We start from the raw sequence: 113,501 nt of genomic DNA on the forward strand, positions 1-113,501 counted from the left end.
GGTGGGGGCCGTGCCGATATACGTTGATTCAATGTGAATCACAGCTGTAGAGTGAGTATGTCGAAAGGGGAACAGCCGTGATCGTGATGGACAATGATCTTGCAGCTCTGCATCGTGGTGCCCTGCAGCGTCAGGCCCGCCAGCGGGTGGACCTGCTTGATGAACTGCGCGCAGTTCACAACGCCTCCTCGCGCGGCATGAACCAGCGCGAGATCGCCGAAGTTCTAGTGACCAGCCAAGCAAAGGTGCACCGGATGCTGAAAGCCATCGAGCGACGTCCGGACGTTCTTTCGGCAGGAGCGCCTGAGGAGATCATCCTTCGGGCGTTTGCGTACGACACTCCCAGGGTGGAGATGCTCGAACGGTTGAAGTCCCTGAGCTACACGGACGGCGAGGACGCCCCGTACCCGCATGAAGGTCGTATCCCGGGCACATGGGACCAAGTGGTGGGAGCGTTCGCGCAGGACCTCCTGACCGAGCGGGAGTTCAATGAGGTCAGGGCGGCTGTTGGCCGCTGAACGGGGTGCCGTTCACGCGGCACTGACTGAGTTGTACGCCCCGGGGAATGAACTGGAGCGGGCTCCGGATGTTCTGCTGGCCTACTTTGACGACGCCGCCGTGGTTCGGCTGGCGAAGGCCTTCATGGCGCGGCAGCAGGACGTCATGACGGCCGGGCGCGCTGTTGTTGTCGCTGCCGGCCCGCCGGGTGCTGGCAAGACTGAAGCGCTGAAAACCCTCGACCTGCGCGGGTATCGCCTCATCGACCCTGATGATGCCAAGGACATGATCCTGGACGACGCCGAACGCCACGGCTTGCTGAGCTACCGACACAATTACACGCTGCCTGACGGTGAACCGGTGGGGTGCGGGAGCTGGCCTCCCATGTCCACGCCATCTCTACCAGAACGACCAACTTGGTTCGGCAGATGGCCCTGGCCGCCGGCGAGAACGTTATCATCGATGGCACGTTGTCATGGGAGAAGCTGCCAGACCAGTACATCGACGAGCTCTTCATGTCCCGATACGGGCAAGTCGATGTCGTCGATGTCGAAACCACCCGGGATACTGCGGTCGAACGGGCCCGCCAGCGCTGGTGGGCCGGCCGCCTGAATGATCCCGTGATGGGCGGACGGTTCGTCCCCGACACCGTAATTGAGCACTGCTACGCCTCCGGTGCCGAGTCCATCTGTGCAGCCAATGCACTGAGGCTGGCACAGATGGCCGCAGATACTGTTGGCCGCGGCACGCTGCGCCGCTTCGACGTCGACCAAACCACTGGTGAGGTCCACGCCAGCAACGTCACCACCTTCGAGTAACCCCTCCGGCCGTGGCCCAGGCTCCTAAGGCAGGTAGCCCCCGACCGCAGCCGGCCGGGTTGGGGTAATCGAGCAGTTTCGGAGAAGCCCGCAGCCTAGGCTCAGTCGTAGCGTTTTGGTATCGGATAACGACACCAACTGAGGAGACGGGCAATGGCTGGGACAGCAACTGCGGGCAAGAGCAAGTCCTACGAGGGCTTCACCGAGGATGAGCGCGCCGCGATGAAGGAGCGGGCGCAGGAACTCAAGAAATCTCCGCGCAAGAAGGCGAGCGCAGCCGACGGCGAGGCGGATGTGATGGCCAAGATTGCGGAGATGCCCGAGTCCGACAAAGTCATAGCTGAACGCCTGCACGCACTTGTGAAGGAACACGCCCCGGAACTGGCACCAAAGACCTGGTACGGGATGCCGGCCTACGCCAAGGACGGCAAGAACATTGTCTTCTTCAAGAGTGCGGACAAGTTCAAGTCACGATATGCGACGCTCGGCTTCGAGGAAAACGCCATGCTCGACGACGGGGAGATGTGGCCCACGTCCTTTGCGCTCAAGGAAATCACGCCGGACGTGGAAGCCAGGATCGTGGAGCTGATTAAGAGGGCGACCGGTCAATAGGTCGGGTCCGGGTTGGGGGTTGGCGGAACGGGACCAGGGTCGGGAACCGGCGAAGGTCCCGGAGTGGGGTTGGGGTCCGGAATAGGGCTCGGAGGAAACGGCGTGGTGGGGTCCGGTGGTGGAGGAACGGGACCGGGATCCGGCGGGAACGGCTCGGGCTCGTGGGTCGGGGGCAACGTCATGATCTCTCCTCTGCGTACTGTGAATGTTGCTCGGGGTAGATAACAGCAGCCTAAACACGGGCCCTCCGATGCGCCACCGCTTGGAGGCGGGAAGCACCTAAAAAACTTTTCCACTTTCGCGTAACCCTTTCGGGTGCCCGGACGATTACGTCAGTGAAAGGGCCGAGTTGGAATTTGTCCCCCATCATCTTCCAGCTCGGCTCTTCCATGTCCGGGAGTTACCGCGGCTTGGGGAGTTTCTCCTTTGGCTGGGCCGGCTGAGCAGCTACCCTTGGTGAGGTCGTCCGTTGTGAAAGGCGGATGACCTGGCTCCCAGCCTGGACCAGCCGCCGATCGAAAGTCCCAATTCTGTGACCGACGCATTGACCGACGAAGCGCTTCACGCACTCCAAGGCAATAACGCGGAACTGTTCAGCGCCGTTTACCAGGCGTATGCAGGCCAGGTCTTGGGATATTTGACGGCCAAGGGCGTCGCTGATCCGGAAGCAACCACGCAGGATGTTTTCCTTGCCGTCCTGCCCCGGTTGGATGGGATCAGCGGCGGTGTAAACGGCCTGAGGACCTTTATCTTCTCGGTAGCCCACGCCCGCATGGTGGACGAGCACCGGAAGGAAAGCCGGGCTCCGGATCACCACGAGTTTGAACCTGAGCGGGACGCAAGGGAATCGAGCTCTGCTGAAGCCGAAGCCATGCTCCGGGTCGCGCCGTACGAAGTGATGGCGCTCCTGGAACTCCTGGGCGAAGAGCAGCGGGAAGTCCTGACGCTTCGCATCGTGGCAGGCCTGACCGTGGAGCAGGTGGCCGGGATCATGGGGAAATCCGCCGGTGCAGTGAAACAGCTGCAACGGCGTGCGCTTATTACCCTCCGTGAGCATTCGGCAGTAAAGGAATACGTGTCGTCGTGACATTCAAGGATTTGGAACGCGGGAAGTTGGTGGACGAGCTCCTGCTCGACGCCGATCTTGGCGACGCACCGGACCTTCGGCAAGCGCTTCTGGCGGTGGGCAGTTTCGCCGATGCAGCCGCACCTGAGCCCGGCGAAGAGTTGGCAGCCATGCTCGCCGGACCGCACGATGACGTTTCCAAGCGCCGTTGGAGGCACAAGCACCGCACTGCGGTGGTTGGCGTTGCCGTGGTTGCGGCCATGGGACTCGGGGTAACTGGCGTCGCCGCAGCGAGCTCCGGATTCACCCGGAGTCCATCTTTCGAGGGACTCTGGGAGGGCCTTGCTTCCCAGAGGGCTGCAGAGACTCCTGTCTTGCTCACCCCGGATGCCCCCAAGGTGGGCACCGTGCCTGCTCCATCTGCCGATCCCGCGGCCATCCCGCTGGACGTGCAGCAAGGCCAGCCGGTTCAACCAACCCGGCCCGTGAGACCAGTCCAGCCCGCTCAGCCCGGCCCGGTGGCGGCCGGCGCGCCGGTGCCGGTCACGGCGATGGTGCCCGCGGCGGCACCGCAACCAGCCCCCCAAAACCCGGGCACCGCCGTCGTACCGGCGGCGCCCCATGCAGCTGCTGCTGCACCGGTCGCTGCTGTTCCGGGCCCCACCCCGGCTGCGCCCAAGCCGGCCCCACTGCCGCAGAGCCAGCCCGCCGCGCCCGGCCTGGTCCTTCGCCCAGTCGCCGAACAACTGCCCGTGGGGCAGCTGAAAGCCGAGGTGGCAAAGCTGAAGCAGGCAAAGAAACCGGTGGAACGATAGGAACCCGCCACGGGCGTCAGCCGTGATTCCGACGCGTCGCCGGCAGTAGGCTGGGCCCATGATGCATGTCAACGATCCTGCCGTCGTCGAGCGGTTGATGCGGACAAAAGGTACGTGGGCCGTGGTTGGCCTGAGCAACAACGAATGGCGTTCTGCCTATGACGTTTCGTTGTATGTGCGGGACAAGATGGGCATGGAGATCATCCCCGTCAACCTCAAGGGCGAGGACGTGCACGGCGAGAAGGGCTACAAAAGCCTGGCCGACATTCCCGCCGAAAAGCACCCGATCGACGTCGTGGATTGCTTCGTCAATTCCGAGCGTGTAGGTGCCGTCATTGACCAGGCCATTGCCGTCGGGGCCAAGGCGGTCTGGCTGCAGCTTGGTGTGTTTGACGACGACGCCACACAGCGTGCCCGGGACGCGGGCCTGGACGTCGTGGTCAACTCGTGCCCGGCACGTGAAGGCTGGCATTACGGCCTGTGATCCGTCGTCGTTTTCTTCTGCTAGATTGCTGCTGACTCATCTCTCTAGCCCCGGGGGAAAGCCGTGTGTGGCGACCATTCTGCAGTGCCCTTTTCCGTTCCCAGCAGAAGGGCCGCCTTCGGTATTTTGGCCGCTTCGGTAGTGGCCGGCCTGACTGCCTGCACGCCGGCTGCAGGGGCGGAAAGTTCGACGGCGGACCCCGCTCCCAGCGATGCAGCAGCATCCACTGCCTCGTCTTCAGCGACGCCCACTCCGTCTCCAACGCCGACAGCGACCAAGCGGATCCGGCGGACGTTCATTCCGGATTTCCAGTTGCCACCGATCACCGGTGGCCTGGCGCCGGTGATTACCAAGATCCCTACCAAGCACCCCGTGGTGTTCCTGACCATCGATGACGGGAACATCAAAACCCCGGAGTCGGTCAAACTCATGGCCGAGTACGACTACCCGGCTTCCCTGTTCCTGACCAAGGACACCATTGCGGACAATCCGGCGTTCTTCAAGGCGTTCAAGGCCCAGGGCAGCCTGGTGGAAAACCACACGGTGACCCACAACATCAATATGGTGCGGCAGTGGGGATACCAGCAGCAGCTCAACGACCTGGTGGGCATGCAGGAGTACGCCCTCCAGCAATACGGTCGTCGGCCCACCCTCTTCCGTCCGCCAGGGGGCGCCTATTCCACTGTGATGCGACAAGCCGTTGCGGACGCGGGAATGAAAGCGATCATCACCTGGGAAGCCAAGGCAAACGCGGGAAAAATGGACTACCAAGTGGGCAACTCGCTCCGTCCCGGCGACATAGTGCTCATGCATTTCAGGGCTGAGTTCGCCGCTGACCTGGCTGCTTTCCGTGCAGCACAACTGGCCGCGGGGCTGGAAGTTGTGTTGCTTGAGGATTTCCTGGGGGTGGCGTAGGAGTGTCTGCGGCGGTGACAAGCCAGTAGGCTCCCTCCATGGACGTTTCCCAGCTCCGTGAAATCTGCCTTGGTTTTCCGGGCGCCTTCGAGGACTTTCCTTTTGGTCCTGAGACGTCCGTGTTCAAAGTGCGCGCGGCCGTAGCCGGTGGTGCCAGGCACGAAGCGAAGATGTTTGCGCTCTCCGCCATGGACCCTGGCAACTGGTCCGTGAGCCTGAAATGCGAACCTGCACTCGCCGAGCAGCTGAGGGCCGCACATCCGGAGATCACGGGCGCTTGGCACCTGAACAAGACCCATTGGAACGGCGTCCGCCTGGATGGCGCCCTGCCGGATGACATGGTCAGGGACATGGTGGAGGACTCCTATGACCTGGTCGTGGCCACCCTGAGCCGAAAGCAACAGGAACAACTCGGGTGGGCCCGGCTGGCACGTCCGAAGGGAAGCTGACACGCCTCCATCGACCCCTCCCCTCGGCGCTGACATGGGACTAGATTGATACTGCGTACCTTGGGACCTCAGCCGGTGGCTGGTCAGGAGCGGTGTGATGCTGGATAAGAAGACGCGGCACCATCTGCGAGTTGTCCTGCGAGTGCACTGAGTCGAAAACCATGTTCAAAGCCCCGGAACATGCCACCATTGCTGCGAGTGAGCGAAGCAAGCAATGGATGATTGCTTTGCGCACTGCCTCGAAAGTGTTTCCGCGCGGTAAAGGGTGCCTCACGGCGGCAACTTTAGTGCCGGTCGCCGTCGAAAATCCAGCGGAAAGACAGGGAACTTGGCACTCCAGGGCGCTGGCGCGCCCGACCGGTACCGAGTGTGGCAAGACCCTCGCGGAGGGCCCCTGAAAAGATCACGCTTTGACAAATCTTGATCGAAACTGCGGAGAAATATTGATTTTCGATCATCCGTGGTGAAGTATGTCACACGAAGGTTGGTGCTGCCAGAGCGTCAGCCCAGACTGTCCGACTGGACGGCCCCAGCCGCCAGAGTCGGCCTTACGAGTCACAAAAGGGGTATTGAAATGACCATTCAGCACCAGTCCGTCGGCCGCCGTGGATTCCTGCGCGGAGCACTCGCAGCAGCCGTACTCGTGCCCATGGGGGGAACCATTGCATCCTGCGCTGCCGGAGGCGGCAGCACGACCACCGGCCCCACCGGCACCGTCTCTGACACCAACCCGTTCGGAATGGCGGACAAGGCCACTCTGGATGCCGTGATCTTCAAGGGCGGCTACGGCATCGACTACGTCGATTTCGCCGGCAAGATCTTTGAAAAGACGCACTCGGGCTCCACCGCCAAGATTGCCCCATCCACGGATATCGCCCAGGAACTCCAGCCCCGCTTCGTCGGCGGAAACCCGCCGGACCTGATCGACAACTCCGGCGCCAAGGCCATCGGCTTCAGCACGATCCTGGCCCAGCTGGAAGACCTGACCCCCGTGGTGGAGGCGAAGAACCTCGAAGGGAAGGTCATCAAGGACACCCTGTACACAGGCGTCCTGGCTCCGGGTACTTTCGATGGCAAGCTCGCAGCCCTTAACTACGTGCTCACCGTCTACGCTGTCTGGTACTCCGATTCCCTGCTCAAGGAAAACGGTTGGACGGTTCCCAAGACGTGGGATGAAATGTACGCGCTCGGCGAGCAGGCGAAGGCCAAGGGCAAGTACCTGTTCGTGTGGGGCAAGGAAGCCGCCACCTATTACCAGGAACTCGCCATCGCCTCGGCCATCAAGGAAGGCGGGGACGAGGTCCGCCTCGGGCTTGAAAACCTCAAGGAGGGTTGCTGGTCCCACCCGGCCATCCAGTCTGTTTTCACGGCGCTGGACAAGATCGTCAAGGCAGGGTTCTTCAAGCCGGGCGGCTCGGGCACCCAGTTCACGGCTGCACAGGCACAGTGGAGCAACGCCCAGGAGGCGGTGTTCTACCCGTCGGGTTCCTGGATCGAAAACGAGATGAAGGACCAGACCAAGGCCGGCTTCAACATGATGGGTGCCCCGGCACCGTCGGTCACTGCCAGCCCCAAGATGCCGTACACCGCTATCCACAGCGCCGCCGGCGAGCCCTACATTGTCCCGTCCCAAGGCAAGAACGCTGCCGGTGGCAAGGAAATGCTCCGCATCATGCTGTCCAAGGAAGCTGCCACGAACTTCGCCAAGACCAAGTTGGCACCGACCATCGTCAAGGACACCGTCCCGGCCGACGGCTTCGGTTCCACCGCCTTGGTGTCGCAGACCAAGATGCTGGGCGATGCCGGCGACAACGTCTACACCTGGAACTTCATCGACCTCTACGGGACCAACAAGGACCAGCTGGTTGTCTGGAACACCTTCCTGGACGGAAAGTCGGACGTCGCAACCCTGACGTCCGCCCTTCAGAACATCACCGACAAGGTCCGCAACGACAGCTCGGTCAAGAAGATCGAAGTGAAGTGACCGTAGTGAAAACACAGCAGAGCCGGAACGACGACGGCCTGGCCGCCGTCGTTCCGGCGATGGCGCCACCGCAGCTGGTCAAGAGGCGGCGGAAGCCGCTGACCTGGGACAAAGTCAGTTTCTTCGCGGTATTCCTCGGGTTGCCCCTGGCTATTTACCTATTGTTCGTGATCTGGCCCTTCATCCAGGCGTTCGGCTATTCGCTGACCGACTGGTCAGGCTTCTCGCCAACGCAGAACTTCATTGGCTTGGAGAACTACACCAAGATCTTCACGGACGACATCTTCATGAAGGCCATGGGGAACAACATCCTCCTGGTCATCTTCCTGCCGATCATCACCATCATCCTGAGTCTCATCCTGGCGTCCTTGGTGACGGTGGGCGGCAGCAGCAAAGGCCAGATCAAAGGCCTTCGGAACTCCAGCTTCTACCGTGTCGTCTCGTTCTTCCCGTACACGATTCCCGCGATTGCCATCGGCATTATGTGGGGGCAAATCTACGATCCCTCGGGCGGCCTCCTGAACGGCATCCTCACAGGGCTGGGCCTGGACCAGTTCAAGGATTTCGCCTGGTTGGGTGATAAGAACACTGCCATGATCGCCACGATGTTCGTGATCGTGTGGGGCTTCGTTGGCTTTTACATGGTCCTGTTCGTGGCGGGCATCAAGGGCATCCCCGCTGAGATTTTCGAGGCCGCAAGGATCGACGGCGCGGGACGCTTCCGCACTGCAGTGTCCATCACCATTCCCTTGATCCGTGACAACATCCAGACTGCCTACATCTACATGGGCATCCTGGCTCTGGACGCCTTTGTCTACATGGCGGCGTTGAACTCCGGCGGCGGCCCGGACAATTCCACGCTGGTCATGGCGCAGCAACTGTTCTTCACGGCCTTCAGCAAGGGGCAGTTCGGCCTTGCCAGTGCCATGGGCGTGGTCCTTGCCATTGCAACGCTGATCTTCTCCGGATTGGTATTCGTGGTCAACCGGCTCACTGGCGGCGATAAGGATGTGAGCTTCTGATGACCACCAAAGTCGAAACCCCCGAGCGGAAGTCCCTGCACTTCCAGCCGAGGACCCCTGCGACATCGACGGGCGACAAGGTAGTCGGAGCGGTGTCACACACCGCGCTGACCATCTGGACGCTCATCGTGATCCTGCCACTCCTGTGGACGTTCATGTCCTCTTTCAAGACCTCCAGCGAGATCTTCGCCTCGCCCTTCGCGTTGCCCGGGGAATGGAAGCTGGATAACTACGTCAAAGCATGGAGCGAGGCGGGCATTGGAAGTGCCTTCCTGAACTCGGTGATCGTTGTGGCCGTGGCGCTGGTGATCGTGATGGTGCTGGGCGCCATGTGTGCCTATGTGCTGGCCCGTTACACTTTCCCGGGCAGCAGGGCCATCTACTACCTGATGCTCGCCGGCCTGACCTTCCCGATCTTCCTGGCCATGGTGCCGTTGTTCTTCGTCCTCAAGAACATGGGCTTGCTGAACACCTTGCCGGGCCTGATCCTGGTGTACGTGGGCTTCGCCCTGCCGTTCACGGTGTTCTTCCTGTTCTCCTTCTTCAAGTCGCTGCCCCACGAAATTACCGAGGCTGCGGCATTGGACGGGGCAGGGGAGTGGCGGACGTTCTTCCAGGTCATGTTGCCAATGGCCAAGCCGGGCCTCGCCTCGGTTGCCATCTTCAACTTCCTGGGCCTGTGGAACCAGTTCCTCATCCCGGTGTCGATCAACGCGGCCGGTCCCCGCGTCCTGTCCCAGGAACTGGCAGCTTTCGCAGGCCAGATGGGGTACGCGGTCGACTACGGCGCACTCTTCGCTGCAGTGAGCGTCACTGTCATTCCAGTGTTGATCGTCTACGTGATCTTCCAGCGCCAGCTGCAGGGCTCAGTCACGCAAGGCACCTCGAAGTAGCACAACTGCGCTAAAAACAGCGTTCGACGGCGGTCCGCACCTTGGGTGCGGGCCGCCGTCGCGCGTTGATTTACCATGGGCTGATGTTCGAACCCTGCCTGCTGCGCGACGATGTCACCATGCGTCTGCTGCGTCCGACTGACGCCGCCGCCCTCGCGGCCGCGTACGTGCGCAACCGCGACCATCTTGCTTCCTGGGAGCCGGTGCGCCCGGAGGAGTACTTCACCGAGGAGTGGCAGGCTGCCGACATTGCCAAGCGCTTGGCTGCCCACGAGGCAGGGGAGCAGTTCCCGTTGGCGTTGGCGGCAGGCGACGAGATTGTTGGCAGGTTCAATCTGGCCGGTATTGTTCGTGGTCCGTTCCAGAGCGGAGGGCTGGGGTACTGGGTTGACAAAGACTACGCCGGCGGCGGGTTGGCGAGTGCCGCTGTCAGGGTGATCGTGGAGAAGTCGCGGAGCGAGCTGGGGCTCCATCGACTGGAAGCCGGAACCCTCCTGCACAACGTTGCCTCCCAACGGGTGCTGGTGAAGGCTGGTTTCCGGAAGATCGGCAAGGCACCGAACTACCTCCAGATCGCCGGGGCCTGGCAGGACCACAACCTCTACCAGATCATCCTGCACGACTAAGCATCCTTAGCTTTCTGACAGGATGGTAGGGAACCGTAGTGCAACGAAAGGCAGCAACCGTGATCTTTATTGTGGTCAAGTTCAACGTCAAGCCCGACTGGTCCGACCGCTGGCTGGACCTGGTGGGCGATTTCACCGAGGCCACCCGCGCCGAGCCGGGCAACCTGTGGTTCGACTGGTCCCGCAGCGTGGACAACCCCAACGAGTTCGTCCTGGTGGAAGCCTTCCAGGATGACGCCGCTGAGGCCCACGTCAACAGCGCGCACTTCAAGAAGGCCATGGCCGACATGCCCCAGGCCCTCGCCGAGACGCCGCACATCATCAGCCGCCAGATCGAAGGCAGCGGCTGGGACCGCATGGGTGAGCTGACTGTCGCCTCCTGATACAGCAACGCGGGGTCACTTATGGCCCATCCCAAGGGAATTTATGGGCCATAAGTGACCCCGCGTTGCTTTCACGGAGCTGGCTAGAACATCCAGGGGATCTCGGCGTGGCCGAAGTCGCTGAACGACCCAAAGCGGCCGGCCTTGAAGGCGAGCACCTCGCCGTCCCGGTCCCGGCACGTGGTGACCTGTCCGAAGAAGACCTGGTGATCACCGACGTCGTACGTTTGCACTACCGTGCAGTCCGCCTGGGCGAGGGCGCCTTTGATCACCGGCAAGCCGCTTTCGGTGACGTCGAAGTCTCCCTCGTCGAAGCGGTTCCCGCCGCGCACGGCGAACCGGCGCGCAATGGACTCCTGCTTCGAGCCGAGGATGGAGACAGCGAACTTGCCGCTTTCCAGCAAGGCGTCACCGGTGCGGGTGCCGAAGTTCAGCGAGATCATCAGGATGGGCGGCTCCAGGCTGATGGAGGTGAGCGAGCTGATGGTCATCCCGTAGAGCTCGTCCTCGTGCTTGGTGGTCACGACGGCGACGCCGGTGAGGAAGCGGCCCATCGCGCGGCGCATTCCCATGGCATCGGGAACAGTGAAAAGCGGTGCGAGGCTCATGTCAGTTGCTCCGGTCTGCTGGTGAGTCCGTGTAATAGCGGACTTCGAACATCTTGGCGCCGTTTTCAGAAACCCACGGGCCGTGCTCCATGCCCGGCGGCCGGGTGGCCCAGTCGCCGGCCTTGAAGGTCTTGCCCAGACGCTGGTCCACGAACGATCCCTCGAAAATGAACACCTCTTCCCAGAAGTCGTGGGTCAGGACTCCGTTGGGGGAGGTGTCCGTGCCTGGCTCGAACTTCAGAATCCGGGTGACGGAGTCGTTGTCGGAGTCCCGGGCAAGGATAGCCTCGGACAGACCCTCGATGTGCGGGTTGCACGGCGCGAACTCCACCGAGGAAACAGGGGTGAACTCGAATTCGGGCTTTGCCATGGCTTAGATTCCTTCCGATTCTGAGCTGATGCTGTACGAACCCAGGAACTTGTCCAGCTCGGCCACCAGTGCGTCGTAGCCGTAGTTGCGGTAGGTGTACGCGCCGCGGACCACGAACGGCGCTCCGGCGTAGAACATCTCGTACTGCTGGTGCCGGCCGGCGAATTCGGAGCCGATGATGTCCCAGGCAAGCTTGAACAGTTTGACGCGTTCCTCGCTGGCGACGCCGGGGGACTGGACGTAGCGTTCCATGTCCGGCCGGGTCACGCTGCTGGTCATGTCCGCGATGCTCGAGGGCAACTGCAGTACGCCGCCGCCCACGAGGTCGCGGAGGATCGAGATCACGCGGGGGTACGTCTCCGATTGCAGGCCCATGGCCCCGTAAAGTGCCGCCTTTCCTGGAACCAGCATGCCGGCGTCGTCCGTCGTTGCGGTGTATTCGGCGGCGAGGACCGCGGACTCGACCGACTGCACAATCGCAGCCAGCTCGCCGAGCTTCTCCTGTACGCCGGGGATCTTGTCCGTACCGTTGACCTGCGTGACCTTGCGGGCCACCGAAGCGATGAACTTCAGCTTGGTGGAGAACCGGATTTGGGCCTGCCAGTTGCCCAGGGCGTGGGCGCCGGTGTCGAAGAACTGCCGGCGGAGGGTGTCGATGTTCCGGTTGATGAACACCCGGTCCCACGGGATGAGGACGTCGTCGAAGACCACCAGGGCGTCGGGCTCGTCGTAGTGGCTGGTGAGCGGGTAGTCGAAGTCGCTGGTGGCGGCCGGCGCGAACGGGCGGCGGCAGTACAGCTTCAGCCCGTCGGTGGCCACCGGAATGGCGAAGCTGACGGCGAAATCGACGTCGTCCGGCCCCAGCGGCTTGATGCAAGTGACAAACACTTCGTCGGCGATAGCCGCGCCGGTGGCCAGCATCTGCGAACCGCGGACAACAATGCCCTCCTCGGTTTCACGCACGACGCCGACCTGCAGGTATTCGCCTTCCCAGCCTGACGCTGTGGTTGCGCGGGAGACCTGCGGCGGAATGATCGCGTAGGAAAGGTACAGGTTCTCGGCCAGGACCTTCTTGTAGTAGCGCTCCACATTGCCGGCGAAGTCGCGTTCCTCGTTGGCGAACACCTCCGGGTGCGAGCCGAAAGCTGCGAAGAACGTACCGACGTGGTCAGGGCTCCGGCCTACCCAGCCGTGCGTGTGCTTGGCCCAGGTCTCGATGGCCTGGCGGCGCAGGACCAGTTCCTCCTGAGTGCGGGGAGCGGCGAACGTGCGGTTGGCTGGTCCGTTGATCTCCTCGGAGTGGAACTGCATGCCGTTGGCGGGGTCCGCTGCGATGTCGAAGAGTTCGGACATGGTGTGGGCAACCTTGGCGAAGGCCGGGTGTTCCAGCACGTTGCCGACCACCTCGCCGTCGAGGATCACCGTCCGGCCGTCGTTCAGGGACTTCAAATACTCTTTTCCGGTCCTCATCAGAGTGAGCCTTTCTTGATTTTGTAGTTATGTTCAATGGTGGTCCCATTCGGGAACGAGAGCTCCAACTTCCAGGAAGTTCCGTCGACGAACCTTCCGTTCAGGAGGGGAAGGGTGCCGCCGAGGCACAGGAAGTCGGCGTCACCGATGTCCGTGCGCGCCAGAAGGCGTTCGACGACGTCGGCCGGCTTGCGCAGGCCGCTCAGCGGACCCTCCTGGTACAGCTCGCCGTCCACCCAGGAGCGGGCCGTGCATTGGTCCAGGTCCAGCTCTTCCAGGTTTTCGACGGCGATCACCTCACCGGCGACGGGCTTGGGGCAAGCCCGCTTGGAATCGCCGATGTCCTCGGCCTCGATGTCACGGTCCGTGTGGTCCGAGCCGATGCCCAGGTAGAACTTGCCATCGTGACGGATGTAGAGGGGTTCGATCTCGCCGGAGGTCAGGTTGGTGCCGGTGTCGTGCTCGCCCGTGGTCTCGAAGAGGTCGGAGTCCATGCGGTAGAACATGGGTACTTCCGGAGGTGGTGCCACGCCGATGGCCGCGAGTTCGTCGATGTGGTGCTGCACGGCCTTGGGATCGCGGCCCGTGTAGCCTGCCACCACTGCGTGGAAGTCCGTGAGCGTGATTGTTGTGTCCGTGTCCACCACCCTGAAGGTCAGTGGGACTTGCCGTGTTGTTTCCATGGTTCTCCTAAACGGTCAAAGTTTGGTAGCTGGCGAGGCGATCGTTGATCACGGGGAATTCCTTGCGGACAGTGCTGACCTGGGCTGGGTCGATCTCCACCAGGAGCACGGACTCGCCTGCGTCAGCCTCCGCGAGCACGTTTCCGGCCGGGTCGACGACGCGGCTGTGTCCTCCCAGCTCCACGCCTTCCTGGCTGCCCGCCGCATTGCAGGCCACCACGAAGATCTGGTGTTCCAAGGCCCTCGCTGTGGTGAGCAGCCGCCAGTGTTCGCGCCGGGCTGCGGGCCAGGCTGCCGGGACAATGACGATTTCCGCGCCGCGACTGCTGAGCTCCATCCACAGTCCCGGGAAGCGGAGGTCGTAGCAGGTGATTCCGGCGGTAGCCCCGAAGGGGAGCTCCACTACCGGGAGCGAGGTTCCTGCCGTGAGCAGCTCGGCTTCCTTGGACTTGTAACCAAAGACGTGGATCTTGCGGTAGGTGTGGACCACGCTGCCATCAGGACCCAGCAGGATGGAGGTGTTGCTGAGCTGGCCGTTTTCTCCGGCCTCGATGATGCTGCCCACATGAAGGTGCACGCCCAGGTCCTTGGCCACCCGTGAGCACATGGAAACGGTGGGGCCGGAAAGGGTTTCTGCCAGGTCCGCGTATTCGTCGAAGTGGAAGTAGCCTGCACTCCACAATTCGGGGAGCACGATCAACTCAGCGTCCGTGATCTTCCGTAGAAGGGCTTCGACCCTGTCAATCCGGTCCTCACGGCTTTCGGTGTCCGGGCTTGCCACCTGGACGAGTGCGATTTTCATGCGTGTTCCTTACTTGCTGTTGAGGGGCTGTCCGCTGACGGGCTGTTCGTCCAGGTCACTCAGCCTGAGGCCCTTGGTTTCCTTCGCGAACATCACCGAGACCATGGAGATCAGGCCCATCGCTGCCAGGTAGATACCAATGGCGTAGCCGGTGCCGAAGGCGCTGTAGAGGGCCAAAGCGATGATGGGAGACAGGGAGCCGGCGATCAGCGACGCCAGGTTGTAGGCAACGGAGGTGCCGCTGTACCGGACATCTGTCGGGAACAGTTCGGAGAAGAAGGCGCCGATCACTGAGCTGTAGGCGGCGAAGATCAGCAAGCCACCGACCGCTGCGGCGATGATGCCCCACGCCTGGCCGGTGTTGAGCAACGCGAAGAACGCGAAGGCCCACACCACTGTGGCGATCGAGGCACCGATCATGATCGGTTTCCGGCCGACCTTGTCGGCGTAGAGGGCCAGGATGGGAATGGCGACGACGGCGACGGCCTGGCCGATCATGACGGCGGTCAGACCCGTTTGCCGCGGCTGGCCCATGATCTGGGTGACGTAGGTGATGATGAACAGCGAGTAGATGTAGAAGCCGGCGTTCTCGCCCATGCGGCTGCCGGTAGCGATGAGGATTTCGCGCCAGTTGCGGCGGAACAGGATGGCCAGGGGCATCTTGCGTTCTGTCGCTGCCTCGGCTTCGCGCTTGTGCTGTGCTTCCTTGAACAGCGGGGTCTCCTGCACATAAAGACGAAGTACCAAGCCAATGACCACCAGGAGTGCCGAGAGTCCAAAGGCTATGCGCCAGCCCCAGGCCAGGAATTCGCTTTCAGGCATGGTTGCGGCCAGGACGGCGAGCACACCGGCAGCCATGAGGTTGCCAAGGGGCGGACCCATGTTGGGCCATGAGGACCAGAATGCCCGGCGTGAGCTGTCGTTGCTGTGCTCGGAGACAAGGAGCACCGCGCCGCCCCATTCACCGCCGAGTGCGAAACCCTGGACCAGGCGAAGCAGCAGGAGCAGCAGCGGCGCTGCCAGGCCGATCGCCGCGTAGGCCGGGATAAAGGCGATGAGGGCAGTGGCGATGCCCATGAGCATGAGGCTTGCCACGAGCGTTGCGCGGCGACCGTGCTTGTCACCCAGGTGGCCCAGCACGATTGCACCGAGCGGGCGGGCCAGGAAGCCCGCGGCGAATGTGCCCAAGGCGAGCATGGTGCCTACCAGGGGATCATCCGTGGGGAAGTAGAGCTTGTTGAAAACCAACGCTGCGGCAGTGCCATAGAGAAAGAAGTCGTACCATTCGACGGCCGTCCCGGCCAGGCTCGAAGCTGCCACTACCGGCAGGCTTGAGTGTTTTTGCTGCCTCAGTTCTGCCTTCTTCAAATCGGTCATGTGGGGATCCTTTTGCGGGTGGGGACCTGGCGCTGGGGGAATGGCTCGGCCGGTCTCCCACGGAGATGAGGGGTTCCAAATCAGTGAGGGGGATCACTGGAATATGACTGTAGACTAGTTGTATACAACCTGTCTATACCCAATGTGCGTGAATGCGACTCGTATACTGGGCATCGCGAGAAAGGCTCTCCATGATCCAGACGACTCCCACTGCACAGTCGCAGCCCGAGGTGGCCTACCAGTGGATGAAAAGCTATATCTCCGCGATCCCGCGGGACGAGGAAACCTTCCTCAATGAGGCAGTCCTCGCCAAGTCCACCGGAACCTCGAGAACCCCTGTCCGAGAGGCGCTGCTGCGGCTCGAGGCTGAAGGTTTCGTCAAGCGCATTCCGCACAAGGGCGCCTACGTTCCGCCCATCTCGGATCCCGACGTGCGGGCCATCCTGCAAGCGCGATCAGTGGTGGAGAAGTGGGCCGTCCTGGCCTTGGAGTCCATGCCGGAGGGCCAGCTCGACGCTTTCCAACGCATCATCGACCAGCAGCGGGAAGCCAAAGACGATCCTGCCCGGTTCATCGAACTGGATACAGAGTTCCACACGCTCATGGTCCGCGCCGGGGCAAACCCCATCCTCGCCGACTTCTACGCCTCGTTGCGGCAGCGCCAACTCAGGATCGGCGTACGGGCGGTAACACAGGAGACTGACCGCGCCGGTGATGTGCTCAGGGAGCATCAGTTGATCGTGGATGCCCTCCGCAGCCGCAGCATTGAGGCCGCGCACCAGGCTATCGACGCCCACCTGGACTCCACGCGATGGGCGGTCATCGGGTACTAGTCCTCGCTGTGCAGCTCCCGCTGACGCGCGCTGAGCAGCTCAAACTCAGGCCGGGCAGCCACGAACCGTTCAACGGCGTCGAGCATTCGCTGAAGGTGGGCGTGATCGGGAGCCACCAGCGCGACGCCGATCATGGCCCGGCGATGCTGGTCCTGCAGCCCGGTCTCGGCCACAGAGACCTCGAACCGCCGCTTCAGTTCGGCCACCAATGGGCGCACCAGTGAGCGCTTCTCCTTGAGGCTGTGAACGTCGCCCAGCAGCACGTCGAATTCGATCCACCCGATCCACATAAACCCCATTCAACAGCAACGCGGGGTCACTTAAGGCCCATGTCAGGGGCTTTTATGGGCCATAAGTGACCCCGCGTTGCGTCTTGACGGAATCTTGATCAAATGCAGCAAGGCGTCTTGAGTTCTGCCCGGCAGTGTCTATGAGGTTGGCCCAAACAGGCCACTGACTCATCCGCTGCTAGTTACCCAGGACTGACATCGTGACCCAAAGCCCTGCCAGAACCCGTGCCCGATCGCGCACCGCCACCGTCCTGCTGGCGTGCGTCGCAACCCTCGCCGTTTCCGCCGTGACCGCCCCGATGGCTGCAGCCGACACCGGGCAAGGAGCCGTGATCAAGCCGTCATCCAGCGTCTCGGCGATGGCAGGACAGGTGGAGCAAACTGTTGTGGTGCCGGTGACCGCGGGACTGGAACCCACACGGATCAAGGGCAGCATCTTGGTGTCCGGGAAGCCGGAAGGGACGGTCCGCGCAACCGTCAACGGCAGGGTCATCTTGGAAGCCAACGCTGCAGCCACTGTTGCCTTGGACCAGGCAGTCAGCAATGCAGATGTCGTTAACCAGCAACTGACCGTGGGCCTTCAGTTCATTCCCGCCACGCAGACCATGTGTGTCGTCTCCAATGCGACGGCCACTCTAAACAACCTTGCCGTCGACTTCTCCGGAACCGCGAAGGTTCCCACCACGGTGGGCGAGTTCTTCCCGGCGTCCGTGCCCGCCGTCGTGCTTCCCGTCCCGGCGGATCCGGGTGCGGACGTTTCCGCGGCGGTCATGACGGCCTCTGCCGCTATGGCGCACCGCTACCCGGATGCCTCCATCAGCGTGGTCCCGGAAATCGGACTTGCCGCCCGTGCCGCGGGTCTTCCAGCAGGAAGCCGGGTGCTGAGCGTGGTGGGCGACCAAGGTGGAACGAGCACCACGTTGGCCACTGTGGCAGGCCTCCCGCAGCTCATCCTCAGCGGCCATGACGACGAACTCCGCACCGCCGCACGTGCGCTGGCCAGCGACAAGACGGCGCTCGCGGTGACCTCGTCCGTGAGCGGTCTGACATCCGCCTTGCCTGCGACGCCGGGACTGAATCGAAGCCTCAAAGACCTCGGAAGTACCACGCTGAAGCTGGCCGGTTACGGCACCCCGGAGTCCTACGTCGGCGTTAGCCAGTCGCAGTTCGGCGGGCCGGTCCAGTCGGTGAAAGTGCAGCTCAAAGGGACCCACACGGCTGTCCCCGCGAATGGCCAGGCCCAGCTTTCGGTCTTCTGGAACGATTACCTGCTCAGTTCCAAGAACCTCGACGGCGGTGACAGCTTCTCGCTGGAAGCCGAAGTACCTGCCGGGCAGCTTCAGGCGAACAACGGCCTCCGGATCCGGCTCGCGGCACTGCCTGCGGGAGGCGATTGCACAGGACCTGCCGGTGTGATGCCCATGGAGGTCACCCTGGACACCGCCGGCAGCACGCTGACCGCCGTCCGGGGTGGTTCCCTGAAGGCCGGGTTCGCCCGCTTCCCCCAGGCACTGGGGCAGAGCGTTCCCGTGGCCTTCGGTGACGGGAACGCACAGGCAAACACCGTCAATGCGGCCACGCTGATCGCATCGATGCAGAAGGAGAGCGCCACACTTCTGGATACCCGGGTGGTGGGTCTGGATGCCCTTGCCGGCTCCAGTGAGTCCGGGCTGGTGGTGGGTGCCACGGGTGAAGTGGCCAACAAGCTCTCCGCACCGCTGCGGCTGGCTGAGTTCCGCACCATCGCACCGGACGACGTCGAATACGGCGTGGGCACCTCGGCCCCGTTTGGCGTGTTGGAAGCGTTCGAACAGGGCGGCCGCGACCTGTTGCTTCTCGGTGCCTGGGCTCCGGACGGAAACCCTGCGGCAGCTGCTTTGCAGGCCTCGCTGACCTCGCACATCAGCGGTGTTGAAGGTGGTTGGGCGTCGTTGTCGCGCAACCTGCTGGTCACGCAGCCCTCGGGCACACCGGTCCTTTTGGAAAGCAACGTGGTGGTCCCACAAAAGGCGGTAACGGACGACTACCGCCCCTACGCCTGGTGGATCGGTGCCGCCGTGCTGGTTCTGGGCCTCGCGTTCGCCGTGCGGACCGTTCTCCTGCGGCGTCGTGCCAAGGAAGCCCACGCCTACGTGGACGCCGAGGTGAAAGCAACCGAGCCGGGCCATGGCAACTGACCTTGCCACGAGCCGCCGGGCTGCCCATCGGAAGCCCGCGCTGCAGTCCCTGACAACGCGGCTCACGTGGGGCTGGGACAGGCTGGGTGCCCCGGTAAACGGCCGGAAGGTGCCTGGTACCCGGATCGTGGCGGTGGTGTCCGCAGTCGTTGGGTACCTTGCCTGCCTGTACACCATTGGCCACGGGACCAACCTGGATTACTCCGATGCCCAGAGCCACCTGACCATTGCCCGGCGCATCTTCGACAGCAAAGCGCCCGGCTTTGAGCAGCTTGGCACGGTGTGGCTGCCTATGCCCCACCTTCTCCTGGCGCCGTTCGTGCTGAACATGTGGTTGTTCAGCTCAGGCTGGGCCGCCGGGCTGTTGGGCATTCTGGCCCTCTCCGGCACGGCCACCGGGTTGTACTTGATCGCAGCCCGCCTCGGCCTGGGCAGGGCCGGGCGCATGGCAACCACACTGGTGGTCCTGGCCAATCCTGCGGTCCTCTACGTTTACACGACGGCGCTGACAGAGCCCGTGCTGATCATGTGCATTGTGGGCGGCATGGCAGGGCTGGCACACTGGGCCACCAGTCGTCGTCGGATGAGTGCCGGTGAGCTGGCGGTTTTCGCGGGTATCCCGTCGGCGGCGGCCGTGTTGTCCCGTTACGAGGGATGGGCGCTGGTGATGACGGGGACGCTGTTCGTGCTGATCGTCTCCAAGCGACGCACCGGACAATGGCGTGAGGCCCTCACCATGGCCGGCGGCTACGTGATGATTCCTGCTGCGGCGGTGCTTTGGTGGCTTTCCTACAACTGGGCCATTTACGGCAACCCGCTGGAGTTCATGTTCGGGCAGTACTCCGCTTACGCGCAGCAGAAAAACATCACCGACGGCGGTCTGTTGCCTACCAAGGGAAACCTGGGACTGACGCTGACTACTTTCCACTGGTCGTTGGTGGAGACCGCCGGTGTGGTGGTCCTCGCGCTGGCGGTGTGCGGCGCCGTCGTCCTGGTCCTGAGGCGGGGCTTCGCCAACAGCACCCTCCTGGTGGCGGTGACCGGCAGCGCCTACGCTTTTGCCTTGTTGAGCCTGTTCCTGGGCCAAACCGCCATCAACAACGACCATTCTCTGCCGACCACGTGGTGGAACAACCGCTTCGCACTGACGGCGCTGCCCCTGGTGGCCATCCTGGTGGCTGTGTTCGTGCATGAACTGGCGCGGCCCATCAGGCTCCGGCCGTGGCTGATCGGGGGTTTGCTGGCCGCATTGGTGGCACAGAACGTGTGGTGGAGCGACAATCCCACAGTCCGGCTCGCGGTCCTTGCCGAAGGCCGGATGTCCGCTGAATCGACCACCAATTCCACCGCCGCCGCCCGCTGGCTGAACGAACACTACGAATCGGGAGGCATCCTGATGGACGAGAGTGCGCGGGGGAACGCGGTGCTTCCCGTCATGGGCATCCCGCTGAAGGAGATCTACAACAGGGCCTCGGGGGATTACTTCGCTCCGGCGCTGGAGGATCCGGCCAAGTATGCCAAGTGGGTCTTCGTCAACGTTGAGGCCGGTACGGGGGCAAGGGACTCCGGACCCACCGACCTCGTCTACCAGGCCATCCTCAAGAACCCGTCTTTCGGCGTGCGCTATTCCGTGGCGTTTTCCACGCCCACGCACCGGATCTATGAAAGGTCCTTCGATTCATGACGCCCCTTTCCCAAGCCAACGGGCAACTCAACCGGCAGTCCATCGGCCAGACACTGCTGGCCGCCGGCCTGGTGACGCCTGAGCAACTGCAGCGGGCACTGGACCGTGCCGCGAGCGAAGGTGGGCTGCTGGGACGGCACCTGATCCTGGAAGCCGGTTTGGACCGCCGTCGAATTTATGAAGTCCTGGCGCGGCAGTGGGACGCGCCGCTGGTCGACCTGGTTGCCGAGCCGACCGATGACGGTTTGATGGAACAGCTCAACTTCAGCGAACTTGGCGAACCGCAGTGGTTGCCATGGCGGTTCGACGACGGCGTCCTCACCGTGGCCACGGCCGTCGCCCCGTCCGAGCGCATCGCCACGGAAGCGGCCGCGAAGTTCGGGGCGACCGACGTCGAATTCCGCACCACCACGGACTGGGACATCAACCAGTCCATCCAGCGTTCCTTCCGGCGGCACCTTCTGTACGAATCCGCCGAGCGCCTGGCCGAGGAAAGGCCGGGGGAGTCGGCCCGTATCGCGCTGACGCCATGGCAGCGGTACCTTCCGGTGGTCCTTGTTGCAGCGATCATGGTGGGCTTCGTGATCTCCCCGCTGACGGCGGTCATTGTGCTTCTCACGGGCGCGAACGTGGTTTTCCTGATCAGCATCGCGTTCAAATCCTTGGCCAGTCTTCGGAGGCCTTTCGACAAACTTCACGAGGCAGCCGTGGTCCGGGCCCGGAACAGGGAGCGTGCGCGGCGAGGGCTTCCGCCCGTGGCAGCCGAACGGATTCCCGATTCCGAGCTGCCCGTCTACACCATCCTGGTTCCCGTGTTCCGTGAAGCGAACATCATCGACAAACTCCTGACGAACCTCGGGCAGCTGGACTACCCCCGGTCAAAGCTGGACGTCCTGGTCCTGCTGGAAGAAGACGACGCCGAGACCATCGCCGCAGCCAAGGCATCCAGGCCGCCGGAGTACGTACGCATCCTCATTGTTCCCAGGGGCGAGCCACAGACGAAGCCCCGGGCGTGCAACTACGGATTGACCTTCGCCAGGGGTGAGTACGTGGTGATCTACGACGCCGAGGACCGGCCGGACCCGGGGCAGCTGCGGGCGTCCATTGCGGCCTTCAAACAGGACGAGTTCGAGCGGCAGCACCTGAACCCCAACCGCAAACCCCTGATCTGCGTCCAGGCCGCTCTGAACTACTTCAACGCGGACCAGAACGTCCTCACCAGAATGTTCACCATCGAGTACACCCACTGGTTCGATTCGATGCTGCCGGGCCTGGACAACTCCGGGATTCCGCTGCCCTTGGGCGGCACTTCCAACCACTTCGTCACCGCACTCCTCAAGGAAGTCGGCGCGTGGGATCCGTGGAACGTGACCGAAGACGCGGACCTTGGGCTCAGGGCGGCCGTGGACGGTTACCGCGTTGGCGTCATCAACTCCACCACCTGGGAGGAAGCCTGTTCCCAGGTTCCTGCCTGGATCAAGCAACGCACCCGTTGGATCAAGGGCTACATGATCACGTCTGCCGTGAACACCAGGAACTCCCTGAGGTACATGAAGAGCACGGGCGTGGCCGGAACTATCGGCTTCCTGGGGCTGATCCTCGGCACACCCCTGGCCTTCCTTGCCTATCCCTTGGTGGTCGGTTTTACGGTGGTGACCTACATCGGGTACGACATCGTAGGGCTGGTGCTGCCGGAGTGGTTGCTGGCCGGAGGCGTGGTGTCCATGCTGTTCGGCAACGCCATGATGATCATCGTTTCCGGGGTGACTACCCTGCACAGGCACGGCTGGCGCATCGCCATCTTCGCTTTGCTGAACCCGTTTTACTGGGTGCTCCACTCGGTGGCGGCGTGGCGCGCAGCGTGGCAGATGCTTACGAGCCCCCACAAATGGGAGAAGACCCCGCATGGGCTGGACGCGGAATTCCACGACGACGGCCACTGGGTGGCGTAATCAACGCACCTGATCTTGAGCAAATCTTGAGCAAATGCCGCACAGAGGTTGAGTAAGCAGCGCCACACTGAATCCAAAGCCGACGGATGACCAGCTGAGGGGGTTGGACACGGTGCTCGATTCGTTTTCGGTAAGAGTCGCCCTGGGCGTGGTCACTGTGACTCTCCTGGTGTTGTTCTGCACCTCCTTCCGCCGCACCCGCTCGCCGTATGCCGGATGGTGGAGCCTGGCTCTTCTGGAGTTCATGGCCGGCAACGCCGCCTTCCTGCTCAACGGGACTCCCCACCAGCAATGGGCCAACCCTGCCGGAAACGTCCTGGTGGTGGCCGGAGCCTTCAGTGTCTGGGCCGGAGCCCGTTCCTTGCGGGACCTCAAGACAGCGCGTTGGCAGTTGGCTGCCGCTCCGGCCCTTACGGCAGTTGCTTCTGTCCTCGAGAACCCCGCCACCAATGTCTGGTCCGGCGGTTTCGTGTACCTGGCGATGATGACCACGGGCATTGCCCTGGCTGCGCGGGACCTATGGCTGATCAAGGCTTCGCACTCACAAGTCCACAAGGCGTTGTCACTCGCTGCGGGTCTGCTCGCCGTCTATTACCTGGGCCGCTGGGCCGTCTATGCGGTGGAAGGGCCGGACAGCGGGACCTTTCGGAGCTACTTTGGTCCCGGACCCTCGGGCTTGGTTTCCCTGGTGCTGCTGGTGACGGTGTCGTTCAGCATGACCGCCCTGACCAGTGACCAGCTCATCAAGGGTTTGAAGGAACGGGCTGACCGGGACCACCTGACAGGCCTGCTCAACCGGGGCACCTTCCTGGAGCTGGCCACCACGGAACTCAACCGGCTGCACTCCACAGGATCGGGCGCCGCCGTGGTGCTGGCTGATCTTGACCACTTCAAGGCGGTCAACGACGAATACGGGCATGGTGCAGGGGACGAAGCGTTGAAAGCCTTCGCCGGAGCCTGCGCCGAATCGGTCAGGGCCACGGATCTCATTGGACGGTACGGCGGAGAGGAATTCATCCTTTTCCTGCCGGGAGCCACCCAGGACCGTGCCGAGAGCATCGCCGTCGAAATCAGCCGCCGGATCGCGGGCATGCGCACGCCAGAGGGTGTCCGGTTCCCCACCATCAGTTACGGAGTGACGTCCAGCATCTCAACAGGCGCCGATCTGAACTTCATGATCGAGGTAGCTGACGCAGCGCTTTACAGTGCCAAGGCACAAGGACGAAACAGGATTGTAGGAGCCGACCGCCTCGAGGCGGCCACTATCGCGGATGAGGCACGATCATGACCGTTAACCAACTGACCACCAGGATCCAGGTCCAGCACAACCAGGAATTGTCCGTGTTCAGGCGGGACATCACCAGTGCCCCCTACAAAGCCGGAACGGCCACTTCCTTGAATGCGGACCGGCGCTCGGTGCGGATGGGGCCGGTCCAGTCCGTGGAGGATGGAAACGCCAACCTGACCATCGTGGCCGACGTCGAAGGGCTGGCCTGGTTCACGGCGGACAAGGGTCTCCTGGGCAGCTGCATCACGCTTTCCATTGCCGGCCACCGGCGCAACACCGGCACACGCGTCCACCTTCCTCTGGCTGAATGCGATGCCTGGATCGAGGCGATCTTCGGCGGATCGTGGATCAGCCATGTGTACCGTATGGGGACCATGGCCAAGCCCGACGGCCGGCTGGACATCGCCTCCTACCGCTTGTTCCTGGACGAGCACCGAAACCCCGTTCCCAAGCCCCAGTCCGTAGCCGACATGTCGCTGCGCAGCCTGGATGAATCGTGACCAGCACCGTGCCGCCCGGGCTGGTTTCCACCGATGACGATCCACGAATACGGCGCCTGGAACGGCAGGTCCGGGCGCTCATGGAGGAACTGCACCACGTCAGGAAAGAACAACGCCACGATGCCCTCACCGACTCCCTGACGGGCGTGGGTAACCGGCTCGCCTTGGCACGCGCCTTTAGGGAGGCCACAGAGGCCGCAGCCAAAGGCGGCGCCCCGCCCGCATTGATCCTCCTGAACCTGGACGGCTTCACGTCCCTGAAGAACTCGGCAGGCCACGCGGCGGCGGACCAGGTTCTGGTCACCGTCGCCATGCGCATCCGGTCGGCAGTCCGGGAGAACGACGTCGTCACCCGCCTGGGTGGCGACGATTTCGCTGTTTTGATGCCCGCCACCCCGCAAGCCCGGGCCACCGCCGTCGGGAACCGCATCATGGCCGCGCTGGAACCGAACATCGACCTCGGCAACAACAGCGTCCAGTGCGCCGCCAGCATGGGTTTGCGCGTCGCGGAACCGCACCACACCCTGGAGGACTTGCTCCAGGAGGCCGGCTTCGCCCTGGAGGAATCCAAGGCCGAGGGCAGGAACAAGCTCAAACTGTTTGATCCGGTGACCCTCCACTTCCGGCAGCTCCAGCGCCAGATTGTGGGCGACCTCCGGGAAGGGATCCGGTCGGACCAGTTGGTCCTTTACTACCAGCCCATCGTGGACCTTGGCACGGGCAAGCTTGAAGGTTGCGAAGCCCTGGTCCGATGGAATCACCCAATCCATGGCCTGATCATGCCGGATCAGTTCATTCCCGTTGCCGAGGCTACCGGGTTGATCGCAGAACTGGGCCGGTGGGTCCTGCGCACAGCCATGCGCCAGCTCCGTCAGTGGCGGAACAACCCGGCAACGCTGCAGCCGGCTTTTTCCATGCGCATTAACGTCTCAGCCGCGGACCTTCAAAGCCTCGAGTTCGTGGACGACGTGCGCGATGTGCTGATGGAAGAAGGACTGTCCCCGGATTCCCTGGTGCTGGAGCTTACTGAAAGCGCCATCATCCGGAACAACGAGCTTGACCGTTACACCCTGATGAGCCTGCACAGGCTGGGGGTAGGCCTTGAGATCGACGACTTCGGCGCAGGGTATTCCTCGATGGGCTACCTGCGGAAACTGCCGGTGGACCGGGTGAAGGTGGACCGCCAGTTCGTGAAGGACCTGGCGAATGACCCTTCCCAACTGGAGTTCGTGGCAGCGATACAGCAGGTCATTCGTTCGTGCGGGCTTGAGGGTGTTTGGGAAGGGATCGAGACCGCCCGGGAGGCAGAGTTGCTCAGGAGCATCGGCTGCACCAGCGGACAAGGCTATTACTTCGGCAAGCCCGTGCCGGGGCCGGAGTTCACTGGGCTGCTGGAAACCAACCGTAGCTGGCCCTCTTAAACAAACAACGCGGGGTCACTTATGGCCCATCCCGGAGGGATTTACCGGCCATAAGTGACCCCGCGTTGCTTCAGGAGCTAGCCGAAGTACTTCGGCAGGGTTGCTTCGTGGGCTTCGCGGAGGGCATCCAGCGAGAGCTCGTCCACGCCGTTGATCTCCAGCTTTCCACCGGCAGCGTCCACAACGCCGATCCGGAGGTGGGCGAAGCCGCGGGCCGTGCACATGTCCTTGAAGCGGACTTCCTCGGAGCGCGGCACGGACACGATCGCCCGGGCCTGGGACTCGGAGAACAGCGCCGTGAACAGGTCCACGCCGTCGCGCTCCATGAGTTCCTCAAGGGCGATGCGGGCGCCGACGCCGTAACGGAGCGAGGACTCGACCAGGGCAGCCGCGAGGCCACCTTCGGAGAGGTCGTGCGCTGCGTCAACCATGCCGTCGCGGGAAGCGTTGATCAGGATCTGGCCCAGTTCACGCTCCGCTGCGAGGTCGACCTTCGGCGGCAGGCCGCCGAGGTGTCCGCGCAGGTTGGACCACTCCGAGCCGTCCAGCTCAGCTGCCGTGGTACCGAGCAGGTAGATGGCCTGGCCATCTTCGCGCCAGCCCGACGGCGTACGGCGGGCGACGTCGTCAAGCTTGCCCAGGACTGCCACGACAGGGGAGGGGTGGATCGGCGTGGTGCCGGTCTGGTTGTACAGGGAAACGTTGCCGCCCGTGACCGGGATGCCGAGTTCCATGCAGGCGTCCGAGAGGCCACGGATGGCCTCGGCCAGCTGCCACATGACATCCGGGTCCTCGGGGGAGCCGAAGTTCAGGCAGTCGCTGACGGCCATCGGCACAGCGCCGGAGGTGGCGACGTTGCGGTAGGCCTCGGCCAGGGCAAGCTGTGCACCCTGGTAGGGCTCGAGGTAGGTGTAGCGGCCGTTGGCGTCGGTGGCCAGGGCAACACCCAGGCCGGTTTCTTCGTCAACGCGCACCACGCCGGCGTCGTCCGGGAACGCCATGGCAGTGTTGCCGCCAACGTAGCGGTCGTACTGCTTGGTGATCCAGGACTTGCTGCACATGTTCGGCGATGCAACGAGTTCGGTCACGGCTGCTGCCAGTTCGGACGGAGCCGACGGGCGGCCTGCGTCCTCGACGGAACCGGTGAAGGAGTTCGACTGGACCGAGTCCTGCCACTCCGGGCGGGCGAACGGACGGTCGTAGACCGGGCCGTCGTGCGCTACGGTGCGGGGGTCGACGTCGACAATTACTTCGCCTTCCCAGGTGATGATGAGGCGGCCGGTGTCGGTGACTTCACCCAACCAGGAGTACTCAACGGCCCACTTGTCCATGACGGCTTCGAAGGCTTCGATGTTCTCCGGGGTGACCACGGCCATCATGCGTTCCTGCGACTCGGACATGAGGATTTCGCCCGGGGTCAGCGTGGGGTCGCGCAGGAGCACGGAGGTCAGCTCAACCTGCATGCCGCCGTCGCCGTTGGAAGCGAGCTCGGACGTGGCGCAGGAGATGCCTGCCGCGCCGAGGTCCTGGATGCCTTCGACCAAAGAGCCCTTGAAGAGCTCCAGGCAGCATTCGATGAGGACCTTCTCAGCGAAGGGGTCGCCCACCTGGACTGCGGGGCGCTTGGAGGGCTTGGTGTCGTCGAAGGACTCCGAAGCCAGCACCGAAGCGCCGCCGATGCCATCGCCGCCGGTGCGTGCACCGAAGAGGACCACCTTGTTGCCCTTGCCGGAGGCGTTGGCCAGGCGGATGTCCTCATGGCGCATGACGCCCACGGCCAGCGCGTTCACCAGCGGGTTGCCCTGGTAGACGGAATCGAAGACCATTTCGCCGCCGATGTTCGGCAGGCCGAGGCAGTTGCCGTAGCCACCGATGCCGGCAACGGCACCGTGCATGACGCGTGCGGTGTCCGGGTGGTCGATGGCGCCGAAGCGCAGCGGGTCCATCACGGCAACCGGACGGGCGCCCATGGAGATGATGTCCCGGACGATGCCGCCGATGCCGGTCGCGGCACCCTGGTAAGGCTCAACGAACGACGGCGAGTTGTGGGACTCGATCTTGAACGTCACGGCCCAGCCGTCGCCCAAGTTGGTCACGCCGGCGTTTTCGCCGATGCCCACCAGCATGTCCTTCTTCATTTCCTCGGTGACCTTCTCGCCGAACTGGCGGAGGTGGTTCTTGGAGGACTTGTAGGAGCAGTGCTCGCTCCACATGACGGAGTACATGGCCAGTTCGGCGCCGGTGGGGCGGCGGCCAAGGACCTTGACGATCTCGTCGAATTCGTTCTGCTTCAAGCCCAGCTCGGCCCAGGGAAGTTCCGTGTCCGGGGTCTTGGCAGCGTGCTCAACGGTGTCGATGTTGAACTTCTTGGTGGTTTCCGTGGTCACTTGTCGCCTCCCACAATCTTGGTCAAAACGGAGGTGAAGAAACCGAGGCCGTCGGTGTCGCGGGGAGCACCATCGAGCGACTCGGGACCGAAGCCGGCTTCAACAGCGTGCTCGGGGTGCGGCATGAGGCCCACGACGTTGCCGGCGGCATTGGAGATACCGGCGATGTCGCGGCGGGAGCCGTTCGGGTTGAAGCCCACGTAGCGGAACACCACGCGGCCCTCAGCCTCAAGGGCATCCAGGGTCTTCTCGTCAGCGATGTACTGGCCGTCCTGGTTCTTCAGCGGCACGATGATTTCCTGGCCATCGGCGTAGTCCACGGTCCAGGCGGTGTTGGCGTTTTCCACGCGCAGCGTCTGGTCGCGGCAGATGAACTTCAGGTGGTCGTTCTTGATCATGGAACCGGGCAGCAGGTGCGACTCGGTCAGGATCTGGAAGCCGTTGCAGATGCCCAGGACAGGCAGCTTGGCGTCGGAGTTGGCGGCGTCGATGATCTTGGACATCAGCGGCGCGAAACGCGAGATGGCGCCGGCGCGGAGGTAGTCGCCGTAGGAGAAACCACCGGGGATGATGACAGCGTCAACGTCGCCGAGGTTTTCGTCCGCGTGCCAGAGCGACACCGCCGTGCCACCGGCAAGACGCACTGCACGTGCGGCGTCGCGGTCGTCAAGGGTGCCGGGGAAGGTGACGACGCCGATCTTGGCGCCTGCCAGCCGGGGCTCCGCGGCGACGGCCACGGCCTCGCCAATCAGGGGGATGGAAGTCATATCAGGCCTCGACGACCTCGACGTTGACGACATCCTCGATCACCGGGTTTGACAGGAGGGTCTCGGCTGCTTCGCGGGCCTGGGCCAGAATAGCGTCGGTCACCTCGCCGTCGACCGTCAGTTCGAAGCGCTTGCCCTGGCGGACTGCGCTGAAGCTGTTGAAGCCGAGGCGGGGCAGTGCACCCACGATGGCCTTCCCCTGGGGGTCCAGAATCTCGGGCTTGGGCATGACGTCAACGACGATCCGGGGCATCCGGTAACTCCTGTGCGTGAGTTGGGTGAACCTTAAATAAGGCTGCCGCGGAGGTGCCGTCTCACGCCGTTCAGCCGCGTTCAAACATCGTGGTCAACACAGGGTTGACCGCGGTTGTGAACAGCATTGTTTGAACGGCATGAGGGCGCTCCGCGAGCTTGCACAACCATTCTACCGGGAGCGGCGCTCATACCCTATTCAGCATGATTCTGCGAGGACACCCCGCCGTTACGGCGGAAATTGAGCCATTTGAAGGCTCGACGGCGGCCCTTGGGGGCGGCTGTCGGCGCTGGCCGCGCCGGGCTGGCGTCACTAGGATTGGCCCATGGCTGAGAAACCGAAATCGATGGTGCTGGGCGTCGTGGCCGCTGCCGTTTTTGCGGGCTTGGGCCGCATGGTCATCCAGAAGATCAAGGCTGACCTGGCTGCCCGGGATCATCGGGTCACCGCCCCTTTGGATGCCGAGACGCGGGCAAAAATCAGCGAGGCCCTGCGCGGGCCCCGATAAGCACTGCGGCAGCCTGGGAATAGCGCACGTACAAATGCGCTATTCCAACCGGTTGAACACCGTGAATCCGGCGTATTTTGGAGTTACATGCGGGGGTTCACCCCCCCTGGTAAGACAAAGACAACCAGGAGGAACGATGACCGATCACATTGCAGAAGTATCCGCCTGCAGCGTTGGCAGCTGCGGATTCAACCACGACGGCTGCACGGCTTTTGGGATCACCATTGGCGGTACCCAGGACCACGCTTCCTGCGCAACGTTCATTGACACCAATGCCATGGGCGGACTTCCCAAGGTCTTGGCCCACGTTGGCGCCTGCCAGCGGTCCGAGTGCGTCCACAACAACAACCTCCTGTGCGAGGCCCACGATGTCAGGGTTGGGCCGGGCCGTGAAGCCGCCGACTGCCTGACCTACGAGCACGCCTGATTCTTCCGACAACCCGAACGCGGGCCCGCCCTCCTGAGGAGGACGGGCCCGCTTTTTGGTGCGGGTGCACCTCCCGGTCGCTACCCGGCCACCTGGTTCGTCAGTGGCTTTCCTTCCTTCAGTGCATTGACGTTGGCCGTGACCAACGGACCTGCACCCTTGGGCCGGTTGCCCGCAACGTGGGGTGTGATGATCAGGTTCGGAGCGGTCCACAGCTCCGAATCGGCGGGCAGTGGCTCCACCTTGGTCACGTCCAGGGCGGCAGCGCGCAACCGTCCCTCCCGCAAAGCCGCGAGCAGCGCGTCCTCGTCCACAGTGGCACCGCGGCCCACATTGACGAACACCGCGCTCGCCGGGAGCTGACGCAGAACCTCTTCATTGAGGGCGTCGGCGGTTTCCGGGGTTGCGGGCAGGATCGAAATCAGCACATCCGTGGATCCCAGGACTTCGTGGAACTCATCTGCCGCCACCACCGGGAAACCGTAGCGTTCGCCCTTGGAACTTGCGACGCCGGTGACCTTCGCCCCCAGTGCGGCCAGCAGGGGAGCCAGCCGCCCTGCGATGGAACCGAAGCCCCAGATGGTGACCTTGGCGCCGTCGAGCGTGTAGAGCTGCTCGGTGGCGGGATCGGACTGGGCGGTGTTGTACGGCTGGTTCCACGTGGCGGCTTTTTGGGATTCCAGGAGGACGTCCAGGCGCCGGACAGCTGCCAAAACCAGGGCGAGGGCGTGTTCCGCCACGGGTCCGTCGTGAAGCGAGCGGCCCGAGGTAATGGCCACGGAGTCGGCGAACCCGGCGGCCAAGACGGAGTCCGGTCCTGCCGCGAGAGTTTGGACCAACCGCAGGGAGGGCATCTCCTTGGCGGCGCCGGCGAGGTTCTCCGTGGTGTTGCGCCAGACCACCAGGACTTCCGCGTCACGGTGCGCGCTGGGGATGGGCTGGTCCACCTGGTACACCACGATGTCCTCTCCTGAAGCGTCGAGGCTGGCGAGGTCGAGGTCGATGGTGTCCGGGACGAGGATTTTCACTGCGGCTCCATGGGTTCGAGGCGGTTTTGGCTCTTTCCCGAGGCTACAGCTTTGCCGGCGCCTGAGCTTTCCCGCGCTTCATCCCTAGCAATGTGACGCCGAGCACCCTATGGTTGTAGGACGTTCGACGTAGCACGTAACACGAACGTCCTGCTTGTATCCGAGAAAGGACCCTGGATTTGAGATCCTCATCCCCCGCACCGCTAGCCCGCTTGGTAGTGGCCGGAGCCCTTGGCGTTGGCCTGCTGGCCGGGCTGGGACTGCCTGCAACCGCCGCCCCCCTTCCGCCCACCGACCCCTCGGCCGCACCTGGGTCTTTCACCGAGGCCAACATCGCAGCGGACCGCACCGCTGCCAACTTCTTCTACCGGATCCCCGCCCTGACTTACCTGGGCAACAACGTGGTTCTTGCCGCCTGGGACGGACGTCCCGGCTCGGCCGCCGACGCGCCCAACCCGAACTCGATCGTCCAGCGGCGCAGCACCGACGGCGGCCGGACGTGGGGACCCGTGCAGGTCATTGCCGCCGGTCATGTGGGAGATGCCAGCGGGCCAAAGTATGGCTACAGCGACCCCTCCTACATTTACGACGCCGAGGCGAACAAGGTCTTCGCATTCTTCGTCTACTCCAAGGACCAGGGCTTCGGCGGCAGCCAGTTCGGCAACGACGACGCCGACCGGACGGTGATCTCTTCCGCGGTCATCGAGTCCTCCGATGGCGGACTCACCTGGAGTCAGCCCCGGCTCATTACCAACGTCACCAAGCCCGGCACCAGCAAGAGCAGCCCGGTTGCGGGGGATGTCCGTTCCAACTTCGCTTCCTCCGGCGAAGGTATCCAGCTCAAGTACGGCCCCTACAAAGGACGACTGATCCAGCAGTACGCCGGTGACGTCCGCCAGGCCGATGGCACCAACAAGATCCAGGCGTACAGCGTCTACTCGGATGACCACGGCGTGACGTGGAAGAAGGGTGCCAACGTCGGCGACCGGATGGATGAGAACAAGACCGTCGAGCTCTCCGATGGGCGGGTGCTCCTGAACTCCCGCGACAACGCCAACCAGGGTTACCGCAAGGTGGCCGTTTCCACCGACGGCGGAGCCACCTATGGCCCGGTCACGCAGGACACGGAGCTTCCGGATCCCGCCAACAACGGCTCCATCGCGCGGATGTTCCCGAATGCGGCGCAGGGTTCGGCGGATGCGAAGAAGCTCATTTTCACCAACGCCAATTCCAAGACCGGCCGGGAGAACGTCTCGGCGCGCGTGTCATGCGATGACGGTGCAACGTGGCCCGGTGTGCGGACCATCCGCTCCGGCTTCTCTGCCTACTCCACTGTTACCCGTCTGGAGGACGGCAAGTTCGGCGTTCTTTACGAGGGCAACTACACGGACAACATGCCCTTCGCTAAATTCGACGACGCCTGGCTGAACTACGCCTGCGCGCCGCTGTCCGTCGCCGCGGTCACCACTGCGCCGGGGGCTACCCAGCAGGTTGCCGTCACCGTGACCAACCAGGAAACCACCACGCTCAGCGGTGCCAACGCGACTATCCACACGCCAACAGGTTGGTCAGCCACCACGGTGCCTGTTCCTTCCCTGGCTCCAGGCGCCTCGGTCACCGTCAATGTGGCCCTGACGGCGCCTGCAAATGCCAGCGGCCCGCAGAACCTCAACGCAGCATTCACGACGACGGACGGCCGGGTTTCGCAGTACACCTTCACCGCCACGGTGCCGGTGGCGCCGCAGGTAGGCCTGACCATTACAGGGACGGCACCCACCCGCGATGTTGTCGCCAACCCGTACCAGGTGGGCGAGCAGCTCAGCTATTCGCTGAACGTCAAGAGCACCTCCAACGTCACAGCCAACTCGGTGCCACTTTCCGGGACGTTCGACTCCGGCTTCCTGCCGCCGTCGGCCCCCAACTGCCGGTACAACAACCTTGCCGCCGGTGCCAGCTACAACTGCACCACCGCCAAGCACGTGATCACGGCAGCGGACCTCGAGCGTGGCTACTTCGTCCCGGAGGCGAGCTTCAGCATCACCTCAAGCACGACGCCGTCACTCACCAAAACAGTGCCGTTCACAGGCGCTGCGGTCGCCTTGCGCGACGGGTTGGTAACGGCCGACATCAGCGGGGCGAGGGCCGACGTCGGACGTGACCTCGCAACCCAGCCCTATGCGGCAGGCGACCTTGTCCCGTACACGTTCACCGTCAAGAACACGAGCCCACTCACGGAGAAAGTAGTTCCTACGGCCGGCAACTTCAGCCCGTTCCTGCCTGAAGGCCCGGGCAACTGCCGCTACCTCTCCCTGGCGGCCGGGCAGGGCTACCAGTGCACGACACCACGCCATACCGTCACAACCCAGGAGGCCGCGCAGGGCTTCTTTGTTCCGGACACGACGTGGGAGGTCAGTGCCCCGGGTCAGAGCACCAAAACGTACCAGCTCAACGGGGGCGAGGTGGACCTCAAGGTCCGGGATGCCGCGCTTTCTGCAGCAGTCTCCGCCGAGTGGAAGGACGCGGACGGCGACCGCTTCGCCAGTGTCGGCGACCCCGTGACGTACACCTACACCGTGGGAAATGCGGGCAACGTGGACGTGAATGGGGTTGAAGCTCCCGCGGCCGGGATCTCGCTTGCTTCCCTTGCTGCCGGTGAAAGTGTGACCACGACGCGCGAGCATGTGCTGACGGCCGGCGACGTCGCTGCCGGGTCACTCGCTGCGGTGGCTTTCGAAGCGAGTGGGAACAATGGTTCCAAGGAGGTTGCAGCTGCGGCCGAGGCCGATGCCCTGGAATTGAAGGTCCAGCCTGCCCGGCCGTCGGAGGAACCGCAGCTGACGGTGCAGGACTTCGATGGCCAGACGGCTCCGTTCGACCTGGGGACCGCGGACAAATACCGCAACGGACAAAAGGTGGCTCTTGAGGGCCTGGAGTACGGACAGTGGTATTACGTGTACCTCAACAAGAACAGTTACCGTTTGGGCTGGATTTTCCCCACGACGGACAACACCGTGGAATTCATTCTTCCCTCGGACGTGAAGAATGGCCGGGATGATGTTGTGGTGCTCGATAAGGACGGCAAGCAGGTTTCCTTTGACCGCTTGCAGGTGACGCCCAAGGGCTGATTCTGGCGTGCGGGAACGGCAATGGGCCGCAGGGTTGATCTCTGCGGTCCGTTGCTGCTTTTTGTGACGGCACGCTGGGGCGTGACAAGACAAATTAATCAAAATGTGCTTTATGTCATATTCGGCTCTCACTAGATACTCTATGACTCGGCTGGTTGCGCGGTTTTGACAAGAACTGTCAAAGGTTCAACCATCTGAAAGTTGACAGGCCTTGGCGATGGAGCCCGGGCCTCCTCAGTGAAAGGTGCAACCACTCGTGAAATCACAAGGAAAGAGCTTCGTCAGAAGCGGGGGACTCCGGAAGGCCGCGGCGCTCGCCGTCGGCTTGCCGTTGCTTCTCTCGTCCATGGCGACGCCGGCCCAGGCAGCCCCAGCCCCGGCGGCGCCTGGAAACGTTGCAGGCGTGGCCAAGAAGAACCTTGACCCCGGCTCCTACAAGGACGGCCGCTACATGGTGGTCCTCGCCGAAAAGCCTGCGGCAACCTACGACGGCGGCACGGCGGGTCTTGCGCCCACCAAACCGGAAGAAGGCAAAAAGCTCGACGCCGACAGCGCCGAGGTGAAGCAGTACCAGCAGCACCTGCAAAAGAAGCAGCAGGAAGTCGCGCAGCAGGAAAACGTCACCATCAAGCGCGAGTTCACCACCGCCGTCAACGGTTTCAGTGCCAACCTCACAGCAGACCAGGCCATCAACCTGGCCAAGGATCCCAAGGTCCTGATGGTCGCGCCCGACACCCAGTACGCGCCGGACTACTCCACCACCGACTTCTTGAAGCTCAGCGGCCCCAACGGCACCTGGGCCACACAGTATGGTGGCCAGGAAAACGCAGGTAAGGGCACCGTCGTAGGCGTCATCGACACCGGCTACACGCCCTCGAACCCGTTCTTCGCCGGCGAGCCCGTCGGCCCGCTCGTGGGCAACCCCCAGGTGGGCGTCCCTTACCGCACCGCTGATGGCAAGATTGCCATGCTTAAGGCCGACGGCGACACTTTCGTCGGCGAATGCCAGCCGGGCACCGGAACAGGCGCCGACTACGACGGCAGTGCCTGCAACTCCAAGGTCCTGAGCACGCACTACTTTGCCGATGCCTTCCTGGAGACTGTCCCGCCGGCAAACCGTGCCCCGGAGGAAGTCATTTCCCCCGTAGACGTGGACAGCCACGGAACGCACACCGCCAGCACGGCGGCCGGCAACGGCAACGTCGACGCCGTTGTGGACGGCCGGAGCTTCGGAACCACCAGCGGCATCGCACCGGCCGCGAAGCTCTCCATCTACAAGGTTTGCTGGGAAGACACCGATCCTTCAACAGGTGGTTGCTACGGCTCCGCCTCGGTGGATGCGATTGAGCAGGCCATCCTGGACGGCGTGGACGTGCTGAACTACTCCATCTCCGGCTCCACCACCTCCACCACCGACCCCGTGTCCCTGGCGTTCCTGTCCGCGGCTTCCGCGGGGATCTTCGTGGCCACCTCGGCCGGCAACTCCGGTCCCACCGCCAGCACCGTCAACCACGGCGCTCCCTGGCTGACCACTGTTGCCGCGACGTCGTTCTCCCAGGAACTCCAAGGCACGGTGGAATTCTCCGATGGCAGTAAATTCCGCGGAGCGTCCATCATGAACCGCGAGGTGAGCGGGGCCGGCGTCGTGCTGTCCACCAATGCCGCCAGCGGCACCGGCAACGCAGCCCTCTGCGCCCCCGGTTCCCTGGACCCGGCCAAGGTGGCCGGCAAGGTTGTGGTGTGTGACCGCGGAGTCGTTGACCGCACTGCCAAGAGCGCCGAAGTCCTGCGCGGCGGTGGCGTCGGCATGATCCTGGTAAACCTGACGGAGTCGTCGCTGGACACGGACAAGCACGCCGTTCCCACCGTCCACGTGAACCCGCCCGCGACCCAGACCATCAAGGACAAGGTCACGGCAAACCCGGCCATCACCGTTTCCCTGGTCAACCGCGACACCACCGGTTTGCCGCTGGAAGCACAGCCGCAGATCGCCGGGTTCTCCTCGCGCGGGCCGCTGCTTGCCACCGACTCCGACCTGTTGAAGCCGGATGTCTCCGCACCCGGCGTCGCCATCCTCGCAGGTGTTTCCCCGATCGGAACCGGTGGAGACAACTTCGGCTTCCTCTCCGGAACCTCCATGGCTTCACCGCACGTGGCCGGCTTCGGCGCACTCATCCTGTCCAAGAACCCGCAGTGGTCCCCGGCCACGGTCAAGTCCGCGATGATGACCACCTCCGGCCCGGTCAAGCTGGCCAACGGAGCCGTCAACAAGGATGTCTTCGCTACCGGCGCCGGACAGGTTGATCCTGCAAAGGTCCTGAACCCGGGCCTGGTCTACGACGCCAGCACCGAGGACTACCTGAAGTTCATCCAGGGCACCGGAATGGACCTGGGCATGGAAGGGCTCGGCACCACAGCCGCGCGCGACATGAACGTTCCTTCCTTCGCACTGGGCAACCTGGCCGGAAAGATCGAGGTAACCCGTACCCTGACGGCACTGACCGCCGGCACGTACAGGGCCTCCGTCGACGTTCCCGGTGTCAACGTCAAGGTGACGCCGTCCGTGCTGACCTTTGGTGCTCCCGGTGAGAAGAAGACCTTCAAGGTCCAGTTCGAGAACAAGAACGCCGAACTCGGCAAGTTCGCCATGGGCTCGTTGAGCTGGCAGGGTGCCAACAAGACCGTCACCTCCCCGATCGCCGTCCGTCCCCAGTCCGTGATCGCGGACAAGGCGCTGGCGTTCACTGGAACCGGTCCCAACGGCTCGGGCACCATCAACATCACCTCCGGCACCAACCTGCCGGTGGGCGTGACCATTGACGGGCTGTCCAAGGCTGATTCGTCAGCCATCGAACTGGTCCCGGGCCCATTCGCCGGTGAGACGAACGCGTCCAACTACGTGAAGAAGGTAACCGTGGGCGAGGGCAGCGCCCTTGCAAAATTCTCGGTGATCTCCTCCGATGAGGCTGCTGACTTCGACATGTTGGTCCTCACGCCCTCAGGCCAGCAGCTTCCGGCCGCAACAGCATCGGCCAGCGAAACCCTGTCCGTGCCCAACCCGGCACCCGGCGATTACTACGTCTTTGCCAACCTCTACGCCAGCCCCAACAACCAGGCCACCAAGGCCACTGTCGATGCTGCCGTTCTGGGTGCCAACCAGGGCAACGCCAGTGTGACGCCGAATCCGATCCGCCTGCCCAACGGCAAGACGGGCCAGATCTCGCTGAACTGGAAGAACCTTGAACCCGGTTCCTACATTGGCCGCCTGACCTTCGCGGGAACCAGCGAGCCGAGCTTCGTCACGGTCCTGGTCAACCCCGGCGGGGCGGTAGTGGTCCCGGACGAGGAAGACCCCAAGAAGGACAAGAAGGACAAGAAACCGAAGGGCAAGATCCGCGCTGACGAGCCGACGCAGAGCAACAACGCCGGCTAAGTCCTTCCCGCACTAAGAACGCGGGGTCACTTATGGCCAGTTCGGGCATCCGTTATGGGCCATAAGTGACCCCGCGTTGCGTTTAAACGGCGCCCGTCGAGCCTCCGGTGTTGCCCAGCAGCGCCGACGCGGCCTTCCAGCGCGCAATCTCGCAGCCGTCGGTCCTGCTGAAGTGGCTGTGCACCTTGCGGCCACGGAACCAACCTGTCACTTCGGCCACCTGAGGGCCGCCGTACTGCTGGGTGCAGATCCGGTCCAGCCGTGGTTCCGGGAAGAAGATCTCCTCCCCGAACTGCTCGACGGCGGCAAGCGCCGCAGGCGCGTCCGGCAGGTTTGAGTCCACTGAGTCCGGGTCCGGCGAGAGGACGCCCCCGGTGGACCGAAGGTGGAAGACCCTGCTTTCAGCGTCAGGCGACTCCGTCAGTGTGACGGTGAGGTCGACGTCGTACTCGGTGGGGTTCGGGGAGACCATGGTGACCTTTCGCTGGTGGCGTCGGGTGCTCAGGCAGCCAGGCCGCTCAGCTCGTCCAAGAGCGGGCCTACTGCCTGGAGCACGCGGGCCCGCAGCTCCTGGGATTCGGCTGCGAAAGCCCGCTGGTATTCAACGTACTCGGCTTTGCCCTGCGGTGTCTCGATCCTGATGGGCGGGTAGCCCCATTCTTCGAGGTCGTAGGGCGACGCCTGCATGTCCATGGCACGGATCCGCCATGACAGTTCGAAGCAATCCATCACCAGCTCACTGGGCAACGCCGGAGCTAGCTTGTAGGCCCACTTGTAAAGGTCCATGTTGGCGTGCAGGCATCCTGGCTGTTCCATGGTCCGTTGGTTTTCGCGGGTGGGCGTGAGCTCGTTCAGGGGAACGGCGTCGGGAGTGTAAAAGCGGAAAGCGTCGAAGTGCGAGCAACGGATGCGGTTCTCTTCCACCACGGTGTCGGTGCCCTCGCCGCCGAGCCGCAGCTTCAGGTATTCGTGGCGCAGCTCGAACTTCTCCTGCCGGTACACCATGGCCCACTCATGCAGCCCGAAGCATCCGAACTGCGCAGGGCGCTTTGCCGTGCCGGACAGGATGATCCCAGCGAAGCGGACTGCTTCGGCGCGGTCGGCCAGGAAGCCGGCCCGGTCGAAGGTGACCGCAGGCGTGCCCGCAGGCAGCCCGATGGAGGCGAGCTCGCCGTCGTCGAGCGTGTGGTAAAACTTCCAGCCACTGCGTTCCATGGCCTGTGGGCCACTGAGGACCACACCATCCCCAGGGTGCCAGCGCAGCAACTGCCCTGGCTTCTGCGTGTAGTACGTGAAGAGGAAGTCCTCCACAGGGTGCTTCTTGCCTGCCGAACGCCGGACAAGGTACGGGTCCGAGTACTGCGCGACCCGGGCATGATGGGCGGCCTCCAGCCCAAGCCATTGCTCTGGGGGGAGGTGCCGCAGCCTAGAGCCCGCCATCGGATCCGAGAACACTCTTGGCGGCGTCCCACATGCCGATCTGGCAGCCATCAGTGCGGCTGAAGGCAGCGTTGACTTCCTTGCCGTCCACCGAGCCGGTCACCTTGGCAGTTGCGGGGCCGCCGTATTGCATGGTGCAGGCGCGGTCGGCCCGCGGGGGAGCGGGGCTCAGCATGGCTGGGTTGCTCTTGATCGCGGCACAGGCCTCGGCAGGGGACGGATGCTTGCTCTCCGCAGTGGGGTCGCCTCCGGAGCAGACCAGCGTGAAGTTTTGGGGCGATGCCTCGGGGGTTTCCAAGAGCGTGATGGACAGTTGGGCGTCGCCTGGACCGGCTGCGGCGGACGTGCTGCTGGGGGCCGGGCTGCTGCTCGGGCTGCTGGAGGCGGACGACGACGGCGATTGGCTGGTGCTGCCCGAAGTGCCTGGGGCGGAGGTGCTTGAGCATGCGGCGAGGCCGGCGACAGCAAGAACTGCCAGTAGGGGTCGGACAAATCGCAGGCGCATGGAATCTCCTAGGTTGCTCCCATTTTACGTGGCTCTGGCGGAGGTGCGCTGAGTGGCAGCAATAAGGCCGGTCATTGCCTGGTGGAGTTCGGCGACTTCTTCGCGCGTGAGCTGCAGGCGATCACGGATTTCGCCGGGTACCTCGGTGGCCTTGGCGCGGAGTGCCGCTCCCTTGTCAGTGAGTGTGATGGCAAGTGCGCGCTCGTTGCCCGCGACGCGCTCGCGGGTAATGAGCTGTGCCTCTTCCAGCCGCTTCAGCAGGGGCGAGAGCGTGGCGGGATCGTGGAGAAGGCTGTCGCTGATGTCCTTCAACGTCCGGGGGCTGCGCTCCCACAAGGCCAACATGACGAGGTACTGGGGATGCGTCAGTCCCAGCTTTTCGAGGACCGGCTTGTAGACGCCCACGACGCTCCGCGAGGCGACTGTCAGGGCGAAGCACAGCTGGCGTTCCAACAGGAGGTCGTCGGTTTCCTGCGTGGTTTCGCTGACGCTTGTCATTTGCTTCCTCCTGCTCGCTGCACTGACGAGGTTACACCTTTGAGTGGGTGGATTAGTTAGTGCACTAATTATTAGCGTACTATGAAGGTATTGAACCGTCGAACACCGAGGAGTCGATCAGCGTGGCAAAGGAATCCTTCACCCGGAAATTCATGCGCGCAACGGGGAAGTTCCGTGTCATTTTTGGACCGGCGCACAGCAGCTCCCTCGACCACGAGATGACCGAGGCGAACCGGAAGCTGCTCGCCCAGCGCCAGGCTGAAACCCAGCAGTGGGAAACCATCCGCCGCCCCGATGGCAGCACCTACGTGGTTCCCCGGAACCCCGAGGACAAGTCCCTGCGCTAAACCCGGCCCCCGCCGTCGGGATTGATCCGGCCCCCGCCGTCGAGTTGGCATTTGATGACAGTCCTGCGGGCCCGGACTGTCATTAAATGCCAACTCGGCGGTGCCTTGTTTGGAGCCTTTTTGGGCCTCCCGGCGTAAAATTGCCTCACTGAAGGGCGCGCGCTCCTTCTGTCTCCAGCACGGGAGGAGGTGGAAGAACATGGGACGCAAATTGGATAGCTTCCAGCATGTGACCGAGCGGTTGCAATACGTCTTTGGGCCGGCAACCCGCGGCGATACGGATGCTCCGGTGGTGCATAAGCATGACGATTTCGAAACCGCTTCTGAGGAAGATCTCAAGAATTTCGATATCGAGACCGACTCTGAAGGCCATCACTACGCTGTGCGGAACAATGATCCCGGCGCGACATCCACTGACTACTCCCTGTGAGAGACCCTGTTGCGGTAATAATCAGCATGCTTATTATATGAATGCACCATGCACGCGAAAGCCGCAGCTTAAGGGGGCAGTCACATGAGTTTTCACGATGATGCCGCAAGAATGCCGGTCGGGCCGGACCGCGAGGAGCGCGCAGCGCCGCCGCCGCCGCTTGCCTCAAGCACCAGGCCGACGCGGACCGCGGCGCTGTGGGTGGCGGTTGCCGTAGGCCTGGTGGTCTTGGTGATGCTGATCATTTTCTTTGTCCAGAACCAAGACATGACCACCGTCCGCTTCTTCGGGCTGGAGGGGACACTGGCTCTGGGCACCACGCTGTTTATCGCAGCGGTGGGTGGGGGAGTCCTGGTAGCCCTTGCCGGCGGCGCGAGGATCCTCCAGTTGAGGATCGCCGACCATCGGCGCCGGAAGATTCCCGGCGGGCCAGGAGCAGCACCTTAGATTAACTGCGGAAGGACCGGAGCGTGGCTCCGGTCCTTCCGCAATTTAATCCGGACAGCGGCACTCCCTGACGACGTTCAGTCCGCCGGGGTGGTGGGTCGTCTTAGCCTTCGCAGTCGGTGCAGTAGGCGACGCCATCTTTTTCGCGCGCAATCTGCGAGCGGTGACGGACCAGGAAGCACGAGTTACAGGTGAACTCGTCGTTTGCCTGCGGGATGACCTGAATAACCAGTTCCTCGGCGACAATTTCGCCGCCGGGGCCGTTGGCGTCAAGGCCGTCGGTTTCGTCCAGTTCCAGCACGACGCTCTTGGCCGTGGGGGCGCTGGCAGATTGAAGAGCCTGGAGGGACTGCTCCTGGTTCTCTTTTACATCGGTACGGAGTTCGTCGTAATCGGCTGCCACTTTTTAAATGCCTCTTCGTGTTAGGGGGTTACCGGGTATGCAACGTACAGCATGCCATGAAAATTCCATACCATACCCCAGTTCTACAGCTTGTGGCGAAAACCACGTCGGTGACGCCCCAAAAAGCCGTCAACCGCGCCATTTCACCCCTGTATTAACGCAGATCAACGTCCTAAGACTGTAATTCGTTCACCGAGGGCGGAAGGACCCGCGAAGGAGCGCAGTGGACTCCACCGCGGAAGTCCCCGTCCCAAGGCGGGACGGGGACTTCCGGGAAGGTAAACCTCGACGGCGGTGACCGTCGCCAAAGTGCCTTAGCGGCCGGTGCCGCCGTAGACGGTCGCCTCGGCTTCGCCGTCGAGCTCGAACGCATTGTGGATGGCGCGTACGGCATCATCCAGGGCGTCAGCGCTCGTGACGACGGAGATACGGATCTCCGAGGTGGAGATCATGTCGATGTTGATGCCGGCGTCGGAGAGTGCCTTGAAGAAGGTGGCCGAGACGCCCGGGTGCGAACGCATTCCTGCGCCGATGAGGGAGAGCTTGCCCACGTGTTCGTTGTACTCGATGCTCTCGAAACCGATCTGCCCCTCAGCGGCACGCAGGGCGGCCAGTGCGTCGGCGCCTTCGACGATGGGGAGGGTGAACGAAATGTCCGTGCGGCCGGTGCCGTGGGTGGACACGTTCTGGACGATCATGTCGATGTTCGAGTGGGCATCGGCGATCACCTGGAAGATTGCGGCAGCCTTGCCGGGAATATCCGGGACGCCCACAACGGTGACCTTGGCTTCGGACCGGTCGTGCGCAACGCCGGAGATGATTGGCTGCTCCAAGGCAACTCCCTCTTGAATCGTGAACTTTTCGTCGGCGCCCGGGATGACCCAGGTGCCTTCCTTGTGGCTGAATGAAGAACGGACGTGCAGGGGCACACCGAAGCGGCGCGCGTACTCCACGCACCGGAGGTGGAGGATCTTGGCGCCGGAAGCGGCCAGTTCCAGCATTTCCTCGCTGGAAATGCGGTCGATCTTTTGGGCCGAGGACACCACGCGGGGGTCGGCGGTGTAGATGCCGTCAACGTCCGTGTAGATTTCGCAAACGTCCGCTTCCAAGGCTGCAGCCAACGCGACGGCGGTGGTGTCTGAACCGCCGCGGCCGAGGGTGGTGATTTCGTTGGTGCTGCGGCTCATGCCCTGGAAACCCGCGACGATGGCGATGTGCCCCTTGTCCAGGGCCGTGCGGATGCGGTGGGGATCGACGTCGATAATCCGCGCCTTGCCGTGGATACCGTCGGTAATCATGCCGGCCTGGGAGCCCGTGAAGGACTGCGCCGAGGCGCCGAACTTGTTGATCGCCATGGCGAGCAATGCCATGGAAATGCGCTCACCGGCGGACAGCAACATGTCCATCTCACGGGCGGGCGCGGAGTCCGTGACCTGTCCGGCCAGGTCCAGAAGTTCATCAGTTGTGTCGCCCATTGCTGAGACAACCACCACAACCTCGTTGCCGGCCTTCTGCGCATCCACGACGCGCTGTGCGACCCGCTTGATGCCGTCAGCATCGGCAACCGAGGAGCCGCCGAACTTTTGGACGATCAGCTGCTTGGTAATGGCTGCCCCGCCTGCGAGCTCGTCGATCTTCACTTCGGTAGTGGGCATAGTCATGCGCGCACCCTCACTGCATCAATAGGGTTCGAACGCGGCATGCTGAATTCCAAATTGGAGCACGCCTGCGTAGCTTATTTGCCCAGTTTATCGCCGGGCGCAGTGCTGGCAGGAATTGTGACCACATACCGGCCGGAGCATCCCGTCCACGGCCCCGGAGCCGTCACCAACCAGAGGTGGCTGGTCCACCCTTGAACGGTCCCACAATCCGCCCCGTGATCCACCCGCCGTAGAAGCCGCCTTCCTGGAAAGTCACCTGCTCGCCGTCGACTTCGCAGGAATCCATGTGCGCGGGGTAAAGCGCTACCCGGCCACTCAGGGCCTCATACCCGCGGGCCGGATGCGGGTAGGTCCAGCCTCCTCGCGGAACGACGACGCCGCTCACGACGTCGAAGTAGCTTGCCTCGCCCTTGAATTCGCAGAAAGTGGTGCCCTCGGTGGGGAGCAGCACGTCCGCCGGGAAGGCTTCCATGGGCAGGTAGTACACGGGCGGGTGGCTTGTCTCCAGAACGCGTACGGAGTCGGTTGTATCAACGATCACCTGGCCGCCGAGCCGGACCACAATCCTTTCCGAACTTGGTTCAACCCGCGGCGGGCGGGGGTAATCCCACACGGATTCCTGCCCGGGTTTGGGCTTTATGGGCCGGGGGCGCTTGGTACCGGGGAACCCGGGGAAAGGGGCCATGTGACCATGGTGCCACCTTCTTCCGGAAACGGATGTTGGTACTGGCCTTCCCGGCGTACCATCCACCTCATGAGGTCTGCGAGTGGCGATGGTCCGCGTTCCTGAACATCGGGACCCGGATGCCGGCTGGGATGAAACCGGATACGAGGTCATCGGAGGTGGGCTGGTAGACGATCAGCCGCGTGTGGCCTCCCGGGACGACGACTCCGATCCGATGCTGGACACTCCATTCGCGGAGGCAGTCCGGGCTGCCTGGCGGGAAGCTGAAAAGTCCTTCACATCGTGGTTGTTTTGGTTCTCGTGCTGCATGGGCGTTGCGCTTTCGTGGGGAGGGGCGGCGCTCCTGTACGCTTCGGCGCAGCTGAATGGCTGGGTCCGGGACGAGCTGCCCTTGGCCACGTTCATCGTCACCGCGCTCCTCTTGGCTTTCGCGGCCGCGGTGCTGGGAGTCAGCTGGGGATTCCGCCAGAGTCCTGGAAGCCTCCCAATCACGCTACTGACGGGGGCCATGCGGGGATGCGCCTTGGCTGCACCGGCCGCGCTGGTCCTGATAGTCGTGGGCAGCAGTTTCGGTGGGCCGATCGCGCTGGCGGGTGCCGCCGTCGTCGTGATTGTCCTCGAAGTGGCGCTGTTCGGGCTCCTTGGGGCCGGTACGCGCGCCTGCTTCGCGGCGAAGGCCCCCGGCGTTGCCCTGGCTGCAGTGCTGGTGGCCTTCTTCTGCGTGGGAAATGTGGTGCTCACCGTCCTGTTGCTGCCTGGGACGTCGGATGTGGCCGCCGCCTCAGTTCCTGTGAACATGCAGCGCGATGACGCCGGGAGGGTAACTTCCTATGAGTGCGTTGGCGATCTCCACCCGGTGGAGGTGGCACACACAGACAGGGTTGCCTGGCTGGCTGCTTCCAATCCGGCGTTGTTGCTGGGCAGCGTCGGGGCAGGATTCGTTCCGCCTGACGACGACGCCGCTTGGGTGCTGTCCGGGTTGCAGTTCGCGGTCGACGGGCCCTCCGCGGAGGTCCCTTGCCTCAACGGTGTGGCGAGTGACGGGCTGCCGCCGGCCATGCCCGTGGCCCTGATGGGGTTTGCGATGCAGGCCGGCGTCGCTGTCCTGGTTGCGCTCCTGGGACGTTGGCTGGCGTCCCGTAGGGCGGCCGCCGCCTCCGGGGCTTGAAGGCTAAAGCAGGGCGTTCCGTCGGCCTTCGAAGGCGCGGCCCAAGGTGACCTCGTCGGCGTACTCCAGGTCTCCGCCGACGGGCAGCCCCGAAGCCAGCCGCGTCACGGCGACACCGATCGACTTGAGCATCCGGGCCAGGTACGTGGCCGTCGCTTCGCCTTCAAGGTTGGGGTCCGTGGCGATAATGATTTCCTGGATGGCGCCGTCATTGAGGCGGGTAAGGAGTTCGCGGATACGCAGCTGCTCGGGGCCGATGCCGGCGATGGGGTTGATGGCCCCACCGAGCACGTGGTACCGGCCACGGAACGACCGCGTCCGTTCCACGGCCAGTACGTCCTTGGACTCCTCCACCACGCAAATCACCGACGGATCACGACGCGGATCGCGGCAGATATTGCACGTTTCCTGCTCGGTGACGTTGAAGCAGACGGAGCAGAACTTCACGCGTTCCTTGACGGTGGTGATCGCCGTGACCAGGCGTTTCATGTCCTCGGGGTCGGCCTCCAGAATGTGGAACGCCAGGCGCTGCGCTGATTTCGGGCCCACGCCGGGGAGGCGGCCGAGCTCGTCAATCAGCTCCTGAACTGCACCTTCGTACACAATGTCCTCGTTTGTTTGAAATCAATGCTGGAGTCAGCGGGTTTGCAGTGGAGAACCGTCCAAGGCGCGCTCTTCGATCAGCTTCCCGCCCAGAATACGCTCGACGGCAGCCCGCCCAAAGACCCTCGATTCCTCGATGGTTTCGTCCTCCGGGCTTGGAATATCTTCCGGCGCGGCAACCGGGGCCGCTTGCGTCCGGACGGGTGCCTGGACGCGCCCTGCCTGGGCTTCGGGGCTGTTGGTCAGCCGTTGGTACAGGCTCTGACGGCCGTTGGAATTGCCCGACGGCGCGTCCTCCTCGAGCGTGGCAACGGAACCGTGCGCTTCGTCGGGTTGCGTCGCCAAGGAAGGCCAGGTGGGGATGGGGCTGGGCTGGCCGGTTACGGGTGCCGGGGCGCTGCTTTCGGCGGCGGCTTGGGTACCTGGCCAGCTCGACGCCGGTGCGACGTCCCAGCTGGAGCTTGGGTTCTGCTCGGCGTTGGTTGGGTGACCGTAGGATGCGGTTGCCGTCTCCGGGACCTGGGCTGCGGCGGGCTCGTACTCGGGGGCGGCCACTGACGGTGTGGGGGCTTCCTCGGGGGTTGACCTTGCCTTGCCCACGTTGGATTCGCTTCCGACCACCCACGTGCCTGGGGCCTGCTCTACTGCGCGGGACCACGGGTCGTCGGACGGTATGGGCACGGCGGGGGCTGTAGGTGTGACGGGTGCTCCAGCTGTGCCGGGTGCCTGCGCCCGTGCTGATGACGCAGCCGGACCGGTTGCAGGGGAAGCCTGGGGGTACCCGTGAGACGCAGTTCCCCGGCCATAGCCGGTCGGTGGCTCCCAATCAGCCGGTGGTTCTTCATCCAACGGCGGGGCGTCCTCGTCCAATGGCGGTCCCCAGTCGTCATCGGGGTAGGAATAGTCGCCATCGGAAGCGGCCGAAGCGGCCGAAGCGGCGGGTGCGGCCGCTGCGGGAGCTGCTGCTGCGGGTGCTGGGGCAGAAGGCGCTGCGGGCGTTGCCTGGTTGGCGGGCAGGGGACGTGCGGCACCCCGGATTGTCGGGGACGCTGCAGTGGAAGAGGCCTGGACCTCTGCGTGGCTCGGTTCCGCTGGCGCTGGGGCCACTGGTGCCGCAGGCGCCAAACCCCATGCGGAGTCAACCGCCGACACCTGTGCCGGGGCTGATACCTGCACCGGGGCCGATGACTCAGCCGCCGACGAGTCAACAGGAGTGCCCGGTGTGGATGGGGCAGCCGGGGTTTCCCGGCTAGTAGGCGCTTTTGGGTTTGGCTCAGAGCTCGCTGAGCTGTTGCCGCCAGCCACTGCGACGATCTGGCAGTCAATGCCGATGGTCTTGTGGATTGCTTGGCGTAGGTTCTCGGAATGGTCTGCGCGTCCAAAAGCACCGGCAAGGCCGCCGGTAGTGAACGCGAGGGTAAGCACCTGTCCGTCGAACTGGGCGACCTGTGCGTTGGGCTCAACGAGTGCCCACGTACTGCGCTTGATCTTGGTCAGTGTCTGCAACACGTCCGGCCACGCCCGGCGAAGGGCCTCGACGTCGCCGCCACCTGCGGGAGCGGGGCCCGGAGCCGCAGCTGCCGGTGCCGCGGCAGGGGTTGCCTGCGGAGCCGCGTGCTCTGTCGGTTGGGTGGCCCGCTGCTGAACGGCGTCCTGCTTGGCGGGTGCCTGCTGTGCCGGAGCCTGTTGGGGAGCGGCTACTTGGGCCGTGCGGTCGGCGGCAGGGCGATCCTCGACTGGCCAGTCGTTGGTCGAAACGCGCGGGGCTGTCAGCCCTTCGCGTGCTGCGGCATCGGTAGACGGCGCCTGGGCAGGAGCGGCCGATGGGGCAGCACCAGCAGAAGCCGGGCTTGCTTCGGTACGAGTGCCCGCAACCTCCGGAACCGATGCTGCTGCTTGGGCGGGAGCTGCAGCGGGCGCCGCCTGTGCCGGCGCAGCAGCAGAAGGAGCTGCCGCCGTCGGGACCGCAGCAGCAGGCGCCGTTGCAGCAGCGATCGGTGTACCGGCGTCGCCCGCGTAATTCAGGCGACGTTCCACGCGGTCAATCCGCGCTGCAATTCCGCGCTCCGTTTGCTCGGAGCTCGGCAGCAGAATGCGGGCGCACAGCAGCTCAAGGTGCAGCCGCGGTGACGTGGCACCGGTCATCTCCGTAAGGGCGGTGTTGGTGACGTCGGCAGCGCGTGAGAGTTCAGCAGCACCCAGGTTGGTGGCTTGGTTGCGCATCCGGGCGATCTGGTCCTCGGGCATTCCGCGGAGGATCGCCTGGGCACTTTCGGGCATGGCCTGGACGATGATGAGATCGCGGAACCGCTCCAGGAGGTCTTCGACGAAGCGTCGGGGATCGTGGCCGGTTTGTATGACCCGGTCAACTGCCCGGAAGACCGTGGCGGCATCGGCGGCCGCAACGGCGTCGACGATGTCATCGAGCAGGGACGCGTGGGTGTAGCCGAGCAGCGCCACCGCGAGTTCGTAGTCCAAACCGTTGGGGCCGGCGCCCGCCATGAGCTGGTCGAGCACCGAAAGGGTGTCACGGACAGAGCCGCCGCCGGCGCGGATCACCAGGGAGAGCACACCCGGGGCGACAGGAACGTTTTCCTGCCTGCAGAGCAGCTCAAGGTACTGCATGAGCGGCTCCGGCGGCACCAACCGGAAGGGGTAGTGGTGCGTGCGGGAGCGGATGGTGCCGATGACCTTGTCCGGCTCCGTGGTGGCGAAGATGAACTTGATGTGTTCCGGCGGCTCTTCGACGATCTTGAGGAGCGCATTGAAGCCGGCCGACGTGACCATGTGGGCCTCGTCGATGATGAAGATCTTGTAGCGGTCGCGGACCGGGGCGAACGTAGCACGCTCGCGGAGGTCGCGGGCATCGTCCACACCACCGTGGCTGGCGGCGTCGATCTCGATCACGTCCAGCGAACCCGAACCGCCGCGGGCCAGTTCGACGCAGCTGGGGCACGTGCCGCAGGGGGTGTCAGTGGGGCCCTCGGCGCAATTCAGGCAGCGTGCAAGGATGCGGGCGGAGGTGGTCTTGCCGCAGCCGCGCGGGCCGGAGAAGAGGTAGGCGTGGTTCACGCGGTTCTTCCGGAGCGCCGTCATCAGCGGCTCCGTGACGTGTTCCTGCCCGATAACGTCCGCGAAAGAGTCCGGGCGGTACCTTCGATACAGGGCAGTTGTAACAGTCACAAGTGAAACCTACCTATAGGGACTGACATTTAAATAAGAGACCCCTCATGCACCCGCCAGAGCCCATCTACCCTTGCTACCTTCCGGTCCTGGGGGAGTTCAACAGGATGACGCCACATGAGGGGCCGTCGACAAGCTTACCCGAACTTGGTTCGCCGTTCGAATCGGACTCAGCCGGTGTGGAAAACGCTCGACGGCGGGTGGTTGTGCCGGCTTTTATGTCGGGGCCTGCTGGTAGACACATTGATACTTGCCACATTCGTCGGAGAGGTCTGCAACTGTGAAGTGTCATGGGTAGCGGTGATTGGTTGGACCCTCGCAGTGTCTCCGGGGAGATACACAAAGATGTACTCGCCGTTGTTCGACTGTTGGCTGAGTCGGGGTGGCGGTTGAGACGCCAGGGTCACAAGTTCTATTTGTACTGCCCTTGTGGGCCGACCGGAGCCCAGCTGAGGGTTGACGGTACGCCGAAGAACGCAACGCTACGCGCCAAGGTTCTATTGCGGGACGCTCGCCGATGCCCGGGGCAGCACGATCTTCTAAGGAGTCGACGATAACTGTTGTCACTTGTCAACAGGTTCGATAGTGTGAGGCTATGACAATGGACCGGACGTTTGAGGTACGCCTCCGCCTCAAGGCGCTCTCAGAAGAGGTTGAGGACTCGCTGGTGGAGTATCTGGGCGCCCTTGTGTCGCGGTTTTCCGGGGTTCCTTACGTGACGATTTTTCAGGACGCCACTAGCGGCTTGGAGGCTGCCCACCGCCTTTTGGGGCGAGTTAAGGATTTCGGATGTGAGGTCGTTTCCGTAGATCCGGACTTTGTAACCCGGACCGAGATTGCTGAACGGCTGGGTGCGTCCCGGCAGGCTGTGTCGCATTGGGTCTCCGGGCAGCGCCAGGCGGAATTCCCGTTTCCGCTTCCCGCCATTCAGGCCGGCATCTCACTATGGTGCTGGTCGGACGTTGTTGACTGGGCCCGGGCCTCGAAACACCTCGCCGACGAAGAGGATGTCTCACTTTTGTCGGCTGACGAGATTGCTGTTGTTAATGGGGAGTTGGCGGCCGGTCGAACGCCCGTATTCGCTTGAGGGCTGTGGGTCTCACCGCCACCCACTAACCGGCCACGTCATGAAAGCCGGTTCCTCGTAGGGGTGCGCCGCCCGCAGGGCCAGCACTACGCCGTCGAGCGCTGCTTCCCCAACCACGCACTCAGCGCGGATTTCCGGCACCTGCTCCTCTATCCCCACCTCTCCTATGAACGGCTGGGCGCCGGGCTGGGGAGTGAACCGGCCAGTGCCTGGGGAAGTGTAAAAACAGTGGGAGTAGTCGCCGATCCGACCCGCGCCTGCGTCTCCCATGGCCAACAGAACTTCTTCGATATGCGTCTCCGGGACGTAAACCACCAGTGCATGAAGCTGCGTCATGCAGACATCTTGTCACCAAATTTGGCTACAAAGCGGTCTCAACCATTGCAAAAGAAGGAACAGCGGCGGACCATGTTTATGTACACCGATTGGGGCAATCTCAAGGTTGTGAGCTGCGGGGCCTGGGGGCGAGGGGCCGGACCCGGTAGCTCAACGGTAGTGCCGCAAGAATGGGCGCGTTGGGGGCGTCCATTTTTCCGTTAAGGGGACCTTCTTCGCGCGTGCCAGGCAGTGCCGATTTCCCTCGATTACACGATGCCGAAATTCTCGGGTACAGTAGTATCTGCTTTCGAATCGAAAGCAAGGAGAATTCGCCTAGCGGCCTATGGCGCACGCCTGGAACGCGTGTTGGGTTAACGCCCTCGGGGGTTCAAATCCCCCATTCTCCGCGTTTGGTCCCAGTCTTCGGACTGGGGCCTTTTGCGTTCCTAGGAAGCTACCTCGGCGTCCGCTTGCTGCTCCGCATCCTGCTGCTGCGCTTCGGCCACCCGCTCCAAGACCTCGCGGCACGCTGCGGTTGCCGGGTGGATCCTGCCCGCGGTCCTGGTGGAAGTGAAGACGGTTCGCTTGGGCAGACCCGGAAGATCCAGCAGTTGGACTGTCCGGCTCCGGCCCGTCCAGACGAGGTCCGGCATGAGGGCCACGGCATTGCCCGATTCGATGAGTCGGATTTGCGCTTGGAGGTCGGCGGTTTCGTAGCGCACGTCCGGTTCGAAGCCGGCCGATCGGCATGCCTGCTCGGCCCAGTGGCGGGAAGCAGCACCCCTCGGCTCCATGACCCACGGCATGGACGCGGTGTCCGCGAGTGAGGAAACAGTCTCCCCGCCCAACCCGACCGGGGGAGTGGCCAGGCGAATGGCATCGCTGGTCAGCGTGACGCGGTCCAACCCGCTGTGGTGCGGCGCAGCATGTCCGGGGTACTGCTCGGCCACCACCAGATCGAAGTCCCGCGCCCACGTTTCGTAGAGGGCTGTCTCCGGTTCACGCTGGGTCATTTCCACCCGCACTTCCGGGTACTCCTGGCGCATGATGCTGAGGAAGCCGGGCAGAAGCGCCAGTGCGGCTGATTGGAAGACGGCCAGCCTGACTGTTCCCGTCACCATGGACAAGGAAGCGGCGAGTTCGGTTTCGGCCCGCTCCAGGGTCTCCAGCAGCGCCGCGGTGTGGGCGACCAGGATCTCTGCCTGCGGCGTGAGCTGCACCCGGCGTCCGGCCTTGCGCAGCAGTTCCACCCCGGCTTCCTTCTCCAGGAGCGTCAATTGCTGGGACACGGACGAGGGGCTGTACTGCATCGCGTCGGCCACTTCGGCGAGGGTGCCGCGGATCTTCAATTCGTGCAGCAAACGCAGCCTGCGGACGTCCAGCACGATGGCCTCCAAAGGTTCGGGATGGGTAATGAATATTCGTCAGAAAAGATCGCTTTTCCTAATGAGATTGTAGATCCATACTGATGGAAACAAACAAACTTCTCCGTCTTAGAAGGAGCCCCCATGACCAGCACCCTCCCGGATGCCACAGCCCCGCGCACCCAGGATTCCGGGCAGTTCGATGCTTTGGCCCACGAAGCCATTGCCTTGGTCCGCCACTGGTTGACCGAAGCCAGCAAGATTCCCGTCGACGTGTCCGCCCAGCGCCTCGCCGGCGTCCTGAAGGACCCGAACGGCCTGGAATTCACGGTTGGATTCGTCGACGGCGTCATCCGCCCCGAGGATCTGTCGGTTGCCGGCCGTAAGCTCGCTGAGCTCGCCCCCAAGGTGCCCAAGTTCCTGCCTTGGTACATGCGCAGCGCTGTCCGCGTAGGCGGAGTCATGGCTCCAATCCTCCCGCAGGTGGTCATCCCGATCGCCCGGCGCGTTCTCCGCGAAATGGTGGGCCACCTGATTGTTGATGCCACGGACGCCAAGCTTGGCCCGGCGATCGCGAAGATCAAGCAGGACGGCGTGCACCTGAACGTGAACCTCCTCGGCGAAGCCGTCCTGGGGGAGCACGAAGCACAGCGCCGCCTGGAAGGCACGCTGAAGCTCCTGGCCCGCGACGACGTCGACTATGTCTCCATCAAGGAGTCCTCCACCGTCGCACCACACTCGCCGTGGGCCTTCGACGAAGCCGTCGACCACGTTGTGGAAAAGCTCACCCCGCTCTACCGCCTCGCAGCATCCTTCCCCAAGCCCAAGTTCATCAACCTGGACATGGAGGAATACAAGGACCTCAGCATGACCATCGCGGTATTCAAGCGCATCCTGGACATGCCCGAATTCAAGAACCTCGAGGCCGGCATCGTCCTCCAGGCCTACCTCCCCGACGCCCTCGGCGCCATGCAGGAACTGCAGGAGTGGGCCACGGCCCGCCGCGCCCAGGGTGGCGCACCCATCAAGGTCCGCGTGGTCAAGGGTGCCAACCTTCCCATGGAGCAGGTTGAGGCCTCGCTGCACGATTGGCCGCTGGCAACGTGGGGCACCAAGCAGGACTCGGATACCAGCTACAAGAACGTCATCAACTACGCCCTCACCCCGGAGCACGTTGACGCTGTCCGGATCGGCGTCGCCGGCCACAACCTCTTCGACGTCGCGTTCGCCTGGCTCCTTGCCAAGCAGCGCGGGATTGCCGGTCAGGGACAGAAAGCGATCGAATTCGAGATGCTCCTGGGCATGGCAACCGGCCAGGCAACGGCTGTCCGCAAGGACGTCGGCAGCCTCCTGCTCTACACGCCGGTGGTCCACCCGGGCGAGTTCGACGTCGCCATCGCCTACCTGATCCGCCGCCTGGAAGAGGGCGCAAGCCAGGAAAACTTCATGTCCGCGGTCTTCGAGCTGAGCGAAAACGAAGCCCTGTTCAAGCGCGAGCAGCAGCGCTTCCTGAACTCCCTGGCCAACATGAAGGACGAGGTTCCGGCCCCCAACCGCCAGCAGGACCGCCGCCTCCCGGCTGAGCCCGCGCCGACCGAGGGCTTCCGCAACACCCCGGACACCGACCCCGCCCTGCCGGCAAACCGTGCTTGGGGCCGTGACATCCTGGGGCGCATCCCCGGTTCCACTGCGGGCAACAAGATCGTGGAGTCCACCAAGGTCTCCGACGCCGCCACGCTTGAGCAGATCATCACGACGGCGGTCGAAGCCGGCAAGGCATGGGGCGCCCGCCCCGCCGCGGAGCGTGCAGCCATCCTGCACCGCGCCGGTGAAGTCCTTGAGGCCCGCCGCGCCGAGCTCCTGGAGGTCATGGCTTCCGAAACCGGCAAGACCATCGACCAGGGTGACCCCGAAGTCAGTGAAGCAATCGACTTCGCGCACTACTACGCCGAGCGCGCCAAGGACCTGGAAACGGTCGACGGCGCCACGTTCGTCCCGGCCAACCTCACCGTCGTGACACCCCCGTGGAACTTCCCGGTGGCGATCCCCGCTGGTTCGACCCTCGCGGCACTGGCCTCAGGTTCCGCCGTCGTCATCAAGCCTGCCAAGCAGGCCCGTCGCTCCGGTTCCGTCATGGTGGATGCCCTCTGGGAAGCCGGCGTGCCGAAGGACGTGCTGGCACTCGTCCAGCTCGAAGAGCGTGACCTCGGTACCCAGCTGGTCTCGCACCCCAGCGTTGACCGCGTCATCCTGACCGGTGGCTACGAAACGGCAGAGCTGTTCCGTTCCTTCCGCCAGGATCTGCCTCTGCTCGCGGAGACTTCCGGTAAGAACGCGATCATCGTGACCCCGAGCGCCGACCTTGACCTCGCCGCGAAGGACGTTGTGTACTCCGCGTTTGGACATGCAGGACAGAAGTGCTCCGCTGCGTCCCTGGTGATCCTGGTCGGTTCGGTGGCCAAGTCCGCCCGCTTCCACAACCAGCTCATCGACGCCGCCCGCTCCCTGACCGTGGGCTACCCGGAAAACGCCACCACGCAGATGGGCCCGATCATTGAGCCCGCCAACGGCAAACTCCTCAACGCCCTCACCACCCTGGGCGACGGCGAAACGTGGGCCATCAAGCCCGAGCGCCTCGACGAGACCGGCCGTCTGTGGTCCCCGGGCATCCGTTCGGGCGTCAAGCGCGGTTCCTACTTCCACCTCACCGAGTTCTTCGGCCCGGTCCTCGGCGTCATGACCGCGGAGACCCTTGAGGAAGCAATCGCCATCCAGAATGAGATCGAGTACGGCCTGACCGCCGGCCTGCACTCCCTGGACTCCGCAGAAATGGGTGTCTGGCTGGACAAGATCCAGGCCGGAAACCTGTACGTCAACCGCGGGATCACCGGTGCGATCGTGCAGCGCCAGCCGTTCGGTGGGTGGAAGAAATCGGCTGTCGGTGCCGGAACCAAGGCTGGTGGACCGAACTACCTGATCGGCCTGGGCAGCTGGGTTCCTGCTGAAGCCAAGGCCAAGCGGGGTACCGTCCTTGAAGGTGCAGCCTCGCAGATCCTCGCCGCGGCCAAGTCCGCAGACGTCACCGCCGAGGAATACGGGACCCTTCAGCAGTCGCTCTTCAGCGATGCCGAGGCTTGGGCAACCGAGTTCGGAACCCGCAAGGACGTCTCGGCCCTGACCGCCGAGCGCAACGTCTTCCGCTACCGCCCCTTGCCCGTGACTGTCCGTCTCTCCGAAGGCGAGCGGCTCGCCGAGCTGCTGCGCGTTGTGGCAGCCGGTGCTGTGGCCGGCTCGAAGCTCTCAGTGAGCTCCGCCGTCGTCCTTCCTGACGCTGTGGTGACCGCGTTCGCCGGTCTTGGCATCAACGTGCGGATCGAGGACGACGCCGCGTGGCTGGCCCGGGCGGCATCGTTCGACGGCGGCCGCATCCGCCTGATCGGTGGCGACTTCGCCGCGCTGAGCGCAGCGATGGGTGGGCGTCCCGACGTCGCGGTCTACCACGGCGCCGTGACCCAGGCCGGCCGGATCGAGATGCTCCCGTTCCTTCGCGAGCAGGCAGTGTCCATCACGGCCCACCGCTTCGGCACTCCGAACCACCTCTCGGACCAGCTGATCTAGCGTCCCGCTTCAACGACTGAAAGCCAGCCCTTCGGCGCAACCCTCACTATTTGGGTCCGCGCCGAGGGGTTGGCTTTCTGCATTCCAGTCAGGCGTCCGCGTAGCCCAGCCGTTGCAACCTGCGTCGTGCCGCTTGTTCGCTGGGTCCATGGGATCCGAGGGCGAGCCGGACCATGGCCAGCACAACCCTCGCGGCCGTGATCACCGGCAAGGGGACAGGGCCGAACCGCGGACGTTGAAGGCCCAGCAAGTCCCTGTATTTTGGCTCAAGACTGGCGATGGCTGCCCCGAAAAGGATGCTGTAGCCGGGCTTGAGGAGGGGGCTCAGGGGCGGATGTTGAATGAACGAGACTGTCTCGGCCAGCCGTTCATCAGCCCGCAGAATCCCGGAGGCGTACCAGCCTTCCAACTCCTCCCGGACCTCTGCTTCGGTGAGGGGCGGGTCCTGCACTCCCATCAGCTGCCCGGCCGCTGCCCATTCGCGGACGTAGGCATCAGCTCCGCCGGGGATCGAAACGCCCCAGATCCGGTTGGCCGTCAGGAACGAGTCTGCATAGGTCACGTGGACCCAGCGGAGGAGCTCGGGATCGTTGGCGGCGTACTCATGAACCGCGCCGTTCCCATCTACGTAGGTGCCGCGGACGCGTTCGTGGATCCTGCGTACGACGGCGGTGGCAGACTCGGCCGCTTCGGTTGATCCATAGGTCACCGTGAAAATCCACCGCACCGTGTTGGCCAGGCGGCCCAAAGGATCCTTCTGGAAACCGGAGTGCTCATAGACGCCGGCCAGCGCGCCGGGGTGGAGGGCCTGCATCAGCAGCACCCTGATCCCCGCCACGATGGTGGCAACGTGACCATGCACCGCCCAGACGGCCGACCCCGGAAGGTGGTATCCGGCGTCGTTCCCTTCCGCCAAGCGCGGCACCCACTCAGGCGGCGTCCCCGATGTCCCGGTGAACGTGCGCTGGAGTTCGTGGCGGTACTCGGTGAGGTAGTTCCTCATGCATCCTATGAGACCGCACATCCGCCACACCGTACAGAGGGGGTTAGCTGGTGGCGCGCCGTCGCGAAGGCGCGGCCGCCACCAGCAGGGCGGCGATTGCGACGGCGGCACTCAGGATGAGTCCCGGACGGTACTGTTCCAGCATGGCTTGGGCGCTGACGGTACCGGCCGCTTGGCCGTGGCCAGCGACCAAGGCCGTGGTGACGGCGAGGACCAAAGCGGCACCAACCTGCGTGCTGGTCTGGATGAGCCCTGCGGCCAGGCCTTGCTCGGAATCCTTGATGCCTGCCGTCGCCTGCACGTTGATGGACGGGAAGGCCAGGGCGAAACCGATGCCTAGAAGGACCACCGAGGGCAGGACGTCCAGCGCGTAGTTCGGGCTGGTGCCCACCCTGAGGAAGAGGACGTAGCCCAATCCAAGTGCGGTGAGGCCAGTGAGGATCAGCTGCGTGGCTCCGAATTTCTCAATGAGCCGGTCAGCGAACGGTGCGCTGGTGGCCACCAGCAGGCCGGCGGGCAGCAAGGCCAACGCCATTCCAAGAGGAGTCCAGCCGAGCACGGACTGCAGGAACATGGTGACGATGAACTGGAAGCTCAGGTAGGAACCGAAGAGCCCCACTGCGCTCAAGTTGGCCCGCGCAACCCAGCCTTCCTTGAGGATGCCGAAGCGGATGAGCGGGTGCTTGACCTTGTTTTCGATGATCGCGAAGGCTGCCAGCACTGCAGCAGAAACTGCGAATCCGGCGATTGTTGCCACAGATCCCCAGCCCTGCTCAGGTGCTGAAACCAAGGTGTACACCAGGCCAAGCATGCCCAAGGCGAGCGTCACGGCGCCCCAGATGTCGTGCCCGCTGTTTTCCGCGGACGGCTTGTCCTTGGGGATGAATTTCATGCCCAGCAGGACCACGATCACGGCGATCGGCACGGATACCAGGAACGTCCAGCGCCAGCTCAGGCTGGTCATCAGGCCGCCGACCACCAGGCCCAGGGAGAACCCGCTGGCGCCGAACGTAGTGAAGATGGAGAGTGCCTTGTTGCGCTCGCGGCCCTCGGCAAAGTTCGTGGTGATGATGGAGAAGCCGGTGGGTGCGGTGAAGGCGGCTGCCAGGCCCTTGACAAAGCGGGTGGCGATCAGGATTGCGGGGTCGTCCACCAGGCCGCCGAGGAGCGACGCGGCTGCGAACACGGTCAAGGCAATGAGGAAGATACGACGGCGGCCCAACAGGTCCGCGAGCCGTCCACCAAGGAGCAGGAGGCTTCCATAACCCAGGACGTAGGCGGAGACGATCCACTGCAGGGAATCGGTTCCGAGGTGGAGTTCCTGTCCGATGGAGGGCAAAGCCACGCCGACCATGGAGACATCCAGCCCATCGAGGGCAAGGACGGTGCAGACAACCATCAGAAGAAGCCACTGGGCCCGCGTCCAGCGGACCACTGTTGACGCTGTTGCCAAGGGTTGCTCGACAGAGGTTTTGAGGGTGGTGGGTGAGGTCATGCGATCAATCTATATGACGCGTCATTCAATGACAAGGAATATGACGCGGAATCTTATGACGTGGATTTTAATGCCCTTATGGCCTAGGATAGGGGCATGGCAACGACGCGTGACCGCCAGCTGGAAGACCGGGAATTGGTTGAGCAGTGGCGCGACATCCAGAGCTCCTACTTCCGTACCGCCGGAGCAATCGACCGCGCCCTTGAGGCCAAGTTCGATATCGGGCTGAACGAGTTCGAGATCCTGGACCTCGTGGCCGAAAGCGAAGAGTCGTCGTGCCGCATGAAGTCGTTGGGGGAGCGGACACCCATGACCCAGAGCGCCGTGTCCAAAGTGGTGGACCGCCTCGAAAAAGCGGGCTTGGTGACCCGGCAGACCTGTGCCGAAGACCGTCGTTCGCTGTTCTTGGAACTGACCGAGGCCGGCCGCGAGCTTCACTCAACGGCCGCCGTCGAACACCGCGCGCTGCTGAAGCAAAACCTGGGCTGACGGGCACCTGACAAACCTCAAGACATCTTGAGCAAAAACTGATCCAACCTTTCGCTGTGCAGCCCCCGGGAAGCCTTTATTTCTGCTTCAATTCCCGCAAGAATGGTGCTTGCACGCCAGGCTGGGGTTTGGTGCCGCTGGCTTTGGGGAGTGTTTGTGGGCAAGCATCATGAAACAGACCGGGCGATTGACCTGATCCGCACCGAAAAATTCCGTCGCGTTCTTATCGCCGGATGCCTTGCGGTCTTGGCTTTCTTCGCTTTCGGCTTCCAACCGCTGACGGCCCTTCCGGCAGGATCAGTGAATCCGGTGACAGCCCAAGGTGTCGTCGGACCCACGGCGTTGGGGAGCCTGACCCCGCCGGAAGCCGAAACAATGGTCATCGACCCCACCCAGGCACCCCCTGAGCAACTGCCCGGAACGCCCATGGTCTTCTTTGACCGGGCGATGGTCCGGACAGTCAGCAAAGATGGTTCTACTGGCTTGACGGTTGCCTCGGCCGGGATGTCCCGTCCCCCTGCGGGCAGCCTGTACGCGCCCCTTGAAGTACTCAACCCAAGCTCGCCCTACGGCTACCGCTACAGCCCGCTGACGGGCCTCGCCGGCGAGTTCCACTGGGGCCAGGACTACGCGGCCCCCTGCGGAACACGGGTCTACGCAGCCGACGCCGGTGTCGTCCGCGCCGTTGGTTGGCACATCTGGGGCGGCGGCAACCGTGTGGAAATTGAGCACGGCAACGGCCTGGTCACCACCTACAACCACCTGCAGGACATCGGTGTCACACAGGGGCAGTCGGTCCGCGTTGGCGAAGTCATCGCCGAAGTCGGCACCACTGGCTGGTCCACGGGTTGCCACCTTCACTTTGAGACCATCGTCAACGGCCTCCACACCAACCCGAACGGCTGGACGTATCTGCCCATCAAGCAGGTTGATCCGCTGCAAACCATGACTTTCGTGAACTACCAGCCGGGAGTCGGCACGGGCAGCTCCGCGCCGCAGTGGGCAGTGCCCGTGGCCGACGGCACCAACCGCGCCGTCATCGGCGGCGAGCACGAAGAAGAAGTCGCACCGCCGGTCGTGGTACCGCCCGTCACTTCGGTGGACACGCCCGGCCCGGTTGTCACGACACCACCTCAAACCACGACGCCGGTGCCCTCACCGTCCGTGACGGTCACCCCGACGCCGACGGTCACGCCCACCCCGAGCGTCACGCCCACCCCGACGCCGACAGTCACTCCGACGCCGACAGTCACCCCAACGCCGAGCGTCACTCCGGTGCCTACCACGGCTCCCGGGACCACGGCTCCTGCGACCACGGTTCCGGTGGCGCCACCCGTGCAGACCCCGCCTGTCCAGGCGCCGACGGTCGAGGCTCCTGCCGTCCAGGCACCAACCGTCCAGTCCGCCGTCGCGCCGCCGCCGGCCGCCGTCGTCGAACCGCCCGCACCGGTCGCTCCGGCGCCAGTGGTGGTCGAACCCGCGCCAGTAGTGGCGCCAACGGTGACGCAGCCTGTTGCGCCAGCCCCGGCCCCCGTAGCCCCGGCACCCGCGCCGACACCCGTGGCGGTCCTGCCGTCGGCCCTTCCGGTTGTGACGCTCCCGCCCGGCTATATCCTCATCGCTCCGGACCTGGTCCAGAGGCCGGACGGCGTGATCGTACCGCTGTCCACGCTCATCCTTCCTGCGCCCTAAAACGCCAAAAAGCCGGGCGTTCTCGCGGCCCCAAGCCAGCTCCCGTAAGCTCGATGGCGGCGATCCCGCCAGCCGACGACGTCAGGAAGCGAATCCGATGACCAGCCTCTACAGCATTCCCATCACCTTCAACGACGGCTCCGAAGGCGACTTCGGCCGGTTCGAAGGCAAAGCGGTGATGGTGGTCAACGTCGCTTCCAAGTGTGGCTACACCCGCCAATACGCTGGCCTGGAAGAGCTGTACGGCAAATACCGCGGGCAGGGGCTGGAAATCCTCGGCGTGCCCTGCAACCAATTCGGCGGCCAGGAACCGGGCGCCGATGAGGAAATCGCCGAATTCTGCGAACGGAATTTCGGCGTCACCTTCCCGTTGACCAGCAAAGCGAACGTCCTCGGCAAGGAGCAGCACCCCCTGTTCGCCGAGCTGACCCGGGACGACGACGGCCAGCCGGTCAAGGTGAAATGGAACTTCGAGGCGTTCGTCATTAACCGTTCAGGCGAACTCGTAGGACGGTTCCCATCCGCAGTGGAGCCTGACTCCGAAGACCTGTTGAAAGCAGTGGAAGAAGCGTTGGCGTAAGCCGGCAGAGCTGAAAGGGAGAAAGTAATTTTCCAACATTCCGCCGGGAGTTAGCCGGTTGTTGGCTTTCTGTCTGGTTGGATTGGACCTACTGGGGTTGACACGGGAGGCGCCGTCTCCCACCAAACGCTAAGGCAGCTATGGAGTTCATCGAGGCCGAATATCCCAAACCAGGTCATGTGCTGCTGCACTTGAGCGATCTTCACCTGGTGGGTGGTCCGGGCACGCTCTATGGCTCTGTGGACAGCTCTGCCAGGCTGCAGGAGATCTGCGACCAGATTGTCGCTTCCAGGCTCAAGCCCGAAGCCATCATTTTTACCGGAGACCTCGCGGACCGGGGCGAGCTGGAAGCTTACAAGCGTCTCCGGGACATGATCGAACCGGTGTGCGATTCGCTGGGAGCCAAGGCCATCTGGGCCATGGGTAACCACGACGACCGGGCGAACTTCCGCTCCGCCTTCGCCGATGCCTCAGAGGCCAGCAAGCCCGAAGACCCGGTAGACCGCAGCTACTTTATCAACGGGCTTCGGATCATCACCCTGGACACCACGGTTCCGGGCTACCACTATGGTCAATTGTCGGAGTCGCAGCTGGACTGGCTGGCAGCTGAACTGGCCACACCGGCGCCCGACGGAACCATCCTCGCACTGCACCACCCGCCGGTTCCCTGCGTGCAGGACCTCGCGGTCCTGGTGGAGCTGCGCGGCCAAGCCGCACTGGCCGCCGTCGTCCGTAATACGGATGTCCGCACCATCCTGGGTGGCCACCTGCACTATTCGACGACGGCGAGCTTCGCCGGCATCCCGGTCTCGGTCGCCTCGGCCACCTGTTACACGCAGGATCTCGGGGTACGCGCAGGAGGGCAGCGGGGACGCGACGGCGCCCAGTCCTACAACATGATCCACGTGTACGAACACACCATCGTCCACTCGGTGGTCCCCTTGTCCGGCGGCGTCACCGTGGGCGAGCCGGTGGACGCGGAGGAAGTACAGCGTCGACTGGCAGCCGCAGGTATCCGCATCCCACGCGAGTCCCGGGTGGGCGCGCACACCTCACCCGGTACCTTGACGTCGTCGCTGCCTCTTATTTCTCCCAGGGTGCCTTGACGGGGAAGTACTTCTCCAGGAAGTCGGTTACCAGTTCGGCGCGTTCATCCGCCTCGACCTCCGGGAAGCTGCCATCGTTCAGGCAGAAGAAGTCCATGTGGCGCTTGGCCAGTAGCTTGGGCAGGTAGTGCAGTCCGGCCCACATGGTCGAATCCACATAGCGGACCTTGGCGGCCGTCTGGGTGACTGCGCGGCCCGTGAGCAGGGCGTAGTAGTGGTAGAACGAGTTCGTGACCGAGATGTTGTCCGCGGCGCGGAAGCGGCTGGCTGCGGTCTTGGCGAACTCGGCCGGGAATTCCTCCTCCATCTGGGCCACTACGCTGCGCCGCAACGGAGCAGCGGTGTGCTCCAGGTGCCGGGTGGTGATGCGGCCGAAGCGTTCCCAGAGGAGCTTGCGGTTGACCCGGGCCGCGTTCTCGAAGCCACTGCGCTCGGCATCGTTCTCGCCCAGGCCGATGCGGGTGTCCGCTTCGATGAACTTGGTAATGCCGCCGGGAGTGAAGAACATGTCCGGTCCTACGGGACGGCCGAAGAACATGTCGTCGTTGGAGTACAGGAAGTGCTCGGACAGGCCCTCGATGTGGTGCAGCTGGCATTCCACAGCCTGCGAATTGTGGGTGGGCAGGACGGAGGGATCGGCGAAGAATTCCTCGCTCCGCACGATCGTCACGGACGGGTGGTCGGCCAGCCATTCCGGAGCGGGAGAGTCCGTGGCGATAAAGATCCGACGGATCCATGGCGCGAACATGTGCACCGAACGAAGGGCATATTTCAGCTCGTTGATCTGCCGGAACCGTGCCTCGTGGTCGTCGCCTTCGCCAAGGACGGCGCCGGCCTGCTGGGCGCGGCGGCGTGCAATGTACTCCGGGTCGCTGCCATCAACCCACGAAAAGACGATGTCGATGTCGAAGGCAATGTCGCTGGCGTGGTCGGCGAACATGTTCTCGATGGTGGGCCAGGTGAGGCCATGCCGCTGCACGGTTCCACGGACGGCGTCCTGCCGCAGGAGTGTCCGGCGCGTCAACGAGTTCTCCACCGGGAGTTCCAGGTGGTCGCCCTCGAACCTCCACAGCTCGAGCTGGACACCCAGCGCCGGGCCGTACCAGAGACCGCCGCCGACTTCGACCCGGGGCCGGTAGAGGCGGAAGATCCGGGCCTTCCGGTTGGCCGAGAGCTCGCCGTCGGCTACCAGCACGGACGTCTTCTTCCTGGCATCCACTGTCATGGCGTAGAAGGGTTCATTTCGGAACGCGTCAACAAGGGCGTCCCTGACGTCCTTGCGGGCCTCCCAATCGACGGCGATCACGGGCCGCTCATCATTGCCGCGCACCAGGATGAAATCGATGCCTGCGGCATCCAGGGCTGCCCGAACCGCCAGGAGATCGGAAACCATGGCCTGTTGCGGTGTGAGGTCGGCGTTGACCAGGGCGTACCGCCCGCGGTGACGGACGACGTCGGACCTGTGCCTGAGATGCGCGACGACGGCAGGCGAGACCGCCTCCGCAATCGTGTCCTCTTCGACAGATGGGCTGCCGTGGTAAATCGGATCGACCTGTGCTTGTGTGATGGCTGTTTCTCCGGGATCGTCGGTGGTGCGTGTGTCAGTGGTGGTGAAGCTCTAGATGGCCAGGGCCCCGCGCCAGCTGCGGAGAAAGGCTCCGCCGGCGTCGTCGTGGATCACGTCGTCGGCAAGATCCAGGTCCGCGGCGGTCAGGATGGCGTACGGCTTCACCGGCACGCCGTCCGCAGGCCGGACATCCACGTGCTTCACGTCGTGGTCGTTGTGGTGCAGCCAGTCTGCCATGGCGTAGTCCGTGCGGGAATCTCCGACGGTGCGCCAGGAGCGCGGCGTAATGCCCTGGGCGGCCAGCAGCTCCACTGCGCGGCTTGCTCCGAGGTCCTTGCCGAGCCGGACGGACTCGATGTCCGTGGAGATGATGGTGGGATCCAGGCGGTAGTCGGCGGTGTCGTCGGAGCCGGGAGCATGGTGGTCCAGGATGGCGGCGTTGAGCCCGTGCTGTTCCATGATGCCCAGCGCGTCGGCGTCGAACAGCTTCTGCTCAGCCAGGTAATCTGCGCTGGCCACATCCAGGTGTTGCTCCACGGAGACCATGGCGCGCTTTGTCTCGTCGAAGAACATGTGCGCCGAGTAATCCTCCGCCACGAGCCTGCGGATGTCGTCACCGTAGGCCTTGGGGACGGCGAGTTCGTGGTCCACGTGGATGGGGCCGGCCCCTTCAGCGGTGTAGCTGAACCAGACGGCGCCCTTCTCGCAAATCGCGTGGATCACTGTATTGGCGGGCATACCCGCGGCAATCATGGGTTCCATGACCTGCTGGGCTATGAAGGCGTCGGAACGGCCGGTGTTGAAGATGACCGGAATGCCGGCCGAGGCGAGGGCCACCAGATCAGCGATGATGTCCGGCTTGACATCGCGCGTCACGGGGCTGGCGATGGGGCCATCGACATCCAGCAGCAAAGCCAGTTCGGGCTCAGTGCGGGCAGCGGTCCGGTCGGTACCTTGGAGCGGTTGGGTCATGCCCCTATTCTGTCAGTCCCGCAGAGTCCCCACACAGCTGTGACGTTCGACGACGATTAGTCACCTTTTGGCTACAACCTGCCTGTGCCGCGGGTCACAAGTTCCGTTAGGGCGGCATCTTCCATAGGCTTGCAGGGTGATCTTCAAAGCTGTGGGCGAGGGACGCCCGTACCCCGACCATGGATACACCGCGCCCAGGGACTGGGCGGCACTGCCACCGCGCCCTGTGCGGTTGGATGACCTGGTCACCACCAAACGGACCTTGGACCTGGAAGCGTTGCTGGCTGAAGACTCCACCTTCTTTGGAGATTTGTTCCCGCACGTGGTCCAGTACCAGGGCGTGATGTACCTCGAGGATGGCCTCCATCGCGCGGTCCGCACGGCGCTGCACCAGAGGACCGCAATCCACGCACGTGTATTGGTGATCGATGGCTAGGGTGTCCGGGCCGGACCAGATCGAGTCCCGGGCAAAAAAACGTAAGCGTCCCAAGGATGTGACGCAGTTGCACGGCCATCACGTGGTGACAGGGCCGGAGCTCAGGGCAACGTTTGCCGATGACGCACCGGTCCGACGCGGCAGCTTCGGGCGCCGCTTGTTCCACGGAATTGTCCTGGTCTTGCTACTGGGCGTGATAGCGGCCGGTGCCGTGGGTGCCTGGGCCATCATGAACGGCGTCATCAAGGTGCCGACGGCGATTGCCAGCAAAGCGCCCTCAAGCCTCTGCCCTTCCGCGACGTTTGACTACGTGCCCAACGAGACCGTCCAGCTCAACGTCCTAAATGCCACCTCGCGCAGCGGGCTCGCGGCGACGGTGGCTGACCAGTTCACCGCACGTGGCTACAAAGTAGCTTCCATCGGGAACAGTGACACCGCCTACTCCGGTATTGGCGTGGTGGTTTCCGGCGTCAAGGGCCAAGCGGCTGCCTTCAACATCCAGCGCAACCTTGCCGGCACTGACTACTTCCAGGACAACAGGGAAGACGAGTCGGTGGATGTGATCATTACACCGGGCTATGAGGGCCTGGTGGAGCCACAATTGGTGGACCAGACTCCCGGCAAGCTCATGTGCCCGCGCGAGGAACTGCGGATCGCCGACAACTCCAAGTGGCCCATCATTCCAACGAGGCCCGCCGGCTGACACACCGGGCGCTTACCGCCACTCAAAGTGGCGGGCGATGGTGGTTTCAGGCCGTTGCTGTTGCGCTGGCCAGCAGGATCGGCCTGCCCGCTTCATCGAAGCGTGCACCGGCTCCGAGCTGGATAAAGCGCACGGTTTGGGCGGTTTGCGCCTCTTGCGCGGCAAGAAGCCCGACGTCGGAGGTTGCGGACGGCGCGGAAGTGTCGCCGTCGGGCGTCCGGTTGCGTCGCGCGGCGCTGGCCGACAGCGTTCCGTGGATGAGGCGCGCGAGCTGGGCGACATCGGTGTCCGGAAGGTAACCCTGCTGCACCCCATCCTGGAGGATGTCCTGGAGCAGGGCATTGAGCTCACCCACGTGGTCTGCGAGCTTGGCGAAGGAACCGGGGGAGAGGACGGCGGCCATTGCCGGCCCTGGAGGCAGGTGGCGGCGGCTGAGGTCCTCCACCTGCGCCCGGACGTAGAGTGCCAGGCGATCCACCGGGTTGTGGAGCGCGGCCAGTGAGTCGCGGAGGTCCACGAGGAATCTCTCGGTCTCATCCAGGGCATAGGCGATGAGGAGCTGCTCCATGTCCGCGTAGTAGTTGTAGACCGCGGTCCGGCCCACGCCCGCGTGGCGGGCAACATCGGTCATGGTCAGTCCGGGCAGGCCATGGGTGAAGAGGAGCTCGCCAAAGGCGGTGAGAATCCGACGTTGGGTCTCGGCGCGTTGGGCAGCGTTCGTGGCGGCCGTGATCCTGGGCATATAGACACTTTACAGCGATCTGTCAGCAAACCGGGTCACGGCGCGAAAGCTGCCCAACCGGGCGGTAACATCGTGGAAAACCGGGAAACCGGAGAACCGGAAAACTTGCAGCAAGGGGGCGTCTTGCGCGCAACGGTCAAGGACGTGGCGCGCCGCGCGGGGGTCTCACCCAAAACGGTCTCGAATGTCATGAATGGAATCGTCCCGGTGAGCGGACCTACGCGGCTCAGGGTTGAACGGGCCATGCAGGAGCTGGACTACGTCCCGAATCTTTCGGCGCGGGGACTCCGAAACGGCCGCTCAGGCGTCATCGGCTTGGCCCTGCCGAACCTGGGCACACCGTTCTCCGCGGAGCTCGCCCAAAGTGTCGTCGAGCTGGCCCACGCGCAAGGTTGGAGCGTGCAGATCGAGGAGACGGGTTCCGATCCGCATCGTGAGCACGAGCTGATGACCCGCGCTCGCGCCAATTTGATCGACGGCCTGATTCTCAACCCGGTGGTGCTTGATGAGAGTGCCGTGCGGGTGGGGGTGGCACTGCCTCCGGTGGTCTTGCTGGGTGAAGTCTCCCAGGAGCTGGCCGACCGCGTTTTCGTGGACAGCTTTGCCGCGGCCCGTGACATGACCCTGGCGCTCGCCCGGCCCGGCCGCCGCCGCATCGCGGTCCTGGGCATTAACCGGGGAAGGAAATCCGCCACTGCCATTCAGCGCACGCAAGGATATGAGGCAGCCCTGCAGTCCCTGGGCATCCCGCGGGATGAGTCGCTGATGATCGCCTGTGAAGAATGGACCCCGGCCTCAGCAGCGGAGTCACTGATGCGGTACCTCGACAGCAACCCGCTGCCGGAGGCGATCTTCTGCTTCACCGACTCGATGGCCCTGGGCGCCCTGAATGCCCTGTGGAAGCGGGGAGTCCGCGTTCCGGAGGACATTGCCGTGGCGGGTTTTGACGACATCGCTGACGGCCGCTTCGCCGTGCCGCCCCTCAGTACGGTGTCCGTGGACAAGAGGGCGATTGCCGCCGAGGCACTCCGCCTGCTCACTGAGCGCATGGCCGACAGGGATCACCCGCAGCGCGTTGTGTCTGTTCCCTACACCATCGAAGAGCGGGACAGCAGCCGCTGACGTTGCGCCAGCAGTCACTGAGATTGCTCAATAAGTAAAATTGTTCGCGCTAACAATTTCTCTTGCCCTGCCTATTACAACGATGTAATGTGAGAGCTGCGTCACCCCGGGGCCACCTTTTACCCACGCGAGGAGACGTACCGGAGCCGGACTTCAGTGCAGCAGTGTGTTTCCTTTCAGCGGACCCTTCCAAAGGAGTGACGGGTGAAGCAGTTTGAATCATTGACCGGGAGAAGTATGTCCCGGAGACAGCTCTTGACGGGCTCGGCGCTGCTTGGCGGCGGGCTCTTGGCCACCGGCCTCACAGGCTGTGGCGGCGCAGCAGGAGCCGCATCCACGCCGACCATCAATTTCTGGCATCTCCTCTCCGGAGGAGACGGCACCAAGATGCAGGCCATGATCGCCAACGCCAACAACGGGAATCCGGGCTTCAAGGTCCACCCCACGGTGTTGGCCTGGGGTGCGCCGTACTACACCAAGCTCGCCATGGCATCGGCGGGCGGCCGTCCGCCGGAAGTGGCCATCATGCACGCAAGCCGAGTACCCGGATATGCTCCCGGTGGCCTCATTGAGCCCTGGGATCTGGGCCTGCTGGCGGAGAACGGCATCACCCCGGAGAACTTTGCGCCGCGCATCTGGGAAAAGAGCCAACAAAACGGAAAAGTGTTCTCCCTGGCACTGGATTCCCACCCTTTCATCATGTTCTACAACACCGATATCGCGGGCAAGGCAGGATTGCTGGAAAGCAATGGCCAGCTGCGCGACGTGAGCTCGCCGGCGGAGTTCAAGGCCGTGGCCCTGGAGATGCAGAAGGTCACCAAATCCCATGGTTTGTCCTTCGGCTACCTGAACCTTGGCTCACAGATGTGGCGCCTGTTCTACACGCTCTACAAGCAGCACGGTGCCGAGATTGTCCTGACTCCGGGCCAACCCATGCAGGCAAACCGGGACGCAGCCGTAGAGTCACTGGAGTTCATGGCGTCGCTCTTCGACGACACCATCGCGGCCAAAGGCAACGACATCAACACCGGCATCGCCGAGTTCGTCCGTGGCGACTCGGGCATGCTCTTCAGCGGTGGCTGGGAACTGCCCACCATGAAAAAGGCAAAGCTGCCCGTTGACGCGCTCACCATTCCCACCCTGTACGGGACGCCGGCTTCCTACGCCGATTCGCACTCGTTCGTCCTTCCGCGGCAGCTCGCTGTTGACGAGGAAAAGCGCAGGGATGCTTACAAGTTCGTCAGCGACATCCTCAAAGGCTCGTTGTCGTGGGCCGAGGCAGGTCATATCCCGGCGTACCAGCCCGTGGTGCAGTCACAGGCCTACAAGGAACTCACCCCGCAGGTCCATTACGCCAACGCCGCAGAGATCATTTCCTACGACCCCGAGGCCTGGTTCAGTGGATCGGGCTCGGACTGGCAGAACTACTTCGCCGAGTTCATCCAGAACGTGCTGCTGGGACGCAGCAAGGCACAGGACGGATGGGACGGCTTCGTAGGCCGCACCAACGACCTTCTATCACGGCCCAACCCGGTCTGACCGGCACACCCGCACACCGAGCGACAAAGGAGTCATTCATGAGTTCCTCTACTGTGTCCCGGCAGACCAGCCAAGCACGGACAACAACTGCACCCGGTAGCAAGACCGGCCCCTCCCTGCGCAGGAGCAGGGACAACGTGAGCGGATGGGCCTTCGCAGCCCCGTTCCTCGTCTTCTTCCTGGTGTTCCTCGTCTGGCCCATTTTCTACGGGTTCTACATGAGCCTTACGGGCAAGTCCCTTACCGGCGCCAACGACGCCCTCATTGGTTTTTCCAACTACTCCGAGGCCTTTGCCGATGCCGGGATGTGGCGTTCCCTGGGCAACACGCTCTACTTCACGGTGATCAGCACAGTGCCGTTGGTGCTGGTTGCGCTGGTCATGGCCGCGCTGTTGAACATCGGCCTCCCGGCCCAGTGGCTCTGGCGGCTTTCCTACTTTGCCCCGTTCCTCCTGGCGTCCACGGTTGTGTCCCTGTTCTTCGTCTGGATGTACAACCCGCAGCTTGGCCTGATCAACGATTTCCTGTCCAAGTTCGGCATCCCCAAGGTCGGCTGGCTCAACGACCCCAACGTGGCCATGTGGTCCATCGTGATCGCAACGCTTTGGTGGACGGTGGGGTTCAACTTCCTTCTCTACCTGGCGGCCATGCAGAACATCCCTGCCCAGCACTACGAAGCGGCCTCGCTGGACGGTGCCGGCGCGTGGAGGCAGTTCTTCTCCATCACGCTGCCGCAGCTCACGCCCACCACCGTGATGATCGTGCTTCTGCAGATCCTTGCTTCGCTGAAGGTCTTTGACCAGATCTACCAGATGACCTCCGGCGGCCCGGGTGGATCCACCCGTCCGGTGGTCCAGTACATCTTCGAAACCGGGTTCACCGGGTACCGGCTGGGGTACTCCGCAGCCATCTCCTACATCTTCTTCGGACTGATCGTGCTGGTTTCCGCCTTGCAGTTCGTCGTCACCCGTCGCAGGAGCGCATAGCCATGGCAAATACAACCCTCACCCGTTCCCTCCCACGTACCGGTCCCGGCCAGGTCATGCGTCAGCCACGCAAGAAGCTGACCGTAGGCAAGATCGCAGCGGTGGTGGTGGCTGCCGTCCTCGCAGTCCTCTGGTTGGTTCCCTTCGCCTGGGCGACTGTCACCGCCTTCAAATCCGAAGCGGATGCCTCGGCGTCGAAAGTCAGCTGGATCCCGCCGTCGGGCTTTACGTTCGATGCTTTCGCAAGCGTGTTCCAAGCCGGCAACATCCCGCTGTGGACGTGGAATTCGCTGTACACCTCGGCGGCCATCACCTTCATCACCCTGGTGATCTCCGCCTTGGTTGCCTACGCACTGTCCAGGATCGAGTTCAAGGGCAAGAAGGTGCTGATGATGGCCATCATCGCCAGCATCATCGTGCCGCCACCGGTGCTCATGATCCCGCTCTTCTACCAGATGCTTGCGTTCAAGATGATCGATACGCCGTGGGCCATCGTGCTGCCGCAGGTCATCCATCCTGCCATGGTGTTTGTCCTCAAGAGGTTCTTCGACCAGATTCCGCATGAGCTCGAGGAAGCGGCAGTCATGGACGGGGCGAGCCGGCTCAGGATTTTCCTCCAGATCATCCTGCCGTTGTCCCGGCCGATCCTGGCCGCCGTCGCGATCTTTGTGTTCATCGGCGCGTGGAACAACTTCCTGTGGCCGTTCATCTCCACCAACGACGACGGTCTGCTGACCCTTCCCGTGGGTCTGCAAACCATCAAGAGCGCCTACGGCGTGCAGTATGCGCAGAACATGGCGTCGGCACTGCTGGCCGCGCTGCCCCTGATCGTCGTCTTCCTGTTCTTCCAGCGCCAGATCATCAAGGGCATCTCCACCACCGGCCTCGCCGGAACCTGACCGATACCAACCGCCTACAAACAGTTTCAGAACACAACCAAGGAGATTCATGTCCCGCGCACGCATCACCCTCGACCGCGACTTCACGGTTGGAGAAGTACCCCGCCGCCTCTTCGGCTCCTTCGTGGAGCACATGGGCCGCTGCGTCTACACCGGAATCTACGAGCCCGGGCACCCCGAAGCGGACGAGCACGGCTTCCGCCAGGATGTCCTCAAGCTGGTCAAGGAACTCGGTGCCACCGTCATCCGGTACCCCGGCGGCAACTTCGTCTCGGGCTACAACTGGGAAGACGGAATCGGCCCGCGCGAAAACAGGCCCCGCCGCCTGGACGGCGCCTGGCACACGGTCGAGACCAACGCCTTTGGCCTGCATGAATTCGTGGACTGGTCCAGGCAGGCCGGCACCGAAATCATGGAAGCCATCAACCTGGGCACCAAGGGAGTGGAAGAGGCCCGCGCCATCGTGGAGTACTCCAACCATCCTTCAGGCACCTACTGGTCGGATCTGCGCGCCAAGAACGGCCATAAAGACCCGTTCGACATCAAACTCTGGTGCCTCGGCAACGAGATGGACGGACCGTGGCAGATCGGGCACAAGACGGCCGACGAATACGGCCGCCTCGCCCAGGAAGCCGCCAAGGCCATGCGCTACGTGGATCCGTCCATTGAACTCGTGGCCTGCGGAAGCTCAAAATCCGCGATGCCCACGTTCGGCGAGTGGGAGCAGACTGTCCTCACGCACACCTTCGACGAGGTCGACTACGTTTCCCTCCACGCCTACTACTTTGAAGAAGAAGGCGACGTCGGCAGCTTCCTGGCTTCCGCCGTCGACACCGATTTCTTCATCGAGTCGGTCATTGCCACAGCGGACGCTGTCCGGGCCAAGGGCAAGCACAAGAAGCACATCAACCTGTCCTTCGACGAGTGGAACGTCTGGTACCAGCGCGGCCGGGATACCGAGGACCAGCTGCGCAACATCGTCAAGGGGCCGTGGCGCGAGCACCCGCGGGTTATCGAGGATCACTACAACGTGACGGACGCCGTGGTGGTGGGGACCTTGCTCAACTCGCTGCTCCGGCACGGCGACCGGGTGAAGATTGCCAACCAGGCGCAGCTGGTGAACGTGATCGCGCCGATCCTTTCGGAGGAAAACGGCCCGGCGTGGAAGCAGACCATTTTCCACCCGTTCGCCCGGATGGCGGAGCTCGCCAAGGGCCAGATCCTGCGGCTCTCCGTGGATTCGGACAAGTACTCCAATGCCCGTTTCGGGGACACCGACCTGGTGGATGTCAGTGCCACGTGGAACGAGGAAACGGGCCGGGTTGCCTTGTTCTTCGCGAACCGCGGCCTGGAGGAGGCGGCCGACGTCGAGACCGCCTTGCGCGGTTTCGACGCCCGGCAGGTTGTGCGCGCCGAAGTCCTGGAAATTCCCGAGGACGGCGACCGCTTCACCATCAACAGCCAGGAGCAGCAGGAGCGGGTGGGTTTGAAGCCTTTGGAGAACGTCAAGGCCACTGGCTCGGAGCTGCGCCTGACGCTGCCCGCATTGTCGTGGGCCGTCGTCGAGCTTGAGGTCGCGAAAGCCTAGCCCCGCACCCAACCGCGTGGCACCCAACTGGGGACAGATAACGTCGCTATGAACGCTCATAGCGACGTTATCTGTCCCCTACTTGGGTTAAAGTACGACGGCGGCCGGCTGGCTATACTGCGCAGCCGTCAGGGCCGCAGGCCTCGGCGTCGGAGGCGCCCACCGGGATCAGCGGGTTGGCTTCCTGCCACGCCTGATTCAGGGCCTGGGAGAAGAGCTCGGCCGGCTGGGCGCCCGAAATGCCGTATTTGCGGTCAATGACGAAGAACGGAACGCCGGTCACCCCGATGGCGCGGGCCTCGTTGATGTCCTGGTTCACCTCTTCGGTGAACTTGTCGGTGCTGAAGAGTTCAGCGACCTCTCCGTCGGGCAGCTCGAGGGCGGCACCCAGCTCCGTCAGGTACTCCTGGTTGCCGATGTCCTTGCCGTGCTCAAAGTGGTCGCTGAGCAACTGTTCCTTCGCGGCGTCCTGCTTCCCATGGGTTGCAGCAAGGTGGATGAGCCGGTGTGCGGTGAAGCTGTTGGCCACCACCACCTTGTCGAAGTGGTAATCCAAACCTTCGCCCTTGGCAGTGTCGGTCACGTGGGCGAACATCTGCTTGACCTGCTCCGGAGCCATGCCCTTGCGTTTGCTCAGGTAGTCCAGTTCCGTGCCGTCATAGTGCTCGGGGACGGAGGGATCCAGCTGGTAGCTCTTCCACTCAACATCCACTGAATCGCGGTGCGGGAACTGTGCCAAGGCAGTCTCAAAACGGCGCTTGCCGATGTAGCACCACGGGCACGCGACGTCTGACCAGATCTCAATCTTCATGGTCTCGTCAACCTTGGAGCGCACGGAGGCATTCCAAACACAAGCTGTTATTTTGCTCACGGCGCGAATAGCCTTGAGGAGGGTTGTGAAGCCAGCCCACCATAGAGGGGGTAATGCGCGGAGGCCCGCATGCGCATCGGACTCATTGTTGGACCCTGGTTTACCGTCCCGCCGGAACGCTATGGCGGAACGGAGCGCGTAGTCGACTGCCTGGCCCGGGGGCTGGTGGATGCGGGGCATGAAGTCCTGTTGGCCGCCGCCTCCGACAGCACGTGCCCGGTGCCCCAAGTGCCCGGCTTCGGTCCCAGCCAGCCGGAGGAAATTGGCCTCAGTCTCAGCGAGCTGAGCCATGTCATCAAGGCATACCGCGGCATGGACGGGGTGGATATCATCCACGACCACACGCTGGCGGGGCCGCTCTACGCACACCGGCCTCCCGGCATACCGGTGGTCACCACCATCCACGGACAACTGACAGCCCAATCGGCGGAGCTGTACCGCGCCATGCAGAGGGACACGTCCATTATTGCGATCTCCCATGACCAGAGGTCGATGCTCCCGAACCTCAACGTAGCGGCCGTTATCCACCACGGCCTGGACCTGTCCACCGTGTCCGTGGGAAGCGGCAAAGGCGGCTACGTTTGCTTTGTGGGCCGGATGTGCGCGGACAAGGGCCTCATGGAAGCCGTGGCGATTGCCCGTGAAGCCGGAGTTCCCCTGAAGATCGCCGCCAAGATGCACGCCAAAGATGAACGGGAATTCTTCCGCGATGTCGTCGAGCCTGCGCTGGGGCCGCAGGAGGAGTTTTTGGGAGAACTCTCCGACCCCGAGAAATACGAGCTGATGGGCGGGGCCATCGCACTAATCAACCCCATCCAGTGGCCCGAACCGTTCGGCCTGGTCATGATCGAATCGCTGGCCACCGGCACGCCAGTAGTGGCTACTCCCATGGGGGCCGCCCCGGAAATCGTGAAGCACGGAGTGACAGGCTTCCTGGGGGAAATTCACCACCTGGCAGGTTTCGTGGACGCGGCTGCCCGGTTGAGCCGCGCGGACTGCCGGCGTTCCGTCGATGACTACTTCAGCGCCGGACGCATGGCAGCTGACCATCTGGACCTGTATTCACGAATCCTTGAACAATTCGGCAGCAAAGGGGTTCACGGCGGCGCCTACGTGCAAGAGAATCAAAGGCAGGCCCGTCAGGCTGCCGGCCCCGAACCCCAACCCTGAAGGAGCCTCGGCACATGACCGCATGGAACGCAGACACAGAAGCCGGAGCCTCCGAACTGGGGGCAGTGACGGTCGTCGAGGGCTCGTCCTTCTGCATCTCCGCGCACGCGGGGGACATCCACGGAGGTGGCTCGCAGGGTGCCTACTACCAGGACACGCGCATCGTGTCCCGCTGGGTGCTGCGGATCAACGGCGAACCCCGGGAGCCGCTTGTCGCCCGCAACCCCGCTTCCTTCCAGGCCGAATACGTCGGCAGGGCCTGCACCGAAGACGGACGCTTTGAGAGCCCGCTGCTTGTCCGGCACCAGCGCAGTGTCGGCTCTGGACTGCGCGATGACATCACCATCACCAACTACTCCGGCACGCCATCAACCTGCACCATCGAACTGCTCCTCGACGCCGACCTCGCAGACCTCTTCGACGTCAAAGGCGGCAGGGTGGGAACCGCGGAGGAGACCATTCGGGCTGCACAGGAAGACGGCCTGCACATCGATGCCCTGCACTCCAGCGGCCAGCGTCGCGGGGTAATGTTCCAGGCCCAAGGGGCAAAAGTCACCAGTGAAGGGTTGACCTTCAACGTCACCATTCCCGCCCGCGAGGACTGGTCCACCACCATCATCGCCTTGCCCTTGGTCAACGGTGAGGCGCCGGAAGACCGCTTCACCGTGGGAACGCCCCTGCAGCACAGCACAGGCGCCCGCCGCCAAACGCAGTGGGAGGAACACGTTCCACGCGTCACGGTCACTGACCAGAACGTCACCGACGTCCTGGAGCAAAGCCAACGGGACCTGGGCGCGCTGCGGATTTTCGACGACGAACACCCCGGCCGTGCCGCCATCGCCGCCGGGGCGCCTTGGTTCATGGCCCTGTTCGGACGGGACTCGCTCCTGGCCTCCTACATGTCCCTCATGGTGGACCCGAGCCTGGCCGCGGGCACCCTCCAAACCTTGGCGGGGCTGCAGGGCAGCAAAGTGGACAATGACTCCGAAGAAGAACCCGGGCGCATGCCGCACGAGGTCAGGCTGGGAATCACCGCAGGACTCTCCTTGGGCGGCACGGCCTATTACGGAACAGCCGATGCCACCCCGCTGTTCGTCTCCACCCTCGGTGAACTGAGTCGCTGGGGACTCGGCGAAGACATCATTGAGTCCCTGCTGCCCCACGCCGACCGGGCCATCGAATGGATGGAGAAGTACGGAGACCGCGACGGCGACGGCTTCATCGAATACAAGCGGCCCAACGAGCACGGCTTGGTGAACCAGGGTTGGAAGGACTCATGGGACGGGATTAATTTCGCGGACGGCCGGATGGCCGAGGCCCCGATCGCGCTCTGCGAAGTCCAGGCCTACGCCTATGCGGCCTACGTGGGCCGGTCCCTGTTGGCACGCGCGGCGGGGGACACCGCCGTCGAACGCCGTTGCGCGGACCGCGCCGAAGAACTCAAGGAGGCCTTCAACAAGACGTTCTGGCTGCCGGACAAAGGCTACTTCGCGCTGGCGTTGGACAAGGACAAGCAGCCGGTGGATTCGTGCACTTCCAACATGGGGCATTGCCTGTGGGTGGGCATCGTGGATGAGGACAAGGCAGCGCAGGTCGCAGAGCGGCTCATGTCTCCGGAGATGTTTACCGGCTGGGGCATCCGCACCCTCGGCTCCGACATGGGCGCCTACAACCCCGTCAGCTACCACAACGGCTCGGTCTGGCCCCACGACACCGCGCTCGCGGCCACCGGTCTCATGCGCTACGGCTTCACGGACGAAGCCAGCCGGGTGGCCAGCGGACTGTTCGACGCCGCCGAGCACTTTGGCGGTCAGCTCCCTGAGTTGTTCTGCGGCTTTGACCGGCGGGACTTTTCGGAGCCGGTCCCGTATCCGACGGCGTGTTCCCCGCAGGCGTGGGCGGCTGCGGCTCCCGTCCAACTCGCCCGGATCCTGCTGCGTTTCGACCCCGACTTCACCAGGGACGTCCTGCACCTGGCGCCGATCCTGCCGGAGTCGTTCGGTGAGTTCACGGCAGACAACGTGCTGCTGGGCAGTTCACGGCTCACGGTGCGGGCTGCGGGCACTTCCGGGACGGTGGAAGGACTGCCGGAGGGGCTCCAGTTGCGCAACGATCCGCGGCCGCCACTGGCCGGGGACCTGTTTGGCTAGAGCCTATTCTCCATGACGAAGTCGTGCTCCACGGTATTGCCGAGCGTGAACGACTTGGTACCAACGCGCTGGAAACCGCTCTTCTCGTAGAAGCGGATGGCCTTGGCGTTCTGGCTGTTCACGCCGAGCCACACACCCGCCGCACCCTTGTCCGTGGCCAGTGCCAGGGAAGCGTGGATCAGCCTCGACGCCGCGCCCTTGCCGTGGTGGTCGGGGTGGACGTAGCACTTGCTCAGCTCCGTCGAGGGCAGCGCCGAAAGCACGGAGGCGACGTCGGGGTCCCCGGTGGGCTTCGCGATCAGCATCGTGTATCCGTTGAGCTGCCCGTCGTCGTCGAGCACCATGATGGTGATGTTCGCGTCGGCGAGGTACTCCGAAAAGTTGGCTTCGCTCAGCGTCTTTTCAAGGTGCGCCTGGATGTCCGCCGGTGAGGAGCCTGGAGGGCACGCCAGCGGGAAGGTGACGGCCGCGAGCTCGGCCAGCTTCCCGGCGTCGTGTGCTGTTGCGGTACGGATGGTCTCGGCCACGTGGCCCCCCTTGCGAGTTTTTGTACAGGTAATGCCCCTAAGAACGCATCTTAAGGGCATTAGCTGTACGAAAACTCCACGTTAGGGGGTGGGGCGGATGGCGTTTGTGGCCCGGTCTGCGATGATTTGTGGGTCCCGGCCGGAGTCGAGGATAGTGTTCCGCGCTGATTCCGGGTCCACCAGGACAGCTGTCACGGCCAGCTCCTTGGCGGCATCAGTGGTCAGCAGGGCATCCACCTGGGCCTCGAAGCAGTCGTCGCTGGCGGTGGCTTGGACGTTCATGGCCACCACGTGGTTGTTCGACACGAAATTGCCCGTGCCTTCACGCAGCCGGATGGTGACCGGCGTCGCGCCTTCCGGACGGATGTGCTCCGAATCGATGATCTGTGAAAAGTGGTTGCCGATCACCGAATTGTTGTTGCCGCTGATGGCGAGGACCCCGTGGAGATCATCCAGCCCATTGTCGATCCCGAGGAACGGCGTCCAAGGCTCGTGGTCACGGAGGAAATGGTTGGTGGCCACAAGATTCTCGGAGCTGTTCCGCTCCAGGACCACCATGCCGGGATAGAAGGAATGCAGCCGGTTGTTGGTGATGCTGGAGCGCGTCACCCCGCTGAAATGGACGCTGCTGGCACCCCGTGGGAAGACGTTGTTCGCCGTTACCAGGAGTCCGCCATGGTTCTCCGCGTAGATCGAGTGGCCCTTGAAACCTGCGCCGATCAGGTTGTCCGTGATCTTGGATGCCTGGCCCCAGCCGCGCAGCTCGATGCAGCTTCCACATTCGGCGATGAAGTTGTTGTGGATGGAGAGGGCATCGGCGTTGTGGATGGTCAGGGCGTGTTCGAGGTAGATGAAGCCCATCTCGTTGACCCGGAAGGAGTCGTTGGCGGTGGCAACGTGGATCCCGGTCTTGCCATTGACGTAGGTATTCTCCGCCGGCAGCTCCGAACCGTCCGCGGTGAAATGCAGCCCGTCGATGCAGAAGTTGGCGAACTCCACCGAACTGATCCGCGGACTGCCGGCACGCTCAACACGGAAGGCGGCTCCGCTTGCCGGGTCCGTGGTGTCGGCGGCGGGGAGATCAACCAGCACGCGGCTGCCACCGGGCCACAGCTCATGGAGATCGGGCCATTCGTTCTCGGGAACGTTGAACCTGATGCTCGAGGATGTGAAGCCGTGGCCTGAGCCCTGGATCCTGAGGAAACTGATGTCGATCAGCACCTGCGTTCGCAGGCGGTAGTCGCCCGGCGGCAAGTAGATCACGGCACCCGGCTTGCCGCCGTCGTTCACGTCCGTGGCGTTCTGGCGTTCCTTGATGTCGGCGATGATGCTGTTGATGACCTCGCCGACATCCTTGGACGGGTCGCCGATGGGCCAGGTGGTTACGTCGTAGTAGTTGCTGCTGGACATGGTGTTGATCCTCTTGGGTTTTGGAGGTGGTCAGTTGGCGGGCTGGTGTTCCGGCAGTCCGGCCAGCAGTTCGTCCGACGTCGGCGGGTTGGCTCCGGCGCGACGCACAGTGATGGCTGCGGCCTTGGTGGCCCTGCCGCCCAACGACTCCAAAGCCTCCCGCGTGAGCCGGTCAACCCCGGTGTGGAGCAGCCCGTAGATCAGGGCGGACATGTACGAGTCGCCCGCGCCGATGGTGTCCGCCACGGTGGACTTGATGGACGGGACCAGGACCTGTGCTGCGGGGGTCGAGAGCATCGATCCCTCGGAGCCAAGCGTAACCACCACAAGGCCGGTCCCCAGGTCCAGGATGCGCCGTGAAGTGTCTTCGAGGGACAGGCCGGGGTAAAGCCAGTGCGCATCCTCATCACTGAGTTTGACCACGTCGGTGAAGGGAATGAGTTCCTCGAAAGTGGTTTTCGCTTGGGCATGGCTGCCAACCAGGGCCGGCCGGATGTTGGGATCGTAGGTGACCACGCACCGCTGATGTGCCTGTGCAAGCAGCTCCCGCACCGCGGCCGCGCCGGGTTCCAGGAACGTGGCAATCGAGCCCGTGTGCAGGATCTTGGGCAGGGTAGTGGGGGTCGCCCGGGGGAGCTCCCACTGAATGTCGAAGTCATAGCGGGCCGAGCCGTCCGAGGCCAGGGTGGCGGTTGCCGTAGCGGTTCTGACGCCTGGGCGGGTGCCGGCCAGGAGTTCGACGCCGGCACTCGCCAGGTGACGTTCGATGGCGGCCCCGTGGGGGTCGTCTCCGATCGAGGTCAACAATGCGGTGGGCACGCCGAGGCGTCCGAGGCCGTAGGCAACGTTCGCGGGCGAGCCTCCGGGGTGCTCCACGGTTCCCCGCGAGGAGACGACGATATCCACCAAGGCTTCACCGACAACTACGACTTCTGTCGCCTGGTTCGATGCCGGTTCTTGAACGATGAGCGGCTCTGGGATGATCTGCATGACGTACTCCTTAGGCGGTTTGCGAGACAGCGAGCTTAAGAACCGTGGCGGTGCCGACCTCCGCGGTAAGCCAGTTCTCCTGGCTGGTTGCATCCGGGAACACCAGATCCGTCAGGACCACCTTGCCGTCCTGGGCGAAGACCTCCACGGAGCACTGGTCCACCACAACAAGCAGCTTGAGGAGGCCGTCCTCCAGGGCAACAGGGGAGGACTCAGCGGAGGCGAACTTTTCGTGGAACGCGGTGTCCCCTGAACGGGTGCGGTCGAGGGTGAGCCGTCCGCTGTCTGCGGCGTAGCTCAGGACAGTGCTTTGGAGTCCGTCAGGGCTGGCGAACAGGCGCAGCTCGACACGCTCTGCGGTTCCCGGGAGGATTTCAGCCTCGATCACCTGGGCTGCCCCTGGAACGGCGTCCGGCAAGCGGAGGGCTGACGCTCCCACGTCGATGCTGACCGCGTGGAACAGCTCTTCTTGCGGGTTCCCGAGGACCGGGCGCTGGACCAGCCGGGCAGCCCCGTTCACCGTTTCAAGGCGCAATTCGCGGGCGAGAGTCATGGAGGACCGCCAAGGTGCAGTGGGCAGCTGGTTGGCGTAGTCCCAGTTGTTCATCCAGCCGATGATGATCCGCCGGTCATCGGAGGTGTTGCTGAAGGAAACGGAGGCGTAGCAATCACGTCCCCAATCCAGCCACAGGCTCTGCTGCAGTGCTTCCGTCCGGGCAGAACCCTCCGGCAGGGAGGTGACTCCGGAAGGCGCCGCAAGTGAGCCTGCGTCCGGAACGAAAGCGACGCCGTCGAACTGTCCCACGAAGTACTGTCCGCCCGAGCCCCCTGCGACAGCGCCGGGATTGACGTTGACTATCAGCACCCACTTGATGTCCTCCGGTTCCCCGTCCACGGGAAGGGGGAAGAGGTCCGGGCATTCCCATTCGCCGGCGTCGGCGTTGGCCGGGCCGAAGTCGCTGAGGAATTTCCAGGTCTTGAGGTCATCGGAGCGGTAAAGGACCACCTTTTGCTGCTGCGCTTCGACGGCGACCATCACCCAGAAGGAACCGCGGGCGCTTTCGTAGCGGAAGACCTTGGGATCGCGGAAATGGGCAGAGTTTCTGGTCAGGACAGGATTTCGCCCGTATTTCCGCCATGTCATCCCGCCGTCTTTGCTGTAGGCGAGGGACTGGGCCTGCGTGCCACCGTGTGGCCCTGCCTTGAAGGCGCTGGTGTACACAGCCACCAGGGCCGGCGACTCCAAAGTTCCGAAACCGGAGGTGTTGCCCTGGTCCACCACCACGCTTCCGGAGAAGATGTCCTCTGTTTCATCCCCGGCAATGGCAACCGGATGCTCCGTCCAACGCAGGAGGTCGGGGGACGTGGCGTGGCCCCAGGACATGTTGCCCCAGACGTTGCCGAAGGGATTGTTCTGAAAGAAGAGGTGGTACAAACCGTCGTGGAAAACCAGCCCGTTGGGGTCGTTCAGCCAGGTGTCACATGCCGTGAAATGGATGGCAGGCCGGAACCTGGGGGTGGGGGCCGGGGCTGTTTCCGGGCGTGCGGCGTCAAGGCTACTGGACATGAAAGGCGTTCCTTTTGGGACGTTCGAAGTGGTTTGGTGGGGCTATCGAGGGGCCGCGACCGAGTCACGGCGGACCAGGGGACAGCCCAGGACAGTAGGGTGGAGCGCCATCAAGGAAAGGTCTTCTTTGCCCTCGATGGCATCGATGAGGTGATCCGTTGCCCAGGCCCCCATCTCGTAGTGGGGGAGGGCCACGGTGGTGAGGCCGGGGTAGAGGTTGGCTGCGATGAGCTCCTGGTCATCGAAGCCCACCACGGAAAGGTCGCCCGGAATGCTGAGCCCCAACTCGGCGGCAGCCCGGTAGGCGCCCATGGCCATCCGGTCGTTGTAGCAGAACAGCCCGGTAGGCCGGTCTTCCCTGGACAGGATTCGTTTGGCTGCCTCATAGCCGCCTTGCACTTCGGAGACCTCGGACTCAACAGGTGCCGCACCGCCGTCGAGCCCTGCTTCGGTCAGCATGGCCCGGAAGGCCTGCAGCCGCTGGCGGGTAGCGGGAACATCATCGGTGTTGTTGATGAAGCCAACCCGGGTGTGGCCGGCGTCGAGAAGTGCCCCGACAGCAGCGCGGGCGCCGCCGTCCTCGTCCGGGACCACGGCCGTGATGTTCCCGGCAGTGGCAACGGAGTCCACCAGGACCGACGGTACGCTGCCCAGGTTGCCCGGAAGCTCGACGTTCCGGTGGTACATCGTGGCATACAGGATGCCGTCAACCCGCCGCTCCAACAGCGCCTGCACATCCGCTTGCCGTGATTCGAGACTGGCCGAGCCCGGGGTATTGATGATCATGAGGTTGTAGCCCCGGGCCTTCGCGGCCTCATCCGCGCCCAAAATGATCCGGCCGGCGTGGGGCGTGGTGGCGATTTCCTCGCTCACCAAACCGAGCATGCCGGTCCGTTGCGTGCGCAGGGCCTGCGCCAGGCGGTTGGGGCCGTAGCCGAGCTGTTCGGCGGCTGAGCGGACTTTGTCCCGGGTTTCCTCGCTGATCCGGGCGTACGAGACCTCGTTAAGAACGTGGGAAACGGTGGTGACGGACACACCGGCGGCGACGGCCACGTCCTTGATACCGATGTTCTTGCTGCTCATCTGACTCCCACGTCCTTATGGTTGGTGATGCCCCTGGGGGCTATCTGTAGGCTACTCGTTGATGGTGGCGCCGGGACCTTGGTGGCGCGGGCCCTTGGTGGCGCTAGCCCTTGACCGCGCCCAGCGTCATGCCCGCTACGATCTTGCGTTGCAGCAGGAGCGTGAGCAGGATGACCGGGATCGAGTACACGGCGGCGAGGGCCGTCATGGATCCCCAATCCAGGCCGAACTGGGTCTGGAAGTTCGCGATCACCACGGGCGTTGTCTGCGAACGGATGGCCGTCATGAGCAGCGCGAACAGGAACTCGTTCCAGGAAGCCAGGAAGGCAAAGATCGCTGTGACCGCAATGCCGCCGGACACCACCGGGATCACCACCCGCCACAGGGCGCCCAGCCGGCTGCAACCGTCCACGGTTGCCGCTTCCTCCAGGTCCCGGGGCACGGACTCGAAGAAGCTGGACATCAGCCAAATCGAGAGCGGCAGCGAGATGGTGGTGTGCGCGATGGACAGCGCAATCGGTGTATCCGACAAGCCCACGGAGGCCATCATGGAGGCCAGCGGAATGCCGATTGCCACCGGCGGAACCATGCGGGTGACCAGGGCAGCCATGATGAAGACGCGTCCGCTGGGCGTCTTGTAGCGCGTGATTCCGTAGGCTGCGGGGACTGCAAGAACCAGCGACAGCAGGGTGCTGATGACGGCAGTCTGGATGCTGTTGATGAAGGACGCCACGACGCCGCTGCGGCCCAGCGCGTTGGTGTAATTCTCCAGCGTCCATTCCTTGGGGAGGATGGTTGGTGGGACAGCGATGGTGTCGATCGGCGTTTTGAACGAGGTGAACAGCAGGTACAGGAACGGGAACCCGTAGAGCACCATGGCCACGGCCAACAGGATCCACAGGATGGTCCGGGTGCTGCGGCGGCCCGCCTCCAGCCCTTCGCGGTTGACTCCCCGCCGCTTGCGCAGCGGTTGCGGTTCCGAAATGTTCGACGGCGGTTGGCTGGCCATGGTGGCGACGCTTGTGGTGCTCATCAGTTGTCCTTTCCTGGCCGCCAGATGGTGCCCACTGCAACGAAGGCAATGGCAAGCATCGCCAGAAGGTAGATCGTGCCCATGGCACTGGCCAGGCCGGGGTCACCGAAGCGGATCATGGTCCGGTAGATCAGCAGGCTCATGGTTTCGGAGGCCGACTGCGGGCCGCCATTGGTCTGGATGAGGATGGTGTCGAAGGCCCTTGCCGCATCGATTCCGCGGACCACCAGTGCCACGGCGATCACGGGACGCAGCAGGGGAAGAATGATCCTGAACAAGAGCGCCGGAGCCCGTGCACCGTCCAGGCGTGCCGCCTCGAGGAGGTCGCCGGGGATGTTCTGGAGGCCCGCGAACAGGACGAGGCACATGAACGAGGTGGTGAGCCAGATGTCCGGGATGGCCACGGAGAACAACACGATGTTCGGATCGGAGAGCCAACCTATCTGGTTGGGATCGGACAGGATGCCTGCCTGGTGGAGGAGCGTTCCGATCAGGCCGAAGTTGTCGATCATCAGGAACTTCCACAAAAGGCCTGCAACGATCGGGGCAATCATCAGTGGGTAGAGGAAGACGGTCCGCCAGATCTGGGACTTCTTTCCCAGTGTGGTGAACAGCAATGCCATGCCGAGCCCGAGGGCGAATTCGAGGGTCACCACCACGAGGGTGTAGGCGAACGTACGCCATCCGGCGCTGGTGAAGGCCTCGGAGGTGAACGCGGTGACGTAGTTTTGGAACCCCACGAAGTCGCGGGGGCCGCCGGCAATGGGAGAGATCTTGAAGAAGCTGTCTGCCACCAGGCGGAAGAGCGGGTAGGCCACGAATACGGCCAGGAACAGTGCCGCGGGCGTCATCAGGTAGAGGGCGAAGCGGCGATCGGAGATACGCACGGTTTTCTTTTCTGCTGGTTGGGACCGCGGCCGGCACTGTTTTTCGCGCGGTGCGCGTGCCGGTGCCGGCCGCGGAGTCTTACTTCAGGAGGTCCTGGATCTGCTTCTTGGCATCGGCCAGCAGGGCGGAGGTGTCGCCACCGGCCACGGCCTTTTGCAGCAAGGGGATCAGGACGGTGTCAACGATCTGCTGCCACTTGGCCGTTGCGGGGCGGGTGGCTGTGGCCTGGCCGTTCAGGGTCTCGATCAGCGGCTTGAAGCTCTCGTAGCCAGGCTGGTCCTGGTACTTCTGGAAGGCGCTGATGCGTGAGGCCAAGCCAAGCTTGGATTCAATTCCCTTGTCGTTGTAGTCATAGGCGCACTTGACGAACTTCTTGGCCGCGTCCGTGTTTTTGGTTGCCTTGGGAACGGACAGGTACCACGGTCCCGGGACACCCGCGACGCCGGCGCTGCCGCCGATCATCGCTGCGGCTCCCACTTTGCCGGCCACCGGAGAATCGGCGGGAATCTGGCGGTAGGCGTGGGCCCAGAAGCGGGTCATCGCGGTCTTGCCCTGGTTGAACAGGTTTTGCGCTGCAGCCCAGTCAACCTGTGCCGCGCCGGTGGGGGCGTCCTTGGTGAGGCTCACGTAGAAGTCCAGGGCCTGCTTGTGGGCGGCGTTGTCGATGACCACGTTGTTGTCCTTGTCCAGGACCATCGGAGAGCCGGCCTGGAGTACGTGGGCCAGCCATTCCGTTTCCACGGCGCCCTTGACGTCCGTGCCGAACATGCCGTCCTTGGTGAAGAACTCGGAAATGTCCTGGTACTGCTTCCACGTCTTGGGGGCAGCGAGCTCGTAGCCGTACTTGGCCTGGAAATCAGCCTTGTTCTTGGCGTCCTCGAACAGGTCCTTGCGGTACAGGATGATCTCGGCGTTGGTCCATGCCGGCATGCCGATGAAGTGGCCATCCACGTTGGCTTCCTTCACCAGGGCCGGGAAGATGTCCTTCTTTGCCTCGTCGGTGAAGAGTTCGTCGATGGGCTGCACAGCGTCCTTGAAGCTCGGAAGCCATACGGAGTCCAGTGCCGCGACGTCGAAGGAGACGTTGCCGGAGGAGAACTCGCTGGAGAGGCGGTTGAACATGCCGTCGTAGGGGAGTTCGACGAAGTTCACGTCCACGCCGGCGTCCTTCTTGCACTGCTCGGCCACGCCGGCCAGTTCTGCGTGGCCACCGGCTTCGACCAGGACGTTGATGGAGCTGGAGCCGCCGGAGCCGCCCGACGATGGTGCGGGACCGCCGGCGCCACAACCGGTGGCAACGAGTGCGACGGCGGTGCACAGCCCGCCGAGGGTGACGAGCTTGGAGATGGTGTTTCGAGTGGACATCGCTGTCGACTCACTTTCTCTTGAACGGAAATTGCAGAGAGATGGGGATGACATGTCTTTGGCTTGAAAAATCGTTTTGCCAAAACGACTTGGCAACGACATTAGGGCTGGACGAATGGGTGTGTCAACTGTTTTCCACGAAACTTTTCGGGCTCTTGACGGCCGGGATCGGATGACCATAAAGTGATCGGCGCCGCTCGACAAATCGTTTTGGCACATTTTGGCTGATTTGGCAAGCTTTTGGCACCGCCCCGGTTGCCTGGCCGCGCCCGTCTGCGCCGATCGCACCCGTACCCGGGGTGCGTGACCTGGCCGCGCCCGTTTGAGCCGAACGCACCCGTACCCCGGGGTGCGTGGGGCGGGAAGGGGGGCGTCCCATCCCACGAAGGGGTGCGCCGGGCGGGAAGGGGTGCGTCCCGTTCCACCGTCCTTGGACACGTCCACCATGGCCGACAAAGCAATACCCAAAGCAGTCACCGAGTTCGAAGGAGAACCATGGACCCATCTCTGCCCCTGAGCCGGAGGAGCATCCTCCGGTTGATTCCCGCGGCGGCAGTCGCGGCCACCGCCGTCGTGCTGTCCGCCAAGGAAGCTCTGGCAAAAGAACCAGCCCAGCAGGCAGTTGCCGCGCAGACCCCGGCAGCCACGGGTCACCGGGCAATCATCGGCATGCTCTAGCGCAACGCATGCACTACCCACCACGAAGCTAGGCCACTCAAGCAGTACCCCCAACGATGTGAGGAGAACACGCTGTGACCACTGTCTACGACGTCACCACCTGGTCTGTCCCCGGAAACCCGTCCGCAACGCCCTACAACGACATCGGGCTCATCATCAACAGCATCATTGCCGATGTGAAGTCCCAGCAGACCAACCAGGCATCCAAACCGGGGGCCGTTGTCTACATCCCGCCGGGAGACTACTCGCTCAAGACCCGGGTCAACGTCGACATCAGCTTCCTGACCATCCGTGGATCCGGGCACGGCTTCACGTCCAGCAGCATCCGGTACAACGCCGGGAACACGTCAAGCTGGTACGAGATCAACCCCGGCGGCAGCCGGATCCGGGTGGAAAACACGGACGGAAACACCGATGCCTTCAGGGTTTACCGCACAGGCGATCCGAGGCTCAGCTCCATCGTGTTCCAGAACTTCTGCCTGGATGGGGTGTCCTTCAACTCCAACCAGAACTCCTACCTCAACGGCAAAACAGGCATCCGCTTCGATTCGGCAAATGACTCCTGCCGGGTGGAAGGCATGGGCATGGTTTACCTGGAACACGGCCTGGTGGTCCGGGATACTGATGCCCTGAGCGTGAGTGGCAACTTCCTGGCTGAGTGCGGCAGCTGCGTGGAACTCACAGGTTCCGGGCAGGCTTCCAAAGTCACGGACAATCTCATAGGGGCGGGGTACGTGGGTTTCTCCATCTTCGCGGAGGGCCACATGGGCTTGCTGGTAAGCGCCAACAATGTGTTTCCCCGGGGCAAGAGCAGCGTGCACTTCAAGAACTGCACCCGCTCTACCATCACCAGCAACCGGTTCCATGCGTTCTACGCCGGGATGGTCAACTTCGAGGGAAGTTGCACGGAAAACCTGGTAGGAGCCAACCACTTCCTGCGGCAAATGGAACCGTTCGATCCCCTCAAGCCCTACAACAATGGCTTGGATGACCTGTTCGGCCTGGTTCATCTGGCAGGCAGCGGGAACACGGTTACTGGCAACCACTTCAGCTACGACGTCCCCGCGGGTTCAGTGAGCCCGTCCGGCCAGAAGCCCACCATCATCCTGGTGGCCTCCGGCGCCAATAACTACATTGCCGCGAACAACACCATCTCCTCGGTGGCTGCGAACACGGTGGTGCTGGACGGTTCAACCACCGGCACCAAGGTGCTGGACAGCGGTGGTGCCGGCGAATTTGTGCACTACACCAGCTCCTACTCGTTCCGGGCAACCCCTTAGCGCCGGGCTGAGCAGGAAGGTCTGTCAATGATGACAAGACGCACCAAACCGCCGGTGGTCGCCTCGGTGATGGCCGCCGTCGTGGTTTCACTGTCCCTCGTGGCGACTACAGCTCCGGCGCACGCTACTGACCCCGACCCCGCAACCCAGCAGTACCGTCCTTCTGTGCACTACACCCCGTTGAAGAACTGGATGAACGATCCCAACGGGCTGGTCTACAACAACGGGACGTACCACATGTACTACCAGTACAACCCTTACGGGACGACCTGGGGCAACATGAGCTGGGGCCACGCGACCTCCACGGATCTGCTGCACTGGACCGAACAGCCGTTGGCCATCGCACAGACCGTCAACGGCAGCGGACAGGCCACGGAGGATATCTTCTCCGGTTCCATCGTGGTGGACTCGCAGAATACCAGTGGCTTTGGAACACTTCAAAACCCTCCGATGGTGGCCGTTTACACCAGCAATTTCACCGGCAACCACCCCTTGTACCCAGGAAAGCAGGCCCAATCGCTGGCGTACAGCACGGACAGCGGCCAGACATGGATCAAGTACTCCGGAAATCCCGTGCTCTCCAGGAACACTACGGACTTCCGCGACCCGAAAGTGTTCTGGTACCAAGGCCCCGCCGGTTCCTACTGGGTCATGTCGGCCGTGGAAGCCAACGAGCACAGGGTGCTGTTTTACAAGAGCAGCGACTTGAAGAGCTGGACTTACCTGGACGACTTCAAGCCGGCCAATGCCACCGGCGGGCAGTGGGAATGCCCGGATCTTTTCCCCTTGGCAGTGGACGGCAACGCGAACAACACAAAATGGGTGCTGGTGGTGAACATCAACCCGGGATCAGTGGCCGGTGGCAGTGGAGGTCAGTATTTCGTTGGAAGTTTTGACGGCACCACCTTCACGTCCGAAACCACCGATCCGGTCGACGTTGCTCCGCCGGGGAGCCTGCTCGCGGGCTTCAACGGCGGGAGCTACAGCGGCTGGAACGTTGGCAATGATCCGGCCAACCCTGCAGGCCCTTGGGGAAGTGCGCCGGCCAATGGAACGCTGACGGGCCAGCAAACCGTGACAGGTTCCATTGGTTCCGGGTTGGTGAACGGGTTCAACGGCGGAGACGTCCCCACCGGTACCTTGGAGTCGGCGCCGTTCACCATCACCAAGGACTACATCAACTTCCTGGCCGGCGGCGGAAACCACCCGCGGCAACCGGGGGAGCAACCAGGCAACACACCACCACCGGGCTACCTCTTGTTCGACGGCTTCGACTACCCGGGAACACTCAGCGCAGCCGGTTGGCAGCTGACAGGAGACTTCGAGGCAGCCAGGAACCCGTCAACAGCGGGCGGCGAATACGCCATCGGAAAGCGCATCAACACCTTCGAGGGCGGACCCAACGCTGATAACAACACTGGAACCATCACCTCACCGGAGTTCTATCTGACCAACACGAACATTGGGTTCCTCCTTGGCGGCGGCAACCGGACGGACGGCTCACTCCAAGTGGAACTGTTGGTAGGCGGCGTTCCGGTGCGGAGCACCACAGGCAGCAATTCGGGCGATCTCAACTGGAAGAACTGGGATGTCTCCCAGTATTACGGGCAGATCGCACGAATCCGGATCGTGGACAACGCCACAGGACCCTGGGGCCACCTGACACTGGACAACATGGTTCTGGGCTCACAACCGGCGCAACCGCGTAGCAGCGAGACCACGGTCAACCTGATGATCAACGGGCAAGCCGTCCGCACCACTACGGGCTCCGACTCCGAGCACCTGGACTGGAAGGCCTGGGACGTCAGTGCCTACAAAGGAAGCCAGGCGACCATCCGGATCGTGGACAACAACCGTGGCGGGTGGGGACACATCCTGGCGGACGAGTTCGTGGCTTCCGATATCACCCGCTTGGAACAGCACGACTGGCTGGACTGGGGAAGGGACTACTACGCGGCGGTCTCGTTCAACAACGTCCCGAACGGCAAGCGGATCATGCTCGGCTGGATGAACAACTGGGATTACGGGCAGTCCACACCCACCAGCACCTGGCGGGGTTCAATGGCCTTGCCCCGCGAAGTTCAACTCACGCAGACCAGCCAAGGTCCCCGGCTCACCCAGAATGCTGTCCAGCAGGTTGATGGCCTGAAGAACACAGGGGCTGCCTACACGGCTCCCGTGCAGGACATCGCGTCAGGAACCAGCAGTCTTCCCATTTCCGGGGACGTGCTGCAGATCGATGCTCAGTTCTCACCGGGTACGGCGTCGGCGTTCGGGCTGAAAGTGTTGGGAAATGGCACGGAGGCCACAAAGATTGGGTACGCCACAGGCTCGGGGCGGATTTTCATCGACAGGACGAACTCCGGCAACGAGGGCTTTCACCCCGCTTTCGCATCGCTGGACGACGCACCTGTCCAGCTCATCAATGGCAAGCTCAGCCTGCGGATCTATGTTGATAAGGCCTCTGTGGAGGTCTTTGCCCAGGACGGCCTGGCCACCCTTACGGACCAGGTCTTCCCTTCGGCGGGCGCCAACTCCGTGTCCCTCTTCTCGGAAGGAGGGACCGCCCGGCTCGAAAGCCTTACTGTCACGCCGCTCAACAAGGCGATGTGGTAGCCGGTGATTAACCACGACGGCGGTTGGTCACCTAAGTGACCAGCCGCCGTCGTACGAAAACTCTTAGTCTGCTTTGACCGCGAGGACCGGGCAATCCGCTTCCAGGAGGATGCGCTGGGACACGCTGCCCATGATGAGCTTGCCCACCGGACTGCGGCGCCGGAGACCGATGACGATCAGGCCGGCGTCGTGCTCCTCGGCTGCATCAAGTACCTCCGCCGCTGCGTCGTGGCCGCGGACGGGCTGCTTGATGACGTGCTGGATGCCGTGTCCGGCGAGCCTGTCCTCGATGCTTTGGATATCCGGCTCTTGGGCGAAACGGTTGTCCACCAAGGCATCGCCCTTGGACGAGTTGATGACCAGCAGTGTGTCGTTGCTCTTCTTGGCCTCGGCGATCGCCTGCGTCAGCGCAGCTTCGCCCTCTGGCGTGGGGACGTATCCCACCACGATGGTCATGGTTTCTCCTGTTTGTGCTGGACCGGGGTGGTCTCGTGGTGGATTGATTCGGGCTCTTCATGGCTGGCCGGACCTGACGGTACGGTGAGCACTGGCGCCGGTCGGTTCCGCCGGATGAGCTTGAACACCAGCGGCCAGGCCAGGATGATGCCGATGATGACGTAAATCCCGACGGCGATCGGCTCGCTGAAGAGCCCTGCCGGGTCGCCGGCGCTGAGCTGAAGGGTCTTGCGGAGCTGGCCTTCCAAACGCGGGCCCAGGATGACGCCCAGGATGAGCGGCAGGACAGGAAGCCCGAACCGTCGCATCATGAACCCCAGGGCACCCAGGACCAGCAGTACCACCAGGTCGAACGCCTGCAGGTTCACGGAGTAGGCACCCAACGTGGCGAAGAAGAGAATTCCCGCGTACAGGTACGGGCGGGGCAGCTGCAGCAGCTTGGCCCAGAGCGGTGCCAGGGGCAGGTTGATCAACAGGAGCAGCAGGTTGCCGATGAAGAGGCTCGCGATCAGTGCCCACACCAGCGGTCCCTGGCTCGAGAAGAGCTGTGGACCCGGCTGGATGCCGTAGGACGTGAACGCCGCGAGCATCACCGCGGCCGTGGCGTTGGTCGGGAGGCCGAGCGCCAGCATGGGGGTGAGGGTACCGGCGGCAGCAGCGTTGTTCGCCGCTTCCGGACCCGCCACGCCTTCGATAGCCCCGTGGCCGAACTCTTCAGGATGCTTGCTGAGGCGCTTCTCAGTGACGTAGGACAGGAAGGTGGGGATCTCGGCACCGCCCGCGGGCAAGGCTCCGAAGGGGAACCCGAAAACCGTACCGCGAAGCCAAGGCTTCCAGGAGCGCTGCCAGTCCTTCTTGCCCATCCAGGGACGGCCAACAGGGATGACGTGCAGGGGTGTGCGGCGCAGGTGCGCAGCAACCCAAAGGGCTTCGCCCACCGCGAAGATGGCCACTGCCACCACCACAATGTCCAATCCGTCGGACAACAGCGGGATACCGAAGGTGAGGCGGCTCTGACCGGTCACGGAATCAAGGCCCACCAAGCCGATGGCCAAACCAAGGCCCAAGGAGGCGAAGCCACGCAGGCGTGACTTGCCGAGGACTGCGGTGACGGCCAGGAGCGCGAGCATCATGATGGCGAAGTAGCTGGGGGAGCCGAGGCTGACGGCGAACTTCACGACGATCGGTGCGCAGACGGCAAGGAGGGTGGTGCCGATGGTGCCTGCCACGAACGAGCCGATGGCCGCCGTCGCGAGCGCTTGGGCGGCGCGGCCCGCCTTGGCCATTTTGTTGCCTTCGATGGCCGTCACCACCGACGACGATTCACCGGGGGTGTTGAGCAGGATGGACGTGGTGGAACCGCCATACATGCCGCCGTAGTAGATACCGGCGAACATGATGAACGCGCTGGTGGGCTCGAGGGCATAAGTGACGGGGAGGAGCAGTGCCACGGTCATGGCCGGGCCCAGCCCGGGGAGGACGCCGACGGCGGTGCCCAGGATGACGCCGATCATGGCGTACATCAGGTTCAGGGGAGTCAGGGCGGTGGAGAAACCGTCCATCAAGGAGGACCAGACGTCCATCAGAGGATTCCTTCCAGGAGCCCGGCCGGCAATGCAATGCCGAGTCCGAGGTAGAAGCCGTAGAAGGTGAGCAGGGAAAGTGCCACGGAGATGATTCCGTCGCGGATGTACCGGCGGCTGCCGAGAGCAAGGACGCTGCCCCAGAACAGGATCGTGCCGGAGATGACCCAGCCGGCCCAGTCGATGAGCAGGATGTTCAGCAGAAATGCGCCAGCGAGCGGAAGGATGGTCTTCCAGTCCGCAGGGTGGGTCAGGTCCACATCTTCGCCTTCTTCGGCTTCGCCTTTACCGCCGCGGATAACGTTGATGGCAAGCATCACGGCGCAGACGAGCAGAATTCCGGCCACAATGAAGGGGACCGTTTTGGGACCCACCGGATCCGATTTCGAGTACGGGGTCACCAGGCCGTTGGCGTCCAGGAAGACAAGGACCCCGACCACGCCGAGCAGGAGGGCGACCCCCAGCTCGGCGCGGCCTTTCAAGCCTGTTGCTGGAGAGCTCACGCCAAACCAAGCTTGGTGAGTACGTCTGCCACCCGCTTGTCCTGGTCAGTCAGGAACTTCTGGAACTCGTCACCTGTGACAAAGGCGTCAGTCCAGCTGTGGGTCTTCAGCGCTTGCTTCCAGCCCTCAGAAGCGTGCATCTTCTCGAGTGCGGCGATCAGCGACTTCTTGTCGGCGTCGCTGATGCCCGGAGGGGCCACGATGCCACGCCAGTTGCTGAACACGAGGTCAATGTTTGATTCCTTGAGAGTCGGGGCATCCACGCCGTCAAGCCGCTTTTCGCCACTGGTGGCCAGGACGCGGACTTCACCGGACTTGATCTGCTCCAGGTACTCACCGGCACCGGATGCGGCAAACCCCAGCTTGTTGCCGAGGATGGCGGGGAGGAGATCGCCGCCGCCGTCGTAGGAGACGAAGTTGACCTTTGTGGCGTCGATGCCCACGGCGCCAGCCAGCTGCATCGGCAGGAGGTGGTCCGGTCCGCCGGGCGAGGAGCCGCCACCTACGGAGATGGACGCCGGGTTGGCCTTCCAGGCTTTCACGAGGTCGTCGATGGTCTTGTAGGGGGAGTCCTTGCTGACCATGATGGCGCCCGGCTCTTCAATCAGCTTGGCCAAGGGGGTGGTGTCCGTCAGCTTCGATTGGGACTTGTTGGTGTAGCTGGCGCCGACGACGCCCAGGCCCATCAGCATGGCGAGATCGCCGTTGCCCTTCTCATTCACCACGCGTGCCAGGCCCACAGTGCCGCCTGCGCCTGCGAGGTTGAAGACCTCGGTGTTGTTGGCGATTTTTTCGTCGTCCAGCACCTTGGCCGCTGCCCGGGCGGTGGTGTCGTAGCCGCCACCGGGAGTGTTGGGAACCATGATCTGGATGCCGGTGATGGGGCCGGCAGCAGCGCCGGAGCTTTCAGAACTTGTGGAGCTCTTGCCCGTGGCACCGCAACCGGTGGCCATCAGGGCGAGGCCGGCGGCGACGGCGGCGACTCGCAATGCGCGGATCTGGCGCATGGTGTTCCTCTTCTCAGTGTTGAATTCTTTGCAGGGCGATCAACGTTGTGCCCCGTGCATTGATGCTAGGGGCGGCCGTGACGGCGATCACTCTTGTGTTCGCAGTGATCTTTAAGTTCATTGCGTTCACGGTGGTGGAAGGTCCCCTGCGGCTCTGGGGTATAGTTCCGGTACGCCACGCGGAGCGCCCCCAACATGCTCCACTCTCTGGCACCACCAAAGGAATTTTCAGTGACTCGACTGGCTCGAAGAAGAGGCATGTCCCTTGCCGGGCAGTACCTTGTGCTGCAGTTGCTGATTGTCCTTGCCGTCCTGGTGGCGGTCGTGGCCATCTCCCTGGCGCAGTCTGCCGCAGCTTTTGAACGCACCGAGGGCCGCAGGGCGCTGTCCGCTGCCGAAGCCCTGGGCAACAACCCCGCCGTGAGGGCTTTGCTCCCCACCGCCGAACCACGCGGAGGTTCGGCGCTCCCGGCCGTCGCTGAATCCGTCAGGACGGTCTCTGGTTCAGCCCACGTGGCCCTCGCCAAACTGGACGGCACCGTCATCACGGCCTCGGACCCTGGCTTGATTGGCCGGCCCCTGCCGCTGGGTGAAAGCAGGGTGATGGAAGGACGGGCCTGGACGGGCGTCCTCAAGGGAAGCACCGGGGAAGTCCTCTCCGCCCATGTGCCGGTGATTGACGACGCTGGAGAAGTGATCGGCATTGCGTCCATCAGCCGCAACTACCCCTCCACCCTGGAAAGGCTGGGCGACGCCGTCCCCAACCTCCTCACCTACCTCGGCGTGGCCAGCATCCTGGGAGTAGCGGGTTCCCTGCTCCTGTCCCGAAGGGTGAAACGGCAGACCCTCGGCATGGAACCACGCGAAATCACCGGGCTCGTGGAAAACCGGGAAGCCATGCTGCAGGGCCTGAAAGAAGGCGTGGTGGCATTGGATCCCCACGAACGGATCACCGTTGCCAACCAGAGTGCCCGCCAATTGCTTGGTTTGCCCGATGACTGCGTGGGTAAGAAGCTCCGCACCCTGCCGGTGGACCCGGCCTTGAAGGTGGTGCTGACCCGCGAACAGTCGGATCCTGACCAGCTGGTGCTGGTCGGCGAACGGCTGGTGGTGATGAACCGCGTGGCCCTCCATTCCCACGGGCGGGACATCGGTTCGGTGACCACCCTGAGGGACCGCACCGAGTTGTCCTCCCTGGAGAGCGAACTCGGTGCCACCCGCACAGTCACCGACACCTTGCGTGCACAGGCCCACGAGTTCGCCAACCAACTCCACGTCATTTCCGGCTTGATCCAGATCGGCGAATACGATTCCGTGGTGCAGTTCGTCAACGGTGCCACCGTGGAGCGCACCCGGCTCAACGACGACGTGACCCGCCGGATCGAGGACCCGGCGCTCGCCGCCCTGCTGATCGCGAAGGCCAGCCTGGCCACTGAACGCGGCGCCGAGCTGAAGCTGGACCCGCAGTCCGCGCTTCCGCGCGTCAAGGACGAACTTTCCCGGGACATCACCACAGTGGTCGGCAACCTGGTGGATAACGCGTTCGACGCCGTCACCGGCCTTCCGGGGGCATCGGTCCGCGTGCTGGTGGTCGACTCGCCCGAAGACGTGGTGGTGACCGTACAGGACAACGGGCCCGGAGTGCCTTCTGAATCTGCTGAGGCTATCTTCCAGCAGGGCTATTCCACCAAGGAACCGGGACCTGGAGATGCCAGGGGCTTTGGCCTTGCGCTGTCACGGGTTATCTGCCGGCGCAGCGGTGGCGACCTGACAGTGGCAAACGACCCGGGTGCGGTGTTCACCGCCCGATTCAGCAAGCACAGCACCGAAATGAGAAAAGGGGCAATACAACAGTGATCAAGGTCCTGATCGTCGATGACGACTTCATGGTGGCCAAGGTTCATGCCGGCTTCATCCAGCGGAGCCCCGGGTTCGGGGTGGTGGGCGTTGCCCATACAGGTGCCCAGGCATTGGCGCAAACACAGCGGCTGCAGCCCGATCTTGTGCTGCTGGATATCCATCTCCCGGACGTCAACGGGCTGGACCTCATGCATCAGCTGCGCGACGTCGCCCCGGACCTGGACGTGTTGGTGATCAGTGCTGCCCGCGAGGTAGAGACGGTGCGCAAAGCCCTTCGCGGCGGCATTGTCCACTACCTGATCAAGCCGTTCTCTCAATCCGATCTCCAGGAACGGTTGGAGCACTACCTCAGTGCCTACCAGGGGCTGGATGCTTCCAAGGTCGAGGCTGAACAATCCGACGTGAACAGGGTCTTCGGGCTCAGTGTGTCCGAGCGTTCGCTGCCCAAAGGCTGCAGCGTCGAGACGCTGGAGCTTGTTGAGTCCGCGTTGAAATCGGCGCCGGGTGACCTTTCCGCAGCGGAGGTCGCCGAACAGTTGGGTACCTCCAGGGTCAGTGCCCGCCGCTACCTTGAGTACCTCCATGATGAAGGTGCGCTGGACGTGAGACTCAAGTACGGCGTCGGGCGTCCTGAGAGGCGGTACGTGCTCAAGGGGCGGTGACCCGCTGGCGCTAGCAAACGGACCCCAGCTTGAAGGGATTGATGCCCTGCGCGGCCATGACGTACCAGGCAGTCGCTCCCGTATGCAGGCTCGTGTAACCGGTGTCATCGCCTCCCGAGTATCCAACTCGGGAGTTTGCCTGGATTCCTTTACCGTCCCGGTTCGGACCGGCGTCCTGTGCACGCTGCAGGTTTTGGATGTAAGTCGCCGACTTCGCCTGGTTTGCTGTGCTGCCTTGGCATTTGAGGGCGAGTGCCATGTGGGCGGTTCCTTCAAGCCAGACAGTTTTGTCGTTGTGGGAAAGATTCGCAGGATTGGTTTGTAATGCGAAGCGCACTCCGGTGATGGGTGTTGCAGGCACGCTTGAATCGGTGACTTCCAGATTCGCAATGTTCCACTGGAGGGCGGGCGCGTAGGTGGCACTGAGCGTCAAGAGGTATGCCCAGGATTGAACGTCTTCCGGGATGTACTCGTTGGTATTGGTGGTGATCCCGTCATTCGTTGTGCCTATTTCGAATCGCCCCGCAGTGGAATTCCACATGGATGCCAGAAATGTCTTGGCCCGGTTGGACTGGGTCAACCACTTGGAATTGTTGGTTGCCTGGTAGAGAGCCCCGAAGAATCCCGCGGCGTCGATGTTGTGCTCGGATGACTTCCACATGATCTTGGTGCCGTCGGAATTCAGGCCGCCCGTGAAACCACCGGCACCTCTTGTGTCCGTCGTGTTGTTGATGATCCAGTCACCCAGCTTGATGGCCCCGTTGAGGTAGCGGACATCCGATGTCACGTTGTAGAGGTGTGTGAGGGCCAACCCGGACCACGCCATGTTGCCGAGAGCCGATCCGGATGTCTGGATATTCGGAACACCCGAAGTGCTGAAGAGGTTCTGGGGACCGTAGGCATTTCGAAGCCGACCATCGCCCTTGGGATCGTTGGCCTGCATTTTCAGGAACGCGTCTCCCATGTTCTTTGCACGCGTGATCGAGGCAGACCGCTGTGGGTCTGTGGCAGGTCGGTTCGCATAGGCGATCATCACCAAAGCGTCGTCATAAAGGACCGAGTTGTCCCAGAAATCCAGATACCCTGCGTGGTAGCTCGACGGCAGGCGGAGCGTCGGCGCGAGAGCCCATTCATCCATGGCGCCGTCAAGATGTTGGTAAGCACGCGGGACGGAATCTGCGGTGCTTGCCACTGCGGCGGGCTGGGGCAGCCACGCGCTGGCCGCTATAACTGCCAAGGCCACCGAGGTAGCCCACCACCTGCTTGTCCTGTTCATCAAAGTCCCGTCTCTCCTGAACCGAGTTCTGCGCGCAGCGCGTACTGGTCGACTCCAGACCGGTCTCCGTCAGGACGCCCACCTATCTCCTTAGTGTGCGCGGACGGGCGTTCGTGACGGCACCGCGAGGTACCGGGTTGGTACGGTGGTCCCGTGGCTATCAATCTGCGTGTCCCTGAAGACCTGGATCGGCGACTGGAAAAGTTGGCCGCTGAGAAACACACGACCAAGTCCGCGCTCCTGTTGCAGGGCGCGGAGTTGGTGCTGCAACGACATGCGAGTCGACGCGAAATCGCTGAAGGCCTCGATTTCGTGATGAGCCACGATGCTGAGCTTCTGATTCGGCTCGAGGACGCGTAGCCACCCACTCATCGACGGCAACAAGCGGACTGCGTGGACGCTCATGGTGCTATTGCTTTGGATCAACGGATACAGGCATGACTTCCCCACAGATAAGGGCTTTGACCTTGTGGTGGGAGTCGCCGCGGGCACCATTGAACTGCGGGATTCAGCGGCCGCGATCACTCGGCATTTGGTGCCGCGCCATTAAACCCCAACCGTCTTCAGGTAGTTCCGGATCCCGTCCACCACGAGCTGATGATCCTCGTCGGAGCTCAGACCGGACACCGTCACGGCCCCGATCACCCCCGCACCGCGCACACGGAGAGGGAAGGATCCACCCGCCAACGTGTAGTCCTCGTGCGCCAGCCAACCTCCGCCCACCGGGCTGTGGCCCCGGGCAGCGAATTCCTCGGAAAGCAAAGCGGTGCTGTGCTCAAAACGCAGCACCGAAGCGGATTTCCGGCGGATCCACTCTTCCTGGTCGGACGTGGCGCCGGGCAGGACGCAGCGGAAGAGCACGATGTTGTGCCGGCGGATGTCGATGGCCACACCAAACTCCGAAGCGATGGCATGGTTGGCGATCAACGAACCCAGGCGCCAAGCGTCATGGTGGTCAAACGACGCGAAGACCAGCTCTTCTTCCTGCCGGCGGAGTTCGGTGAGGCGCGGGGATTCAGTCATTGATGTCTCCCGACCGGACAGAGTCTTCCGCGACAGCGTCCGCCTCGTAGCGCAGCCCGATCTGTCGCCTTATTTCATCCATGGCTGCCATGATGGCCACGCTCTCGTCCGGGGGCAAGATGGTTCCGGCAGTGGAACCTTCACGGACCAGTCGTTCCAATTCCGAGGCTTGGTATTGCATTCCCCTGCTGTTCACTGGCTGGTCGTACCGCTCCACAACGCTCCCATCCACCGCGTGAACCGTGAACGGAACGGGGTTGTACCAGGTGTGCTCGATGTCGATCCACCCCTCGGTGCCGATCACCAAGGCGCGGTTGGCGCTGGCCGCGTCCAGTTCGCAATCCACCAAAGCCTGCGCACCGCCGTCGTAATCGAAAATCGCCGCCGTTTGGCGGTCGACGCCGGTAGCAGTCATGGACGCGCTGGCGTGGATGGCGGACGGTGCGCCGAGGATGTCGAACGCGAAGGAGATGGGATAGATGCCAAGGTCCAGCAGCGCGCCGCCGCCTAGGGCGGGATCGTTGAGGCGGTGTGCAGGATCCTTGGGCAGGCTCTGGTTGTGGCTGGCGATGACTTTCCGGACCTCGCCGATGGTTCCGGCGGCGATGATTTCGCGGATCCTGACCATGTGGGGAAGGAAACGCGTCCACATGGCTTCCAACGCGACGAGCCCTTTGGAAGCGGCGAGGTCAACGATTTCCTGTGCTTCGCGGGCGTTCATCGTGAACGACTTCTCCACCAGCACGTGTTTGCCCGCGTTGAGCGCCAGGAGCGCATTGGCGTGGTGCATGGGGTGAGGCGTGGCGACGTAGACCACGTCCACCAGGGGATCCGCCACCAGCTCTTCGTAGCTGCCGTGCGCCGTTGCCACCGCATACTCTTCCGCGAAGGCCCGGCTGGTGTCCAAGGAACGCGAACCGACGGCCTGCACGGTGAATCCGTTGTCCTTCAGGTCCCGCGTTTGCAGTCCGGCGATGAATCCGGTGCCGAGGATTCCCCAACGGATGGTGCCCTCGGATGTCCCATTGCTAAGCGTCACGTGGTTGGTCCTTTGCCGGATCGGTAACGGGGTACGCCACAAACGCAAAGCACGCGGAATCCGGCGACCAGCTGTTGACGTTGAGGGTACCCTGACCGCCGGAAAGTGGCCACGTCCTGAGCGGGGCGGCCCAGTTTTCGGTCGAAACAAGCACGACGTCGACAGGCAAGTCAGCGGGGTGGCCTACGGTCCCGCGGGGGAACCGGAGGTAACTGGCATAGCGGCCGTCGGGGGAAAGATGGGGGAACCAGTCAACTGACCCGGACTGGAGCAGCTGCTCGAAACCGCTGCCGTCCGGGCGGATCCGGGCGAGTTGTGCGTGGCCCTTGGCCGTGCTGAAGGATTCAGTGTTCAGGTACAGCCAAGCACCGTCGGGAGAGTACTCCGGCCCGTCGCAGTGGCCGGGACCGACGTCGATGGGGGCGCCAGCACCGCCGTCGGACGCCATGACCATGAGGCGACCGGGCTGCGAAAAGTCACCGGCCTCGATGCCCACGTAGGCGAGTTCTTTGCCGTCCGGGCTTACGCCGTGGAGGAAGTGGAAGGCGCCGTCGTCCTTGGTGATGCGCTCCGCCCTGCCGCCGGCCAAAGGGGCGCGGTAGATCTGGCCGTCGTTGGCGGAGAGGAAGATGTCGTCGCCACCGGGATCGAGGACGTGGTCATTGTTGAGGTCCGGGATGCCCGTGAGCGGGATTTCCGTCAACTCGGCGGAATGCGCGTCCAACTTCCAGAGCTTTCCGTCCCCATTCAGGATCAGGGACTGACCGTCCAGGGTCCAGTTGGGGGCTTCAAGAAGGATATCCCCGGTGCTGTAAAGGAGTTCGCTGCGGCTGGAGACCGACGCGATCCGCACCTCACAGCGTTGTCCCGTTTGCAAGGTGCGGATCACGTGTGTGTCCTTAGTCTTTGCTGCTGAAGGCGGCGTCGAAGCTGGTCTGCGACGCCGGGAAGTCGAACTTCTTCAGGGCGGCGAGGGCTTCGGGAGCGCCGTGGAGGCGGTCCATGCCGGCGTCTTCCCATTCGATGCTGATGGGTCCGTCGTAGCCGATGGCGGTCAGGGCGCGGAAGGAGGCTTCCCAGGGAACGTCGCCGCGTCCGGCGGAGACGAAGTCCCAGCCGCGGCGGGGGTCGCCCCAGGCCAAGTGCGAACCGAGGACCGTGTTGCGGCCGGTCTGGCGGACCTTGGTGTCCTTGCAGTCCACGTGGTAGATCCGGTCCTTGAAGTCCCAAATGAAGGAGACGGGATCGATGCCCTGCCACATCATGTGGGACGGGTCCCAGTTGAGGCCGAAGGCTTCGCGGTGGCCGATCGCCTCGAGCGTGCGGACGGTGGTCCAGTAGTCGTAGGCAATCTCGCTCGGGTGGACTTCATGGGCGAAGCGGACTCCGCATTCGTCGAAGACGTCCAGGATGGGGTTCCAGCGGTCGGCGAAGTCCTGGTAGCCGGCTTCGATGACCTTCTCGGGGACCGGCGGGAACATGGCCACGTACTGCCAGATCGAGGAACCGGTGAATCCGACAACGGTGTCCACGCCGAGCGCCTTCGCAAGGCGGGCAGTGTGCTTCATTTCCTCGGCGGCACGCTGGCGGACGCCTTCGGGGTCGCCGTCGCCCCACACTTTGGAACCGACGATTGCTTCATGGCGGAAGTCGATCGGGTCATCACAGACGGCTTGGCCCTTGAGGTGGTTGGAGATCGCCCAGACCTTGAGGTTGTACTTCTCCAAAACGGCAAGTTTGGACTCGACGTAGCCGGGCTCGTCCCAGCGCCATGCGTCGAGGTGGTCTCCGGAAACGGCGATTTCCAGGCCGTCGTAGCCCCAGCCCGAGGCGAGCTTGGCGACTTCCTCGAACGGGAGGTCGGCCCACTGGCCGGTGAACAGGGTGTACGGGCGGGGCATGGTCAGGCTCCTTCGATAGGGGTGTTGATTGGCTTGGGGGACAGTTGGATCAGTGAGCTTTTGGCGGCCGCCGACTCTTCGACGGCGGCCAGGATGTGCTGGACGTTCAGGCCCTCCTCGAACGACGGCGACGGCTGGCTTCCGTCGCGGATGGCGGTCAGGAAGTCGCGGATTTGGTGCGTGAAGGTGTGTTCCCAGCCGATGATGTGCCCTTGCGGCCACCATGCTTCAAGGTACGGGTGCCCGGGCTCGTTGACCAGGATCCGGCGGAAGCCCTGCTCCCGCACCGGAACTGTCGAGTCCAGGAAGCCGAGTTCGTTCAACGCCTCGAGGTCGAAGAGGATGGTGCCCTTGTCGCCGTAGATCTCGAGGGTGAGGGAGTTCTTCCTGCCGGTGGCCACGCGGCTGACTTCCACTGAGGCGATTGCTCCGGAGGCGAGGGTCAACGTGGCCCAAGCGGCGTCGTCGACCGTTACTTCTTCCAGCCCCGCGTCGCCGGGGCGGCGGTCTACGAAGGTCTGCAGGCGGCCGGAGACCTCGGTGACGGCATCGCCGAGGAGGTAGAGGACCTGGTCGATGGCGTGCGAGGCGATGTCGCCGAGCGCGCCCGAGCCCGCGGTTTCCTTCCGGAGCCGCCAAGTCATGGGGGACCCGGCATCTGAGAGCCAGTCCTGAAGGTAGGCGGCGCGGATATGGCGGACGGTGCCGAGGCGGCCCTCGGCAATCAATTCGCGGGCCAGGGCAAGGGCGGGCACGCGGCGGTAGTTGAAGCCGATCATGGACTGGACACCACGCTTGCGGGCTTTCGCGGCGGCGGCGGTCATGAGTTCGGCTTCACCCAGTGTGTTGGCCAGCGGCTTCTCCACCAGGACATGTTTGCCGGCCTCGAGGGCGGCGATGGCGATCTCGGCGTGCATCCAACCGGGTGCGCAGATGTCGATGATGTCGATGTCCTCGCGCTCGATGACTTCACGCCAGTCCGTGGCCGATTCGGCCCATCCGTACTTGGCGGCGGCTTCGGCCACCTGGGTGGCGTCCCGGCCCACCAGCACTTTCTGCTCGAAGGCCGGGACGTCGAAGAAACTGGCCACGTTCCGCCACGCATTCGAGTGGGCCTTCCCCATGAAGGCGTAACCGATGGCGGCCACGCCGAGGGGGCGGTCGGTGCTGTCCTTCGACAGTGCGGGCGTCTGCGCCGTGTTCATTGTGATGCTCCTAAATAAGGGTCCGGTGGACAGTGCCCGGAGGCGTGATGTGCTCGGCAGCTACTTGACTGCGCCCGCTGAAAGGCCTGCGACAAGGTGCCTCTGGACCAGGATGAATCCGATGAGGACCGGCAGGCTGACCACCACGGAGGCGGCCATGAGCTGGTTCCAGAACACATCCGATTCGCTGGCATAAGCCTTCAAACCAAGGGACAGAGTCTTGGTGGACTCATTGGTAAGGACCGAGGCGAACAGCACTTCACCCCACGCCGAGATGAATGAGTAGACGGCCACAGCGATGATGCCCGGCTTCGCGACCGGGAGGATGACGCGGAAGAGTGCGCCCATGCGGCCCGTGCCGTCAATCATGGAGGCTTCCTCCAACTCCTTGGGGATGGAAGCGAAGTACCCGCTCAGCATCCAGATGGCGAACGGCAAGGTAAACGTCATGTACGTGATGATCAAGCCGAGGTAGGAACCCTGGAGCTGAAGCCCGGTGATGTTCCGGATCTGGGTGAAGATCAGGTAGAGCGGCAACAGGAACAGGATGCCCGGGAACATCTGGGTGGACAGGACCGTGAGGCTGAAGGCGCGCTTGCCCTTGAACGGCAACCTTGCGATCGCGTAGGCGGCCAGCACCGCGACGGTGACGGAGCACGCTGTGGCAGCAACGGTGATGATGAGGCTGTTCTGGAAGTACTTCGCCAGCGGCACCGTGGTCCAGATATCAAAGTACGGAGCAAGGGTGATCTCGCGCGGAATCCACTGGAACAGCCCGGCGACATCCTTCAGCGGTTTGATGGACGTTGAAACCACCACGAAGAGCGGTATTGCGACCCAGAGGGAGAGGATGGTCAGGACCACGTTCCTCAGGATCCGGAAGTTGCGGGTCTCAATCATTGTCGGCTCCCTTTGGCAGCACCATGCGGATGTAGAAGACAGAAGCGATGAAGAGGGCGATCAGCAGGAGGACACTCATTGCTCCGCCGAGGCCGAAGTTCCAGCTGCCAAACGAGTTTTGGTAGATCAAGGGGGATATGAGGGTGGCTTCCTTGGGGGAAGTGGCACCGAACAGGACGAAAGGAATGTTGAACTGGTTGAACGTCCAGAGGGACATCACCATCAACAGCACTCCGTTGGCCGGGCGGACCATGGGCAGGGTAATGGTCCGGAACTGCTGCCAGAGGGTGGCGCCGTCAATGGCTGCTGCCTCGTAGACATCGTTCGGAACATTTTGCAGTGCCGCCATCAGCATGAGGAAGGCGAAGGGCCACAGCTGCCAGACATTGACTACCACCATGGCCCCGAACGAGTTCTCGCCAAGGAGCCAGAAGGGGCGGTGGTCACCGAAGAGATGGAGGGTGTCCACCAGGATCTGGTTCACCGCGCCGTCGCGCTGGTTGAACATGAAGGCCCACGCAATGGTTCCGACGTAAGCAGGAAGCGCGTACGGAACCAGGAAGAAGGTCCGCAGAAGGGCGCGGCCCTTGAAGTTCGAGGAAAGGAAGACGGCACCGGCCATGCCGAGTACCCATGAGAAGCCCACCACGAGGATGGTGTAGAGGAGGGTACGGCCAACTGTGCTGAAGAAGGCCTGCCCGATGGTGCTCTCCGGGTTGAGGCCGTTGATGAAGTTCTGCAGGCCCACGAACGGGGCGTTGAGCCAGTTGGTGAGGTTGAGCTGCGTCAGGGAAATGAACGCGATCCACACACCCAGGAGCATGGGGCCGATGTGGATGAGGAGTTCGAGGATGGCGGCCGGAGCGATCAGGCCGTAGGGAAGGAAGGACCGGCGCCGTTTGCGGATCGGCGTCGAAGGGGTGGGCCCGTCGGGCTCAGGATGGGCGGCCGTTGTGCTGCCCGCAGCGGCTTTTCCGCTGTCCAGCGCTGAATGTGACATGGAAACTCCTTTGCCGGAGTGGAGGCACCACAAGCTGTGGCGCCTCCACCCTCAGGGCATGGTTACTGGGCCGCGGCCATCTGGTTATTGGCGTCCTTGAGAGCCGCCTTGATGTCGTCTTCGGAAACAGTTCCGGTTGCTGCCTTGGCAAAGAGGTTCTTGATCGCAGTACCCGTCAGGGTCTCCATCTGACCTTCTTTGGCGATCAGCGGCATCGGCAGGGAGTGGTTGGACAAGGCTTCGTTCTTGGCCTTGACCTCTTCAGTCTGGAATGCAGCGTCCTTGGATGCGGCGCTGACCACAGGCAGGGAGGAGTAGGCCTTGTTCAGGGCTACCTGCTCCTCGTCACTTGTCAGGAAGGCAGCGAGCTTGATGGCGTTTGCCTTGTTCTTGCTGTTCTTGAACACGCTCAGGTTGATACCGGCCACGTGGCTCTGGGTGGCGCGGTCGCCCGTTGCGTCAGCGGTCATCATCGGGACAGCGGCCACGCCCCAGTCCTTGAAGTCACGTGCTGCGAAGTTCTTCAGGGGGCTCTGGTCAAACATCATGGCTGCCTTGCCGTTGATGAGGTTGTCCACCTTCTGACTGCCCTGGCTGAGCTCGGCGTCGGAGGGCGACATCACCTTGTCAACAGCCATCAGGTCAACGAACTGCTTGACGCCCTGGACCTGCGGGTCGCTGTCGAACGTCGGCTTGCCGTCCTTGTCGAAGAGCGTGCCACCGTTCTGGAGGCCCCGGACGAACGCCTGGTGCGAGTTGGCCGAAACCGAAGCCCCGGCTGCGGTGAAGCCCCACTGGTCCGGCTTGCCGTCGCCGTCGACGTCCTTGGTCAACTTCTTGGCGTCGGCCACGAACTCGTCCCAGGTGACCGGCGCCTTTTCGATGCCGGCTTCCTTGAACATCTTGGTGTTGTAGTACAGGTTGTAGGCCAAACCGTACAGGGGGATCGACGTCGGCGTCTTGCCTTCGGCGCCACCGGTTGACCAGCTGGTCTGCAGGAAGCGGTCCTTGCCGCCGATGGCGTTGAGGAGTTCGCCTTCCACGGGCTCAAACGCTCCCGTTTCCTGCAACGTCACGGCCCAGGTGTTGCCGATGTTCAAGACGTCGGGACCGTCCCCACTGGTTACTGCCGTAAGGATGCGGTTGTAGAGGTCGGTCCAGCCGATAACTTCCAGCTTGACCTTGACGCCCGTCTTCTCCGTGAAGCGGTCGAGGCTGGGCTTCAACTTGGCCGCGGTGTCGTCAAGGCTGTTGCCCTGGTCGGAGGCCCAGTAGGTGATGGTGTCGCTGGAGGCCTGTGGAGTGTCGCCTCCACCGCAGCCGCTCATGCTCAGGGCCAGGGCGGCAGTGGCGGCGAAGGCCGAAAGGACTTTCAGGGGGTTCTTCATTATTGCTCCGATTTCTCGTCGTCGAGCTGGGGCTATGGTGATTGGGGCTGATGCTTGCTGTTGATCAGGCGGAGAGAGTTGCTGCTGTGGGGTCCCAGTCCTCGGGGAGGGCGGGAACCTTGTCAGCGGAGCTTTCGACATCCACGAAGGCACGGTTGTCGATCGACTCGGCGATGGAGGCCATGGTGTCCAGGACGTGGAAGGCCAACTCGCCCTGTGCACGGTGCGGACGGCCTTCGCGGATGGCGCGTGCCATTTCAAGGACGCCGGCGCCCCGGCTCGCGGTTGAGCCCACTGACGGAACGGTGGTCCAATCGTCGGAACCCAGCGCGCAGATCCTGATGTCGCCGTCGAACATGTTGGGGTCCGGAAGCGCGATGGTGGCGTCCGTTCCCGTGATTTCGACAAACCCTGCACGCTTGAGCGGCGAATCGAAGCTGAAGATGCTCTGCGCGGACTCGCCATTTTCGAACTCAAGGATGGAGCTGACGTGCGTGGGAACGGTGACGTCGAAGACCTCGCCTGCCTTGGGGCCGGAACCAATGACCCGGGTCTCGCGGGACTTCGAACCGAAAGCGGCAACCCGGCGGATGCTGCCAAAGGTCTGAACCAGCGTGGTCAGGTAGTACGGGCCGATGTCGAAAAGCGGCCCGGCGCCGTCCTGGAAGAGGAACGCGGGGTTGGGGTGCCAGGACTCAGGACCGGGGGACTGCATGAGCGTCAGGGCGGTCAGCGGGGTGCCGATGTCTCCACGCTCGATCATGCGGCGGGCAGTCTGGAGCCCGGCGCCGAGGAAGGTGTCCGGCGCGCAACCCAGGCGAACACCTGCAGCATCAGCGACTTTGAGCAGGCCAAGTCCGCTTTCGCGGTCCAGGGAAAACGGCTTTTCGCTCCACACGTGCTTTCCGGCGTTGACCGCCTGGGTAGCAACTTCAACGTGCGCGGCCGGAATGGTCAGGTTGACGACGATTTCGACGTCGGGGTCATTCAGGACGGCGTCCACGCCGCCGTGCTTCCCAATCCCGTATTCGGCGGCGCGGGCGGCAGCGGCTTCTTCGAACAGGTCGCCGATGGCAACTACCTTGACGTCCGGGAAGCTGGTCAGGTTGTCCAGGTACTGCTTGCTGATGACACCGGCGCCGATGATGCCGACTCCGACAGGGCCGGAACCAACCGGGCCGAAGGATGCTCCTGTTGCGTGGCTCATGCATTGACCTTTCCAGCGCTGAGGTAGTTGTAGCTGTCGCGGACGGCTTCGAACATGTCGCCCTCGAAGTCGTCAAGCTCGACGACGCCTGCCTCAAGCGAACCGGCCGCGTCGAGAACCTCCCAGATGGGCATCTTGCCGTCGCCCACAGCCAACTGCTGGGACGGATCCGAGGTGACGGGGCCGTCCTTGATGTGGATGAACTTCACCCGGTCACCGAGGCGTGCCAGGAGTTCGGCCGGGTTCTGCCCACCAACGGCTGCCCAGTAGGTGTCGAGTTCCAGAACGACCTCAGGTGCCAAGTGGTCGGCGAGGTGCTCGATGGCGGTCTTCCCATCAATGACCGACTCAACTTCCCACCAGTGGTTGTGGTAGCCGACACGAACGCCGTACTCCGCACCCTTGGCGGCGGCTGCGTTGAGCTGGTTGGCGGTTTCCTTGATGTCTTCGATGCTGTTCCAGCGCTCAATGGGAACGTGCGGGTCGATGACAGTGCCGATGCCCAACTGCTGTGCAGCGGCGAAGATTGCGTCCTGGTTATCGCTCAGCAACGGAGCGTGGCCGGAGGGGGCGGTGAGGTTGTTCTCTGCCAATGCCTGCTTCAGCTCAGCGGCCTTGGCGACAAAGCGGTACGGCTCCACCATCGTGAAACCAATTTCTGCCAAACGCTGGATGGTTCCAGCAAGATCCTCTTCCAAGGCCTTTCGGACCGTGTAGAGCTGGATCGAATATGACACTGTCTCTCCTCGTCATTGTGGGTGAGTGCGGAATCGGCCGGGGTGATAACCACCATCTGCGGTCGTGATGTGCTGCTCATCACAACCTAGGGGGACTTTTGACGGCGGTCAAGCAAAAGTTGAAATATGGCCGACAAACTTTTATTGCATGACACGCATAAGCAATCGTGCTTCACTAAGTGCATGACTCCAGCACCCGCAAACGACGCCGGAAACGCCCCGGTCTTAGAGGCCGGCAACCTGTCGCGCGCTGGTGATCTCTTCCAACTTCTCCGCGACGGCCAAGCCCGGACCCGCGCCGAGCTGGCCCTCACCACGGGGTTGGCCCGCTCCACCGTCGCCTCCCGCATCGACGCTCTGATCAACTCCGGACTGGTCGGTCCGGCAGGTGAGGCAAGCTCCAGCGGCGGCAGGCCGCCGTCGCGCTTTGCCTTCAACCCTGCCGCGCGGGTGGTACTGGCGGTCGACGTCGGAGCGACCCACATGATTGTTGCCGTCACCGACCTCGGCGGCAGCGTCCTCGCGGAGCGGCGGCTGAAGCAGGAAGTAGCGGACGGTCCCGAGGTGGTCCTGAACCGTGTGGTGTCCGCGGGCCGCGAGCTCCTGGCCGAAGCAGGACGGGAGCCGGGGGACCTCGCGGGCATGGGCATCGGACTTCCGGGCCCCGTGGAACACGACACCGGGCGGCCCGTGAAGCCGCCGATCATGCCGGGATGGGACGGATTCGACGTCGTCACTTACGTCCAGCGCTCACTGCCCGTTCCCGTGTTGGTGGACAACGACGTCAACATCATGGCGTTGGGGGAGCGGACCGCGTACTGGCCCGACCACGACAATTTCCTCTTCATCAAATTCGCCACCGGCATCGGTGCGGGCATCATCAGCAGCGGTGAGCTGCAGCGTGGCGCCAACGGCACCGCCGGCGACCTCGGCCACGTCCGGGTTCCACGCGGGGATGACGTCCTTTGCCGCTGCGGCAACTATGGCTGTCTTGAGGCGCTTGCCTCAGGTCCCGCCGTCGCGCATCAACTCCGGGCGCAAGGGCTGGAAGCCAGCAACGGCGCCGATGTGCTGAGGCTCGTAGGTGAGGGAAACCTGCAGGCCATCCAGGCGCTGCGGCAGGCCGGACGCGACGTAGGCGATGTCCTCGCGACAGTGGTCAACCTGCTGAACCCGTCCATGATTGTCATCGGCGGCAGCGTGGGCGAGGCCGGCGAGCACTTGGTGGCAGGCATACGTGAGGTGGTCTACCGGCGTTCGCTCCCGCTGGCCACCACGCACCTTCGCATCGGTATCTCCATGGCGGGCGAGCGTTCTGCGATCCTTGGCGCGAGCCAGATGGTGACCCGGTATGTCCTCTCGCCTGCGGTGATCGAGGCCACGCTGCAAGCCACGGGGTGAGCCTTCATGGATGCCGGTGGGGGCGCGCCGGCGTGATAGCAATGAAACTGATGAAAACGTTTCCTGCCATTTTTTGGCCCGCACCATGACCCAGTTCCTCGCCAAAGTTCCCAGAGGCTGGTTGCTGCTGGCCTGCATCGGGCTGATTGCCCTGAACATGCGCGGGCCGTTTGTCGCTGTAGCGCCTGTGGTGGATCTGCTCCGCCAGGACCTGGGCTTTTCGCCGGTGGAACTTGGCTTGCTGACCGGTATCCCCGTGCTCTGCTTCTCGCTTGCCTCGCCGTTGGCGTCCATGGCCGGACGCCGGCTGGGCGCCGAGTTCGCGGTCATGCTGACCCTGCTCGGAGTGCTGGCCGGTGTGGTGATCCGCTCCGTCGGTGGCGGCGCGCTGGTGATGGCGGGGACGGTCGTCATCGGTTTGGCCATCACCATTGGCAACATCGCGGTCCCGCTGATCATCCGGCGTGACTTCGCTCCCAGACGGCAGGCGACTGCGATGGGCGTCTATACGGCGGCACTGAACATCGGCTCGTTCCTCACTTCTGTGGCCACAGCACCGTTGGCTGAACTGGTGGGCTGGCGGCTTTCCTTGGCGGCGAGCGCGGTGCTGGCGCTGGCGGCGATCCTGTTCTGGATCCCCACGGTAGGTGCGAGGCGGGCTTTGGTTCCGGCCGCCGTCGTATCTTCCGCGCCGTCAGGTTCGGGGCGCGTTGCCGGTGTTGGATGGCTGACTGCAGGCTTGACTCTCGGCTTCGCGGGCCAGGCCTTTTCCTACTACGGCGTCACGGCGTGGCTCCCGAGCTTCCTGTCCGACGAACTCGCGATGGACACTGCCCAAGCCGGCGCCGGTTCCTCGCTGTTCCAGATATTCGCGATCGTGGGCGGCTTGGGCGTGCCGCTGCTGGCCCGCTTCAGCAGTACGACGGCGGTCGCGGCCACCTTGAGCGCGTTGTGGCTGACCGTTCCCGTTGGTTTGTTGCTGGCGCCGTCGTGGTGGTGGCTGTGGTCTTCCCTCGGTGGGATTGCGCAGGGCGGCGGGATCACGGTGATCTTCATTGCCATCATCCAGTTCGCCCGTTCCCAGGCCGCGGCAGGGAAGATGTCCGCAGTGGTGCAGGGTGTGGGTTACTGCTTCGCTGCGTTGGCGCCGACGATTGTTGGCTACGTCCACAGTGTGTCCGACGGCTGGACCGTGCCCTTGTTCGTGATCCTGGGCTCTGTACTCGCGTTCTGTGTGTGCACCACGTTGTCCGTGCGCTGGGTATCCCGCCAGGCCTAAGCCCCCTTAACCCAAGTAGGGGACAGCAAACGCTCCATTGAGCCCTCAATGGAGCGTTTGCTGTCCCCTAGTTGGGTGGTTGTTCCGGTGCTGGGCTGCCTCCCCGGCCTTCGGGGTCACTTGTTGCGAAGAGTGCAGGCAGCCCAGCGTCGGGGCTTCTTGGGTTGCTTCTGCTAGGCGGCGACCAGTTCTTCTTGCGTTGCCTCTTCGCGGGCTTCGGTGAGGAAGCGGGCGTAGGCGGGGATGGTCAGGAAGGTGGGGAATTCCTCGGCCAGGGTCACTTCTTCGAAGATGGCGCGTGCATCAGCGAAGCGGTCGCCGTCGAAGCGTTCCAGGCGGGCAAATTCCTCATCCAGCATGTCCTCAACCCACTCGCGGGTGATGATGTCGCCCTGGTCGGTGATGGCGTGGGAGTGGATCCACTGCCACAGCTGGCTCCTGGAGATCTCCGCGGTGGCGGCGTCTTCCATGAGGTTGTGGATGGCCACCGCACCGTTTCCGCGCAGCCAGGACTCGATGTACCGGATGCCTACCTCGATGTTCAAGCGGACTCCGGCCTCCGTAATGCTGCCCTCGGTGCTGGCGATGTCGATCAGTGCACGGTCATCCGGGGTGACGTCCTCGCGGGTTTTGTTGAGTTGGTTCGGCTTCTCTCCGAGAACCTCGTCAAAGACCTCGCGGCAGATGGGCACCAGGTCCGGGTGGGCCACCCAGGAGCCGTCAAAGCCGTCGTTGGCTTCGCGGGTCTTGTCCGCACGGACCTTCTCGAAGGAGGCCTGGTTAGCGGCCTCGTCCTTACGGTTCGGAACTGCCGCTGCCATGCCCCCAATTGCCATGGCTCCGCGTCGGTGGCAGGCGCGTACCAGTTGCTCGGTGTAAGCACGCATGAACGGCTGCGTCATGGTCACCTGGCCGCGATCCGGGAGCACGAAGCGCGGGCCCCGGGTCCGGAAGTTCTTGATCAGCGAGAAGATGTAGTCCCAACGGCCGGCGTTCAAGCCGCTTGCGTGGTCGCGGAGTTCGTACAGGATCTCTTCCATTTCGAAGGCAGCCGTGATGGTTTCGATCAACACGGTGGCGCGGATGGTGCCCTGCGGGATGCCGAGCAGGTCCTGGGCCAGGATGAAGATGTCGTTCCACAGCCGTGCTTCGAGGTGGTTCTCGATCTTGGGCAGGTAGAAGTAGGGGCCCTTCCCTTGGGCCAGCAGGCGGCGGGCGTTGTGGAAGAAGTACAGCCCGAAGTCCACAATGCCGCCGGCGATCGGCTTGCCGTCAATCAGCATGTGCTTCTCCGGCAGGTGCCAACCACGCGGGCGGACCACGATGGTCGGCAGGTCCTCGGCGGCCTTGAGCTTGTATTCCTTGCCTTCGGGGCTGGTGAAGTCGATGCGGCGTTCCATCGCATCGGTCAGGTTCAGCTGGCCCTGGATCACGTTGCGCCACGTCGGAGTGGAGGAGTCCTCCATATCCGCGAGCCACACCTTGGCGCCGGAGTTCAACGCGTTGATGGTCATCTTGCGGTCCACCGGACCGGTGATCTCCACGCGGCGGTCCTCCAGGCCAGGGGCCGGGGGAGCCACGCGCCAGGACGGGTCATTGCGGATGCCCTCGGTTTCCGGCAGGAAACGGGGATCCTGGCCACTCGAAATCGCATTACGCCGGGCGTGCCGTGCCTGCATCAGCTCCTGCCGACGATCAGCAACAGCACGATGCAGCTTGCCGACGAACTCAAGCGCATCCGGAGTGAGGACCTCGTTCTGCCGCGAAATGGGCTGCGCGGTCAAAGTAATCCCGTTGATAGTGAAGTTGTCGGTGAAGCTGTTCATTTCAAGACTCCTAAGAAAATGTTCGACGGCGGCACTTGCATAAGTGGGTTGGGGCCGGGATGGGAAATCCTCCGCGTGCTATTCCCCATCCCGGCCGCAGGGCCTCGCGGGGCTCGGCCGGCGTCCGGGACAGGGCCCCTTTTACGCACGCTTCCGGATTTCCCATCCCGGCCGGTGGCGGTAAGTGCCGCCGTCGTGCCTTTCGGTGAGCGAAACTGACAGCTCACCTTGGGCTAAATGTGGTTAGTGGAATTGGCCTTCTTCGGTGGATCCCACCAGGGCCAGGGTGGAGGCGTTCGGGTTGAGCGCCGTGGCGATGTCGTCGAAGTAGCCGGTGCCGACTTCGCGCTGGTGCTTGGTGGCGGTGTAGCCGCGTGCTTCGGAGGCGAATTCCTTCTCCTGGAGCTCGACGTAGGCGCTCATGCCTTCACGGGCGTAGCCGTGGGCGAGGTCGAACATCGAGTAGTTCAGGGCGTGGAAGCCGGCCAGGGTGATGAACTGGAACGTGAAGCCCATGGCACCGAGTTCGCGCTGGAACTTGGCGATGGTGGCGTCATCCAGGTGCTTGCGCCAGTTGAACGACGGGGAGCAGTTGTAGGAGAGCATCTGGTCCGGGAATTCGGCCTTGACCGATTCGGCGAACTTGCGGGCCAGCTCCAGGTCCGGGGTGCCCGTCTCCATCCAGATGAGGTCGGAGTACGGTGCGTAGGCTTTGGCGCGGGCGATGCAGGGTTCGATGCCGTTGCGGACCTTGTAGAAGCCCTCAGGGGTACGTTCACCGGTGATGAATTCCTGGTCGCGTTCGTCGACGTCCGAGGTGATCAGGGTTGCTGCCTCGGCGTCGGTGCGGGCGATGACGACGGTCGGGGTACCGGCGACGTCGGCTGCCAGGCGGGCGGCGTTCAGGGTCCGGATGTGCTGCTGGGTAGGGATCAGGACCTTGCCGCCCAGGTGGCCGCATTTCTTCTCGGATGCGAGCTGGTCTTCCCAGTGAAC

The 113,501-nt window shown here is 63.5% G+C and carries 106 protein-coding genes, 1 tRNA gene and 1 other RNA gene (1 of these 108 running past the window's edge); 52 read left to right on the forward strand and 56 right to left on the reverse strand.

What is annotated here, in order from left to right:
* Window positions 1-77: 77 nt before the first annotated feature.
* Complete coding sequence (locus PQ627_RS12090; RefSeq protein ID WP_274261295.1) at window positions 78-518, forward strand: hypothetical protein; 441 nt, start codon at window positions 78-80, stop codon at window positions 516-518.
* Here the strand turns inward: PQ627_RS12090 and PQ627_RS12095 are convergent.
* Entirely contained in the window at window positions 496-831 is a 336-nt protein-coding gene (locus PQ627_RS12095; RefSeq protein ID WP_274261297.1) for a hypothetical protein, read from the reverse strand. The genes PQ627_RS12090 and PQ627_RS12095 overlap by 23 nt on opposite strands.
* Before the next feature lie 32 nt (window positions 832-863).
* Here PQ627_RS12095 and PQ627_RS12100 point away from each other — a divergent pair, with 32 nt between their 5' ends.
* The 5 genes from PQ627_RS12100 to PQ627_RS12120 all read left to right on the forward strand — a co-directional run bounded on the left by PQ627_RS12100 (window position 864) and on the right by PQ627_RS12120 (window position 4,293).
* Window positions 864-1,316, forward strand: a complete 453-nt coding sequence (locus PQ627_RS12100) for a zeta toxin family protein (protein ID WP_274261298.1) — start codon at window positions 864-866, stop codon at window positions 1,314-1,316.
* A gap of 153 nt (window positions 1,317-1,469) precedes the next feature.
* The gene (locus tag PQ627_RS12105) at window positions 1,470-1,928 is read left to right on the forward strand and encodes an iron chaperone (RefSeq protein ID WP_274261300.1); all 459 of its coding nucleotides are present in this window, start codon (window positions 1,470-1,472) and stop codon (window positions 1,926-1,928) included.
* A gap of 532 nt (window positions 1,929-2,460) precedes the next feature.
* Window positions 2,461-3,015 carry an RNA polymerase sigma factor gene (locus PQ627_RS12110; protein WP_144661405.1) on the forward strand — a complete coding sequence of 185 codons (555 nt, stop codon included), beginning with the start codon at window positions 2,461-2,463 and terminating at the stop codon, window positions 3,013-3,015.
* Window positions 3,012-3,809: a hypothetical protein gene (locus PQ627_RS12115; protein WP_274261302.1), complete on the forward strand. Its 798-nt coding sequence runs from the start codon at window positions 3,012-3,014 to the stop codon at window positions 3,807-3,809. Before PQ627_RS12110 ends, PQ627_RS12115 begins: the two co-directional genes overlap by 4 nt.
* A 58-nt stretch (window positions 3,810-3,867) precedes the next feature.
* On the forward strand, window positions 3,868-4,293 hold the full coding sequence (locus PQ627_RS12120; protein ID WP_144661407.1) for a CoA-binding protein: 426 nt from the start codon (window positions 3,868-3,870) through the stop codon (window positions 4,291-4,293).
* A gap of 44 nt (window positions 4,294-4,337) precedes the next feature.
* Here the strand turns inward: PQ627_RS12120 and PQ627_RS12125 are convergent, their stop codons facing one another.
* Window positions 4,338-4,592 (reverse strand): hypothetical protein, encoded by a 255-nt coding sequence (locus tag PQ627_RS12125; protein WP_274261305.1) that lies wholly within the window; start codon window positions 4,590-4,592, stop codon window positions 4,338-4,340.
* Window positions 4,593-4,605: 13 nt separating this feature from the next.
* Here PQ627_RS12125 and PQ627_RS12130 point away from each other — a divergent pair, with 13 nt between their 5' ends.
* The 7 genes from PQ627_RS12130 (at window position 4,606) to PQ627_RS12160 (ending at window position 10,565) form a co-directional block, all read left to right on the forward strand.
* The gene (locus PQ627_RS12130) at window positions 4,606-5,208 is read left to right on the forward strand and encodes a polysaccharide deacetylase family protein (RefSeq protein ID WP_274261306.1); all 603 of its coding nucleotides are present in this window, start codon (window positions 4,606-4,608) and stop codon (window positions 5,206-5,208) included.
* 38 nt (window positions 5,209-5,246) lie between these two features.
* Entirely contained in the window at window positions 5,247-5,657 is a 411-nt protein-coding gene (locus PQ627_RS12135) for an MmcQ/YjbR family DNA-binding protein (protein WP_144661409.1), read from the forward strand.
* A gap of 574 nt (window positions 5,658-6,231) precedes the next feature.
* Window positions 6,232-7,641, forward strand: coding sequence for an N-acetylglucosamine/diacetylchitobiose ABC transporter substrate-binding protein (gene ngcE / locus PQ627_RS12140; RefSeq protein WP_274261308.1), 1,410 nt, complete (start codon window positions 6,232-6,234; stop codon window positions 7,639-7,641).
* Window positions 7,638-8,663 carry a carbohydrate ABC transporter permease gene (locus tag PQ627_RS12145; RefSeq protein WP_274261310.1) on the forward strand — a complete coding sequence of 342 codons (1,026 nt, stop codon included), beginning with the start codon at window positions 7,638-7,640 and terminating at the stop codon, window positions 8,661-8,663. The genes ngcE and PQ627_RS12145 overlap by 4 nt, the downstream gene beginning before the upstream one ends.
* On the forward strand, window positions 8,663-9,556 hold the full coding sequence (locus PQ627_RS12150; RefSeq protein ID WP_144661411.1) for a carbohydrate ABC transporter permease: 894 nt from the start codon (window positions 8,663-8,665) through the stop codon (window positions 9,554-9,556). The genes PQ627_RS12145 and PQ627_RS12150 overlap by 1 nt, the downstream gene beginning before the upstream one ends.
* 83 nt (window positions 9,557-9,639) lie before the next feature.
* Window positions 9,640-10,182, forward strand: a complete 543-nt coding sequence (locus PQ627_RS12155) for a GNAT family N-acetyltransferase (protein ID WP_274261312.1) — start codon at window positions 9,640-9,642, stop codon at window positions 10,180-10,182.
* Window positions 10,183-10,241: 59 nt separating this feature from the next.
* Window positions 10,242-10,565 carry a putative quinol monooxygenase gene (locus PQ627_RS12160; RefSeq protein ID WP_274261625.1) on the forward strand — a complete coding sequence of 108 codons (324 nt, stop codon included), beginning with the start codon at window positions 10,242-10,244 and terminating at the stop codon, window positions 10,563-10,565.
* An 83-nt stretch (window positions 10,566-10,648) separates the two neighbouring features.
* Here the strand turns inward: PQ627_RS12160 and PQ627_RS12165 are convergent, their stop codons facing one another.
* Genes PQ627_RS12165 through PQ627_RS12190 form a run of 6 tightly spaced genes read right to left on the reverse strand, consistent with a single transcriptional unit; the run spans window position 10,649 to window position 15,875 of the window.
* Window positions 10,649-11,173 carry a flavin reductase family protein gene (locus PQ627_RS12165; protein ID WP_274261314.1) on the reverse strand — a complete coding sequence of 175 codons (525 nt, stop codon included), beginning with the start codon at window positions 11,171-11,173 and terminating at the stop codon, window positions 10,649-10,651.
* Window position 11,174: 1 nt separating this feature from the next.
* On the reverse strand, window positions 11,175-11,543 hold the full coding sequence (locus tag PQ627_RS12170) for a cupin domain-containing protein (RefSeq protein WP_262277158.1): 369 nt from the start codon (window positions 11,541-11,543) through the stop codon (window positions 11,175-11,177).
* 3 nt (window positions 11,544-11,546) lie between these two features.
* Window positions 11,547-13,013, reverse strand: a complete 1,467-nt coding sequence (locus tag PQ627_RS12175; protein ID WP_274261318.1) for a 4-hydroxyphenylacetate 3-hydroxylase family protein — start codon at window positions 13,011-13,013, stop codon at window positions 11,547-11,549.
* Window positions 13,013-13,696, reverse strand: a complete 684-nt coding sequence (locus tag PQ627_RS12180; RefSeq protein ID WP_274261320.1) for a DUF2848 family protein — start codon at window positions 13,694-13,696, stop codon at window positions 13,013-13,015. The genes PQ627_RS12175 and PQ627_RS12180 overlap by 1 nt, the downstream gene beginning before the upstream one ends.
* Before the next feature lie 7 nt (window positions 13,697-13,703).
* Window positions 13,704-14,498 carry a carbon-nitrogen family hydrolase gene (locus PQ627_RS12185; protein WP_274261323.1) on the reverse strand — a complete coding sequence of 265 codons (795 nt, stop codon included), beginning with the start codon at window positions 14,496-14,498 and terminating at the stop codon, window positions 13,704-13,706.
* A gap of 9 nt (window positions 14,499-14,507) precedes the next feature.
* Window positions 14,508-15,875 (reverse strand): MFS transporter, encoded by a 1,368-nt coding sequence (locus PQ627_RS12190; protein WP_274261325.1) that lies wholly within the window; start codon window positions 15,873-15,875, stop codon window positions 14,508-14,510.
* Window positions 15,876-16,066: 191 nt separating this feature from the next.
* Here PQ627_RS12190 and PQ627_RS12195 point away from each other — a divergent pair, with 191 nt between their 5' ends.
* Entirely contained in the window at window positions 16,067-16,708 is a 642-nt protein-coding gene (locus PQ627_RS12195; protein ID WP_274261327.1) for a GntR family transcriptional regulator, read from the forward strand.
* On the opposite strand, the gene PQ627_RS12200 is transcribed toward PQ627_RS12195, so the two are convergent.
* Window positions 16,705-16,998: a DUF503 domain-containing protein gene (locus PQ627_RS12200; RefSeq protein WP_274261329.1), complete on the reverse strand. Its 294-nt coding sequence runs from the start codon at window positions 16,996-16,998 to the stop codon at window positions 16,705-16,707. The genes PQ627_RS12195 and PQ627_RS12200 overlap by 4 nt on opposite strands.
* Window positions 16,999-17,198: 200 nt before the next feature.
* Here PQ627_RS12200 and PQ627_RS12205 point away from each other — a divergent pair, with 200 nt between their 5' ends.
* From PQ627_RS12205 to PQ627_RS12230, 6 genes are all read left to right on the forward strand, one after another.
* On the forward strand, window positions 17,199-19,175 hold the full coding sequence (locus PQ627_RS12205; RefSeq protein WP_274261330.1) for a cellulose biosynthesis cyclic di-GMP-binding regulatory protein BcsB: 1,977 nt from the start codon (window positions 17,199-17,201) through the stop codon (window positions 19,173-19,175).
* Window positions 19,165-20,859, forward strand: a complete 1,695-nt coding sequence (locus PQ627_RS12210) for an ArnT family glycosyltransferase (RefSeq protein WP_274261332.1) — start codon at window positions 19,165-19,167, stop codon at window positions 20,857-20,859. The genes PQ627_RS12205 and PQ627_RS12210 overlap by 11 nt, the downstream gene beginning before the upstream one ends.
* Window positions 20,856-22,811, forward strand: a complete 1,956-nt coding sequence (locus tag PQ627_RS12215) for a glycosyltransferase (RefSeq protein ID WP_274261335.1) — start codon at window positions 20,856-20,858, stop codon at window positions 22,809-22,811. The genes PQ627_RS12210 and PQ627_RS12215 overlap by 4 nt, the downstream gene beginning before the upstream one ends.
* Before the next feature lie 103 nt (window positions 22,812-22,914).
* Window positions 22,915-24,099, forward strand: coding sequence for a GGDEF domain-containing protein (locus PQ627_RS12220; RefSeq protein ID WP_274261337.1), 1,185 nt, complete (start codon window positions 22,915-22,917; stop codon window positions 24,097-24,099).
* Window positions 24,096-24,599 (forward strand): hypothetical protein, encoded by a 504-nt coding sequence (locus PQ627_RS12225; RefSeq protein WP_274261339.1) that lies wholly within the window; start codon window positions 24,096-24,098, stop codon window positions 24,597-24,599. The genes PQ627_RS12220 and PQ627_RS12225 overlap by 4 nt, the downstream gene beginning before the upstream one ends.
* On the forward strand, window positions 24,596-26,020 hold the full coding sequence (locus tag PQ627_RS12230) for a putative bifunctional diguanylate cyclase/phosphodiesterase (protein WP_274261342.1): 1,425 nt from the start codon (window positions 24,596-24,598) through the stop codon (window positions 26,018-26,020). Before PQ627_RS12225 ends, PQ627_RS12230 begins: the two co-directional genes overlap by 4 nt.
* Before the next feature lie 77 nt (window positions 26,021-26,097).
* Here PQ627_RS12230 and purL read toward each other — a convergent pair whose 3' ends face one another.
* From purL to purS, 3 genes are read right to left on the reverse strand one after another with little or no spacing between them, the layout of a single operon-like run.
* Window positions 26,098-28,407, reverse strand: a complete 2,310-nt coding sequence (gene purL, locus PQ627_RS12235; RefSeq protein ID WP_144661419.1) for a phosphoribosylformylglycinamidine synthase subunit PurL — start codon at window positions 28,405-28,407, stop codon at window positions 26,098-26,100.
* On the reverse strand, window positions 28,404-29,174 hold the full coding sequence (gene purQ, locus PQ627_RS12240; protein WP_144661420.1) for a phosphoribosylformylglycinamidine synthase subunit PurQ: 771 nt from the start codon (window positions 29,172-29,174) through the stop codon (window positions 28,404-28,406). Before purQ ends, purL begins: the two co-directional genes overlap by 4 nt.
* Before the next feature lies 1 nt (window position 29,175).
* Window positions 29,176-29,427: a phosphoribosylformylglycinamidine synthase subunit PurS gene (gene purS / locus PQ627_RS12245; protein ID WP_011773385.1), complete on the reverse strand. Its 252-nt coding sequence runs from the start codon at window positions 29,425-29,427 to the stop codon at window positions 29,176-29,178.
* Window positions 29,428-29,752: 325 nt separating this feature from the next.
* Here purS and PQ627_RS12250 point away from each other — a divergent pair, with 325 nt between their 5' ends.
* Complete coding sequence (locus PQ627_RS12250; RefSeq protein ID WP_144661421.1) at window positions 29,753-29,935, forward strand: hypothetical protein; 183 nt, start codon at window positions 29,753-29,755, stop codon at window positions 29,933-29,935.
* Window positions 29,936-30,071: 136 nt separating this feature from the next.
* Window positions 30,072-30,362, forward strand: a complete 291-nt coding sequence (locus PQ627_RS12255) for a DUF1540 domain-containing protein (protein WP_274261365.1) — start codon at window positions 30,072-30,074, stop codon at window positions 30,360-30,362.
* 80 nt (window positions 30,363-30,442) lie between these two features.
* Here PQ627_RS12255 and PQ627_RS12260 read toward each other — a convergent pair whose 3' ends face one another.
* Window positions 30,443-31,390, reverse strand: a complete 948-nt coding sequence (locus tag PQ627_RS12260) for an NAD(P)-dependent oxidoreductase (RefSeq protein ID WP_274261367.1) — start codon at window positions 31,388-31,390, stop codon at window positions 30,443-30,445.
* Window positions 31,391-31,569: 179 nt separating this feature from the next.
* Here PQ627_RS12260 and PQ627_RS12265 point away from each other — a divergent pair, with 179 nt between their 5' ends.
* Together PQ627_RS12265 and PQ627_RS12270 are read left to right on the forward strand one after the other, a co-directional pair.
* Complete coding sequence (locus tag PQ627_RS12265; RefSeq protein WP_274261370.1) at window positions 31,570-34,515, forward strand: exo-alpha-sialidase; 2,946 nt, start codon at window positions 31,570-31,572, stop codon at window positions 34,513-34,515.
* A gap of 256 nt (window positions 34,516-34,771) precedes the next feature.
* Complete coding sequence (locus PQ627_RS12270) at window positions 34,772-37,948, forward strand: S8 family serine peptidase (protein WP_443192758.1); 3,177 nt, start codon at window positions 34,772-34,774, stop codon at window positions 37,946-37,948.
* A gap of 82 nt (window positions 37,949-38,030) precedes the next feature.
* Here the strand turns inward: PQ627_RS12270 and PQ627_RS12275 are convergent, their stop codons facing one another.
* Genes PQ627_RS12275 through PQ627_RS12290 form a run of 4 tightly spaced genes read right to left on the reverse strand, consistent with a single transcriptional unit; the run spans window position 38,031 to window position 40,391 of the window.
* A complete protein-coding gene (locus PQ627_RS12275; protein ID WP_274261373.1) occupies window positions 38,031-38,420 on the reverse strand; it encodes a serine protease inhibitor in 390 nt (129 codons plus the stop codon).
* Between the two features lie 29 nt (window positions 38,421-38,449).
* Window positions 38,450-39,388, reverse strand: a complete 939-nt coding sequence (locus tag PQ627_RS12280; RefSeq protein WP_274261375.1) for a 3-methyladenine DNA glycosylase — start codon at window positions 39,386-39,388, stop codon at window positions 38,450-38,452.
* Window positions 39,375-39,893 carry an SSI family serine proteinase inhibitor gene (locus tag PQ627_RS12285; RefSeq protein ID WP_274261377.1) on the reverse strand — a complete coding sequence of 173 codons (519 nt, stop codon included), beginning with the start codon at window positions 39,891-39,893 and terminating at the stop codon, window positions 39,375-39,377. The genes PQ627_RS12280 and PQ627_RS12285 overlap by 14 nt, the downstream gene beginning before the upstream one ends.
* 24 nt (window positions 39,894-39,917) lie before the next feature.
* Window positions 39,918-40,391 (reverse strand): MarR family winged helix-turn-helix transcriptional regulator, encoded by a 474-nt coding sequence (locus PQ627_RS12290; RefSeq protein ID WP_274261379.1) that lies wholly within the window; start codon window positions 40,389-40,391, stop codon window positions 39,918-39,920.
* 122 nt (window positions 40,392-40,513) lie between these two features.
* Here PQ627_RS12290 and PQ627_RS12295 point away from each other — a divergent pair, with 122 nt between their 5' ends.
* The 3 genes from PQ627_RS12295 (at window position 40,514) to PQ627_RS12305 (ending at window position 41,615) form a co-directional block, all read left to right on the forward strand.
* Entirely contained in the window at window positions 40,514-40,738 is a 225-nt protein-coding gene (locus PQ627_RS12295) for a hypothetical protein (protein WP_144661430.1), read from the forward strand.
* A gap of 199 nt (window positions 40,739-40,937) precedes the next feature.
* On the forward strand, window positions 40,938-41,168 hold the full coding sequence (locus PQ627_RS12300; protein WP_274261382.1) for a hypothetical protein: 231 nt from the start codon (window positions 40,938-40,940) through the stop codon (window positions 41,166-41,168).
* 84 nt (window positions 41,169-41,252) lie between these two features.
* Complete coding sequence (locus PQ627_RS12305; protein WP_274261384.1) at window positions 41,253-41,615, forward strand: LapA family protein; 363 nt, start codon at window positions 41,253-41,255, stop codon at window positions 41,613-41,615.
* Between the two features lie 103 nt (window positions 41,616-41,718).
* Here the strand turns inward: PQ627_RS12305 and PQ627_RS12310 are convergent, their stop codons facing one another.
* The 3 genes from PQ627_RS12310 to PQ627_RS12320 form a co-directional block, all read right to left on the reverse strand.
* A complete protein-coding gene (locus PQ627_RS12310; protein WP_018778105.1) occupies window positions 41,719-42,018 on the reverse strand; it encodes a DUF4193 domain-containing protein in 300 nt (99 codons plus the stop codon).
* A 314-nt stretch (window positions 42,019-42,332) separates the two neighbouring features.
* Entirely contained in the window at window positions 42,333-43,679 is a 1,347-nt protein-coding gene (locus PQ627_RS12315; RefSeq protein WP_144661433.1) for an aspartate kinase, read from the reverse strand.
* Window positions 43,680-43,842: 163 nt separating this feature from the next.
* Window positions 43,843-44,364 (reverse strand): DUF427 domain-containing protein, encoded by a 522-nt coding sequence (locus PQ627_RS12320; protein WP_274261390.1) that lies wholly within the window; start codon window positions 44,362-44,364, stop codon window positions 43,843-43,845.
* Between the two features lie 88 nt (window positions 44,365-44,452).
* Here PQ627_RS12320 and PQ627_RS12325 point away from each other — a divergent pair, with 88 nt between their 5' ends.
* Window positions 44,453-45,532, forward strand: coding sequence for a hypothetical protein (locus PQ627_RS12325; protein WP_274261629.1), 1,080 nt, complete (start codon window positions 44,453-44,455; stop codon window positions 45,530-45,532).
* Window positions 45,533-45,535: 3 nt separating this feature from the next.
* On the opposite strand, the gene recR is transcribed toward PQ627_RS12325, so the two are convergent.
* From recR to ffs, 3 genes are all read right to left on the reverse strand, one after another.
* Complete coding sequence (gene recR / locus PQ627_RS12330; RefSeq protein ID WP_144661436.1) at window positions 45,536-46,135, reverse strand: recombination mediator RecR; 600 nt, start codon at window positions 46,133-46,135, stop codon at window positions 45,536-45,538.
* 33 nt (window positions 46,136-46,168) lie between these two features.
* A complete protein-coding gene (locus PQ627_RS12335) occupies window positions 46,169-49,318 on the reverse strand; it encodes a DNA polymerase III subunit gamma and tau (RefSeq protein WP_274261393.1) in 3,150 nt (1,049 codons plus the stop codon).
* A gap of 33 nt (window positions 49,319-49,351) precedes the next feature.
* Window positions 49,352-49,448, reverse strand: an RNA gene (gene ffs / locus PQ627_RS12340) — signal recognition particle sRNA small type.
* A 471-nt stretch (window positions 49,449-49,919) separates the two neighbouring features.
* Between ffs and PQ627_RS12345 the strand changes: the two genes are divergently transcribed.
* Entirely contained in the window at window positions 49,920-50,405 is a 486-nt protein-coding gene (locus tag PQ627_RS12345) for a helix-turn-helix transcriptional regulator (RefSeq protein ID WP_274261395.1), read from the forward strand.
* Window positions 50,406-50,417: 12 nt separating this feature from the next.
* On the opposite strand, the gene PQ627_RS12350 is transcribed toward PQ627_RS12345, so the two are convergent.
* Window positions 50,418-50,741 (reverse strand): hypothetical protein, encoded by a 324-nt coding sequence (locus PQ627_RS12350; protein WP_144661439.1) that lies wholly within the window; start codon window positions 50,739-50,741, stop codon window positions 50,418-50,420.
* A gap of 304 nt (window positions 50,742-51,045) precedes the next feature.
* On the opposite strand from PQ627_RS12350, the gene PQ627_RS12355 reads away from it, so the two are divergent.
* Window positions 51,046-51,130, forward strand: a tRNA-Ser gene (locus PQ627_RS12355).
* Window positions 51,131-51,169: 39 nt separating this feature from the next.
* Here PQ627_RS12355 and PQ627_RS12360 read toward each other — a convergent pair.
* Window positions 51,170-52,108: a LysR substrate-binding domain-containing protein gene (locus PQ627_RS12360; protein ID WP_274261398.1), complete on the reverse strand. Its 939-nt coding sequence runs from the start codon at window positions 52,106-52,108 to the stop codon at window positions 51,170-51,172.
* A gap of 123 nt (window positions 52,109-52,231) precedes the next feature.
* Here PQ627_RS12360 and PQ627_RS12365 point away from each other — a divergent pair, with 123 nt between their 5' ends.
* Window positions 52,232-55,705, forward strand: coding sequence for a bifunctional proline dehydrogenase/L-glutamate gamma-semialdehyde dehydrogenase (locus tag PQ627_RS12365; RefSeq protein ID WP_274261400.1), 3,474 nt, complete (start codon window positions 52,232-52,234; stop codon window positions 55,703-55,705).
* A gap of 88 nt (window positions 55,706-55,793) precedes the next feature.
* Here PQ627_RS12365 and PQ627_RS12370 read toward each other — a convergent pair whose 3' ends face one another.
* Together PQ627_RS12370 and PQ627_RS12375 are read right to left on the reverse strand one after the other, a co-directional pair.
* Window positions 55,794-56,708 carry an oxygenase MpaB family protein gene (locus PQ627_RS12370; protein WP_274261402.1) on the reverse strand — a complete coding sequence of 305 codons (915 nt, stop codon included), beginning with the start codon at window positions 56,706-56,708 and terminating at the stop codon, window positions 55,794-55,796.
* A gap of 43 nt (window positions 56,709-56,751) precedes the next feature.
* Complete coding sequence (locus PQ627_RS12375; protein WP_274261404.1) at window positions 56,752-58,203, reverse strand: MFS transporter; 1,452 nt, start codon at window positions 58,201-58,203, stop codon at window positions 56,752-56,754.
* 96 nt (window positions 58,204-58,299) lie between these two features.
* On the opposite strand from PQ627_RS12375, the gene PQ627_RS12380 reads away from it, so the two are divergent.
* From PQ627_RS12380 to PQ627_RS12395, 4 genes are all read left to right on the forward strand, one after another.
* Window positions 58,300-58,692 (forward strand): MarR family winged helix-turn-helix transcriptional regulator, encoded by a 393-nt coding sequence (locus PQ627_RS12380; RefSeq protein WP_274261406.1) that lies wholly within the window; start codon window positions 58,300-58,302, stop codon window positions 58,690-58,692.
* Between the two features lie 156 nt (window positions 58,693-58,848).
* Window positions 58,849-60,384 (forward strand): M23 family metallopeptidase, encoded by a 1,536-nt coding sequence (locus tag PQ627_RS12385; protein ID WP_274261409.1) that lies wholly within the window; start codon window positions 58,849-58,851, stop codon window positions 60,382-60,384.
* Window positions 60,385-60,481: 97 nt separating this feature from the next.
* Window positions 60,482-60,964: a glutathione peroxidase gene (locus tag PQ627_RS12390; RefSeq protein WP_274261410.1), complete on the forward strand. Its 483-nt coding sequence runs from the start codon at window positions 60,482-60,484 to the stop codon at window positions 60,962-60,964.
* Between the two features lie 140 nt (window positions 60,965-61,104).
* A complete protein-coding gene (locus PQ627_RS12395; protein ID WP_274261412.1) occupies window positions 61,105-62,070 on the forward strand; it encodes a phosphodiesterase in 966 nt (321 codons plus the stop codon).
* Here the strand turns inward: PQ627_RS12395 and PQ627_RS12400 are convergent.
* Window positions 62,048-63,463 carry a stealth family protein gene (locus PQ627_RS12400; protein WP_144661449.1) on the reverse strand — a complete coding sequence of 472 codons (1,416 nt, stop codon included), beginning with the start codon at window positions 63,461-63,463 and terminating at the stop codon, window positions 62,048-62,050. The two genes, PQ627_RS12395 and PQ627_RS12400, sit on opposite strands and share 23 nt — an antisense overlap.
* A 225-nt stretch (window positions 63,464-63,688) precedes the next feature.
* Complete coding sequence (locus tag PQ627_RS12405; protein WP_274261414.1) at window positions 63,689-64,609, reverse strand: hypothetical protein; 921 nt, start codon at window positions 64,607-64,609, stop codon at window positions 63,689-63,691.
* A 136-nt stretch (window positions 64,610-64,745) separates the two neighbouring features.
* Between PQ627_RS12405 and PQ627_RS12410 the strand changes: the two genes are divergently transcribed.
* Both PQ627_RS12410 and PQ627_RS12415 read left to right on the forward strand, forming a co-directional pair.
* Complete coding sequence (locus PQ627_RS12410) at window positions 64,746-65,045, forward strand: type II toxin-antitoxin system VapB family antitoxin (protein WP_144661451.1); 300 nt, start codon at window positions 64,746-64,748, stop codon at window positions 65,043-65,045.
* 58 nt (window positions 65,046-65,103) lie between these two features.
* Window positions 65,104-65,748: a LytR C-terminal domain-containing protein gene (locus PQ627_RS12415; protein WP_274261416.1), complete on the forward strand. Its 645-nt coding sequence runs from the start codon at window positions 65,104-65,106 to the stop codon at window positions 65,746-65,748.
* 46 nt (window positions 65,749-65,794) lie between these two features.
* Here the strand turns inward: PQ627_RS12415 and PQ627_RS12420 are convergent, their stop codons facing one another.
* A complete protein-coding gene (locus PQ627_RS12420; RefSeq protein ID WP_274261419.1) occupies window positions 65,795-66,490 on the reverse strand; it encodes a TetR/AcrR family transcriptional regulator in 696 nt (231 codons plus the stop codon).
* A gap of 123 nt (window positions 66,491-66,613) precedes the next feature.
* Between PQ627_RS12420 and PQ627_RS12425 the strand changes: the two genes are divergently transcribed.
* The 5 genes from PQ627_RS12425 to arfA all read left to right on the forward strand — a co-directional run bounded on the left by PQ627_RS12425 (window position 66,614) and on the right by arfA (window position 72,624).
* On the forward strand, window positions 66,614-67,612 hold the full coding sequence (locus tag PQ627_RS12425; protein WP_144661454.1) for a LacI family DNA-binding transcriptional regulator: 999 nt from the start codon (window positions 66,614-66,616) through the stop codon (window positions 67,610-67,612).
* 204 nt (window positions 67,613-67,816) lie between these two features.
* The gene (locus tag PQ627_RS12430) at window positions 67,817-69,151 is read left to right on the forward strand and encodes an extracellular solute-binding protein (protein ID WP_144661455.1); all 1,335 of its coding nucleotides are present in this window, start codon (window positions 67,817-67,819) and stop codon (window positions 69,149-69,151) included.
* A 38-nt stretch (window positions 69,152-69,189) separates the two neighbouring features.
* Window positions 69,190-70,137, forward strand: a complete 948-nt coding sequence (locus PQ627_RS12435; RefSeq protein ID WP_144661456.1) for a carbohydrate ABC transporter permease — start codon at window positions 69,190-69,192, stop codon at window positions 70,135-70,137.
* Window positions 70,138-70,139: 2 nt separating this feature from the next.
* Window positions 70,140-71,036 carry a carbohydrate ABC transporter permease gene (locus tag PQ627_RS12440; protein WP_274261423.1) on the forward strand — a complete coding sequence of 299 codons (897 nt, stop codon included), beginning with the start codon at window positions 70,140-70,142 and terminating at the stop codon, window positions 71,034-71,036.
* 49 nt (window positions 71,037-71,085) lie between these two features.
* Window positions 71,086-72,624: an arabinosylfuranosidase ArfA gene (gene arfA, locus PQ627_RS12445; protein ID WP_274261425.1), complete on the forward strand. Its 1,539-nt coding sequence runs from the start codon at window positions 71,086-71,088 to the stop codon at window positions 72,622-72,624.
* 112 nt (window positions 72,625-72,736) lie between these two features.
* Here the strand turns inward: arfA and PQ627_RS12450 are convergent, their stop codons facing one another.
* Complete coding sequence (locus PQ627_RS12450; RefSeq protein ID WP_274261632.1) at window positions 72,737-73,435, reverse strand: DsbA family oxidoreductase; 699 nt, start codon at window positions 73,433-73,435, stop codon at window positions 72,737-72,739.
* A 129-nt stretch (window positions 73,436-73,564) separates the two neighbouring features.
* On the opposite strand from PQ627_RS12450, the gene PQ627_RS12455 reads away from it, so the two are divergent.
* Both PQ627_RS12455 and PQ627_RS12460 read left to right on the forward strand, forming a co-directional pair.
* Entirely contained in the window at window positions 73,565-74,665 is a 1,101-nt protein-coding gene (locus tag PQ627_RS12455) for a glycosyltransferase family 4 protein (RefSeq protein WP_274261426.1), read from the forward strand.
* Window positions 74,666-74,679: 14 nt separating this feature from the next.
* Window positions 74,680-76,815: an amylo-alpha-1,6-glucosidase gene (locus PQ627_RS12460; protein WP_274261428.1), complete on the forward strand. Its 2,136-nt coding sequence runs from the start codon at window positions 74,680-74,682 to the stop codon at window positions 76,813-76,815.
* On the opposite strand, the gene PQ627_RS12465 is transcribed toward PQ627_RS12460, so the two are convergent.
* From PQ627_RS12465 to PQ627_RS12500, 8 genes are all read right to left on the reverse strand, one after another.
* A complete protein-coding gene (locus tag PQ627_RS12465; protein ID WP_144661461.1) occupies window positions 76,812-77,342 on the reverse strand; it encodes a GNAT family N-acetyltransferase in 531 nt (176 codons plus the stop codon). The two genes, PQ627_RS12460 and PQ627_RS12465, sit on opposite strands and share 4 nt — an antisense overlap.
* An 81-nt stretch (window positions 77,343-77,423) precedes the next feature.
* Window positions 77,424-78,752 carry a NosD domain-containing protein gene (locus PQ627_RS12470; RefSeq protein WP_274261431.1) on the reverse strand — a complete coding sequence of 443 codons (1,329 nt, stop codon included), beginning with the start codon at window positions 78,750-78,752 and terminating at the stop codon, window positions 77,424-77,426.
* A 30-nt stretch (window positions 78,753-78,782) separates the two neighbouring features.
* On the reverse strand, window positions 78,783-79,742 hold the full coding sequence (locus PQ627_RS12475) for a carbohydrate kinase family protein (RefSeq protein ID WP_274261433.1): 960 nt from the start codon (window positions 79,740-79,742) through the stop codon (window positions 78,783-78,785).
* A gap of 10 nt (window positions 79,743-79,752) precedes the next feature.
* Window positions 79,753-81,309 (reverse strand): glycoside hydrolase family 32 protein, encoded by a 1,557-nt coding sequence (locus PQ627_RS12480; RefSeq protein WP_274261435.1) that lies wholly within the window; start codon window positions 81,307-81,309, stop codon window positions 79,753-79,755.
* A 42-nt stretch (window positions 81,310-81,351) separates the two neighbouring features.
* Window positions 81,352-82,392 carry a LacI family DNA-binding transcriptional regulator gene (locus tag PQ627_RS12485; protein ID WP_274261437.1) on the reverse strand — a complete coding sequence of 347 codons (1,041 nt, stop codon included), beginning with the start codon at window positions 82,390-82,392 and terminating at the stop codon, window positions 81,352-81,354.
* Window positions 82,393-82,495: 103 nt separating this feature from the next.
* A complete protein-coding gene (locus tag PQ627_RS12490; protein ID WP_274261634.1) occupies window positions 82,496-83,401 on the reverse strand; it encodes a carbohydrate ABC transporter permease in 906 nt (301 codons plus the stop codon).
* Window positions 83,402-83,424: 23 nt separating this feature from the next.
* On the reverse strand, window positions 83,425-84,312 hold the full coding sequence (locus PQ627_RS12495) for a carbohydrate ABC transporter permease (protein WP_144661466.1): 888 nt from the start codon (window positions 84,310-84,312) through the stop codon (window positions 83,425-83,427).
* A gap of 79 nt (window positions 84,313-84,391) precedes the next feature.
* A complete protein-coding gene (locus PQ627_RS12500; RefSeq protein ID WP_274261439.1) occupies window positions 84,392-85,678 on the reverse strand; it encodes an ABC transporter substrate-binding protein in 1,287 nt (428 codons plus the stop codon).
* Window positions 85,679-86,173: 495 nt separating this feature from the next.
* On the opposite strand from PQ627_RS12500, the gene PQ627_RS12505 reads away from it, so the two are divergent.
* From PQ627_RS12505 to PQ627_RS12515, 3 genes are all read left to right on the forward strand, one after another.
* A complete protein-coding gene (locus PQ627_RS12505; protein ID WP_274261441.1) occupies window positions 86,174-86,356 on the forward strand; it encodes a hypothetical protein in 183 nt (60 codons plus the stop codon).
* 74 nt (window positions 86,357-86,430) lie between these two features.
* A complete protein-coding gene (locus PQ627_RS12510; RefSeq protein WP_144661469.1) occupies window positions 86,431-87,636 on the forward strand; it encodes a NosD domain-containing protein in 1,206 nt (401 codons plus the stop codon).
* A 27-nt stretch (window positions 87,637-87,663) separates the two neighbouring features.
* A complete protein-coding gene (locus PQ627_RS12515) occupies window positions 87,664-90,252 on the forward strand; it encodes a GH32 C-terminal domain-containing protein (RefSeq protein ID WP_373458800.1) in 2,589 nt (862 codons plus the stop codon).
* Between the two features lie 63 nt (window positions 90,253-90,315).
* Here the strand turns inward: PQ627_RS12515 and PQ627_RS12520 are convergent, their stop codons facing one another.
* Genes PQ627_RS12520 through PQ627_RS12535 form a run of 4 tightly spaced genes read right to left on the reverse strand, consistent with a single transcriptional unit; the run spans window position 90,316 to window position 93,801 of the window.
* Window positions 90,316-90,708 (reverse strand): universal stress protein, encoded by a 393-nt coding sequence (locus PQ627_RS12520; protein WP_144661470.1) that lies wholly within the window; start codon window positions 90,706-90,708, stop codon window positions 90,316-90,318.
* Window positions 90,705-92,291 (reverse strand): tripartite tricarboxylate transporter permease, encoded by a 1,587-nt coding sequence (locus PQ627_RS12525; protein WP_274261445.1) that lies wholly within the window; start codon window positions 92,289-92,291, stop codon window positions 90,705-90,707. Before PQ627_RS12525 ends, PQ627_RS12520 begins: the two co-directional genes overlap by 4 nt.
* Window positions 92,291-92,794, reverse strand: coding sequence for a tripartite tricarboxylate transporter TctB family protein (locus PQ627_RS12530; RefSeq protein WP_274261447.1), 504 nt, complete (start codon window positions 92,792-92,794; stop codon window positions 92,291-92,293). The genes PQ627_RS12525 and PQ627_RS12530 overlap by 1 nt, the downstream gene beginning before the upstream one ends.
* Complete coding sequence (locus tag PQ627_RS12535; RefSeq protein WP_274261449.1) at window positions 92,791-93,801, reverse strand: Bug family tripartite tricarboxylate transporter substrate binding protein; 1,011 nt, start codon at window positions 93,799-93,801, stop codon at window positions 92,791-92,793. Before PQ627_RS12535 ends, PQ627_RS12530 begins: the two co-directional genes overlap by 4 nt.
* Window positions 93,802-94,059: 258 nt before the next feature.
* On the opposite strand from PQ627_RS12535, the gene PQ627_RS12540 reads away from it, so the two are divergent.
* The gene (locus PQ627_RS12540; RefSeq protein WP_274261450.1) at window positions 94,060-95,658 is read left to right on the forward strand and encodes a sensor histidine kinase; all 1,599 of its coding nucleotides are present in this window, start codon (window positions 94,060-94,062) and stop codon (window positions 95,656-95,658) included.
* Window positions 95,655-96,323: a response regulator gene (locus tag PQ627_RS12545; protein ID WP_274261452.1), complete on the forward strand. Its 669-nt coding sequence runs from the start codon at window positions 95,655-95,657 to the stop codon at window positions 96,321-96,323. The genes PQ627_RS12540 and PQ627_RS12545 overlap by 4 nt, the downstream gene beginning before the upstream one ends.
* Window positions 96,324-96,333: 10 nt before the next feature.
* Here the strand turns inward: PQ627_RS12545 and PQ627_RS12550 are convergent, their stop codons facing one another.
* The gene (locus PQ627_RS12550; protein ID WP_274261454.1) at window positions 96,334-97,599 is read right to left on the reverse strand and encodes a hypothetical protein; all 1,266 of its coding nucleotides are present in this window, start codon (window positions 97,597-97,599) and stop codon (window positions 96,334-96,336) included.
* A gap of 153 nt (window positions 97,600-97,752) precedes the next feature.
* Here PQ627_RS12550 and PQ627_RS12555 point away from each other — a divergent pair, with 153 nt between their 5' ends.
* Window positions 97,753-97,959 (forward strand): ribbon-helix-helix protein, CopG family, encoded by a 207-nt coding sequence (locus PQ627_RS12555; protein WP_274261456.1) that lies wholly within the window; start codon window positions 97,753-97,755, stop codon window positions 97,957-97,959.
* A gap of 186 nt (window positions 97,960-98,145) precedes the next feature.
* Here PQ627_RS12555 and PQ627_RS12560 read toward each other — a convergent pair whose 3' ends face one another.
* From PQ627_RS12560 to PQ627_RS12605, 10 genes are all read right to left on the reverse strand, one after another.
* Window positions 98,146-98,622 (reverse strand): heme-degrading domain-containing protein, encoded by a 477-nt coding sequence (locus PQ627_RS12560; protein ID WP_274261458.1) that lies wholly within the window; start codon window positions 98,620-98,622, stop codon window positions 98,146-98,148.
* Window positions 98,615-99,661, reverse strand: a complete 1,047-nt coding sequence (locus PQ627_RS12565; RefSeq protein ID WP_274261460.1) for a Gfo/Idh/MocA family protein — start codon at window positions 99,659-99,661, stop codon at window positions 98,615-98,617. The genes PQ627_RS12560 and PQ627_RS12565 overlap by 8 nt, the downstream gene beginning before the upstream one ends.
* Complete coding sequence (locus PQ627_RS12570) at window positions 99,651-100,550, reverse strand: TolB family protein (RefSeq protein ID WP_274261462.1); 900 nt, start codon at window positions 100,548-100,550, stop codon at window positions 99,651-99,653. The genes PQ627_RS12565 and PQ627_RS12570 overlap by 11 nt, the downstream gene beginning before the upstream one ends.
* A gap of 10 nt (window positions 100,551-100,560) precedes the next feature.
* Window positions 100,561-101,562 (reverse strand): sugar phosphate isomerase/epimerase family protein, encoded by a 1,002-nt coding sequence (locus PQ627_RS12575; RefSeq protein WP_274261463.1) that lies wholly within the window; start codon window positions 101,560-101,562, stop codon window positions 100,561-100,563.
* A gap of 2 nt (window positions 101,563-101,564) precedes the next feature.
* Window positions 101,565-102,767 carry a Gfo/Idh/MocA family protein gene (locus PQ627_RS12580; protein ID WP_274261465.1) on the reverse strand — a complete coding sequence of 401 codons (1,203 nt, stop codon included), beginning with the start codon at window positions 102,765-102,767 and terminating at the stop codon, window positions 101,565-101,567.
* 60 nt (window positions 102,768-102,827) lie between these two features.
* The gene (locus tag PQ627_RS12585; RefSeq protein WP_144661483.1) at window positions 102,828-103,667 is read right to left on the reverse strand and encodes a carbohydrate ABC transporter permease; all 840 of its coding nucleotides are present in this window, start codon (window positions 103,665-103,667) and stop codon (window positions 102,828-102,830) included.
* Window positions 103,660-104,667: a carbohydrate ABC transporter permease gene (locus tag PQ627_RS12590; RefSeq protein WP_144661484.1), complete on the reverse strand. Its 1,008-nt coding sequence runs from the start codon at window positions 104,665-104,667 to the stop codon at window positions 103,660-103,662. Before PQ627_RS12590 ends, PQ627_RS12585 begins: the two co-directional genes overlap by 8 nt.
* 62 nt (window positions 104,668-104,729) lie before the next feature.
* Window positions 104,730-106,055: an ABC transporter substrate-binding protein gene (locus PQ627_RS12595; protein ID WP_144661485.1), complete on the reverse strand. Its 1,326-nt coding sequence runs from the start codon at window positions 106,053-106,055 to the stop codon at window positions 104,730-104,732.
* A 64-nt stretch (window positions 106,056-106,119) separates the two neighbouring features.
* Entirely contained in the window at window positions 106,120-107,262 is a 1,143-nt protein-coding gene (locus PQ627_RS12600) for a Gfo/Idh/MocA family protein (RefSeq protein ID WP_144661486.1), read from the reverse strand.
* Complete coding sequence (locus PQ627_RS12605) at window positions 107,259-107,999, reverse strand: sugar phosphate isomerase/epimerase family protein (RefSeq protein ID WP_274261469.1); 741 nt, start codon at window positions 107,997-107,999, stop codon at window positions 107,259-107,261. Before PQ627_RS12605 ends, PQ627_RS12600 begins: the two co-directional genes overlap by 4 nt.
* Before the next feature lie 183 nt (window positions 108,000-108,182).
* Here PQ627_RS12605 and PQ627_RS12610 point away from each other — a divergent pair, with 183 nt between their 5' ends.
* Both PQ627_RS12610 and PQ627_RS12615 read left to right on the forward strand, forming a co-directional pair.
* On the forward strand, window positions 108,183-109,400 hold the full coding sequence (locus PQ627_RS12610) for an ROK family transcriptional regulator (protein WP_274261471.1): 1,218 nt from the start codon (window positions 108,183-108,185) through the stop codon (window positions 109,398-109,400).
* A gap of 85 nt (window positions 109,401-109,485) precedes the next feature.
* Complete coding sequence (locus tag PQ627_RS12615) at window positions 109,486-110,679, forward strand: MFS transporter (protein ID WP_274261473.1); 1,194 nt, start codon at window positions 109,486-109,488, stop codon at window positions 110,677-110,679.
* Window positions 110,680-110,852: 173 nt separating this feature from the next.
* On the opposite strand, the gene aceB is transcribed toward PQ627_RS12615, so the two are convergent.
* Entirely contained in the window at window positions 110,853-112,505 is a 1,653-nt protein-coding gene (gene aceB, locus PQ627_RS12620) for a malate synthase A (RefSeq protein WP_274261475.1), read from the reverse strand.
* A 243-nt stretch (window positions 112,506-112,748) separates the two neighbouring features.
* Window positions 112,749-113,501, reverse strand: the 3' portion of a protein-coding gene (aceA, locus tag PQ627_RS12625) for an isocitrate lyase (RefSeq protein ID WP_274261477.1). Its footprint extends 564 nt past the window's final position; only the last 753 of its 1,317 coding nucleotides appear in the window; its start codon lies off the right edge, out of view; its stop codon occupies window positions 112,749-112,751.

The sequence above is a fragment of the Paenarthrobacter sp. AB444 genome (assembly GCF_028736865.1).
In the GTDB taxonomy this organism is placed as follows: Bacteria; Actinomycetota; Actinomycetes; order Actinomycetales; family Micrococcaceae; genus Arthrobacter; species Arthrobacter nicotinovorans_B.

What these genes read in the sequence shown, in the direction of transcription:
- PQ627_RS12600 (WP_144661486.1), bottom strand. Translation starts at nt 107,262, where the DNA reads ATGAGCCACGCAACAGGAGCATCCTTCGGCCCGGTTGGTTCCGGCCCT.
- PQ627_RS12155 (WP_274261312.1), top strand. Translation starts at nt 9,640, where the DNA reads ATGTTCGAACCCTGCCTGCTGCGCGACGATGTCACCATGCGTCTGCTG.
- PQ627_RS12435 (WP_144661456.1), top strand. Translation starts at nt 69,190, where the DNA reads ATGAGTTCCTCTACTGTGTCCCGGCAGACCAGCCAAGCACGGACAACA.
- PQ627_RS12560 (WP_274261458.1), bottom strand. Translation starts at nt 98,622, where the DNA reads ATGACTGAATCCCCGCGCCTCACCGAACTCCGCCGGCAGGAAGAAGAG.
- PQ627_RS12300 (WP_274261382.1), top strand. Translation starts at nt 40,938, where the DNA reads ATGGGACGCAAATTGGATAGCTTCCAGCATGTGACCGAGCGGTTGCAA.
- PQ627_RS12195 (WP_274261327.1), top strand. Translation starts at nt 16,067, where the DNA reads ATGATCCAGACGACTCCCACTGCACAGTCGCAGCCCGAGGTGGCCTAC.
- PQ627_RS12490 (WP_274261634.1), bottom strand. Translation starts at nt 83,401, where the DNA reads ATGGCCAGCCAACCGCCGTCGAACATTTCGGAACCGCAACCGCTGCGC.
- PQ627_RS12420 (WP_274261419.1), bottom strand. Translation starts at nt 66,490, where the DNA reads ATGCCCAGGATCACGGCCGCCACGAACGCTGCCCAACGCGCCGAGACC.
- PQ627_RS12585 (WP_144661483.1), bottom strand. Translation starts at nt 103,667, where the DNA reads ATGATTGAGACCCGCAACTTCCGGATCCTGAGGAACGTGGTCCTGACC.
- PQ627_RS12175 (WP_274261318.1), bottom strand. Translation starts at nt 13,013, where the DNA reads ATGAGGACCGGAAAAGAGTATTTGAAGTCCCTGAACGACGGCCGGACG.
- PQ627_RS12535 (WP_274261449.1), bottom strand. Translation starts at nt 93,801, where the DNA reads ATGCGCCAGATCCGCGCATTGCGAGTCGCCGCCGTCGCCGCCGGCCTC.
- PQ627_RS12285 (WP_274261377.1), bottom strand. Translation starts at nt 39,893, where the DNA reads ATGCGCCTGCGATTTGTCCGACCCCTACTGGCAGTTCTTGCTGTCGCC.
- PQ627_RS12320 (WP_274261390.1), bottom strand. Translation starts at nt 44,364, where the DNA reads ATGGCCCCTTTCCCCGGGTTCCCCGGTACCAAGCGCCCCCGGCCCATA.
- PQ627_RS12610 (WP_274261471.1), top strand. Translation starts at nt 108,183, where the DNA reads ATGACTCCAGCACCCGCAAACGACGCCGGAAACGCCCCGGTCTTAGAG.
- PQ627_RS12255 (WP_274261365.1), top strand. Translation starts at nt 30,072, where the DNA reads ATGACCGATCACATTGCAGAAGTATCCGCCTGCAGCGTTGGCAGCTGC.
- PQ627_RS12400 (WP_144661449.1), bottom strand. Translation starts at nt 63,463, where the DNA reads ATGGTTTCCGATCTCCTGGCGGTTCGGGCAGCCCTGGATGCCGCAGGC.
- PQ627_RS12290 (WP_274261379.1), bottom strand. Translation starts at nt 40,391, where the DNA reads ATGACAAGCGTCAGCGAAACCACGCAGGAAACCGACGACCTCCTGTTG.
- PQ627_RS12190 (WP_274261325.1), bottom strand. Translation starts at nt 15,875, where the DNA reads ATGACCGATTTGAAGAAGGCAGAACTGAGGCAGCAAAAACACTCAAGC.
- PQ627_RS12405 (WP_274261414.1), bottom strand. Translation starts at nt 64,609, where the DNA reads ATGACCCAACCGCTCCAAGGTACCGACCGGACCGCTGCCCGCACTGAG.
- PQ627_RS12455 (WP_274261426.1), top strand. Translation starts at nt 73,565, where the DNA reads ATGCGCATCGGACTCATTGTTGGACCCTGGTTTACCGTCCCGCCGGAA.
- PQ627_RS12280 (WP_274261375.1), bottom strand. Translation starts at nt 39,388, where the DNA reads ATGGCGGGCTCTAGGCTGCGGCACCTCCCCCCAGAGCAATGGCTTGGG.
- PQ627_RS12325 (WP_274261629.1), top strand. Translation starts at nt 44,453, where the DNA reads ATGGTCCGCGTTCCTGAACATCGGGACCCGGATGCCGGCTGGGATGAA.
- PQ627_RS12315 (WP_144661433.1), bottom strand. Translation starts at nt 43,679, where the DNA reads ATGACTATGCCCACTACCGAAGTGAAGATCGACGAGCTCGCAGGCGGG.
- PQ627_RS12135 (WP_144661409.1), top strand. Translation starts at nt 5,247, where the DNA reads ATGGACGTTTCCCAGCTCCGTGAAATCTGCCTTGGTTTTCCGGGCGCC.
- PQ627_RS12520 (WP_144661470.1), bottom strand. Translation starts at nt 90,708, where the DNA reads ATGACCATCGTGGTGGGATACGTCCCCACGCCAGAGGGCGAAGCTGCG.
- PQ627_RS12485 (WP_274261437.1), bottom strand. Translation starts at nt 82,392, where the DNA reads ATGAGCAGCAAGAACATCGGTATCAAGGACGTGGCCGTCGCCGCCGGT.
- PQ627_RS12505 (WP_274261441.1), top strand. Translation starts at nt 86,174, where the DNA reads ATGGACCCATCTCTGCCCCTGAGCCGGAGGAGCATCCTCCGGTTGATT.
- PQ627_RS12170 (WP_262277158.1), bottom strand. Translation starts at nt 11,543, where the DNA reads ATGGCAAAGCCCGAATTCGAGTTCACCCCTGTTTCCTCGGTGGAGTTC.
- PQ627_RS12305 (WP_274261384.1), top strand. Translation starts at nt 41,253, where the DNA reads ATGAGTTTTCACGATGATGCCGCAAGAATGCCGGTCGGGCCGGACCGC.
- PQ627_RS12375 (WP_274261404.1), bottom strand. Translation starts at nt 58,203, where the DNA reads ATGACCTCACCCACCACCCTCAAAACCTCTGTCGAGCAACCCTTGGCA.
- PQ627_RS12395 (WP_274261412.1), top strand. Translation starts at nt 61,105, where the DNA reads ATGGAGTTCATCGAGGCCGAATATCCCAAACCAGGTCATGTGCTGCTG.
- aceB (WP_274261475.1), bottom strand. Translation starts at nt 112,505, where the DNA reads ATGAACAGCTTCACCGACAACTTCACTATCAACGGGATTACTTTGACC.
- PQ627_RS12515 (WP_373458800.1), top strand. Translation starts at nt 87,664, where the DNA reads ATGATGACAAGACGCACCAAACCGCCGGTGGTCGCCTCGGTGATGGCC.
- PQ627_RS12500 (WP_274261439.1), bottom strand. Translation starts at nt 85,678, where the DNA reads ATGTCCACTCGAAACACCATCTCCAAGCTCGTCACCCTCGGCGGGCTG.
- PQ627_RS12540 (WP_274261450.1), top strand. Translation starts at nt 94,060, where the DNA reads ATGTCCCTTGCCGGGCAGTACCTTGTGCTGCAGTTGCTGATTGTCCTT.
- PQ627_RS12250 (WP_144661421.1), top strand. Translation starts at nt 29,753, where the DNA reads ATGGCTGAGAAACCGAAATCGATGGTGCTGGGCGTCGTGGCCGCTGCC.
- purS (WP_011773385.1), bottom strand. Translation starts at nt 29,427, where the DNA reads ATGCCCCGGATCGTCGTTGACGTCATGCCCAAGCCCGAGATTCTGGAC.
- PQ627_RS12595 (WP_144661485.1), bottom strand. Translation starts at nt 106,055, where the DNA reads ATGAAGAACCCCCTGAAAGTCCTTTCGGCCTTCGCCGCCACTGCCGCC.
- PQ627_RS12120 (WP_144661407.1), top strand. Translation starts at nt 3,868, where the DNA reads ATGATGCATGTCAACGATCCTGCCGTCGTCGAGCGGTTGATGCGGACA.
- PQ627_RS12180 (WP_274261320.1), bottom strand. Translation starts at nt 13,696, where the DNA reads ATGGAAACAACACGGCAAGTCCCACTGACCTTCAGGGTGGTGGACACG.
- PQ627_RS12615 (WP_274261473.1), top strand. Translation starts at nt 109,486, where the DNA reads ATGACCCAGTTCCTCGCCAAAGTTCCCAGAGGCTGGTTGCTGCTGGCC.
- PQ627_RS12550 (WP_274261454.1), bottom strand. Translation starts at nt 97,599, where the DNA reads ATGAACAGGACAAGCAGGTGGTGGGCTACCTCGGTGGCCTTGGCAGTT.
- PQ627_RS12590 (WP_144661484.1), bottom strand. Translation starts at nt 104,667, where the DNA reads ATGTCACATTCAGCGCTGGACAGCGGAAAAGCCGCTGCGGGCAGCACA.
- PQ627_RS12575 (WP_274261463.1), bottom strand. Translation starts at nt 101,562, where the DNA reads ATGCCCCGCCCGTACACCCTGTTCACCGGCCAGTGGGCCGACCTCCCG.
- PQ627_RS12460 (WP_274261428.1), top strand. Translation starts at nt 74,680, where the DNA reads ATGACCGCATGGAACGCAGACACAGAAGCCGGAGCCTCCGAACTGGGG.
- PQ627_RS12165 (WP_274261314.1), bottom strand. Translation starts at nt 11,173, where the DNA reads ATGAGCCTCGCACCGCTTTTCACTGTTCCCGATGCCATGGGAATGCGC.
- purQ (WP_144661420.1), bottom strand. Translation starts at nt 29,174, where the DNA reads ATGACTTCCATCCCCCTGATTGGCGAGGCCGTGGCCGTCGCCGCGGAG.
- PQ627_RS12475 (WP_274261433.1), bottom strand. Translation starts at nt 79,742, where the DNA reads ATGCAGATCATCCCAGAGCCGCTCATCGTTCAAGAACCGGCATCGAAC.
- PQ627_RS12480 (WP_274261435.1), bottom strand. Translation starts at nt 81,309, where the DNA reads ATGTCCAGTAGCCTTGACGCCGCACGCCCGGAAACAGCCCCGGCCCCC.
- PQ627_RS12215 (WP_274261335.1), top strand. Translation starts at nt 20,856, where the DNA reads ATGACGCCCCTTTCCCAAGCCAACGGGCAACTCAACCGGCAGTCCATC.
- PQ627_RS12440 (WP_274261423.1), top strand. Translation starts at nt 70,140, where the DNA reads ATGGCAAATACAACCCTCACCCGTTCCCTCCCACGTACCGGTCCCGGC.
- PQ627_RS12380 (WP_274261406.1), top strand. Translation starts at nt 58,300, where the DNA reads ATGGCAACGACGCGTGACCGCCAGCTGGAAGACCGGGAATTGGTTGAG.
- PQ627_RS12345 (WP_274261395.1), top strand. Translation starts at nt 49,920, where the DNA reads ATGGACCGGACGTTTGAGGTACGCCTCCGCCTCAAGGCGCTCTCAGAA.
- PQ627_RS12525 (WP_274261445.1), bottom strand. Translation starts at nt 92,291, where the DNA reads ATGGACGTCTGGTCCTCCTTGATGGACGGTTTCTCCACCGCCCTGACT.
- PQ627_RS12390 (WP_274261410.1), top strand. Translation starts at nt 60,482, where the DNA reads ATGACCAGCCTCTACAGCATTCCCATCACCTTCAACGACGGCTCCGAA.
- PQ627_RS12370 (WP_274261402.1), bottom strand. Translation starts at nt 56,708, where the DNA reads ATGAGGAACTACCTCACCGAGTACCGCCACGAACTCCAGCGCACGTTC.
- arfA (WP_274261425.1), top strand. Translation starts at nt 71,086, where the DNA reads ATGTCCCGCGCACGCATCACCCTCGACCGCGACTTCACGGTTGGAGAA.
- PQ627_RS12210 (WP_274261332.1), top strand. Translation starts at nt 19,165, where the DNA reads ATGGCAACTGACCTTGCCACGAGCCGCCGGGCTGCCCATCGGAAGCCC.
- PQ627_RS12470 (WP_274261431.1), bottom strand. Translation starts at nt 78,752, where the DNA reads ATGTCCAGCAGCAACTACTACGACGTAACCACCTGGCCCATCGGCGAC.
- PQ627_RS12150 (WP_144661411.1), top strand. Translation starts at nt 8,663, where the DNA reads ATGACCACCAAAGTCGAAACCCCCGAGCGGAAGTCCCTGCACTTCCAG.
- PQ627_RS12105 (WP_274261300.1), top strand. Translation starts at nt 1,470, where the DNA reads ATGGCTGGGACAGCAACTGCGGGCAAGAGCAAGTCCTACGAGGGCTTC.
- PQ627_RS12365 (WP_274261400.1), top strand. Translation starts at nt 52,232, where the DNA reads ATGACCAGCACCCTCCCGGATGCCACAGCCCCGCGCACCCAGGATTCC.
- PQ627_RS12200 (WP_274261329.1), bottom strand. Translation starts at nt 16,998, where the DNA reads ATGTGGATCGGGTGGATCGAATTCGACGTGCTGCTGGGCGACGTTCAC.
- ngcE (WP_274261308.1), top strand. Translation starts at nt 6,232, where the DNA reads ATGACCATTCAGCACCAGTCCGTCGGCCGCCGTGGATTCCTGCGCGGA.
- PQ627_RS12450 (WP_274261632.1), bottom strand. Translation starts at nt 73,435, where the DNA reads ATGAAGATTGAGATCTGGTCAGACGTCGCGTGCCCGTGGTGCTACATC.
- PQ627_RS12185 (WP_274261323.1), bottom strand. Translation starts at nt 14,498, where the DNA reads ATGAAAATCGCACTCGTCCAGGTGGCAAGCCCGGACACCGAAAGCCGT.
- PQ627_RS12225 (WP_274261339.1), top strand. Translation starts at nt 24,096, where the DNA reads ATGACCGTTAACCAACTGACCACCAGGATCCAGGTCCAGCACAACCAG.
- PQ627_RS12580 (WP_274261465.1), bottom strand. Translation starts at nt 102,767, where the DNA reads ATGAACACGGCGCAGACGCCCGCACTGTCGAAGGACAGCACCGACCGC.
- PQ627_RS12275 (WP_274261373.1), bottom strand. Translation starts at nt 38,420, where the DNA reads ATGGTCTCCCCGAACCCCACCGAGTACGACGTCGACCTCACCGTCACA.
- PQ627_RS12350 (WP_144661439.1), bottom strand. Translation starts at nt 50,741, where the DNA reads ATGACGCAGCTTCATGCACTGGTGGTTTACGTCCCGGAGACGCATATC.
- PQ627_RS12125 (WP_274261305.1), bottom strand. Translation starts at nt 4,592, where the DNA reads ATGAACGTCCGCCGGATCCGCTTGGTCGCTGTCGGCGTTGGAGACGGA.